79 protein-coding genes, 2 tRNA genes and 1 pseudogene are annotated in these 85383 nt (G+C 66.7%); 43 read left to right on the top strand and 39 right to left on the bottom strand.

Features of this window, described 5'->3' with window-relative positions:
* The 5 genes from Q331_RS23450 to Q331_RS0112260 form a co-directional block, all read right to left on the bottom strand.
* The coding region (locus Q331_RS23450; protein WP_156953337.1) for a DUF4372 domain-containing protein at positions 1 to 211 on the bottom strand (211 nt) is incomplete at its 3' end.
* A gap of 436 nt (positions 212 to 647) precedes the next feature.
* Complete coding sequence (locus Q331_RS0112275; RefSeq protein WP_026380919.1) at positions 648 to 4478, bottom strand: vitamin B12-dependent ribonucleotide reductase; 3831 nt, start codon at positions 4476 to 4478, stop codon at positions 648 to 650.
* 482 nt (positions 4479 to 4960) lie between these two features.
* Positions 4961 to 7054 (bottom strand): putative bifunctional diguanylate cyclase/phosphodiesterase, encoded by a 2094-nt coding sequence (locus tag Q331_RS21425; RefSeq protein ID WP_169738501.1) that lies wholly within the window; start codon positions 7052 to 7054, stop codon positions 4961 to 4963.
* A 319-nt stretch (positions 7055 to 7373) separates the two neighbouring features.
* Positions 7374 to 9164 (bottom strand): PhoX family protein, encoded by a 1791-nt coding sequence (locus tag Q331_RS0112265; protein WP_026380918.1) that lies wholly within the window; start codon positions 9162 to 9164, stop codon positions 7374 to 7376.
* A 78-nt stretch (positions 9165 to 9242) separates the two neighbouring features.
* On the bottom strand, positions 9243 to 10184 hold the full coding sequence (locus Q331_RS0112260) for an alpha/beta hydrolase (RefSeq protein ID WP_051631110.1): 942 nt from the start codon (positions 10182 to 10184) through the stop codon (positions 9243 to 9245).
* A gap of 115 nt (positions 10185 to 10299) precedes the next feature.
* Here Q331_RS0112260 and aroQ point away from each other — a divergent pair, with 115 nt between their 5' ends.
* The 4 genes from aroQ to aat are packed head-to-tail and all read left to right on the top strand — an operon-like array spanning position 10300 to position 13272.
* A complete protein-coding gene (aroQ, locus tag Q331_RS0112255; RefSeq protein WP_026380916.1) occupies positions 10300 to 10746 on the top strand; it encodes a type II 3-dehydroquinate dehydratase in 447 nt (148 codons plus the stop codon).
* 9 nt (positions 10747 to 10755) lie between these two features.
* Positions 10756 to 11229 carry an acetyl-CoA carboxylase biotin carboxyl carrier protein gene (accB, locus tag Q331_RS24040; protein ID WP_026380915.1) on the top strand — a complete coding sequence of 158 codons (474 nt, stop codon included), beginning with the start codon at positions 10756 to 10758 and terminating at the stop codon, positions 11227 to 11229.
* Positions 11230 to 11241: 12 nt separating this feature from the next.
* Positions 11242 to 12606, top strand: coding sequence for an acetyl-CoA carboxylase biotin carboxylase subunit (gene accC / locus Q331_RS0112245; RefSeq protein WP_026380914.1), 1365 nt, complete (start codon positions 11242 to 11244; stop codon positions 12604 to 12606).
* Positions 12607 to 12612: 6 nt separating this feature from the next.
* A complete protein-coding gene (gene aat, locus Q331_RS21420; RefSeq protein ID WP_034491989.1) occupies positions 12613 to 13272 on the top strand; it encodes a leucyl/phenylalanyl-tRNA--protein transferase in 660 nt (219 codons plus the stop codon).
* On the opposite strand, the gene Q331_RS21415 is transcribed toward aat, so the two are convergent.
* The 4 genes from Q331_RS21415 to Q331_RS0112220 all read right to left on the bottom strand — a co-directional run bounded on the left by Q331_RS21415 (position 13254) and on the right by Q331_RS0112220 (position 16565).
* Positions 13254 to 13712 carry a DUF2155 domain-containing protein gene (locus tag Q331_RS21415; protein ID WP_084175027.1) on the bottom strand — a complete coding sequence of 153 codons (459 nt, stop codon included), beginning with the start codon at positions 13710 to 13712 and terminating at the stop codon, positions 13254 to 13256. The genes aat and Q331_RS21415 overlap by 19 nt on opposite strands.
* Before the next feature lie 104 nt (positions 13713 to 13816).
* A complete protein-coding gene (locus Q331_RS0112230; protein ID WP_026380913.1) occupies positions 13817 to 14194 on the bottom strand; it encodes an NADH:ubiquinone oxidoreductase subunit NDUFA12 in 378 nt (125 codons plus the stop codon).
* Positions 14195 to 14255: 61 nt separating this feature from the next.
* Positions 14256 to 15095 carry a DsbA family protein gene (locus Q331_RS21410; protein WP_051631109.1) on the bottom strand — a complete coding sequence of 280 codons (840 nt, stop codon included), beginning with the start codon at positions 15093 to 15095 and terminating at the stop codon, positions 14256 to 14258.
* Positions 15096 to 15134: 39 nt separating this feature from the next.
* On the bottom strand, positions 15135 to 16565 hold the full coding sequence (locus Q331_RS0112220) for a M48 family metalloprotease (RefSeq protein ID WP_245615632.1): 1431 nt from the start codon (positions 16563 to 16565) through the stop codon (positions 15135 to 15137).
* A gap of 83 nt (positions 16566 to 16648) precedes the next feature.
* Between Q331_RS0112220 and Q331_RS21405 the strand changes: the two genes are divergently transcribed.
* Positions 16649 to 17851, top strand: coding sequence for a pyridoxal phosphate-dependent aminotransferase (locus tag Q331_RS21405; RefSeq protein WP_210164949.1), 1203 nt, complete (start codon positions 16649 to 16651; stop codon positions 17849 to 17851).
* Between the two features lie 49 nt (positions 17852 to 17900).
* On the opposite strand, the gene Q331_RS23735 is transcribed toward Q331_RS21405, so the two are convergent.
* Together Q331_RS23735 and Q331_RS0112205 are read right to left on the bottom strand one after the other, a co-directional pair.
* Positions 17901 to 18053, bottom strand: coding sequence for a hypothetical protein (locus Q331_RS23735; protein WP_156953336.1), 153 nt, complete (start codon positions 18051 to 18053; stop codon positions 17901 to 17903).
* Positions 18054 to 18147: 94 nt separating this feature from the next.
* Positions 18148 to 18615, bottom strand: coding sequence for a hypothetical protein (locus Q331_RS0112205; RefSeq protein ID WP_026380911.1), 468 nt, complete (start codon positions 18613 to 18615; stop codon positions 18148 to 18150).
* Positions 18616 to 18784: 169 nt separating this feature from the next.
* Here Q331_RS0112205 and Q331_RS0112200 point away from each other — a divergent pair, with 169 nt between their 5' ends.
* On the top strand, positions 18785 to 20410 hold the full coding sequence (locus tag Q331_RS0112200) for a long-chain-fatty-acid--CoA ligase (RefSeq protein WP_026380910.1): 1626 nt from the start codon (positions 18785 to 18787) through the stop codon (positions 20408 to 20410).
* 16 nt (positions 20411 to 20426) lie between these two features.
* On the top strand, positions 20427 to 21251 hold the full coding sequence (locus Q331_RS0112195; protein WP_026380909.1) for a DUF1499 domain-containing protein: 825 nt from the start codon (positions 20427 to 20429) through the stop codon (positions 21249 to 21251).
* 158 nt (positions 21252 to 21409) lie between these two features.
* Here the strand turns inward: Q331_RS0112195 and Q331_RS21400 are convergent.
* The 7 genes and pseudogenes from Q331_RS21400 to Q331_RS0112160 all read right to left on the bottom strand — a co-directional run.
* Positions 21410 to 22357 (bottom strand): annotated as a pseudogene (locus Q331_RS21400) (dipeptide ABC transporter ATP-binding protein); the annotation flags it as partial.
* A complete protein-coding gene (locus Q331_RS0112185; RefSeq protein WP_026380908.1) occupies positions 22354 to 23328 on the bottom strand; it encodes an ABC transporter ATP-binding protein in 975 nt (324 codons plus the stop codon). The gene Q331_RS0112185 and the pseudogene Q331_RS21400, both read right to left, overlap by 4 nt.
* A gap of 208 nt (positions 23329 to 23536) precedes the next feature.
* Positions 23537 to 24169: a hypothetical protein gene (locus Q331_RS0112180; protein ID WP_026380907.1), complete on the bottom strand. Its 633-nt coding sequence runs from the start codon at positions 24167 to 24169 to the stop codon at positions 23537 to 23539.
* Positions 24170 to 24184: 15 nt separating this feature from the next.
* The gene (locus Q331_RS0112175) at positions 24185 to 24601 is read right to left on the bottom strand and encodes a hypothetical protein (protein WP_026380906.1); all 417 of its coding nucleotides are present in this window, start codon (positions 24599 to 24601) and stop codon (positions 24185 to 24187) included.
* 118 nt (positions 24602 to 24719) lie between these two features.
* Positions 24720 to 25574 (bottom strand): ABC transporter permease subunit, encoded by an 855-nt coding sequence (locus Q331_RS0112170; RefSeq protein WP_051631115.1) that lies wholly within the window; start codon positions 25572 to 25574, stop codon positions 24720 to 24722.
* A gap of 97 nt (positions 25575 to 25671) precedes the next feature.
* Positions 25672 to 26679: an ABC transporter permease subunit gene (locus Q331_RS0112165; protein WP_026380904.1), complete on the bottom strand. Its 1008-nt coding sequence runs from the start codon at positions 26677 to 26679 to the stop codon at positions 25672 to 25674.
* Between the two features lie 173 nt (positions 26680 to 26852).
* Positions 26853 to 28457, bottom strand: a complete 1605-nt coding sequence (locus Q331_RS0112160) for an ABC transporter substrate-binding protein (protein ID WP_026380903.1) — start codon at positions 28455 to 28457, stop codon at positions 26853 to 26855.
* 170 nt (positions 28458 to 28627) lie between these two features.
* Here Q331_RS0112160 and Q331_RS0112155 point away from each other — a divergent pair, with 170 nt between their 5' ends.
* Positions 28628 to 29371, top strand: coding sequence for a phosphatase PAP2 family protein (locus tag Q331_RS0112155; RefSeq protein ID WP_051631108.1), 744 nt, complete (start codon positions 28628 to 28630; stop codon positions 29369 to 29371).
* 10 nt (positions 29372 to 29381) lie between these two features.
* On the opposite strand, the gene Q331_RS21395 is transcribed toward Q331_RS0112155, so the two are convergent.
* Positions 29382 to 29978 carry an exopolysaccharide biosynthesis protein gene (locus Q331_RS21395; RefSeq protein WP_034492009.1) on the bottom strand — a complete coding sequence of 199 codons (597 nt, stop codon included), beginning with the start codon at positions 29976 to 29978 and terminating at the stop codon, positions 29382 to 29384.
* A gap of 431 nt (positions 29979 to 30409) precedes the next feature.
* Here Q331_RS21395 and Q331_RS0112145 point away from each other — a divergent pair, with 431 nt between their 5' ends.
* The 3 genes from Q331_RS0112145 to Q331_RS0112135 are packed head-to-tail and all read left to right on the top strand — an operon-like array spanning position 30410 to position 34197.
* Positions 30410 to 31570: a mandelate racemase/muconate lactonizing enzyme family protein gene (locus Q331_RS0112145; protein WP_026380901.1), complete on the top strand. Its 1161-nt coding sequence runs from the start codon at positions 30410 to 30412 to the stop codon at positions 31568 to 31570.
* Between the two features lie 38 nt (positions 31571 to 31608).
* Complete coding sequence (locus Q331_RS0112140) at positions 31609 to 32748, top strand: M24 family metallopeptidase (protein WP_026380900.1); 1140 nt, start codon at positions 31609 to 31611, stop codon at positions 32746 to 32748.
* Positions 32749 to 32757: 9 nt separating this feature from the next.
* Positions 32758 to 34197 carry an amidohydrolase family protein gene (locus Q331_RS0112135; RefSeq protein WP_026380899.1) on the top strand — a complete coding sequence of 480 codons (1440 nt, stop codon included), beginning with the start codon at positions 32758 to 32760 and terminating at the stop codon, positions 34195 to 34197.
* Positions 34198 to 34269: 72 nt separating this feature from the next.
* Here the strand turns inward: Q331_RS0112135 and Q331_RS0112130 are convergent, their stop codons facing one another.
* Genes Q331_RS0112130 through Q331_RS21390 form a run of 3 tightly spaced genes read right to left on the bottom strand, consistent with a single transcriptional unit; the run spans position 34270 to position 36611 of the window.
* Complete coding sequence (locus tag Q331_RS0112130; protein ID WP_051631107.1) at positions 34270 to 35250, bottom strand: CobW family GTP-binding protein; 981 nt, start codon at positions 35248 to 35250, stop codon at positions 34270 to 34272.
* Positions 35251 to 35276: 26 nt separating this feature from the next.
* Entirely contained in the window at positions 35277 to 35750 is a 474-nt protein-coding gene (locus Q331_RS0112125) for a RidA family protein (protein ID WP_026380897.1), read from the bottom strand.
* Between the two features lie 51 nt (positions 35751 to 35801).
* Positions 35802 to 36611 (bottom strand): GntR family transcriptional regulator, encoded by an 810-nt coding sequence (locus tag Q331_RS21390; RefSeq protein WP_245615630.1) that lies wholly within the window; start codon positions 36609 to 36611, stop codon positions 35802 to 35804.
* A 345-nt stretch (positions 36612 to 36956) separates the two neighbouring features.
* On the opposite strand from Q331_RS21390, the gene Q331_RS0112115 reads away from it, so the two are divergent.
* The 10 genes from Q331_RS0112115 to Q331_RS0112070 are packed head-to-tail and all read left to right on the top strand — an operon-like array spanning position 36957 to position 46243.
* On the top strand, positions 36957 to 37955 hold the full coding sequence (locus tag Q331_RS0112115) for an ABC transporter substrate-binding protein (RefSeq protein ID WP_051631106.1): 999 nt from the start codon (positions 36957 to 36959) through the stop codon (positions 37953 to 37955).
* Between the two features lie 27 nt (positions 37956 to 37982).
* The gene (locus Q331_RS0112110; RefSeq protein ID WP_051631105.1) at positions 37983 to 38807 is read left to right on the top strand and encodes an ABC transporter permease; all 825 of its coding nucleotides are present in this window, start codon (positions 37983 to 37985) and stop codon (positions 38805 to 38807) included.
* Positions 38808 to 38845: 38 nt separating this feature from the next.
* Complete coding sequence (locus Q331_RS0112105; RefSeq protein ID WP_051631114.1) at positions 38846 to 39676, top strand: ABC transporter ATP-binding protein; 831 nt, start codon at positions 38846 to 38848, stop codon at positions 39674 to 39676.
* A 13-nt stretch (positions 39677 to 39689) separates the two neighbouring features.
* Positions 39690 to 40775 carry an NAD/NADP-dependent octopine/nopaline dehydrogenase family protein gene (locus Q331_RS0112100; protein ID WP_026380893.1) on the top strand — a complete coding sequence of 362 codons (1086 nt, stop codon included), beginning with the start codon at positions 39690 to 39692 and terminating at the stop codon, positions 40773 to 40775.
* On the top strand, positions 40772 to 41662 hold the full coding sequence (locus tag Q331_RS0112095) for a dipicolinate synthase subunit DpsA (protein ID WP_026380892.1): 891 nt from the start codon (positions 40772 to 40774) through the stop codon (positions 41660 to 41662). Before Q331_RS0112100 ends, Q331_RS0112095 begins: the two co-directional genes overlap by 4 nt.
* The gene (locus Q331_RS0112090) at positions 41659 to 43002 is read left to right on the top strand and encodes a dihydroorotase (protein ID WP_026380891.1); all 1344 of its coding nucleotides are present in this window, start codon (positions 41659 to 41661) and stop codon (positions 43000 to 43002) included. Before Q331_RS0112095 ends, Q331_RS0112090 begins: the two co-directional genes overlap by 4 nt.
* Positions 43003 to 43024: 22 nt before the next feature.
* A complete protein-coding gene (locus Q331_RS21385; protein ID WP_051631104.1) occupies positions 43025 to 43675 on the top strand; it encodes a hypothetical protein in 651 nt (216 codons plus the stop codon).
* Positions 43675 to 43866 carry a 2-hydroxymuconate tautomerase gene (locus tag Q331_RS0112080; RefSeq protein ID WP_026380890.1) on the top strand — a complete coding sequence of 64 codons (192 nt, stop codon included), beginning with the start codon at positions 43675 to 43677 and terminating at the stop codon, positions 43864 to 43866. The genes Q331_RS21385 and Q331_RS0112080 overlap by 1 nt, the downstream gene beginning before the upstream one ends.
* 6 nt (positions 43867 to 43872) lie before the next feature.
* The gene (locus Q331_RS0112075; RefSeq protein WP_026380889.1) at positions 43873 to 44862 is read left to right on the top strand and encodes an isochorismatase family protein; all 990 of its coding nucleotides are present in this window, start codon (positions 43873 to 43875) and stop codon (positions 44860 to 44862) included.
* A 52-nt stretch (positions 44863 to 44914) separates the two neighbouring features.
* Complete coding sequence (locus Q331_RS0112070; RefSeq protein ID WP_026380888.1) at positions 44915 to 46243, top strand: cytosine deaminase; 1329 nt, start codon at positions 44915 to 44917, stop codon at positions 46241 to 46243.
* Positions 46244 to 46270: 27 nt separating this feature from the next.
* Here Q331_RS0112070 and Q331_RS0112065 read toward each other — a convergent pair whose 3' ends face one another.
* The 5 genes from Q331_RS0112065 to Q331_RS0112045 all read right to left on the bottom strand — a co-directional run bounded on the left by Q331_RS0112065 (position 46271) and on the right by Q331_RS0112045 (position 52028).
* The gene (locus tag Q331_RS0112065; RefSeq protein WP_026380887.1) at positions 46271 to 47446 is read right to left on the bottom strand and encodes a GNAT family N-acetyltransferase; all 1176 of its coding nucleotides are present in this window, start codon (positions 47444 to 47446) and stop codon (positions 46271 to 46273) included.
* Complete coding sequence (locus Q331_RS21380) at positions 47412 to 48767, bottom strand: oligosaccharide flippase family protein (protein ID WP_051631103.1); 1356 nt, start codon at positions 48765 to 48767, stop codon at positions 47412 to 47414. The genes Q331_RS0112065 and Q331_RS21380 overlap by 35 nt, the downstream gene beginning before the upstream one ends.
* On the bottom strand, positions 48764 to 49792 hold the full coding sequence (locus tag Q331_RS21375) for a lipid II:glycine glycyltransferase FemX (RefSeq protein WP_169738500.1): 1029 nt from the start codon (positions 49790 to 49792) through the stop codon (positions 48764 to 48766). The genes Q331_RS21380 and Q331_RS21375 overlap by 4 nt, the downstream gene beginning before the upstream one ends.
* 74 nt (positions 49793 to 49866) lie before the next feature.
* Positions 49867 to 51072 carry an ATP-binding protein gene (locus Q331_RS0112050; protein ID WP_026380886.1) on the bottom strand — a complete coding sequence of 402 codons (1206 nt, stop codon included), beginning with the start codon at positions 51070 to 51072 and terminating at the stop codon, positions 49867 to 49869.
* A 200-nt stretch (positions 51073 to 51272) separates the two neighbouring features.
* Positions 51273 to 52028: a TVP38/TMEM64 family protein gene (locus Q331_RS0112045; RefSeq protein WP_210164948.1), complete on the bottom strand. Its 756-nt coding sequence runs from the start codon at positions 52026 to 52028 to the stop codon at positions 51273 to 51275.
* A gap of 263 nt (positions 52029 to 52291) precedes the next feature.
* Here Q331_RS0112045 and Q331_RS23080 point away from each other — a divergent pair, with 263 nt between their 5' ends.
* Genes Q331_RS23080 through menC form a run of 4 tightly spaced genes read left to right on the top strand, consistent with a single transcriptional unit; the run spans position 52292 to position 57223 of the window.
* On the top strand, positions 52292 to 53617 hold the full coding sequence (locus Q331_RS23080; RefSeq protein ID WP_156953333.1) for an isochorismate synthase: 1326 nt from the start codon (positions 52292 to 52294) through the stop codon (positions 53615 to 53617).
* A complete protein-coding gene (gene menD / locus Q331_RS0112035; protein ID WP_026380884.1) occupies positions 53614 to 55290 on the top strand; it encodes a 2-succinyl-5-enolpyruvyl-6-hydroxy-3-cyclohexene-1-carboxylic-acid synthase in 1677 nt (558 codons plus the stop codon). Before Q331_RS23080 ends, menD begins: the two co-directional genes overlap by 4 nt.
* The gene (gene menB / locus Q331_RS0112030) at positions 55287 to 56123 is read left to right on the top strand and encodes a 1,4-dihydroxy-2-naphthoyl-CoA synthase (protein WP_051631099.1); all 837 of its coding nucleotides are present in this window, start codon (positions 55287 to 55289) and stop codon (positions 56121 to 56123) included. Before menD ends, menB begins: the two co-directional genes overlap by 4 nt.
* A gap of 8 nt (positions 56124 to 56131) precedes the next feature.
* The gene (gene menC, locus Q331_RS21365; RefSeq protein WP_051631098.1) at positions 56132 to 57223 is read left to right on the top strand and encodes an o-succinylbenzoate synthase; all 1092 of its coding nucleotides are present in this window, start codon (positions 56132 to 56134) and stop codon (positions 57221 to 57223) included.
* Here menC and Q331_RS21360 read toward each other — a convergent pair.
* The 3 genes from Q331_RS21360 to Q331_RS0112010 form a co-directional block, all read right to left on the bottom strand.
* A complete protein-coding gene (locus Q331_RS21360) occupies positions 57146 to 58519 on the bottom strand; it encodes a class I adenylate-forming enzyme family protein (RefSeq protein WP_051631097.1) in 1374 nt (457 codons plus the stop codon). The genes menC and Q331_RS21360 overlap by 78 nt on opposite strands.
* Before the next feature lie 128 nt (positions 58520 to 58647).
* Entirely contained in the window at positions 58648 to 60132 is a 1485-nt protein-coding gene (locus Q331_RS0112015; protein WP_026380882.1) for a multicopper oxidase domain-containing protein, read from the bottom strand.
* Positions 60129 to 60608, bottom strand: coding sequence for a c-type cytochrome (locus Q331_RS0112010; RefSeq protein WP_026380881.1), 480 nt, complete (start codon positions 60606 to 60608; stop codon positions 60129 to 60131). Before Q331_RS0112010 ends, Q331_RS0112015 begins: the two co-directional genes overlap by 4 nt.
* A gap of 235 nt (positions 60609 to 60843) precedes the next feature.
* Here Q331_RS0112010 and Q331_RS23730 point away from each other — a divergent pair, with 235 nt between their 5' ends.
* Together Q331_RS23730 and Q331_RS0111995 are read left to right on the top strand one after the other, a co-directional pair.
* Complete coding sequence (locus tag Q331_RS23730; protein WP_169738499.1) at positions 60844 to 61572, top strand: hypothetical protein; 729 nt, start codon at positions 60844 to 60846, stop codon at positions 61570 to 61572.
* 129 nt (positions 61573 to 61701) lie between these two features.
* Positions 61702 to 62169, top strand: a complete 468-nt coding sequence (locus tag Q331_RS0111995) for an EF-hand domain-containing protein (protein ID WP_026380879.1) — start codon at positions 61702 to 61704, stop codon at positions 62167 to 62169.
* 71 nt (positions 62170 to 62240) lie between these two features.
* Here Q331_RS0111995 and Q331_RS23725 read toward each other — a convergent pair whose 3' ends face one another.
* Positions 62241 to 62459: a hypothetical protein gene (locus Q331_RS23725; RefSeq protein WP_156953331.1), complete on the bottom strand. Its 219-nt coding sequence runs from the start codon at positions 62457 to 62459 to the stop codon at positions 62241 to 62243.
* Between the two features lie 404 nt (positions 62460 to 62863).
* Between Q331_RS23725 and Q331_RS21355 the strand changes: the two genes are divergently transcribed.
* From Q331_RS21355 to Q331_RS21340, 7 genes are all read left to right on the top strand, one after another.
* The gene (locus Q331_RS21355) at positions 62864 to 63268 is read left to right on the top strand and encodes a YHS domain-containing protein (protein WP_051631095.1); all 405 of its coding nucleotides are present in this window, start codon (positions 62864 to 62866) and stop codon (positions 63266 to 63268) included.
* Positions 63265 to 63543: a YHS domain-containing protein gene (locus Q331_RS21350; RefSeq protein ID WP_034491985.1), complete on the top strand. Its 279-nt coding sequence runs from the start codon at positions 63265 to 63267 to the stop codon at positions 63541 to 63543. The genes Q331_RS21355 and Q331_RS21350 overlap by 4 nt, the downstream gene beginning before the upstream one ends.
* A 134-nt stretch (positions 63544 to 63677) precedes the next feature.
* Positions 63678 to 65633 (top strand): copper-translocating P-type ATPase, encoded by a 1956-nt coding sequence (locus tag Q331_RS21345; protein ID WP_034491983.1) that lies wholly within the window; start codon positions 63678 to 63680, stop codon positions 65631 to 65633.
* Positions 65634 to 65679: 46 nt separating this feature from the next.
* Entirely contained in the window at positions 65680 to 65802 is a 123-nt protein-coding gene (locus Q331_RS24320; protein ID WP_281173905.1) for a hypothetical protein, read from the top strand.
* Between the two features lie 504 nt (positions 65803 to 66306).
* Positions 66307 to 67035: a L,D-transpeptidase gene (locus tag Q331_RS0111970; protein ID WP_210164947.1), complete on the top strand. Its 729-nt coding sequence runs from the start codon at positions 66307 to 66309 to the stop codon at positions 67033 to 67035.
* A 100-nt stretch (positions 67036 to 67135) separates the two neighbouring features.
* Positions 67136 to 68194 (top strand): type II glyceraldehyde-3-phosphate dehydrogenase, encoded by a 1059-nt coding sequence (locus tag Q331_RS0111965; RefSeq protein ID WP_026380876.1) that lies wholly within the window; start codon positions 67136 to 67138, stop codon positions 68192 to 68194.
* 467 nt (positions 68195 to 68661) lie between these two features.
* Complete coding sequence (locus Q331_RS21340) at positions 68662 to 69681, top strand: LysR family transcriptional regulator (protein WP_169738498.1); 1020 nt, start codon at positions 68662 to 68664, stop codon at positions 69679 to 69681.
* On the opposite strand, the gene Q331_RS0111955 is transcribed toward Q331_RS21340, so the two are convergent.
* Entirely contained in the window at positions 69635 to 69940 is a 306-nt protein-coding gene (locus tag Q331_RS0111955; RefSeq protein WP_026380875.1) for a hypothetical protein, read from the bottom strand. The genes Q331_RS21340 and Q331_RS0111955 overlap by 47 nt on opposite strands.
* Positions 69937 to 70389 (bottom strand): GNAT family N-acetyltransferase, encoded by a 453-nt coding sequence (locus Q331_RS0111950; RefSeq protein ID WP_051631092.1) that lies wholly within the window; start codon positions 70387 to 70389, stop codon positions 69937 to 69939. Before Q331_RS0111950 ends, Q331_RS0111955 begins: the two co-directional genes overlap by 4 nt.
* A gap of 217 nt (positions 70390 to 70606) precedes the next feature.
* Between Q331_RS0111950 and Q331_RS0111945 the strand changes: the two genes are divergently transcribed.
* Positions 70607 to 70825 carry a hypothetical protein gene (locus Q331_RS0111945; RefSeq protein WP_026380873.1) on the top strand — a complete coding sequence of 73 codons (219 nt, stop codon included), beginning with the start codon at positions 70607 to 70609 and terminating at the stop codon, positions 70823 to 70825.
* 121 nt (positions 70826 to 70946) lie between these two features.
* Here the strand turns inward: Q331_RS0111945 and Q331_RS0111940 are convergent.
* Positions 70947 to 71023, bottom strand: a tRNA-Pro gene (locus Q331_RS0111940).
* A gap of 181 nt (positions 71024 to 71204) precedes the next feature.
* Here Q331_RS0111940 and Q331_RS0111935 point away from each other — a divergent pair.
* A tRNA-Gln gene (locus Q331_RS0111935) sits at positions 71205 to 71278 on the top strand.
* Positions 71279 to 71421: 143 nt separating this feature from the next.
* Positions 71422 to 72261, top strand: a complete 840-nt coding sequence (locus tag Q331_RS0111930; RefSeq protein WP_051631091.1) for a DUF6544 family protein — start codon at positions 71422 to 71424, stop codon at positions 72259 to 72261.
* Positions 72262 to 72372: 111 nt separating this feature from the next.
* Here the strand turns inward: Q331_RS0111930 and Q331_RS0111925 are convergent, their stop codons facing one another.
* The 5 genes from Q331_RS0111925 to Q331_RS0111905 form a co-directional block, all read right to left on the bottom strand.
* The gene (locus Q331_RS0111925) at positions 72373 to 73716 is read right to left on the bottom strand and encodes an aspartate aminotransferase family protein (protein WP_026380871.1); all 1344 of its coding nucleotides are present in this window, start codon (positions 73714 to 73716) and stop codon (positions 72373 to 72375) included.
* 13 nt (positions 73717 to 73729) lie between these two features.
* Complete coding sequence (locus Q331_RS0111920; protein WP_026380870.1) at positions 73730 to 74158, bottom strand: universal stress protein; 429 nt, start codon at positions 74156 to 74158, stop codon at positions 73730 to 73732.
* Entirely contained in the window at positions 74130 to 76793 is a 2664-nt protein-coding gene (locus Q331_RS21335) for a TRAP transporter permease (RefSeq protein ID WP_051631113.1), read from the bottom strand. Before Q331_RS21335 ends, Q331_RS0111920 begins: the two co-directional genes overlap by 29 nt.
* Positions 76794 to 76908: 115 nt before the next feature.
* On the bottom strand, positions 76909 to 77877 hold the full coding sequence (locus tag Q331_RS0111910; RefSeq protein WP_026380869.1) for a TAXI family TRAP transporter solute-binding subunit: 969 nt from the start codon (positions 77875 to 77877) through the stop codon (positions 76909 to 76911).
* 312 nt (positions 77878 to 78189) lie between these two features.
* Positions 78190 to 78873 carry a GntR family transcriptional regulator gene (locus tag Q331_RS0111905; RefSeq protein WP_051631090.1) on the bottom strand — a complete coding sequence of 228 codons (684 nt, stop codon included), beginning with the start codon at positions 78871 to 78873 and terminating at the stop codon, positions 78190 to 78192.
* Between the two features lie 399 nt (positions 78874 to 79272).
* On the opposite strand from Q331_RS0111905, the gene Q331_RS0111900 reads away from it, so the two are divergent.
* The 6 genes from Q331_RS0111900 (at position 79273) to Q331_RS0111875 (ending at position 85049) form a co-directional block, all read left to right on the top strand.
* On the top strand, positions 79273 to 80262 hold the full coding sequence (locus Q331_RS0111900) for an ABC transporter substrate-binding protein (RefSeq protein WP_210164945.1): 990 nt from the start codon (positions 79273 to 79275) through the stop codon (positions 80260 to 80262).
* Positions 80263 to 80282: 20 nt separating this feature from the next.
* Positions 80283 to 81128, top strand: coding sequence for an ABC transporter ATP-binding protein (locus Q331_RS0111895; RefSeq protein ID WP_051631089.1), 846 nt, complete (start codon positions 80283 to 80285; stop codon positions 81126 to 81128).
* Complete coding sequence (locus Q331_RS0111890; RefSeq protein ID WP_026380865.1) at positions 81125 to 81874, top strand: ABC transporter permease; 750 nt, start codon at positions 81125 to 81127, stop codon at positions 81872 to 81874. Before Q331_RS0111895 ends, Q331_RS0111890 begins: the two co-directional genes overlap by 4 nt.
* Before the next feature lie 3 nt (positions 81875 to 81877).
* Positions 81878 to 82615, top strand: coding sequence for an ABC transporter permease (locus tag Q331_RS0111885; RefSeq protein ID WP_026380864.1), 738 nt, complete (start codon positions 81878 to 81880; stop codon positions 82613 to 82615).
* A 56-nt stretch (positions 82616 to 82671) separates the two neighbouring features.
* Positions 82672 to 83529 carry an isocitrate lyase/PEP mutase family protein gene (locus Q331_RS0111880; protein WP_026380863.1) on the top strand — a complete coding sequence of 286 codons (858 nt, stop codon included), beginning with the start codon at positions 82672 to 82674 and terminating at the stop codon, positions 83527 to 83529.
* 197 nt (positions 83530 to 83726) lie between these two features.
* The gene (locus tag Q331_RS0111875) at positions 83727 to 85049 is read left to right on the top strand and encodes an acetamidase/formamidase family protein (RefSeq protein WP_026380862.1); all 1323 of its coding nucleotides are present in this window, start codon (positions 83727 to 83729) and stop codon (positions 85047 to 85049) included.
* Positions 85050 to 85383 lie beyond the last annotated feature (334 nt).

Below are 85383 nucleotides of genomic sequence, written 5' to 3'. Positions count from 1 at the left end.
AGAGCCGGGCCGCATGGCTCTCAAGGCCGCCGACGATCTCGCGCAGGCTCTGAGCCCCCGACAATTGCCCATAGAGCAAGGCCACGAACTGGCTCTTGGTCGACAGCCGACGCACATGCTTGTCCGCATGGTGCTTGTCCACAAGCCGTTCGAACACGCCCCAGGGAACATGCTTCAAGACGTCGTGGAAAACGCTATTGTGGTGCCGCACGGTGTTGCTCCCTCGTGTCCGGAAGACGCGCCAAACGTCTGAACACGAGTAGAATCAACACCGTGCGCTCAGTCCACAAAATTAAACCGGACAGCCGTGGGCTTGACCTTGGCATCCACGCCGTTCCGCCGTCGACAGGCTCTGCCTTCGCGGTGTTCTAGGATTCCTTCACGGTCGTCCTTGGATGCGACTTGCCGTATGTCGCCGTCACGAACTTCCCCGAGACGGCGCTCCGATAGCTTCCGGTCGAGCCTCCGCCTCTGGTTTCTTGGACGGTCGTCTTGGGGCTGGCTTGACCGTGCTTTGCGGTGACGTAACGACCGCTGATCGCGCTACGGTAGCTCCCGCCTGAGTCCTTTCCCTTCGCCATCGCTGACCTCAAGATATAGATACGTCATTCACGACGCATACCACATCTTGAGGTCGAGAAAAAGCCTCAACTACACCCGCTCGTCGACCCGCAGGTGTCGCATTTCAGGCAGGTGCCGTTGCGCACCATGGTGAAGTTGCCGCATTCGGTGCAGGCCTCGCCCTCATAGCCCTGCATGCGGGCGATCGCCGCCTGGGCTGCCTTGTCGGTGGTCTTGTTGGCGCCCTGCGGTCCGGCGGCAGGGGCCGGCGCCTCTTCCGCTTCCGGCGCCGCCTCCGGTGCCGGGGCGTTGGCGGCATAGCCGGCCGGCTCCGCCTCCGGGCTGACCTCGCGCTTGAAGGCGATGGCCGCGCCCGCCTTGCCGCCGGCCTGGCCGATCGCCGTCACTTTGGCGCTGCCGGGCGCTCCGCCGGCCTTGCCCGGCCCGGCCTCCGCGGCGCCCTTGGGCTCGCCCTTGTCGGCGCCGCCGAGGACGCGGAAGCGGCCTGTCTGGCCGCGAACGAGGCCGTGCGAGACGGGCGTTTGCGGCGCCGGCCGGTCGGCGGCGACGCCGCGCCCGAGCGTCGTTGCGCCCATCTCCTCCGGCGGCACATGCGCAAGGTCGTGGCGGCCGAGATAGGAGACGGCGAGTTCGCGGAAGGTGTAGTCCAGGATGGAGGTGGCGTTCTTGATCGCCTCGTTGCCGGTCACCATCCCCGCCGGCTCGAAGCGGGTGAAGGTGAAGGCGTCGACATATTCCTCCAGGGGCACGCCGTATTGCAGGCCGAGCGAGATGGCGATGGCGAAGTTGTTCATCATGGCGCGGAAGGCGGCGCCTTCCTTGTGCATGTCGATGAAGATCTCGCCGAGTCGCCCGTCGTCGAACTCGCCGGTCCTGAGATAGACCTTGTGCCCGCCCACGATGGCCTTCTGGGTATAGCCCTTGCGCCGGTTGGGCAGCTTCTCGCGCTCGCGCACCTTGATCTCGCGCTCCACGATGCGTTCCACGATCTTCTCCGCCGCGATCGCCGCCTTCTGCGGCGTGCCGGCGGCGACGATCTCCTCCACGATGTCGTCTTCCTCCTCCTCCTCGTCGTCGGCCAGGAGCTGGGCATTGAGGGGCTGCGACAGCTTGGAGCCGTCGCGGTAGAGCGCGTTGGCCTTCAGCGCCAGCTTCCAGGAGAGCATGTAGGCGCTTTTGCAGTCTTCGACGCTCGCCTCGTTCGGCATGTTGATGGTCTTGGAGATGGCCCCGGAGATGAAGGGCTGGGCCGCCGCCATCATGCGGATATGGCTTTCCACCGACAGATAGCGCTTGCCGATCCGCCCGCAGGGATTGGCGCAGTCGAAGACCGGCAGATGCTCTGCCTTCAGATGCGGCGCGCCTTCCAGCGTCATCGCCCCGCAGACATAAAGGTTCGCCGCCTCGATCTCCTTACGGGTGAAGCCGAGATGGACGAGAAGATCGAAGGCCGGGTCCGAAAGGCTCTCCTGGGGCACCATCAACTCGGCCATCTGTTCGTCGCCCACCGTCCAGCGGTTGAAGACGAACTTGATGTCGAAGGCGCTCTTCAAGGCCTCGTCGATCTTGGCGATGGTCGCCGGCGCAAAGCCCTTTTCGGCGAGCGTCTCGGGATTGATGGCGGGCGCGCCGGCAAGCGTGCCGTGGCCGACCGCATAGGCTTCGATCTCGGCGATCTCGTCCTTGGAATAGCCGAGCTTCCTCAGCGCCTCCGGCACGGCCCGGTTGATGATCTTGAAATAGCCGCCGCCGGCGAGCTTCTTGAACTTCACCAGGGCGAAGTCCGGCTCGATCCCGGTCGTGTCGCAATCCATGACGAGGCCGATCGTGCCGGTCGGCGCGATGACGGTCGCCTGGGCGTTGCGGTAGCCATGCGCCTCGCCGAGCTTCAGCGCCCTGTCCCAGGCCGCCTTGGCGTGCTGTGAAAGCGCCGCCCCGCCGATGTCGAGCCGCAAGCAGGTGTCGTGGTCGATCGGCACCGGCGCGGTGTTGAGCTCTTCGTAGCCGCCGGCGCTGCCGGCCTCGCCATGGGCGGCGCGGCGATGGTTGCGCATCACGCGCAGCATGTGCTCGCGGTTGGACGCAAAGCCGGCGAAGGGGCCGAGCTCCTTCGCCATCTCCGCGGAGGTGGCGTAGGCGGTGCCGGTCATGATCGCGCTGACGGCGGCGCAGATGGCGCGGCCTTCCTCGCTGTCATAGGCGATGCCGGAGCTCATCAACAGCCCGCCGATATTGGCGAAGCCGAGGCCGAGCGTGCGGTAGCGATAGGAGAGCTGGGCGATCTCCTTGGAGGGGAACTGCGCCATCAGCACGGAGATTTCCAGAACCACCGTCCACAGCCGCACGGCGTGCTCGAAGGCCTCCACATCGAAGACGCGCTCGCCCTTCTCGTCGGCCGGGGCGAGGAACTGCAACAGGTTCAGGGAAGCCAGGTTGCAGGCCGTGTCGTCGAGGAACATGTACTCCGAGCACGGATTGGAGGCGCGGATCGGCCCCGAAGCCGGGCAGGTGTGCCAGTCGTTCATGGTGGAGTTGAAGTGCAGGCCCGGATCGGCCGAGGCCCAGGCGGCGTAGCCGATCTTGTCCCACAATTCGCGGGCGCGCACGCGCCTGGCCACCTTGCCGTCGATGCGCTTGATGAGGTCCCAGGTGCCGTCGGCCTCCACGGCGCGCAGGAAGTCGTCCTTCACCGAGATCGAATTGTTGGAATTCTGGCCGGAGACGGTGAGATAGGCCTCCGAATCCCAGTCCGTGTCGTAGACCGGAAAGTCGATATCGGTATAGCCCTGGCGGGCGAACTGGATGACGCGGCGCACATAGGCCTCCGGCACCTGCGCCTTCTTGGCGGCGCGCACCTCGCGCTTGAGGGCCGGGTTCTTGGCCGGGTCGAAGCAGTCGCCCTCCGGCCCCTCGCAATTGACGCAGGCGCGCATCACCGCCTTCAGATGCTGCGAGACGATCTTGGAGCCGGTGACGAGGGCGGCGACCTTCTCCTCCTCGCGCACCTTCCAGTTGATGAACTGCTCGATATCGGGATGGTCGATATCGACGATCACCATCTTGGCGGCGCGCCGCGTCGTGCCGCCGGACTTGATCGCCCCGGCCGCCCGGTCGCCGATCTTTAAGAAGCTCATCAGCCCGGACGACTTGCCGCCGCCCGACAGCCTCTCGCCCTCGCCGCGCAGCTTGGAGAAGTTGGAGCCGGTGCCGGAGCCGTATTTGAACAGCCGCGCCTCGCGCACCCACAGATCCATGATGCCGCCGTCGTTGACGAGATCGTCGCCGACCGACTGGATGAAGCAGGCATGCGGCTGCGGATGCTCGTAAGCCGTCTTCGACTTCGTAAGCTTGCCGGTCTCAAAGTCGACGTAGAAATGCCCCTGGCTCGGCCCGTCGATGCCATAGGCCCAGAAGAGGCCGGTGTTGAACCATTGCGGCGAGTTGGGCGCCGCCTTCTGGGTGGCGAGCATGTAGCGCAGCTCGTCGAAGAAGGCCGAGGCGTCCTCCTCGCTGTCGAAATAGCCGCCCTTCCAGCCCCAATAGGTCCAGGCGCCGGCGAGACGGTCGAAGACCTGGCGGGCATCCTTCTCCGAGCCGGAGCGCGCGTCTTGCGGCAGCTCGGCGAGCGCCTCCGTATCGGCGGCGGAGCGCCACAGGAAGGAGGGAACGGCGTTCTCCTCCACGCGCGTCAGCCGCGCCGGCACGCCGGCCTTGCGGAAATATTTCTGCGCCAGGATGTCGGCCGCCACCTGGCTGAACTGCGCCGGCACCTGAAAATTCTCCAGCCGGAAGACGATAGAGCCGTCCGGATTGCGAATCTCGCTGGTCGCCGTGCGAAAGGCGATCGAGGCGTAGGGGGATTGTCCGGCCTTGGTGTAGTGGCGCGCGATCCGCATCGTTTTCCTCATCCTCATGCCGGCCCGCTCGCCTGTGGGGCCCGGCGTTGCGGCCTTGCGAAAGGCCTTGTGGTTCCTGGTTCAGGAGGGCAGGGCCGGGCCATGCCCGCGATCCCCTGTCATCCTCCATATATAGCGTAAAGAAACCCTTAAATCCACTACATCTTGTGATTTAACGGAGGCCTTGGAGCCTTATGAGGGCACAGGAATCCGGCACGGCGAAGGCGATCCGCCGCGGCGAAAATCCATGCTCTTACGCTGACTTGAAACGGCTGGCGCCTGGGGGGCGCCGACGGTGGCGAACGCTACGTGCTTCGCAGGGCAGGCGTCAATACCTGGTGTCGGTCCTCGTCATCAAATCGATATCTTGTGGGGTAAGGGGGATTTCGGGGTCGAAAACCGTTACCGGGAAAGGGCTTGGCGGCTGCCTCGCAAGCGATGCTCCAGCTCGCCGCTTCGGCCGGGGGGGACATCGCCTTAGCTCAATCGCAGGGGGCGGCGGTACCGGATGCGAGGAAGCGGCGGCTCAAATCCACAAGCGGCATCGCTCCGCCGAACAGGAAGCCCTGGGCCTCGCCGCAGCCGCGGCGCTTCAACCATTCCTCCTGCTCGGGCGTTTCCACGCCTTCGGCGGTGACGGCGAGATCGAAGGTGCGTCCCAGCGACAGAATCGCGTCGACGATGGCCTCGTCCGCGGCGTTGTCGCAGAGCTGGGCGATGAAGCTGCGGTCGATCTTGAGCCGCGTCAGCGGGAATCGCTTCAGCATGGAGAGCGAGGCGTAGCCGGTGCCGTAATCGTCGAAAGCCAGAGAGCAGCCGAGGGCGCGAATCGCCGACAGGCTGCCGAGCGTGCGCTCGTCGCTGGAAAGGATCACGTGCTCGGTGATTTCGATCTCGAACAGATGCCCGGGCAGTCCGTGTGTGGCGAGCCGGTCGCGCACGATGTGTTCCAGGTCGTTGCTGCGAAACTGGGCGGCGAAGAGATTGACGGCTATCCTGAGCGGATGGCCCTCGGCCGCGAGCGTCGCGGCATCCTGCGCCGCCTTGCCGATCACCCAGTCGCCGACGCTGCGGGCCCACTTGCTCTTGCCGAGGACGGTGAGGAAGTCGCGCGGCATCATCAGCCCGTGAACAGGGTGACGCCAGCGTAAAAGCGCCTCCGCGGCGACGACCGCCCGGTCGCCGAGGCGCACCTGCGGCTGATAGTAGAGCTCGAACTGATTCTCCGCCACGGCGGCCTGCAGGTCGTCGATGAGTTGCTGGCGTTCCGACAGCTCGTCCTTGAGCCGCCGCGTGAAAAAATGCGTGCTGGCCGGCCCCGTCGCCTTGGCGGCCCTCAGCGCCAGATCCGCCTCCACCATCAGCGCCTCGACCTCGCGCGCCGCTGGCGAGGCGATGGCGACGCCGATCGAGATGCTGACATCGCTCATCCGTTCGCCCACGCAAAGCGGCTCCGCGAAGGCGCCTTGCAGCCGCTCCGCCGCCTGGGCTGCGGTCGCCTTGTCGGCCGTCGCCGGAAGCACCGCCGCGAATTCGTCGCTGCCGACGCGGGCGAGGATGGCCTCGCTCGGCAGGCATTGCCTCAGTTGGCGAGCCACGGTTTGCAGCAGTTCGTCGCCGAAATCGTGCCCGAGGCGGTCGTTGATGTCGCGAAAGCCGTCGAGATTGATCAGAAGCAGGGCGGCGCCGCGGCCATCGGCCAGAAACTCGGCCGCCTTCTGCGCCAGCCGCCGCCGATTCGGCAGGCCCGTCAGATGGTCGTAATGGGCGAGCCGGAAGAGCGTTTCCTGGCGCTTGCGCTCCTCGGTGATGTCGCCGACCGTGCCCAAGAGGCGAACCGGCTTGCCGGCGCCGTCGAAGTCGTAGCGGGCCGAGCAGGAAACCCAGACCATCTCGGAATTGTCGGCCCGCAAGATGCGAAACCGCGTTTCGAAGCAGGCGCGCGAGCGAGCCTCGACCGTTTTCTGACGAAGCGTCACGATCGTCTCAACGTCCTCCGGGTGGACGAACGTCCAGCCTTCCTCGATGCTGATCGTCTGCCTCGGGGCGCATCCCATGATCCGTGCCGCCGTCTGCGACAGCCAGATGCAGCCGGTCCGCAGGTCGCAATCCCAGATGCCGAGGCCGGTGCTTTCCAGCGCCAGACGCAGCCGGTCGCTGCTCAGCGCCGCGAGATTTTCCGCCTCGATCCGGTCGTGGATGTCGACGGTGGTGCCGATCCATTCGCGCACCGTCCCGTCCTCGTTCCACAAGGGGGTGCCGCGGCCGCGCGCCCAGCGATAGCTGCCGTCCTTCTGGCGCAAACGGTACTTCGCCTCGAACGGCGCCGCTTCCTCGACCGACCGGCGCCACCGCAGGCTGACGCATGCGCGGTCTTCCGGATGCAGTCTGCCGAGCCACGCTTCCGACAGCGGCTCGCACGCCTGCCCGCGGGTGCTGCGGGAGGATGCCCAAGTTTCGATGGGGGTGCCGTCGGGGGCCATGCGCCAGACGATCAGCGAACTGACCCTGGCGATGGCATGCACGCGCTCATCCACCTGAGGGCCGGTGGTTCCGGCCGAGTGCTCGTGAAACAATTCAATCCGTCCCGAATCGCATCCTACACGGATTGAACGGGAAAGCACGATCCCGGCGCCCCTTGGGGACGGGTGAAATCCATTTCGCGATGGCCGTGCGTCGCCTGGTGGCGGCCGGCGATGGGCGCTTCGATCCGCCTCGTCGCCTCGATGGCGGTGCGGCGATGGACGTTCCTGGTCGGCGCAAGCGGCGCGTCGCGGCTTTGGGCGAAGCTCTGCTCCGGGACGATCGTGCGATGGGCCTTGTTGAACTGCGGGGCCCCGCGGGCACCGCAAAAGGGACGCCCGTCCGGCGGGCGTCCCTCCCGTGTCGTCAGGCTCAGTTCGTCAGCGCCGGGAACGGCCCGATATAGCCGATATAGGCGCGCGCATCGGCCGGATCGGTGAGCTTGTCCTCGTCCGATTCGCCGTAAGGGTGCTGGATCACCGCCGTCAGATAGCCGTGGCCGCCGATATCGGGATAGAAATAGGGCGAGGTGGTCTCCGAGCCGTAGGGCGTGGAGAAGATGCGCGTCAGCTCGCCGCTCTTCGTGTTGTAGGCCCAGATGACGTCGTTCTGGTGCCCGGAGCCGGTATCCTCGCCGATGATCAGCGTGTCGAAGCCGTCCATGAAGGCGAGGTTGTCGGGATTGGCGATGCCGTCGATATCGCAGCTGTTGCCGGCGAAGGGGCTGTCCTCGCCGTATTGGCTCGGCGTTCCGGCGACCAGCGTCTGCATGGATTTGGCGACCCAGTCGGAGCCGATCGTCTCGTCGGCGCCGAGCGGCAGGGAGTAGACGGCGCCGCACCTGTTGGCGGCAAGGCGGATATGGTTGCCGCCGCCCTTTTCGTATCTGTCGGTCGGCTCGCCGCCCTTGGCCGCGTCCTCCATGCCGTAGCCGATCTCCGACATGGCGACGAACAGGGTCTTGGAGGCCGGATCGAGCGCGATGCCCTCTTCCTTGCGGAACTCCGTCGTGGCGCCCTTCATGGAGGCGTAGCGGCGGGTCTCCAGCCGCGAGGCGAGCATCTCCATGCCCTCCTTGACCTTCAGGCATTCAGAGCGGCCTTCCGCGTTGGAGGGCGAGAAGCCGTCCGGGCAGGTGCCGTCATCGGCGATATCGGCCGTCTCGAACATGTCGGAGAAGGCAATGCCCTCTTCGAGCGCCTTGGCGACGGTGTCGTTGTCGCCATGGCCGAGATCGATCCATGCAAGCTCGGCCGCCCCGGCGCCCTCGCCCGAAGTCTGGTTCCATTTGGCGGCGTAGAGCCTGCCGGCGGAGAGGTCGCCCGCCGCGTCCGCGACGAAGAGGAAGAGGCCGACATTGGTGCCGTCGTCGGAGATATAGGCGGTCTTCTCGTCCGGCATCACCTTGGCGAGCTCCACCGCCGTGCGGCCCATGGCGTAGTGCTTGGCGACCTCGTAGGCGCCGTCCTCCTCCACTTTCACCTCGACCGGATAGCCGTAATGGTAGGGCTTGAAGGCGCCGCGGAAGGCCTCCAGCGTGACGCTGGCCGGATCGAGGCCGCCATAGCGCACCATCGGCACGTAGTAATCGTCGATGTCTTCCATGGATGCCGCCTCTTCGACCGCGCGCGCGTCGGGCGGATATTCCTCCGAGCCGAGATGCGTGTTCCACGGCGTGACGGAGCCGGCGCAGGGCACCCACAGCCCGCCGAGCGCGGAGAAATCGAGCGGCTTCGTGGAGATCGGCGTCAGCCTGCCGTCCGCCTCCTGGCGCAGCTGCGACAGATACATCGCCCCCGGGCGCGATTCGAAATGGGTGATGTTGAAGAGCTTGTCGCCGACCGGCAGCAGCGAGGAGAAATCGGCGTCGACGGAGACATGCACCGAGCCGTCGGCGCTCTTCACCGGCTCGCCCTTCTCGTCGAGGATCGTGCCGAAGGTGCTGTCGCCGATCCGATCGCCGCTGCGGGCCAGCACGTGGAAGCCGATCTCGTGCCTCTGCCCGTTGATCGTCACGCTTGGCGAGGCGAGAGCCTGCCGCTTTTCGGCATCGCTCTGGGCCGGCTGAATGCCGGTGAAGACAAGCTCGCCCGCAACGGCGCCGGATGCGATCAGCGCCAAGGCGGTGCCGGCGAGAAGCGAACTTGAAAACGTTGCTTTCATGGCGGCCTCCAAAGCTTCGCCCTCCGCGGCGAAGCGCAGATTTTATGTGAAGAAACCAAGCATCGCGCTCGGCCTTTTCTATATTCGCTGCTGTGCTTGAAGCTTTTTTGACAGATGGCGTCCTTCTTGCGCGACGATGGGCTCCGCCTTCGCCCGCGTCTCGATGAAGGCGAGGATATCGTCAAGCGTCGGCGCGCGCCGGCGCAGCGGCACGAGCAGCGTGCCCAGAAGCGCCGCATGGCCGAGGCCGGGATAGAGCTTCAGCTCCGCCTGGCCGCCTTGGCGCGCGATGCGGGCGGCAAGACGCTTGGAATTGCCGGGATCGACCGTGCGGTCGGCCGTGCCGGCCATCAGCAGCACCGGCGGCTCTCCGCCCCGCACGAAGGCGATGGGCTGGCTCTCAGCCCGGCTTTCCTCCGGGAAGACGCGCTTGTAGCGCTCCTGGCGGAGCGGCAGGAAGTCGTAGGGCCCGGCAAGGCCGATCGCCGCCAGCACCTTCTCCTGCGCAACAACGCCGGCGCCGCCCAGATAGCGCCGGTCGAAGGCGAGCAGCATGGCGATCTGGGCGCCGGCCGAATGGCCCATCAGGATGATCGGGCGCCCGGCGCCGTGGCCATGGCTTTGCGCCAGGAAGCCGACGGCGGCCGCCGCGTCCTCCATGAAGGCGGGAAAGCGCACCTGCGGGTAGAGCCGGTAGTCGGGGATGGCGGTGTCGTAGCCCGAAGCGGCGAGGGCCTGGCCGACGAAGCGGTAGCTCGCCTTCTCGCCAGAGTGCCAGCCGCCGCCGTAGAAGAAGACGAGAAGCGGTGCGCCGGGCCGCGATTTCGCCGCTCTGTAGAAGTCGAGGCGCTGGCGGTGCAGCGCGCCGTAGGCGAGGTCCCGTTCCAGGTGATAGCCGTTTTGCGGCGTCACCAGATCGGCGAGATGCAGCGCCGAGTGCCGCCAAAGCGCCCGGGGCGAGGAGAGGGCGGCGAGGCGCCGCCTAAGATCGGAGGAGAGGGGTATCGGGCGGTTGCTCATGGCTCTTCATACGGCAGGCGCGGCGAAATGGTTGCCCTAGGGGCAACTCGCGCCCTTTGACCGGGCCACGAAAACGTCTAAAACACGCCGCACTGCCCACCTCCGCAATGGCTAGATGGCGCCTCTTCTCCACGTCCTCAACGGTCCCAACCTCAACCGCCTCGGTGTGCGCGAGCCGCGCATCTACGGCGGCGCGAGCCTTGCCGATATCGAGGCGATGCTCGCGGCAAGGCTCAAGGAGCGAGGCTTCGGCCTTGTCTTCCGCCAGACCAACCATGAGGGCGAGCTGGTGAGCTTCATCCACGAAGCCGACGGCGCGGCGGGCATGGCGCTCAATGCCGGCGCTTTCACGCATACCTCCATAGCCGTTGCCGATGCGGTGCGCTCGGTCGCCACGCCGGTGGTCGAATTGCATCTTTCCAACGTTTTTGCGCGTGAGTCCTTCAGGCATCATTCCTATATCGCGCCGGTGGCGCGCGGCGTCATCTGTGGCTTCGGCGCGCATTCCTATTGGCTCGCCGCCGAGGCGCTCATCCACTTCTACGAAGCCGAGGAGGCTTAAGACTTCAGCATGGGCGATAAGAAACATGCGATCGACAAGGAGCTGGTGCGCGAACTCGCCGAGCTTCTGAAACAGACGGAGCTTTCCGAGATCGAGATCGAGAACGAGGATCTGCGCATCCGCGTGGCGCGCCATCTGGCGGCGCCGGCGCGCGCCCTTTCCGTCTCCGTTCCTGAGGAAGCCCCGCGCCCGGCCAAGGCCGAGCAGGCGCGCGACGAGGCCGACGATTACGGCGATCCCGCGCGCCATCCCGGCTGCCTGCCCTCGCCGATGGTCGGCACCGCCTACCGCGCCCCCTCGCCGGGCGCCCGGCCCTTCGTGGAGGTCGGCGAGACGGTGCGCGAGGGCCAGACGGTGCTCATCGTGGAGGCGATGAAGCACATGAACGAAGTCGCCGCGCCGCGCTCCGGCCGCGTCACCACCATCCTGGTGGAGGACGGTCAGCCGGTGGAGTATGGCGAGCCCCTGATGATTATCGAATAAGCCCGGCTGGCGATGTTCTCCAAGGTCCTCATTGCCAATCGCGGCGAGATAGCCCTGCGCATTCTGCGCGCCTGCAAGGAGCTCGGCGTGCAGACCGTCGCCGTGCATTCCACGGCCGATGCCGATGCCATGCATGTGCGCCTTGCCGATGAAAGCGTGTGCATCGGCCCGCCCTCCGCCTCCGCGAGCTATCTCAACATCCCCTCCATCGTCTCCGCCTGCGAGATCACCGGCGCCGATGCGGTGCATCCCGGCTATGGCTTCTTGTCGGAGAATGCGCGCTTCGCCGATATCCTCGACGCGCATGGCATCAACTTCATCGGGCCGACCGCCGAGCATATCCGCCTGATGGGCGACAAGGTGCAGGCCAAGGAGACGGCCATGTCGCTCGGCATCCCGATCGTGCCGGGCTCCAAGGGTGCCGTCGCCGACGCCGCCGAGGCGGGGCGCATCGCCGCGGAGGTCGGCTATCCGGTGCTCATCAAGGCCGCCGCCGGCGGCGGCGGGCGCGGCATGAAGGTGGCCGAAAGCGCCGAGGAGCTGGAGCGCGCCTTCGACACGGCGAGGGCCGAGGCCAAGGCGGCCTTCGGCGACGACGCCATGTATGTGGAGAAGTATCTCGCCCATCCGCGCCATATCGAGGTGCAGGTGCTGGGCGACGGGGCGGGGACGGCGGTGCATCTGGGTGAGCGCGACTGCTCCCTGCAGCGCCGGCACCAGAAGATCTGGGAAGAGGCGCCCTCGCCGGCGCTGAACGCCGCCGAGCGCCAACGCATCGGCGAGACCGTGGCCACGGCCATGGCCGATCTCGGCTACCGCGGCGCCGGCACGGTGGAGTTCCTCTACGAGGATGGCGAGTTCTACTTCATCGAGATGAACACCCGCCTGCAGGTGGAGCATCCCGTCACCGAGGCCATCACCGGCATCGATCTCGTCGCCGAGCAGCTGCGCGTGGCCGCCGGCTCGCCGCTCTCCATCACCCAGGAGGAGGTGACCTTCACCGGCCACGCCATCGAATGCCGCATCAATGCGGAAAACCCTGAGACCTTCGCGCCCTCGCCGGGCCGCATCAGCTACTACCATCCGCCGGGCGGCCTCGGCCTCAGGGTGGATTCGGCCGTCTATCAGGGCTATCGCGTGCCGCCGCATTATGACAGTCTCATCGGCAAGCTGATCGTGCATGGTCGCAGCCGGGTGGAATGCATGATGCGCCTGCGCCGCGCGCTTGATGAATTCGTCGTCGACGGGATCGAGACGACGCTGCCTCTGTTCCGCGATCTCGTCGCCAATCCCGACATCGCCAACGGCATGTACGATATTCGCTGGCTGGAGAATTTCCTGGCACAGGCGCGTTCGCCCGAAAGAGCGATCGCGTAGGGCCCGATGCGGGGCGAGGGCGAATTCGCCATCACGCCGGACATCCTGCTGAAGGCCTATGCCTGCGGCATCTTCCCGATGGCCGATTCGGCCGACGATCCCGGCCTCTTCTGGGTGGAGCCGCAGGAGCGCGGCATCATCCCGCTGCACCGCTTCCACGTTCCCCGCCGCCTGCGGCGCACCATGCGTTCGGGCGTCTTTGAGGTGCGCGTCGACAGCGATTTCGACGCCGTGATCGAGGGCTGCGCCCGTCGCCGCCCGGGCCGCCGCTCCACCTGGATCAACGCCGAGATCCGCCGCCTCTTCGGCGCGCTCTATCGGCGCGGCTTCGTCCATACGGTGGAGAGCTGGAAGGAAGGCGAGCTCGTTGGCGGGCTCTACGGGCTGGCGCTCGGCGGCGCCTTCTTCGGCGAGAGCATGTTTTCCGACGAGCGCGACGCTTCCAAGGTGGCGCTGGTGGCGCTGGTGGAGCGGCTGAAGGCCGGCGGCTTCACCCTTCTCGACACCCAGTTCGTCACCGAGCATCTTTCCACCTTCGGCGCCGTGGCGGTGCCGCGCCAGCGCTATCAGGAGCTTCTTGAGGCGGCGCTGAGGACCCGTGCCGATTTCCACCGCCTCGACCGGCCGGGCGCCGGCGGGGCCGGCGATCAGTCTTCCGGCGGCTGATCCTCTTCCGGGGCTTCCTCCGCGCCGAGCTCGGGCAGGGGCTCCGGCCCGCGCGGCTCCGTGCTCATCTCTTCAAGGCTCGCCTTGCAGTTGATGAGCCACACGTCATAGACCGAATGCTCCACCGCGTGCAGGCCCGGGCTGGAGGCGAACATCCAGCCGGTGAACAGGCGCTGCACCTTGTTGGCGAGCGTGATCTCGTCGACCTCCACGAAGGCGGTCGTCTGTTCCGGCTCGGTCGGCGGGCGGGTGTTGCACACGCGCGGCGTCACCTGCAGGGCGCCGAACTGCACCGTCTCGTCGATGGCCACGTCGAAGGTGATGATCCGGCCGGTGATTTTGTCGAGCCCGCGGAAGACGGCCACGGGATTGTGGATCGGCGCGGCGAGCGTGGCCGAGGACGTCAGGACAACAATGAGGCTGGCAAGGACGATGCGCATCGTTCAAAGCTCGTCGGCTGATGCCTCGTCGTGCACGGCCATGATGGCCGCAACGGGGCGCTTTGCCGCCGTCCCGGAGCCTGAGCCTCCGGACGGCGGGCCGTTCAAGGCGTCCAGGGCTCGTAATCGCCCGTCACATGCGGCCGCTTCTGCGGCGTGACGATGGAGCCGGGCGGGCGATAGGCGGCCGGCGTGCCGGTGAGGTTCGGCAGATGCGGCTTCTCCCATTCATACGGCTGATAGCTCTCGTCGGTGGGCGGGACGTCCGTGCGGTAATGCATCCAGCCATACCATCCCGGCGGGATGCGCGAGGCTTCCGGGTCGCCGTTGAAGATCACCCAGCGGCGATGGTTCTTGCGATGCTTGTAATAGCGGTTGCCCTGCTCGTCCTCGCCGACCAGGACGCCCTTGCGCCAGGTGTAGAAGAGCGTGTTGAGGGTGGCGTCGTGCCACCAGGTGAAGAGTTGCAACAGCCGCTTCATGAGCCTGCTATTCCTTTGCGCCCTGTGCTTTTCGCCATCCGTCGCGCTGGGCGAGGGGCGCTCAGCACGTCAGGCTTTCGCCGCCGCATTTGCGCGCGGCAATGATCATCTGCTGCAATTGATCGAAGCCGACCGCGCCCGGCACCGCCTGGTCGCCGATCACATAGGACGGCGTGCCGGAGATATCGAGCGCACCGGCGATCGCCTGCACTTCCGAAAGATGCTGATCGACCGCGTCCGCAGCGGCCTCTCTTTCCACGGCCGCGGCGTCGAGATCAAGGTCTTGCACCACCTGCATGGCCTTCGCCCGGTCGGCCTGGCCGTTGCGGGTCATCATCTCTTTGTGGAAATCGACGTAGCGTTCCGGCGCCACGGTATGGACGGCGACCGCGATCCGCGCCGCCTCCAGGGAGCCTTCCGACAGGATCGGGAATTCCTTCATCACCATCCTCAGGTCGGGATTGCTCTCAATCAGAGCCACCATGTCGGGGAAGGCCCGCTTGCAGTAGCCGCAATTGTAGTCGAAGAATTCCACCAGCGTGATCTCGCCCTCCGGATTGCCGAGCACCATCTGGTTCGGCGAGTTGAAGATCTGATCCTGCATCTGGGTGATGATGTGGCTGCGCTCGGCCTTGGCCTGCTCGGCGCGCTTGGCCTGCAGCGCCATCAGCGCCGTCTCGATGATCTCCGGGTTTTCCAGAAGGTAGTTGCGCACCGCCTCGCCGGTCGCCTCGCCGGTCGCCTCGTCGGTGCCCTCAACGGTGGTGGCCGCTGCCGGCTTTGCGGCGGGGGCGGTCGCGGCGGTCTGCGAGCGGGTGGCTTCCACCACGAAATAGGCGGAGGTGCCGATGACGAGCGCCAGGATCAGGATCGAGGCGATGAGAATTCGTGTCGCGTTCATCTTTGAGTGAACCTTGCAGTTGTTGCCGGGCGGCCTGCCTCAGCTATCGGTGTCGGGTGCTTGATAGGAAATAATATCGTCGGCCTGCACCCATTCGGGCGAGCCGCGTTTCACTTTGCCTTGAACCCTGCGGGCATAGCTCTTGGCGGCTTCCACCTGGCCTTCGATGAGCAGGCCGCGGGCGGTCGCCAGTTCCGCCTCGCCGATGCGGCCCTGGCGGGCATAGGCATTGGCCAGATGCCGGTAGCCGAGCGAGGCCAGCGGCTCGCTGGTAAGCCCGGCGCGCAGATTTCCGATCGCCTCGTCGAGGAGGTCGTTGCGGCCGGTCTCCAAGAGCGCATGGCCGAGAAGGATGCGGATGAGGCCGGCATTGGGCGCCAGCGACTGGGCCTGGCGCAGCGGGCCGATCGCCTCCGCCGCCTTGCCCGATTCCAGCAGCGCCTGGCCCTTCAGCTCGTGGAAATAGGGGTTTCTCGGATCGGAGCGGATGAGCCCGTCGATCTGGCCGATGGCCGAGCGCAGCCCGCCGGTGCGGTAGGCGAGGATGGCGTTGGCATAGGCGGTCGGCAGCGTCTTCTGCGAGGACGGAAAGCGCCGGGCCACCCGCCCGGGCGATTCGGTGAAGGCGGAGATCTTGGCGCGCATCATGTCGTGCCTGAGCTGCAGCGAGGCCGGGTCGGTGGCCTCCCAATGCGAGCTCTTGGCGGCCGCCGCCTCCAGCTGGGCGAGGCGCTCGCGCGGCATCGGATGCGATTGCACGTAAGGGTCGACGTATTGGCTGGCGAACAATGCCTGATCGGCGAATTTGCGGAAGGTGGTGATCATCCCCTTCGCCGACTGGCCGGTGGCGTTGAGATAGGTGAGGGCGGCCCGGTCGGCGGCGATCTCTTGCGCCCTGCGATAGCTGAGCAGGGAGCGCATCGCCACGGAGGGGCCGAGCGTCATCGCCGCCGCGCCGCCGCGGCCGAGATCGGCGGTTCCCGTCGCCGCCCCCGCCACCACCGCGCCTGCGGAGAGGATGGAGGCGATGGCGCCGATCGCCTGGGCGCGCGCCATCTCGTTCCTGAGATTTTGCAGATGCCCGCCCGCCAGATGCCCGGTCTCGTGGGCGATGACGCCGATGATCTCGTTCGGCGTCTGCGCCTCCAGGAGCGCGCCGGTATTGATGAACATCCGGTTGCCGCTGGCCACGAAGGCGTTGAAGGAATTGTCCTGGATGATGATGATCTCCGCGCCCGAGGAGCCGATGCCGGCGGCGCGGAAGAGAGGCTGGGCATAATCCATCAACAGCCGCTCGATCTCCGCGTCGCGGATGATCTTCATCGGGCGCTGTTGCGCTTCGGCCGGCGCGGCGGCGAAGGCGAGCGCCCCGGCCATGGCGAGGGCGGAAAGACGCTGCGCCAGGCGGGCAACGGGACGAAGGCGCGGATGTCGTGGACCAAGCGGCATTTCGATGCGGCTGCTGTTCACCGGTGGAGCTTCACGCTAGGAACTTCAACGCGGCGGCTCCGTCAAGCCGCGGCGGCCATCTATCGTGAGACAAAGGACAAACAATGTGGCGTGCACATGACGCAAGGCGGAAGCCGGCGAGCTCTGCCGCCGCTTCCGGCGGGGCCTCGCGGCGCAGCGCGGTGGAGCCCTTTCTCGCCATGGACGTTCTGGCCGCGGCGGCGAAGCTGGAGGCGGCGGGCCGCTCCATCGTGCATATGGAGGTCGGCCAGCCCGGCGCGCCGGCGCCCAAGGCGGTGCTGGAGGCGGCGCGCGCCGGCCTTCATGACGGCCGGCTCGGCTATACGGAGGCGCTCGGCATCGGCGCCCTGCGCCAGCGCATCGCCCGCCATTACGGCGAGGCCTATGGCGTCGATGTCGCACCGGAGCGCGTGGTGGTGACGACCGGCTCCTCCGCCGGCTTCAGCCTCGCCTTCCTCGGAGCCTTCGATGCCGGCGCGCGCATCGCCATGGCCGCGCCCGCCTATCCGGCCTATCGCAACATCCTCGCCGTCCTCGGTCTTGAGGCGGTGGAGATCCCGGTCGGGCCGGAGACGCGCTGGGTGCTGACGGCCGAGCATCTGCGCGCCGCGCACGCGCGCAGGCCGCTTGACGGCGTTCTCATCGCCAGCCCGGCCAATCCCACCGGCACGCTGACCCGGCCGGAAGATCTGCAGGCGCTGATCGAGACCGCGGCCGAGCTCGGCATCCGCTTCATCTCCGACGAGATCTATCACGGCCTCGTCTTCGAAGGCCGGGCGGAGACGGCGCTCGCCTTCTCCCAAGAGGCCTTTGTCATAAACTCCTTCTCCAAATATTACTGCATGACCGGCTGGCGCGTCGGCTGGATGGTGGTGCCGGAGGCGATGGTGCGTCCGCTGGAGCGCATCGCCCAGTCGCTCTATATCTCGGTGCCGGAACTTTCCCAGCGCGCCGCCCTCGCCGCCTTCGATTGCGGCGAGGAGCTGGAGGCGGTGAAGGAGGGCTATCGGCGCAACCGGGAGCTGATGCTTCAGCGCATGCCGGCAATGGGGCTTGAGGAGATTCCCCCCGTCGACGGGGCCTTCTACCTCTATGCCTCCGTGGCGCGCTTCACCAACGATTCCACCGCCTTCGCGGGGCGCATGCTGGAAGAGGCGGGCATCGCCGCGACGCCCGGCGCCGATTTCGACCGCGAGCGCGGGCACACGACGATGCGCTTCTCCTTCGCCGGGGCGCAGGAGGCGATTACCGAAGGTCTGGACAGGCTGCAGCGCTGGCTCGCTTAGAGCGCGTCACGCCTTGATGACACGCTTCTAAGGGCGGCCGGCGTCGCGCTCAGGTCTTCTTGCTGGGGCGGGCCGCCTTCAGGGCCGCGGCGGCCTTGACCGCCGGAATGCCGATCTGCTCGTAACGCTCACGCAGGCGCTCGCCGACGAGGCGGTCGTGGTGCTGCGATTGAAAGGGCGATTCTTTACGCTCGTGCGCCATGGTTCCATCCCGCGTAGTGCGGCTTCTTCCAACTCTGGAGAACTTTATTTAATAACCGCTTAACGGCTGCTTCAGGGCATGTCCCGCGGCCTAGTTACGCAGGCTTTCTGTCCTGGCCGGCATTGTCGTCGCCGGCATTGTCGTCCTCGCCCCGGTCCTCTTCGCCCGGCGCCAGGATTTCCTCATCGGCCTGCATCATCTCCAGAACGTCGATGGAGGCGCGGGCGAAGGCTTTCAGCTCCTCGCCGATGGCATCCTCGCCCTCGTAGGAAAAGCTGTTCGCCTCGCGGCCGACGAAGATGAGCAGGTCGCGATCCTCGTCCTTAAGGCGCACCATCGCCTTTTCGCGCACCTCGCCGTCGGCGCCGAAGCTTGGCAGGACGAAGAGCAGATCCCCGCCCGCCAGTTCGGCCGCCTGGCGGACGAGGTCGATCCACGTCGCCTCGTCGCCATCGGCCATGTCGAGCGCCATCTCAAACTCCAATTGCGGAAGCGAGAAACGCTCGGCGCGCTCGTCGCTGCCGCGACCAGCCTCGTTACCGGATGTCCGTTGCTCAGCCATGACGTTCCCCTAACGCTGAGATTGGGAAAGAGTTCGGCCGGATTGCGGCTTTTTCCGTCCTTATGGACAATTGGCGCCATGCTAGAAAGCGAATGTTGCCGACATGATGAAGGCGATCAACGCTCGGAAGGCGCCCGGAAGGCGCCCCGGCCGGCGCAAGGAGGAACGAATGCATGGCCTGATGCAGGATTGGCCCCTGAACTGTCACCGTATTCTTGACCACGCGGCGACCTATCACGGCGAGCGCGAGGTCGTCTCGCGCCTGGTGGAGGGCGGCATCGACCGCACCACCTATCGCGCCCTGCGCGAGCGCGCGCTGAAGGTCTCACAGCGTCTGCAGGGGGAAGGCATCCGCCGCGGCGACCGCGTGGCGACCCTGGCCTGGAACACGGCGCGCCATCTGGAGGTCTGGTACGGCATCCTCGGCATCGGCGCCGTCTGCCACACCGTCAATCCGCGCCTCTTCGCCGAGCAGCTCGTCTATATCGTCAACCACGCCGAGGATCGCATCCTCTTCACCGATATCAGCTTCGTGCCGCTGGTGGAGAAGCTGAAGGATTCCATGCCGAGCCTGAAGAAGGTGATCGTTTTGACCGATGCGGCGCATCTGCCGGAAGCCGAGATCGAGCTCATCGCCTACGAGGACTGGCTGGCTGAGGCCGATGGCGACTTCGCCTGGGAGAGCTTCGACGAGAACTGCGCCGCCGGCATGTGCTACACCTCCGGCACCACCGGGGTGCCGAAGGGCGTCGTCTATTCGCACCGCTCCAACGTCCTGCACGCCCTCGTCGCCAACCAGCCGGACATGCTGGGGCTCTCCAGCCGCGATCGGGTGATGCCGGTCGTGCCGATGTTCCACGCCAATTGCTGGTCGATTTGCTATGGCGCGCCGATGGCGGGCGCGGCGATGGTGATGCCCGGCCCGAAGATGGACGGCGCCTCCATCTACGAGCTTCTCGATTCTGAGAGGGTGACGGTGACGGCGGCGGTGCCGACGGTGTGGATGATGCTGCTGGCCTATCTTGAGGAGACCGGCGCCAGGCTGCCGCATCTTCAGCGCGTCGTCATCGGCGGTTCGGCCTGTCCGCGCGCCATGATCGAGACGTTCCAGCGGGAATACGAGGTGGAGGTCATCCATGCCTGGGGGATGACGGAGACGAGCCCCCTCGGCACGCTGTGCACGCTGAAGCCGGAATATGCCGGCCTCACCGGCGAGGAGCGGCTTAACATCCAGGAAAAGCAGGGCCATCCCCCCTTCACCGTGGAGATGAAGATCGCCGACGACATGGATGCCCCGCTTCCCTGGGACGGCAAGACCTTCGGGCGCCTCAAGGTGCGCGGGCCGGCCGTCGCGCGCGCCTATTTCAAGGGCGAGGGGGGCGCACTTCTCGACGAGGAAGGCTTCTTCGATACCGGCGACGTCGCCCATATCGACCGTTACGGCTATATGCAGATCACCGACCGCTCCAAGGACGTCATCAAGTCGGGCGGGGAATGGATTTCCTCCATCGAATTGGAGAACGTCGCCGTCGGCCATCCCGCCGTCGCCGAGGCGGCGGTGATCGGCGTCGCCGACGAGAAATGGGGCGAGCGGCCTCTCCTCGTCGTCGTCGCCAAGGCCGGCGCCGCGCTGACGAAGGAGGAGCTGCTTGACTTCATGGCCGGCAAGGTGGCCAAGTGGGCCGTTCCCGACGACGTGGCCTTCGTTGACGAAATTCCGCACACCGCCACCGGCAAGATCCAGAAGACGGCGCTGCGCGAGCGCTTTCGCGATCGCTCTGCGGCGAATGCCTGAGCTTGGGCCCTAGCCGATGGCGGCGCGCATTCCCCAGCACCGGTCGCGCTCGGCGCGTTGGGCGCGGCGCTTCGGCGTCGTGTCGCTGCCGGTGCTGGTGCTCGCCGGCCTCGGCCATCGCTTCGCCCTGGTGCCGGCCGAGGCGGTGGTGCCGGCCGTGGCGCTCGGCTACGCGCTGGCGCTGATTGCCCTGGCGCTGGCGGCCTTCGCGCTTTTGCGCATCTGGTCGACCGGCGATGAGGGCGCCGGCCAGGCTTTCGCCGGCTTCCTCTTCGCCGCCCCGGCGCTGGTCCTCTTCGCTATGGCGATGGTCGCCCTCTTCGCCTATCCGCAGCTCAACGACATCAGCACCGATCTGGAAGACCCGCCGCGCTTTTATACCTTCACCCATGCGCAGATGACGCCGGAAGAGATGCAGCTTCAGCTTGCCGGCTATCCCGGGTTGGCGGCGCGCTTTTATCCCCTGCCGACCGAGCGGGTCTTCTCCGCTGCCGAGCTGCTGGTGAAGGATCGCGGCTGGCGTATCGAGGAAAGCCTGACGCCGACAGCCGGCGAGGGGATCGGCTCCATCGAGGCGGTCGCCAAGACGCTGCTCTTCGCCTTTGCCGACGATGTGGTGATCCGCGTTGCCCCCACCATCGACGGCGCCATCGTCGACATGCGCTCCGCCTCGCGCATCGGCCGCCACGATTTCGGCCAGAACGCCCGCCGCATCAGGGAGTTTCTGCGCGATCTCGACGGCGTGTTGCAGGGCACCATCGAGCTGGAGGAACCCGCGTCGGAGGAAGAGGAGCCGGACACGTTCGGCCCCATCCCGCGTCCCGAGCCGCCGAGCAGCTGAGCGGCCTCGCCTGACGCGCTCTAAACCGGGCTGCCCGGCTCCGGCGCCCGCACGGCCGCGTCCGGCGCTTGTGGCGTCGTGCCGGCTCGCTCGCCGGAAAGCGCCGCGCCGGGCGGCGGCGGTTCGGCCGCATAATCGATCCAGCCCTCCTCGATGCCGTGGCAGGCGACGAGGGTCTGGCCGTGCAGCGTCAGCTCCGGGCGGATATCGCTGCATTTGTCGCGCGCATAGCGGCAGCGCGGATGGAAGGGGCAGCCCGAAGGCGGGTTGATCGGCGAGGGCAGCTCGCCTTCCAGCTTGATGTTCTGGCGCTTGCGGCGCGGATCGGCGACCGGCGTCGCCGACAAGAGCGCCACCGTATAGGGATGCTGCGGGCTCTCAAAGACCGCCTCCACCGGGGCGAACTCCACCGGCCGGCCGAGATACATCACCATCACCTCGTCGGCGACGAAGCGCACCACCGAAAGGTCGTGCGAGATGAAGATGTAGGTGAGGCCGAGCTCCTCCTGCAAATCGGCGAGGATGTTGAGGATTTGCGCCTGGATGGAGACGTCGAGCGCGGAGACCGGTTCGTCGAGGATGAGGATTTTGGGGTCCAGCATCAGCGCCCGGGCAATGGCGATGCGCTGGCGCTGGCCGCCGGAGAACATATGCGGATAGCGGCCGTAATGCTCCGGCCTGAGGCCGACCTTGATGAGCATGTCGAAGGCCTTCTCGCGCCGCTCGCGCGAGGGCATGTCGGTATTGATCTTCAGCGGCTCTTCCAGGATGGCGCCGATCTTCTGGCGCGGATTGAGCGAACCGTAAGGGTCCTGGAAGACGATCTGCACCGTCTTGCGCAATGCCTTCAAATCGGCATGTCCGGTCGCGCCCAGCTTCTTGCCGTCGATGACGAGCTCGCCCCCTGAGGGCGGCTCGATCATGGTGAGAAGCCGGGCGAGCGTGGACTTGCCGCAGCCCGATTCCCCGACGACGGCGAGCGTCGTGCCTTGCGTGACGCGGAAGCTCGCCTCCGACAGGGCGCGCACCGTCGCCGGCTCGGCGAAGAGGCCGCGGCGCACCTCGTAGAAGCGCGACAGGTTCCTGGCTTCGATGATGGTGCTCATGCCGCCTTCTCCTCGCGGTGCAGGGGATAGTGGCAGAGCGCCTCGCCGAGCTCTGGCGGCTGGCGTGGCGGCACCACCTTGCGGCAGGTCTCGTCGGCGAAGCGGCAGCGCGGATTGAAGAGGCATCCCTGCGGCCGGTCGCCCTGGCCCGGCACGACGCCGCTGATCGCCGGCAGCCGGTTGCCGCTCGCCCGGTCCGGCAGGGCGTCGAGAAGGGCGGCGGTATAGGGATGGTGCGGCGCCTCGAAGAGGCCGAAGACGTCCTGGCGCTCCACCTGCTGGCCGGCATATTGCACGACGACGCGCTGCGCCGTCTCCGCCACCACGCCCATATCGTGGGTGATCAGGATGAGCGCCATGTCGTGATCCTTCTGCAATTCAACCAGAAGGTCGAGGATCTGCGCCTGGATGGTCACGTCGAGCGCCGTCGTCGGCTCGTCGGCGATGAGGAGCTTCGGCCGGCAGGCGGTCGCCATGGCGATCATCACCCGCTGGCTCATGCCGCCCGAAAGCTGGTGGGGAAAGGCGGTGAGGCGGCGTTCCGGCTCCGGGATGCCGACCTGGCGCATCAGCTCCACGGCGCGCTCTTGCCGCCCCTTGCGGTCCAGATCGGTATGGGCGGCGAGCGCCTCCTTGATCTGGAAGCCGACGGTGAAGCAGGGATTGAGGCTCGACATCGGCTCCTGGAAGATCATCGCGACGTCGCCGCCGATGACCTCGCGCCGGGCGCGTGGCGACAGGCCGCGCAGATCCCTGCCGGCGAATTCCAGCCTATCGGCCGTCACCGTGGCGGTCGGCGGCAGGAGCCCCATCACGGCGAGCATCGCCACCGACTTGCCGGAGCCCGATTCCCCGACGATGGCGAGCCTTTCGCCGGCATCGACGTCGAAATCGACGCTGTCGACGGCAAGGAAGGCACCCGAAGCGGTCTCGAAGGAGACGGAGAGGTTTTCGATGTGCAGAAGGGGCATCAAGAGGCCAAGCGTTGAAAACGGAAGGGCTGCGAATTATTTTCCGCATATGGGGCAGGAACAGGACAAGCCCAGGCCGGCATTGCCGGAGACCGACGGTCCGAAGCCCGGCTACTAGGCATCGGCGAAGCACCTGCGGATTGGTCGGAAAGCGCGCAGTTTTCGACGATCGGCCTGTTCCAAACAAGATCGTGATAGTAGGATTGATTCATGTCCGGGCATCTTTCTCCTCGACCGAAGCCGCCGCCTCCTCCGAAGCCGATTTCGGGTCCGACGGGGCCGGCACCGAGCTACTAGAAGGCGGCACGCCGAGAGCCGCGAGCAACGCCCGTTCGGCGTCTTCTGCGAGCTGGACGGAATATTTCCTGAGTAAGATATAGTCTCGGTACATCGCCTCGCGGCGGGGTGCGTCGAGCGACCAGTAACGATCGCTGCGGAGGTCTTCTATCAAGGCGCTGATCGTTTCGATCTGACTGAAGAAAAGCACTACCGGATCGATAACGCCGATCGGCAGGATGTGGACATCTCGTGCCACGGAGGCCCAGACAAGGCTTCGGTTCTCCCGCGGCACGAACGGCGTGAACGGTTGCTCCTGGGTTGCCGCCTGCATCTGCCCAACGACTTTCGCGAGATGTGCGTCGAGGTCCGTGTCGAAATACCGGTGACGATAGCTGCGGATGTCCGCGAGGAGCGCCGACTGTACATCACGGACGCGTTCTGCCCTGCGCTCGGCTTCAAGTCGTCTTTCACGCCTGTTGCTGACGATCCAACTGACTATTGTGACAAGCGCCGAGATGAATGCTGCAACGATGGCGGGACCGATCAGGAGTTCGACTTCCATCGCTCTCCTGTTCCCTCAGCACTGGTGCGAATAGGTGAAGACCAGCCGGTCGGAGGCCATGCTGCCCGTCGGCTGGCACCTTTCATGCACCTCGTAGCTGCCGAAGAGCGTCACCTGCAGCTGGTCGGAGCGCACCGGGCCTTCGACCCAATAGACGAGCGGCTCGCCCGGACAGAAGCGCGAGAAGCGGCGGATGTTGCCCTCGTAGCGGTTGCCGACCTTGCGCCCGTCGAAGAGAAGCGTGCCGGGGCCAACGCCCGCCTGGCGCAGCGTGGCGCGCGGCCGCTCGTAGTAGAGCCAGCGCTGGTTGCCGCTGGCTTTCAGGCGCAGCAGCGAGCCGTTGTGGTCCCAGCAGCTGTCGGCAAGGCTCGGAGCCGTGCCGGCGGCCATCATCGCCGACGCTAGTATTGCCTTTAGAAAATACTTTATCATTGGCGCCTCTCCTTCTGTCCCCGAGAGAAGGTTAACGTAACGCCGTCGTGTAGCGAAGCGGCGGCGGCGCCGTTTCTTTTGTGTCGGCTGAAAAGACGTGGGCCATTACTGTCCTCCCTCAGCTCCGCTTCAGCTTCGGATCGAGCGCGTCGCGCAGCCCGTCGCCGACGAGGTTGATGGCGAGCACCGTGACGAGGATGGCAAGGCCGGGGAAGGTGACGACCCACCAGGCCCGCAAGATGAACTCGCGCGCCTCCGCCAGCATGGTGCCCCATTCCGGCGTCGGCGGCTGCGCCCCCATCCCCAGGAAGCCGAGCGCGGCCGCGTCGAGGATGGCGGTGGAGAAGGAGAGCGTCGCCTGCACGATGAGCGGGGCGAGGCAGTTGGGCAGGATGGTCTTGACCATCAGACGCACGGGCCCGGCCCCGGCGACGCGCGCGGAGACCACATAGTCTTTGGATTTCTCGCTGAGCACGGAGGCCCGTGTCAGGCGCACGAAATGCGGCTGCAGGACGAGGGCAATCGCGATCATCGCATTGACGAGGCCGGGGCCGAGGATGGCGACGAGGACGAGGGCGAGTAGCAGCGAGGGAAAGGCGAGGATGACGTCCATCACCCGCATGATGACGATATCGACCCAGCCGCGGAAGAAGCCGGCGATGAGGCCGATGAGGATGCCGCCGGTCAGCGCCACGGAGACGACGATGACGCCGATGAACAGCGAAAAGCGCGAGCCGTAGATGAGGCGCGAGAGCATGTCCCGGCCGACCGCGTCGGTGCCGAGGATATAGGCCGCATTGCCGCCCTCCTGCCAGAAGGGCGGCAGAAGCAGCGCGTCGCGGTTCTGGATGGTGGGGCTGTGCGGGGCCAAGAGCGGCGCGAAGAGGGCGACGAGGACGAGCGCGACGAAGACGACGAGGCCGATGACGGCGCCCTTGTTCTCGGAGAAATAGAACCAGAATTCCGCCAGCATGGCGCGTCTGGCGCTCCAGCCGGATTTGAGCGCCCGCTTCTTGGCCGCTTCCGCGTCGTCGATGACGTTGAGTTCTTCGGTATGGACCATCGTCGCCTCAATTGTGCCGGATGCGCGGATTGATGAGGCCGTAGAGGAGGTCGACGATGAGGTTGACCACCATGACGAGCCCGGCAATCAAGAGCAGGCCTCCCTGCACGACCGGGTAATCGCGCTTGAAGACCGAATCCACCATCCACTTGCCGACCCCCGGCCAGGAGAAGATCGTCTCCGTCAGGATGGCGCCGGCCAGAAGCACGCCCACCTGCAGGCCGATGACGGTGATGACCGGGATGAGCGCGTTTCTGAGCGCGTGCAGGCCGACGACGCGCAGGGGCGGCAGGCCCTTGGCGCGGGCGGTGCGCACGTAATCCTCGCCGAGCACCTCCAGCATCGCCGAACGCGTCTGGCGGGCGATGACGGCGAGCGGGATGGTGCCGAGCACGATCGCTGGCAGGATGAGATGGCTGACCGCCGACTTGAAGGCGCCCTCCTGCCCGGAAAGCAGGGAATCGATGAGCATGAAGCCGGTCGGCTGCGGGAAATAGTAGAGCAGCGAGATGCGCCCTGAGACCGGTGTCCAGCCTAAAATGCCGGAGAACAGGATGATGAGCAGCAGGCCCCACCAGAAGATCGGCATGGAATAGCCCACCAGCGCCGTGCCCATGATCGTCTGGTCGAACCAGGAGCCCCGCTTGACCGCCGCGAAGACGCCGGCCGGGATGCCGAGCGCGGCGGCAAAGACGATGGCGCAGAAGGAGAGTTCCAGCGTCGCCGGGAACAGCGTCATGAACTCCGACAGCACCGGCCGCTTGGTGACGATGGAGGTGCCGAGGTCGCCCTGCAGGATGCCCCACAGATAATCGCCATACTGCACCAGGAGCGGCCGGTCGTAGCCGTAGACCTGTTGCAATTCGGCGTAGCGCTCGGCGGTCATGCCGCGTTCGCCTGCCAGAAGCAGGATCGGATCGCCTGGCAGAAGCCGGATGAAGGCGAAGGCCACGATGGAGACCCCGATGAAGGTCGGGATCAAGAGGCTGATGCGCTGCAGGACGAAGCGGAACATCGTCAGCCCCGCCGTGTCTTGTGCGGCCGTGCCTTCGATGCCGGCCGGCGGAGGTCAGGAATGCTGTGTGTCATGTGCTTGCCGTGGCAGGGCTGACGTGGCGGGGCGCAAAGGGTGCGGCCCGCAAATGCACGGAGGGCGGCACTAGGCCGCCCTCCGCTCGCTTTCTACGCTTACTCTTCGATATCGACGCCGTCAAACCAATGGCCGCCGAGCGGGTCCATGACATAGCCGGTCACGTTCTGGCGCATCGGCATGAAGACGACCGAATGGGCGATCGTCGCCCAGGGCGCCTGCTCCTTGAAGACGGCCTGCGCCTCCTCGTAGAGCGGGGCGCGCTCTTCCTGGCTGCCCTTGGTCTTGGCTTCCTGGATCAGCTCCTCGAACGGCTCGTGGCACCATTGCGCGCGGTTGGAGCCGCCGACGCCGTCGCAGCCCAAAAGCACGGCGAGGAAGTTGTCCGGATCGCCATTATCGCCCGTCCAGCCGAGCAGGACGGCGCCGTCGCGGTCCTCCGCCTTGGAGCGCTCCAGATACTCGCCCCATTCGTAGGAGACGATCTCGGCAGTAACGCCGACCTTCTCGAAGTCCGACTGGATGAGCTCGGCCATGCGGCGCGCATTCGGGTTGTAGGGCCGCTGCACGGGCATCGCCCAGATCTTCATGGAAAGGTCGGTGACGCCTTCCTCCTCCAGCATCGCCTTGGCCGCGTCCGGATCGTAGGGGTCGTCCTCGATGGCCTCGTTATAGGACCACATGGTCGGCGGGATCGGGTTCTTCGCCGCCTGGCCGGCCCCCTGGAAGACGGCGTCCAGGATGGCCTGCTTGTTGATGGCCATGTTGAGCGCCTTGCGGACCTTGGCGTTGTCGAAGGGCGCCACCTTGGTGTTGTAGGCGAGGTAGCCCACGTTGAGGCCTTCCTGCTCCATCACGTTGATGTCGGGATTTTCCTTCAGGCTCTCAACGTCCGCCGGGTTGGGATAGGGCATCACCTGGCATTCGTTGGCCAGGAGCTTCTGCTGGCGCACCGCGTTGTCGGTGGTGATGGCGAAGACCAGATCGTCGATTGGCTGCTTGCCGTTCCAGTAATCGGCGAAGGCCCGGTAGCGGATCACCGCGTCGGGCTGATAGGCGACGAACTGGAACGGGCCGGTGCCGATCGGCTGCTGGTTGAGCTGCGCCTGCTGGCCGGCATCTTGCAGCTGGTCGGCGTATTCCTTGGAGAAGATGGAGGCGAAATCCATCGCCAGATTGGCGATGAAGGGGGCTTCCGGCCGGGTCAGCGTGAACTTCACCGTCAAATCGTCGACCTTCTCGATGGATTCGACGAGGTCCGGCATCGACATGCCGTTGAAATACTCCCAGCTCGCCCCCTCCACGTAGGAATGGTAGGGATTGTCCTCCCTCAGCTGGCGCTCGAACGAGAAGATCACGTCGTCGGCGTTGAATTCGCGGCTCGGCGTGAAGAAGTCGGTGGTGTGGAATTTCACCCCCGGACGCAGATTGAAGGTGTATTCCAGCCCGTCATCGGAGACCTCCCAGCTTTCGGCCAGCCCCGGAATGACATCCGTGGTGCCGCGCTTGAACTCCACCAGCCGGTTGTAGACCGGCTTCGACGAGGCGTCGAAGGTCGTGCCGGCCGTGTAGAGCGCCGGGTCGAAGCCTTCCGGCGAGCCTTCCGAGCAATAGACCAGCGTCTTGGCCGAAGCCGCGCCGGCCATCATCGCGGCCATGCTGACGCCAAGCGCCAGCGTCCGGATTGTGGTTTTGCAGATCATGCGTGCTCCTTACGAGGGAACTTGAGCGACCGGGCACCGTGCCCCGTCTGCTGGCGTGTAGGTAACGACGGAATGAAAGGGGAAATCAACTGCGACGTCGCGTAAGCTTTGGAGCTACTGACGAGGAGACATGGCTGGAGCTGCCGCGCCATGGCGCCTAGGTAGAGGGCATGACTTTGTCCGAACGCATTTCCTCTCTCACCGCGTCCACGGCGGCGCAGCTGCGCGAGCGCTGGGCCGGGCGCGAGCTTGCCATCCTGGTGCTGACGGCGCTGAGCGCCGGCGGCGTCTGGCTGTTCATCGCGTTGGCCGACGAGGTTCTGGAAGGCGATACGCGCGCCTTCGACCGCTTCCTGCTTCTGGCCATGCGCAATCCCGCCGACATGGCCGATCCGATAGGTCCGCTCTGGTTCGAGGCGATGGTGCGCGACGTCACCAGCCTCGGCTCCACCTTCGCCCTGACCCTCATCACCCTCATCGTCGCCGGCTGGCTCTTGCTCACCCGCCGGCCGCATGCCGCGCTTCTCCTGGCCGTTTCGGTCGGAGGCGGCACGGCGCTGGTCAACGGGCTGAAATTCCTCTTCGCCCGTCCGCGGCCGGATCTGGTGGCCCATGGCGCCGATGTCTTCACCCTCAGCTTCCCCAGCGGCCATGCCAGCCTCTCGGCCGTCGTCTATCTGACCCTCGGCGCCCTGGTGATGCGCTTCAACACCGGCCGGGCGCTGAAGATCTACGCCATGTCGGTCGCTATCCTCCTGGCCGTGATGATTGGCCTGTCGCGCATCTATCTCGGCTTGCACTGGCCGACGGACGTTCTCGCCGGCTGGGCGATCGGCGCCTCCTGGGCGGCGTTTATCTGGACGGTGGCGCTGCTCTTGCAGCGCAGCGGCAGGGTGGAGGAGCGGCTGCCTTGAGGAAGGAGCCTCAGATGCCGCCCGGCAAGAGATAGCTGGCGCTGAAGCCGAGGGCGAGGCCGGCGAGGCCGACCGCCGCGACCATCAGCGCGCCGTCGCGCACCATCACCGCCACGCCGATCGCCGCGATCGCCAGCATCGGCGCGCTGCTGGCGAAGGGGATGAGCTCCAGCGGCGGCACGGTCGCCGCCAGAAGGATGCACACCGCCGCGGCAAGGCGCACGAAGGGCGCGGAGGTGAGCGCCGTCAGCCTGCCGTGGAACCAGCGATCGAAGCGCCTTGCCGGCTTTTCCATCCTATCGAGGATGCCGGTCACCCGCTCCCCGCCGATACGTCGGCGGGAAACGAAGGTGGGGAGCCAAAGATGCTTGCGCCCGACGAGCATCTGCGCCGCGAAGACGACGATGAAGGCCGCGAGCGCCGTCGGCACGCCGGGAATGGCGCCGATGGGGGTGAGCTCGACGAGCGACGGGATGATGAGGAAGGGCCCGTAACTGCGTGCCCCGACCGCATCGGCGAGATCGCCGAGCGTCACGCAGCCCCGGTTCTGCGCCCGCTGATGCAGCCGCTGAAGGATATCGGAGACGCTGTGCGGATCGTCGGGCATGCGCGCGCCCTGAACGGGTTGAGGATGCCGGTCCCTGAGGACCGGAACGAGGCTGCGCCGCGGCGCCGGCCCGTGCCGCGGGAGCGGGCGCGAGCCGGCCTTGCAGGTCGGTTCGCCCGCAAAGCCCTGGCGGATCGGCGCGAGACCGTATCGCTCATATAGGTGCCGGCAACCGGCGCGAAAGGCCATGCGGAGGGCGAGGGGGCGGATCGGGCAACGGCCGGCGGGCTTGGGCCGTGCGGCCGGCAGCGGGGCCGGCATCGGGGCCGACTTCCGATCCTCTTCGCGCTCCAGGCGGCAAGGCTCGCTCGCAAGTCGGGTCTCCGCACCGGCTTGACAATCGATATCATCGCGATCACACAATGTGATCACATTTTATCGTCTTTCGGCGTGTCGTCTCGCGGCGTTGCGCCAGCCAGGAGGAGCGTTCCGTGCCTGCCATTGCCCGCGTCGAGACCTTGATTGTACAGATACCCACCCGCCGCGAGCATAAGTGGACCGGCCTGACGGAGCCCATCGGCCGTTACGTCATGGTCAAGATGACCGACGACGAGGGCCGCGTCGGCTGGGGCGAGGCGCCGGCGCTGAAGGATTGGGGCGGCGAGTTCGGCCGTTACTTCGGCGAATCCGCGCTGATTGCCCGCGCCGTCATTGAGAATTATCTCGCCCCGGTGATCGCCGGCCTGGAGCTCGGCAACGCCGCCGGTCTGCATCAGCGCATGGACGCCATCGTCAAGGGCTATCCCTACGCCAAGGCGGCGGTGGAATTCGCCTATTACGATCTGACCGGCCGCTGGCTCGACGTCCCCGTCCACACTCTGCTTGGCGGGCGCGTGCGCGAGCGGGTCCCCGTCACCCATTCCATCGGCCTCGTCTCGGTGGAGGATGCCGAGCGCGAGGCGGCGAAGGTCGCCTCGGAGGGCATCAGGACGATCAAGATCAAGGTCGGCGTCGATCCGGCCCGCGACGTGGAGGTGGTCTCGCGCGTGCGCGCCGCCGTCGGCGAGGATGTGGAGCTGTGCGTCGACGCCAATGAGGGCTATGCCTCGCCGGGCGAGGCGATCCAGACGTATCGCAAGATCGAGCGCTTCGGCATCAAGTACTTCGAGCAGCCCTGCATGGGCATTGAGCGCATCGCCGCCGTCGCGCGCGCCATCGACGCGCCGGTCATGGCCGACGAATCCGCCTGGAACGCCCATGACGTGGTGCAGATTATCGAGCAGAAGGCGGCGCAGATCGTCTCCATCTACACCACCAAGCCGGGCGGCCTTTACAAGGCGATGGAGAAGGCGGCCGTCTGCCGTGCCGCCGGCATTTTGTGCAACGTCAACGGCTCGGTGGAGCTGGGCGTCGGCAATCTGGCGAATATCCAGCTCGCCGCTGCCGCGCCGCCCGTCACGCTCTCCTGCGTCGTGCCCGTCTCCACGCCCGCCGAGGCTCTGAACGGCCAGATCGGCGGCATCTACTACAAGGACGACCTCCTCGCCGAGCCGATGCGGCTCGTCGACGGCGCCATTCTCGTGCCGGACGGTCCCGGCATGGGCATCGAGGTCGATGAGGCCAAGATCGAAGCTTATCGGGTCAAGGACTGAACGATGCCGCTGCGGCCGGCAGGTGAAAGGAAATAGGGATGCGCCAGGCGATCGTTGAGCGGCAGGCCAAGGCGATGAAGGAGCATGGCCTTGACGCCATCGTCTCCTCCTCGCCGGAGAATTTCGCCTATCTGACGGGCTTCGTCGTGCCCTCCCAATCGCTCATCCGCCATCGCCACGCCATGGCGATCCTGACGGCGGATGGGAAGCTGGCGCTGTTCGGCGTCGATATGGAGGCGAGCACCATCCGCCGCGCGGCGGGCGAGGAGGTTCCCTTCCGCATCTGGCGCGAGTTCAGCGACGATCCGATGGCGATCCTCGCCGACCAGCTGCGCGAGCTGGGGCTTGAGCGGGCGCGTCTCGGCATGGAGATGGACTATCTGCCTGCCGGCGATTTCGCCCGCCTCCAGAAAGCCCTGCCGCAGGCGGATTTCGCCCCGGCCGAGCAGATCCTCAATCGCCTGCGTCAGATCAAGATACCGCAGGAGCAGGACCTGCTTCGCAACCTGTCGCGCATCGCCGACGAAGCCATCGCCAAGGCCTATGCCGCGGTCAAGGCGGGCGACAGCGAGATGGATATCGCCGGGCATCTGACACGCGGCGTCTACGAGCTTGGCGCCGAGCATTTCAAGCTTCTCATCGTGGCGACCGGCGAGCGCAGCCAATTGCCCAATGTCGGGCCCTCGGCCCGCCGCCTTGCCGCCGGCGATGTCTGCCGCGTGGAGATTTTCGCCGTTGCTGGCGGCTACCAGGCCGGTGTGTGCCGCACCGCCGTGGTGGAGCGCGCGCCTGAGATGGCGGAGGAGATCTGGCAGCATCTCGTCGATTGCAAGTACCGGATCATGGAGATGGTGAAGCCGGGGGCGAGCTGCCGCGCCATCTACGACGCCTTCATCGCCAAGCTTAAGGAGAAGGGGCTGCCGGCCATCTCCTTCGTCGGCCACGGCATCGGCCTGCATCTGCACGAGGACCCCTATCTGGGCGAGACGCCGATCCTCGGCCGCCCAGGCGAGGACGCGATGATCGAGGAGGGCATGGTGCTCGGCTTTGAGCCGCTCTGCTACCAGACCGGCTACGGCTACGGCATGCAGAACAAGGACATGCTTCTGGTCACCGCCGATGGCTGCGAGCTTCTGTCCGACCACACCGATACCGACAAGCTCGTCCTGGTGAGCTGAGGAGCCTTCATGCGTACGCTGATCGAAAATCTCGACGTCGCCTTCCTGGTCAACGCCAGGGACGACATCCTGCGCGGCGCCAGCATCGTCCTGGAGGACGACCGCATCGCCGATATCGGCCCCGCCGCCGATATCGCCGCCCGCTACGAGGGCGCCGATTTCGACCTCGTCATGGACGGCACCGCGCGCGGCATCTGTCCGGGCTTCGTCGACAGCCATGTGCACCTGTCGGAAACCCTGTCGCGCGCCGTCTTTCCCGATAACCTCAACACCCGCGCCTGGGTGTTTCACTGGGCCAAGCCCTTCTACGCCTTCATCACCGAGGAGGACGAATATTGGGGCGCGCTTTTGGGCATCACCGAGATGCTGCGCGCCGGCACGACCTGCTTCCTCGACATGGGCTCGCAATACGATCCGGGCATCACCATCCGTGCCATGCAAGAGACCGGCATGCGCGGCATCACCGGCCGCCACGCCGCCGACAACCCGCCGGCCGAGCTGCCGCGCGGCTGGACGGATGAGATGGTGCGGCACCATTTCTTCCCCGACGCCAAGGCCGCGCTGAAGGAGCTTCAGGCCTGCGTGGAGAAATACCACGGCGCGCTCGACGGCCGCGCCCGCTGCTGGGTCAATATCGAGGGCAAGGAGCCGTGCACGCTGGAGCTGCATGTCGGCGCGCGCGCCCTGGCCGAAAAGCTCGGCGTCGGCACCACCTACCATCTGGCCACCTCCATCGAGGAGGCCAAGGTCTGCGAGGAAAAGCACGGCTGCTGGCCGATCACCCGCATCGCCCGCTCCGGCGGTCTCGGCGAGAACCTCGTCATCGCCCATGGCGCGGCGGTCAAGGACGAGGAGATCGACCTGATGGCCGAGCACCGCACCAAGGTCGCCTTCTGCCCCTCCTCCTCCTACAAGCTCGGCAAGGGCGCCACCGCCATCGGCAAGTATCCGGAGATGGTGAAGGCCGGCGTCACCGTCGGCCTCGGCACCGACGGGGTGTCGGCCGCCGGCAATCTCAACTTGATGCGGCAGATGTTCCTGGTCGCCGGCATGTTCAAGGATGCGCGCCTTCAGCCGAGTATCTTCGGCGCCCGCGAGGCGCTGCGTGCCGCCACCATCGACGGCGCCAAGGCGCTGATGTGGGACGACGAGATCGGCTCGCTGGAGGTCGGCAAGAAGGCCGACTTCATTCTCTTCGACCTCGACCACATCGAATGGACGCCCTTCCACGATCCCTTGCAGGCGCTGGTCTATTCCGCCTCCAGCGCCACCATCGCCGAGACCTGGGTGAACGGCGTGCCGCTCTATGCCGGCGGCAAGGTGCAGAGCCTTGACGAGCGCCAGCTCCGCTTCAAGGCGCGCCAGCTCGCCGCCGCCGCGGTGGTGCGCGCCGGCCTGCACCAGGAGGACGTGCCGACGACGACGACGCTCTACGACAGCGGCAACTGAGGGGTCGGCGACTGAGGGGTCGGCAACTGGGGGGCGGCGACGCAGAAACCGGCGGGCGGGCGGCCCGCCGCCTCACGCCACCTCCACCTTCAAAAAGTCCTCAAGCGATCGCGCGACGGCGCTGTGCGGAATGCCGCGGGTGATGAAGACGAGCTGCGAGGCGGCGCCCGGCGGCCATGCGGCGAGCGCTTCCAACGGATAGACGACATGCTGCACGCCCTGCACCACCAGCGGGCGCGGCTCGTCCTTCACGGCCAGAAGCCCCTTGACGCGCAAGATGTCGTCGCCGCGCGCCGCCAGGAGCAGCTCCAGCCATTCCACGAAATCGGCCCGGGCGACGGGCGCCTTGAAGGCGACGGGAAAGCTGCTCGCGCCGCCATGGCCGTGCCGCGCCCCGGCGGCATCTGCGCCTGCCGCGGCCGCAGCGCTGCGGCCCGCGCTCGCCTTCGCCGGCGGCTTCAGCAGCGATGCCGGCGAGGGCGGTTCCTCGCGGCTGGAAAGAAGCCTCTCTGCGTCCGGATTGATCTCAGAAAGCCGCCGCTTGAGGAGGGCGAGCCCGTCTTCCTCGGCGAGATCCGCCTTGGTGACGACGAGCGTGTCGGCGAGCGCGGCCTGCTGCACGGCCGTGTCGTGGCGCTGCAGCGTGGCAAGCCCGCAGGTGGCGTCGATGGCGGTAACGATGCGCCCCAGCCGGTAGGCGGCGCTGAGGCGCCGATCGCTGAGAATGGCCGCCGCCACCGGGGCCGGATCGGCAAGGCCCGTCGTCTCGATGACGGCGCGCGAAAAGCGCGGCGCCTCGCCGGCCTCCGCCAGCGCCTGCATGCGCGCCAGCGTGGAGACGAGATCGTCGCGCACCGTGCAGCACAGGCAGCCCGATTGCAAAAGCACCGCGTCCTCGGCGACCTCGCGCACCAGGAAATGGTCGAGCCCCACCTCGCCGAATTCGTTGATGACGACGGCCGTATCGGCAAGCTCCGGGCGGGCGAGGAGATGGCGCAGCAGCGTCGTCTTGCCGCTGCCCAGAAAGCCGGTGAGGATATGCGCCTCGATCATCTTTGCGGCCTCGCCCGCCCCGCCGTTCAGGCCCCGTCCACCACCTCGAAGATGGCGTCCACCTCCACCGCCACGTTGCGCGGCAGCGTGGCGCAGCCGACGGCGGCGCGGGCATGCCGCCCGGCCTCGCCGAACACCTCCACGATGAGGTCGGAGGCGCCGTTGATGACCTTCGGCGGATCGGGGAAATCGGGCGTGGCGTTGACGAAGCCGCCGAGGCGCACGCAGCGCGCCACCTTGCCCAGATCGCCGTCAAGCGCGGCGCTGAGATGCGCGATGATGTTGATGGCGCAAAGCCGCGCCGCCGCCTGTCCGTCCTCCACCGAGACGTCCGCCCCGAGCTTGCCGGTATATTTGACCGTGCCGTTCTCCACCGGCACCTGGCCGGAAACGTAGAGAAGGTTGCCGGTGCGCGCGACGGGGATGTAGTTCGCCGAGGGCGTCGACAGGGCGGGAAGGGTGATGCCGAGCGATGCCAGGCGGTCGTTGATGGCGCTCATTCATTCTCTTTCTGGTTGCTGAAGGTCTTGGCTAGCCGATCGAGGTTCCGGCTAGCTGATGAAGGTCGGGCCGATGGCCGGCGGAAGCTCGATATGCAGCTCCCCCTGGTGGAGGGAAGGGCCCTCGCTGCCGTTGCCCTTGTGCAGTTTCAACACGTTGCGTGCGGTGGTGCGGATGTCCTTGGTCATGGCGCGCTGGGCCATGGCGGCGTCGTTGAGATGCAGCGCCTCAAGAAGCTCCGCATGCGCCGAGGCGTCCCAGGGCATGCCCGGCGCCAAGAGCGAGAAATACATCGTCGGCCCGCATTGCAGCCACAGATCCTCAATCAGCGGCAGCAGCACCTGCGACTGCGCGGCCGCGTAGAGCGTGAAATGGAATTTTTGATTGAATTGCAGGCAGCCGAGGATGTCGCGCTTGGCGATGGCGCGCAGAAGGTCGCAATTGATGGCGCTCAGCTCCTCGATGAGCTTGGGCGTGGCATGGGCGCAGGCGGCCTTGGTGGCCATGCCCTCGCACAGGACGCGGACTTCGGTGATTTCCTTCAGCCATTCGGCATTGCGCCGCGGCACGCGCACCGATTTGTTCGGCGGCGCCTCCAGAACGTTGGCGGCAACCAGATGCGATAGCGCATCGCGCACCGGCATCGGGCTGGTGCCGAGCTGCGCGGCGAGCTTGCGCAGGCTCATCACCTGGCCCGGCACGAAGGCGCCGACCATCAGCCCGTGCCGCAAGGTCTTCAGCACCTGGCTGTGAACCTCGCCGCGATTGCGCCTGGCTTCGCTCTTGTCTGCGCCCTTGGCGCCTCCCTTCTGCGGTGTGGCGGCATCGCGCGGCGCGTCTTCTTTCGCCCTCTCGCTCACGCTGAAGTCTCTCCCCGCTTCGTTTCTTCGCTGCATACTCTAGCTGTATCTGCTCCGGATACACGTCCGACGTGCCGATGATGTCGCCGCACAACCGCCCCGGTCAACATGCGGCCGCTTTGCGGGCTGGCAGATGTGACGAAATTATCTTTCCGTTCCCTGCCGAGAAAGCTTGACAATCACGATAGTGAGATCACACTCTGTGATCAAGAATAAAGATTGCGGACCACCCGCCGGGTGCAACGCCGCAGCGTGGCCTCTGGCCTGCCGATACGCGCCGGAGCCGCCATCACCGCTTCGCCCGCGTCTTGCGGCGGCCGAAGCCAGTCACAGGAGGGAAGCTGGATGTTATCTGGGAAAAGTGTGGGATTTGGGAGGCGCACCTTCGCTGCCGCCTTCGCCGCGGCCATGGCCTTCGGCGCGGGCTCCGCGTTCGCGGCCGAGGATGTCGATGTCCGCTTCAGCTGGAAGCTCAAGGGCGAATACGCGCCGTTCTTCCTGGCCAAGTCGAGCGGCGCCTTCGAGGAGGCGGGGCTGAACGTCACGCTTGGCGAGGGTGCCGGCTCGCAGGCCGCGCTCGGCGCGCTCCTGCAGGGCCAGGAGGATATCGTCGTCATGCCCGGCATGTTCGCCATCTCTGCCATCCAGAAGGGCATGCCGGTCAAGCTGGTGGCGCTTTATCATCCGCGCACGCCGGTGGTGATGATCTCCCATCCCGACAACCCGGTTACCGAGCCGAAGGATCTGGAAGGCAAGACGCTCGCCACCTCCGTCGGCGAGACGGGCACCTCGTTTCTGGAGCCTTTCTGCGTCATCAACGATGTCGACTGCTCCAAGATCAACACGGTGATGATGGATTCGCAGTCGCGCGTGCCGCAATTCCTGCAAGGGCAGGTCGATGTCGTCAGCGCCTATCTGTCCAACGATCTGCCGATCCTGGAGAAGCAGACGGGCGAGGATTATCCGATCCTCGATCTCGGCAAGCACGGCCTCGCCGCGCCCGGCATGGCCGTCGTCACCAGCGACAAGCTGCTTGAGGAGCGGCCGCAGGTGCTTTCCAGCTTCCTTGCTGCCGTCGGCGAGGCCGTCAAACAGGCCAAGGCCGATCCGGCGAAGGCCGCCGAGGTGATGAAGGAAGCCTGGCCGGGCGGGCCCGATCTCGACATCATCGAAAAGCAGGTCAAGGCGACCGTCGATGCGGTTCCCAGCTACGATGCCAAGCCGGTCGGCTGGATCGAGGAAAGCGAGATCAGGGCCGCCCTCGATCTCCTGGAATCGCAGGAGGGTTTCGGCGAGGCCAAGTCCGTCGATGCCTTCTACAGCAACAGCCTTCTGCAGCAGTAGCCGATAGGAGGGGAGGCGGTGAGCCAGATGAGTCAGGAAGCAACCGTGGCGGTCTCGCCTGGAACCGAGAAAAAGCGACAGGTCAAGAAGCCGAGGGGTGAACCGCTCCTGGAGCGCTTCTCGGCGCTGATCCTCGCGGCCTTCATCCTGCTTGTCTGGCAGGTCTCCGTCCCCCTTTCCGGCATTTCGGAGTTCGTGCTGCCGACGCCCTGGGCGATCGCCTCGCGCATCGTTACCGACTTCCCGCTCTTGATCTCCAATGCCTATGTGACACTGTTTGAGGTTCTGGCGGGCTTCGGCTCCGCCGCCGTCATCGGCGTGCCCACGGCGCTCGCCATCTTCTACTGGCGGCCGGTGGAACGGGCCGTCTATCCGCTGCTCATCGCCCTGCAGACCATCCCCAAGGTGGCGCTGGCGCCGATCCTCGTCCTTTATCTCGGCTATGGCTGGGCGCCGAAGATCACGCTCGCCTTCCTCATCGCCTTCTTCCCCATCGTGGTGGCGACGGTGGTCGGCCTGCAATCTCTGGACAAGGGCCTCGTCAACCTGGTCCGCTCCATGGGCGCCAGCGAATGGCAGACCTTCACCAAGATCCGTCTGCCGGCGGCGCTGCCCAACATCTTCGGCGGCTTCAAGGTGGCGATCTCGCTTTCCGTCATCGGCGCCGTCATCGGCGAATACGTCGCCGCCGAACAGGGGCTTGGCTACCTGCAGCTTCTCGCCAATTCGCAGTTCGATACGACGCTCAATTTCGCCACGGTGGTGATGATCTCCGGCCTCGGCGTCATGCTCTACTTCATCCTCACCTTCGTGGAGAAGAAGGTGACCTTCCATCGGGAAAGCGCCAAATGAGCACGGGTACGATGAGCGTTCCGGCCGCCGGAACCTGGATGAGCGACGGCGTTCAGACGGCGGAGATTGCCGCTTCCTCCGCCGACCCCAAGGGCGCCGCCGTGCGTCTGCAGGATGTCTCCAAGATCTATCAGTCGCGCCAGGGCGAGGATATCGTCGCCCTGGAGCGCATCTCGCTCGATATCGCGCCCGGCAGCTTCGTGTGCTGCGTCGGGCCGAGCGGCTGCGGCAAGAGCACGCTTTTGTCGCTGCTTGCCGGCCTCATTGCGCCGACCACGGGCCGCACGGTGATCGATGGCGCGGAGGTGAAGTCCGCCCATCCCAAGGTCGGTGTCGTCTTCCAGTCCGACCTCTTGCTCTATTGGCGCACCGTCCTCGACAACATCCTCTTGCCGGTCGAGATCAAGAAGCTGCGCCGCGCCGATTACGAAAAGCACGCTCTGGAGCTTCTGGAGCAGGTGGGGCTTGCCGGCTTTGAGGAGAAGTATCCGAGCGAGCTCTCCGGCGGCATGCGCCAGCGCGTGGCGATCTGCCGGGCGCTCATCCAGGAGCCGGGCCTGCTTCTCATGGACGAGCCCTTCGGCGCCCTCGACGCGCTGACGCGCGAGCAGATGATCCATGACGTGCAGCGCATGTGGATGCGGGTCGGCAACACCGTCCTGTTCATCACCCACGACATCGACGAGGCGGTCTTTCTCGCCGATCGGCTTCTGGTCATGTCGCCGCGACCCGGTCGGATCGATCTCGACCTGACCATCGATATGCCGCGCCCGCGTCAGCAATCCGATATCCACGAGAACCCGAATTTTGCGCGCTACGTCCGCCAGGTCCGCGAAATCTTCGAGGCCAAGGGCATCCTCAAGGCGTGAGCGCGGAGCCAAGATGAAAGTCACCGTCATTGGAGGCGGCGCCGGCGGCGCCGCGGCCGTCGCCGAGCTGACGGCGGCCGGCCATAGCCTCGCCCTGTGGAGCCGCTCGCCCGAAACCATCGCGCCGATCCTGGAGCGCGGCGGCATCGGTTACGAGGGCGTCCTCGGCGAGGGCCTCGCCAGGCCGTCGCGGGTCACCAGCGATATGGGCGAGGCGATCGCCGGCGCCGAAGTGGCCGTCGTCATGCTTCCCACCCATTCGCACGGCGCCGTCGCCGCGCATCTGGCCAAGGCCGGCTGGCCCGCCGAAGCGCCGGTCGTCCTCAATCCCGGCCATACCGGTGGCGCCCTGGAATTCGCCTCCGCCTGGCGCGGCGTCAGGGCCGATCTGCCGCCGATAGCCGAATTCTCCACCCTCACCTATGTCGCCCGCAAATACGCGCCGGACGTTGTCACGGTGACCGGCCGGGCGAAATCGGTGCGCGCCGCCTGCCTGCCCGGCGGCGAGAGCGCCCTTGAGGCCGGCTGCGCCCTTTTTCCGGGCGCCAGCCCCGTCGCCGACGTGCTCGCCTCCAGCCTTTGCAACGCCAATCTCGTCCTGCATCCCCCCGGCGCCGTCCTCGCCGCGGCCTGGGTGGAGGCGACCGGCGGCGACTTCACCTTCTATGGCGAGGCGATGACGCCGGGCGTTGGCCGCGTGCTTTCCCGTCTCGACGAGGAGCGCCGCGGCGTTGCCCGCGCCTTCGGTCACGAGCTTCCCGGCATCGTGGAGGAGATGCGCCGCATCGGCACGGTGGAGGCGGATGCCGACCCGGGCGATGTCGTCGCCGCCATCTCCGGGGGCGAGGCCAACCGCAAGATCAAGGCGCCGGACACGCTTCAGCATCGCTACTACCGAGAGGATTTCGGCCACGGCCTTCTGCCTTTTCTGGAGCTCGCCGGCATTGCCGGCGTTGCGGTGCCGATGGCGCGGGCGCTCTTTGATCTCGGCGAGGCGGCCGTCGGCGCGAATTACCGCGAGGGCGGGCGCACCGCCGCCGCCATGGGGATTGAAGGACTGAGCCGGGAGGAGCTGATGGAGCGCGTGAGGGGATTATGAACTGGAAGGAACGGGTGATCGCCGTCGTCGCCGGCGACAGGCGCGAGCAGGAGATTGCGCGCTGCGCCGCCGCGACCGGGGCCGAGGTGCGCGCCTACGGTTTCGAATGGCCTGAGGGCGGCATTGAGGGCGTTGCGCGCGCCGCCTCGTTTGAGGAGGCGGTGGACGGCGCCGATGTGGCGCTCTTTCCCATCCCCGGCATCGCCCCGGACGGGGCGCTCTTTGCGCCGGCCTTTGAGGAGCGCATCGTCCCGACCCGCGAGGGCCTGGCGAGGATGCGCAGGCCCGGCCACATCATCCTCGGCTGGGCCGACGCCAATCTGAAGGGCCATTGCGAGGCGCTCGGCATTTCCATCCACGAATACGAATGGGACGACGCGCTGATGCTTCTGCGCGGCCCGGCCATCGTGGAGGGCATGCTCAAGGTCATCATCGAGAATACCGACATCACCATCCACAAGGCGCGCATCTGCTGCGTCGGCCAGGGGGTGATCGGTACCCTGGTGACGCGCGCTTTGATTGCGCTCGGCGCGCATGTGCATGTCGCCGCCCGCAATCCCGTGCAGCGCGCCGCCGCCTATGCCGCCGGCGCCGAGCCGCACGAGCTTGCCGGCCTCGCCGAGGTGGCCGGCGCGATGGACATGCTGATTTCCAGCGTCCCGGCGCAGATTGTCACCCGCGACGTGCTTCAGCGCATGCAAAAGGGCGCCCTTCTCGTCGATCTCGCCGCCCCTCCCGGCGGCATCGACCGCGAGGCGGCCGCCGAGCTCGGCCATAAATTCGTCTGGGCGCGCGGCCTCGGCAGCCGCGCCCCGGTGACGGTCGGGCGCAGCCAGTGGGGCGGCATTGCCGAACGGATTGAAGCGGCTTTCGGAGAGAGAAGTTGAAGGCAGATCTGGTTATCCGCAACGCCCGCGTCGTCGACCATGACGGCGAGTTCCATGGCGGCGTTGCCGTACGTGGCGGCGTCATCGTCACCATCGGCAGCGACGAGGCCCTGCCTGAGGCGACGCGCGAGATCGACGCTGAGGGCCGCGTTCTGATGCCCGGCATCATCGACCCGCACTGCCATCTGGGCGTGAAGTACCCCTATCCGGAGGATATGCAGACGGAGACCGCCGCGGCCGCCTCCGGCGGCGTCACCACCGTCCTTCTCTACATCCGCAACCTGAAGGAATCCTACCTGCCCTTCTACGCCGAGCGCAAAGGCCTCGGCGAGGAGAACGCCGTCATCGATTTCGGCTTCCATTTCGGCATCCAGCGCGAGGAGCACATCGCCGAGATCCCTGAGATCGTGGCCAAGACCGGCGTCAAATCCTTCAAGTGCTATTTCGGCTACGAGCCCGACAATCCCATCGGCATCGTCCCGGCGACCGACGGCTGGGTCTACGCCGCCATGCGCATCATCGCCGGCATCCCCGGCGGCGTCATCAACGTGCATTGCGAGAACACCCAGATCGCCAGCTGGATCAAGAACGAGATGAAGCGCACCGGCCGCCAGGATCTCGGCGCCTACACCGAATCGCGCCCCGCCTTCTGCGAGGTGGAGACCATCCGCCGGATGATCTTCCTCGCCGAGAAGACCGGCTGCCCGCTGCATCTGGTCCACACCTCCGTCGGCATGGGCCCGGTGCTGGCCGCCGAGGCGCGCTCGCACGGCATGGACGTCACCGTGGAGACCTGCCCGCATTACCTGACGCGCACCTGCTACGACGAGGATCTCGACATGCGCGCCAAGATCTCCCCGCCCTTGCGCGATCGCAGCGAATTGGAGGGGCTGTGGCGCGGCATCAAGAACGGCACCGTCTATAGCCTCGGCACCGACCATGTGCCCTTCTTCCCCAAGAAGGGCGAGGATCTGTGGAACGAATTGCCGGGCGTCGTCTCCTTCCCCTGGGAGCTGCCGCTGATGCTGCATTTCGGCGTCCATCAGCGCGGCATCTCCCTGTCGCGCCTGGTTCAGCTCAATTCCTATCATCCGGCCCGCCGCTTCGGCCTGTGGCCGAAAAAGGGCGCCATGCAGGCCGGCTCCGACGCCGACCTCGTCCTCGTCGACCTTAACGAGGAGCGCACCGTGGAGCACACGGGCAAGGGCACCTGCATCTACGAGGGCTGGAAGCTGAAGGGCTGGCCGGTGCTGACCGTGGCGCGCGGCGAAATCGTCTACGAGAACGGCGCCGTCAGCGAGGATTACGGCCGCGGCCGCTGCGTCACGCTGCCGGCATGAAGCTCCCCCGCGAAGACGACCCATGCTGATGAAGGCGCCCAAACCCTCCTTCGACATGCTCGCCCGCGAGGCGGGACGCATGGTGAGGAAGATGTTCGCCAGCCATCCGGGCCTGCGGGCGGAGCGTCTTTGCGGCGTCCATAACCCCTGGGGCTTCGCCACCGACCTCCTCGATGCCTGGCATCTTCTGGAGCTCTGCGAGGCGGAGGCGCTGGTGGAGCGCGTCGTCGCCGTGATCGGGCCTGATGTCATCCTCTGGGACAGCCAGGTCTACCGCGGCGCGGAGGATTACCGCGCCTTCCTCGCCGAAGGTCGCGAGGGACGCTATTGGCCCGCCGACCCGCTGCAAGGCGCGGTGGCGGTGCTGCGCCTGGGCGAGCCCGGCGCGCCGCCGCATGTCTTCGCGGTGCCCGTGGATGAGGCCGCGAAGGCGAAGCTCGCCGGCGCCGCCGGCCCTCTCTACGTCATCCGCTACATGGCCGCGACCTCGCGCTTTCGCCGCGAGCCGGGCTTCGCGCCCAACCGCCTCGGCATGCAGGAGCAGCTTCTTATCGACTACACCGCCCGCCCGCTCTGGCTCGTCAGCGGCGAGGACAAAGCGGGCAACGATTTCGTCACCGGCTTTGCGCCCAGCGCCGCGCGCTGGGCCGGGCCAAGAGGGAGGACAGAGTAATGCCGTTCGTCGTCGTCGAGATGTGGGAAGGCCGCACCACCGACCAGAAGCGCAACCTGGTGCGCGCCATCACCGACGCCATGGTCACCCATTGCGACTGCAAGCCCGACCATCTCCACGTCGTCATCCACGACGTGCCCAAGGATAGCTGGGGGCGCGCCGGCGTGCTCGGCTCCGACCAGAAAGACTGAACCGATATGTCGCTTGACCCCATCGACCCGCGCAGCGCCGCGCTTCTCGTCATCGACCTGCAGAACGCCTTCATCCACGAGCAGGGCACGCTCGGCGTCTCCGGCGTCGACACCGACCGGCTCGCCTCCATCGTGCCGCCGCTGAAGACGCTTATCCCGCGCTTCCAGGAGGCCGGGCTTCCGGTCATCTGGACCAAACAGGTGCATCTTGAGGTCGATGCCAGCCGGGCGAAGAAGAAGCTCGCCTCCCATACCCAGAAGCGCAAGCGCATCTCCGCCATCGAGGGAAGCTGGGACGCGGAGATCGTCGACGAATTGAAACCCTTCGCGGAGAAGAACCCGACCTGGGTCGTCACCAAGCACCGCTTCGGCGCCTTTCACGAGACGCGCCTTGAGATGCTTCTGAAGATGCTCGGCACCCGCACCCTCTTCGTCACCGGCGCGACGACGAATGCCTGCGTGGAGACCTCCATCCGCGAGGCCTATCTGCGCGATTTCGACGTCGTGGCCCTCTCCGACTGCATCTCCGGCGTCAACGCCGATTGGGAGGCGACGGCGCAGCGGGTGTGGACGCAGTATTTCGGCACCCTCGCCGATTCCGCCGAGGCGCTCGCCTGGCTGGAGGAGAAGAGCCGGCCGCGCACGCTCCGATACGGCCATATGCTCCTGCTGGTGGAGGACATGGAGCGCTCGGTGCGCTTTTACGTCGACAAGCTCGGCTTCGATATCCGCCCGGCCAAGCCGCTGGCCGACGGACGCGCCTTCACCGCCTTCCATCAGGGCATCGCCCTCGTCGACGGGCGCGAGGCCGGTCACCGCCAGGTCGATCATATCGCCTTTGAGGTCAACGACGTGCGCGGCCTGCGCGAGCGGCTGAAGGCGGAGGGCGTCGATTTCTTCCAGGACCTGCATGACGGGCCCTACGGCCTTACCGTCTATATCGCCGACCCGGACGGCACCAAGGTGGAGCTCTACGAGGTCGGCGCCAGCGCCTGAGATGAGGGCGGGCCCAGAGAAAAGGGCAGTCCCTGAGAGGAGCGGAGCCGACGTGAGCGCTTTTGCCGGTCCCTGGCCCGAGAAGGGCTCCCTCGTCCTTCGCCGGGCGCGCATCCCGCGCCTTTTCCTGGAGCGCGCCTTGGGCGCCGATGACGGCGCCTGCCTCCTTGCCGATATCTTCATCGAGGACGGGCGCGTGGCGCGCCTGCTTCCGGCCGGGCAGGCGCCGGACGAGGCCGGGTTGGCGGTCGTTGACTGCGCCGGCCGGCAGGTCTGGCCGACGCTCGTCGACATGCACACCCATCTCGACCGCGCCCACAGCCTCTCCCTGGCGCCCAATCCGGACGGAACTTTTGCGGGCGCGCGCGCCGCCATGGCGCGGCTGCGCGGCCTCTTCACGCCCGAGGATACCGCCGCGCGCATGGATTTTGCGCTCCGCGCCGCCCATGCGCGGGGCGTCTCGGCCATCCGCACCCATGTCGATTCACGTGCCGAGATCGCCGAGGCGAACTGGGCGCTCTTCGCCGACATGCGCGCACGCTGGGCGGGTCGCGTGGAGCTTCAGGGCGTCGCTCTTCTGCCGGTGGAGACCTACGCCACGCCCGAAGGCGAGGAGCTTGCCGAGCGTGTCGCCGATCTCGGCGGCTGCCTTGGCGGCGTCGCCGAATTTCCCGTAGAGGGATCGCCGGACGAGCTTGCCCGCCTGCGCAAGGCGCTCGCCGCGCTGATGCGGCTGGCGCGCCGGCACGATCTTGATGTCGATCTGCATGTCGACGAGACGGCCGATCCGCGCGCCCGCGCCCTTGAGCTGGTGGCCAAGGCGGCGATCGAGGCGGGCCATGTCGGGCGCGTCGTCTGCGGCCATTGCTCCAGCCTGGCGCTGCAGGAGGAGGCGGTGGTGAAGAGCGTTCTTGAACTCGCGCGCCGGGCGGGGCTGCGCTTCGTCACCCTGCCGACCGCCAATCTGATGCTCCAGGAGCGCCTTCCCGGCCGCACGCCGCGCTGGCGCGGCGTCACCCTTCTCCACGAGATCGAAGCCGCCGGTCTTCCCATCGCCATTGCCGGCGACAATTGCCGCGACGCCTTCTACCCCTATGGCGACGGCGACATTCTCGACACCTTCCGCCATGCCGTGCCGGCCCTTCACCTTTACCCTGAGGAGGATGCTTCGCTGGCGATGATCGGCCCCGTGCCGGCGTCGATCTGCGGCTTCGCCGGCCATGGCTTGATCGGTGAGGCAAGAGCCGCCGATCTCATCCTTTTCCAGGCGAGCACCGTCAACGAGGTGCTGAGCCGCCCCGACCTTGCCCGCAAGGTCGTTCGCGCCGGCATCGCGCTCACCGAGCCGCCGCCCGCCTATCCGTTGCCGGGCGAGGCTTGAGCGGTCCGGCCCGGCGCCGATCCCCCCTCAGGCTAGCGGCGCGACGTATTTCGCCATCTGCCGGCGCACGCCGGCGGGAAGCCGCTCGAAACCCTGTTTCAGGCCCGGCTTGATGCGTCCGAGATAGAGCGAGGCGAGCGTGCCGGAGGAGGAGACGGGAAGGATGTAGTCGTGCACATCGGTGGTTGCGCTCGCCCATTCCAGCTTGTGCTCGTAGGCCGGCGGCAGGAAGTCGAGGATGTCGATACCGAGCTCCGCGCCATGTTCCACGAGGTGCCAGAAGATGAGCCGTCCGGGTCCGTTGCGGGCGAAGTCCGGCGCGTAGCTTTGCAGGAAGGAATAATAGCGGCCGGCCGCTAGAAGGCCGATTTCCAGCGCGGCGAGGCGCTCGCCGACCGAAAGGCGCAGGATGAAGAGCTTGCCGCGCTCGGCGAGGTTCAACAGGCAGGCACGCGCCGCCGGATGGGTGAGGCCGACGCTGGCAAGGCCGCGCTCCGCCACCCAGTCGAGCTTCAAGCCCAGCGCATCGCGGACGGCCTGGACCTGCGCCTCGGCGGTTTGAAGACGCTCAAAGCGCACCGGCCCTGATTTCTCCAGCTGCTTCACCCGTCGCTTCAGGCTGTTGCGCGTGCGCCCGCTGCGCTGCGCCTCCGGCGCGCCGATCCTCACGAAGGGAGCGCCGTCGGCGCGCGATCCTGAGCCGGCGTCGAGCCCCGGCAGTTGCAGGAGCGGCGAATCCGCCCGCACCCGCCTCAATTCCAGCGCGGCGACGTCGCCCCAGGTCAGGATTTCCTGCCGCACGGCCGCAAGCGCCTGCGCGACCGGTTCGTCCCGGTCGATGAGGATGCCGCTATACTGCGTCAGCGGCTCGCCGAGACTGTGCGCCAGGCGCATCGGCCCGAGCCGGCGCACCGCCAGCGGCCAGAGCGCCACCAGTCGTTCCGCTCGGTGCACGGCGAGGATGCGCACATCCTCCCTGGCGCCGGCCGCTTCCATGGCCTCAAGCCAGGCGAGGCACCAATCGGGACCCTGGAAGGCAAGACCGTCGCAATCCCTCGCCAGCGCCTTCCATGTCGGCGCCATGGCGCGCGCTCCCGCGACATCGGTGACGAGCGAGACCGAGGGATTGGCCGCGAGGGAAGGGGAGGAGATGGAGGGTATCGGCACGTCAGGCGCCCTTTGCGAGGGGGTTGCGGCGGTCACTTGCTGCGCCGGCGAAGGCTGTCAAGGAGGCGAGGACATCCGCCCGCAATCCGCTACGGCGATGGAGGGCGAGCGCCAGCGCGCCGGTCCATACCAGGAAGGCGACGACGACGGCTAAGGCCGCGCCGGTGGTGCCGAAGGTCGGAGCGAGCGCGGCATTGCCGATAATGAGCGTGAGGATCAGCAACAGGGCGATGCGCAGCACCCGGCCCTGGCCGCCGATCAGCGTCATCAGGGGAACGGCGGGCCCGGCGGCGGCGCGCAGCACCTGCGCGCCCACCAGGAGGACGAGGGCCGGATAGCCGGCCACGAAAGCCTCTCCGAAAAGCTGAAGGACCTGCGCCCCGCCTGCCAGCGTGGCGAGGAAGATGGCGGCGGCCGCGCCGGTTGCCAGGAGGTTGCAGCGCCTGAGCGCGCGCGCCGTCGCCCCGCTGTCGCGGCTGGCATGCGCGTCGGCGAGATCCGGGCTGGCGACCTGATGGACGGCCTGCACCACGAAGCCGACGAGGAAGGAGAGCTTCAGGCAGATGCCGAAGACGGCCAGTTCCTCCGCCGGCAGGAAGGGGCCGAGAAGCACCAGATCGAGATCGGCGAAGAGGGAGGTGACGAGGGCGACGATGGAAAGCGGCCAGGCGAGGCGGCGCCAACTGCGTGTCAGGCGGCGGCGCGGGCGGGCGAGACGTTGGTGTGGCAGGAGCGGTTGCAGCTTCAGCGCCTGGCCGGCCGCAAGAAGCACGATGACGAGGCTGAGAAGCGCCGTCGCCACTGCGGCCGAAAGCGGCAGGCCGAGACCCGCCGCGCCGGCGATGAGGAGAACGAACAAGGCCGGCCGGATGAGAAGCTCCGGCAGGAAGGCGAGGCCGAAGCGCCTTGCGCCATTGGCGAGCCCCCCGTTGACGCGGCTGATGGCGATGGCCGGGATGGACAGGGCGGCGAGGGATGCCGCCCAGCGCGTCTCGCCGGAAAGTCCCGGTAGCGCCCAGGCGCCCCCAAGGACGAGGAGCGCGACCAGAGCCGATATTTGCCCGGCGTCGCGCCTTGCCTGGCGCACGAAGCTGCCGGCAAGGTCGGTGGCGCCGCGCACCCGGTAGCGCGAGACGAAGCGCACCGCGATCGAGGGATAGCCGAAGGCGGCGACCATGCCGAGAACGGCCGCAAGGCTGGTGGCGAAGAAGAAGATGCCGAGCGCTTCGGGCGCCAAGAGGCGCGCGAGCAGAAGCTGGGTGAAGAGCCCGATGGCGGCGCCTGCAAGGCGCGCGCCCACCAGGCCGGCCGAGGCGAAGAGGCCGCGCGGGGCGGCGTTTTTCGCCGTCGCCTTCATACGTTGGCCTTGCCGCCGAGCCGGATACGGCGGCGCATCTCGCGAAACCGGAAGACGAGATCGGAGGCGATGCGCCCGCCCAGCCTCGTCCAGCGATCGTGCTCGGCGATGGCGACGATGGCGCCGCCCTTGCCCACCATGCCCTTCTTGAACTGCTTCAGCCCCGGATCGGAAGCCTCGCCGCCGAGGTCGTACCATGTGACGCCCTGTTCGCGCAGCCAGCCGGCGATCCACCAATGCAGCGCATAGCCCGCCTTCAAGGCGAGGGCCTCTTCGCTGCTGGCGCCGAAGACGTAATAGGCGGTGTCGCCGAGGACCGCGATGACGGCGCCGGCGACCGGGCGGCCCTCGTGCCATGTCAGCACGGTGTGGGGCGCCAGCGCCTCCGGCATCTCGGCCATGAGGCGCGGAACGAGATGCAGCGCGTCGCGGTCGTCGTGGCGCTTGCGCGCCACCATCTCCTGGTGCAGCCGCCGGAAGGTTGCCCGGCCCTCCTCATCGTCGCAAAGGTGGGTCTGAAGATTGGCGGCGGCTTTCTTCAGGTTGTAGCGCCATTTCTGGGCAAGGCTCTGGCGCAGTTCGTCTTCGCCGAGGGAGACGTCGACGAGATAGCGGTTCGGGTCGACCATCTTCCGGCGTACCGCAAAGCCCGCCTCCGCCAGCATCCGCGTCTCCGCTTCGGTGTATTGGGCGTGCGGGCGCGGCAGCACGGTGAGGAGATGGCCCTGGCGGTCGCAATATTCCGCCACCAGCGCCGCCAGCATCCGGCGGTAGATGGCGGGCTCCGCAGGCTCGTCGCGCCTGCGCCACATCGGCCCGAACTTCACATAGGCGAGCCCCCGCCCCCCCACCCTGAGGATGACGACTTGCGCGGCGGCGAGCGTCATGCCCTGCCGTCTCAGCACGAGATGGCTGAGGCGCCGACTTCCCCAGGAGTCTTCACCACAGGAAGCGCTTTGCTCGTAGCTGGCATCCTCGTAGTCGGCGATAAGCCGGTTCCATGTCTGTGGCGATGGGCGCGGCAAGATAGCGGCCTCGATTGGGGCCCCCAGTGGCTCGGTCGCGGCGGGCATTTCGCATCGGTCGAAGAGGGCGAAGCTCATCCGGCGGTTCCTCGCTGGGTGGCCATCGCCGTGCTGGCGGCGCCGCCACTTCCCTTCCATCCGAGCTGGCGGGCGAAAAGGCAGAGGGTCGGCATCGGATCGCGCCAGGACCAGGTCATGTGCACATCGGCGGTGACTGCCAGGAATGCCAAGCGGGCGGCCCAGCGCATAGCAGCTCCGGCAGAAATATCGCCCTGTGCGAGCGCCGCCTTAAGGCCTCTGATGTCACCATAAGTCCAGGCATAGAGGAGGCCGGCCTGGCCGGAGCGGGGTGCGATCTCTCCGGTAGCCGGATCGGCTAGGCGTATCGCCAGCTCGCCAAGCTGAAGCCCGGCGGCCTCGGCGATGGCGTGATTGCCGGCGACGCGCGGATTGATTTCCAGGAAATGGACTTCGCCATGCTTGCGATCGACGAGAAACTGGGCGCAGCCGATGCCGGTGTAGGACAGGAGCCCGAGAAGGCGCTTCGTATGGGTAAGCAGCCGCGCATCCGGCTCAACACTCCGGCCCTCGACCGCAAGGCCGGTGCCGTCGGGATGGTCGGTGCGCTCGATCAACGTCTCCAGATGACGCACCAGTCTTCCCTTCTGCGCCGCGAAGTAAACATTGTGCCGAAGACCGCGGACCTGGCGCTGCAGGATGAGGCCGCGATGCCCGGCAGGCCAGGCCGGCAGGGCGCGGGTGAGGCCATCTTCGCTGTCCACGGTCAGGGCTTTCTTCTGTCCGAGCCGCTGCGCGGAGACGAGCGACCGGATGACGAGCGGAAAGCCGATACGGTCGGCTTCGCTGGTAAGCTCTTCGTAGCTGTCGACCTGCGCGAAGGGGGCCACGGGGATTCCTGCCTCTTCGGCAAGGGCGTAGGCGCCGAACTTGTCGAGCAAGAGCTTGACATGCCGTGCGGTCGGCGTGGCGTAGAGACGGTCGTCCGGTAGGCGATCGGCGATGTCGGCCAGAAGCCGCACGAATCCTTCCGCCACCGGCAGGACCACCTTGATGTCGGGGCGTTCCGCCAGAAGCCCGAGGAGGGCGTCGATGAAGGTCTCCTGCTCTTCCAGCGGCGGGTGGTCCCACGCCTCGTCGGCAAAGCGCGATCGTTCCGCCTCGCCTTCGCCGCCGCCAAGGCCGACCATTGTGAGGTAGCCGAGCTGCTTCAACGTTCGCACGAGCGTTATGGTCGGACGATAGTTGCCGAGAAGCAGCACTGCATCCTGCGACTGTGCTTCACGCGGCGATACCGCGTTGCAATCCATGGCTGAACCCCACCGGCAAGAAAGCGACCGGATATTCGAAATTTACCGGCGCAGGCTAATGACCGCCCCTTTCGATTCCGTTGCTGCAGAGTCACTTTCGGGCGATGGCTGAGCCCATCCGACTAACCTTATCGTTCCGTCGCGACAGGTGCCTACGAACGGTCGCGGCGTAGCGTCCGCGCGATGGCGTTGCGCGTTCGCGCCGGCAGGACCCGCCAGGCGAAAGGCAGAAGGGTAAGCGCGCCGAGCGTCAGCACGGTCAGAGCAGCACGCCGCAAATCGCCGGAGGCGAACTCGTCTCCGAAATGGGCGAGCAGGAAGCTCGCCGGCAAAATGCCAAGCAGCGTGGCGGCGGCGAACCGCCAGAGCTTGATTGGTGTAGCGCCGGCCGCGTAGCTGATGACGTCGAAGGACAGAAACGGCATCAGGCGGCTGATGACGATTGCCGCCATGAGCGCGTTCTGAGAATGTAGGAACCGGCGCAGGAAGCTCGTAGAGGCCTGCCTTGCAAGCCAGTCCTGCAGTGCCGGGCCGCCGATGAAGCGGGCGATTCCGAACGCTACAAGGGCCCCGAACTCTGCCCCGATGAGGACGTAGAGCGTTCCCCAGAAATGGCCGTAAGCAGCCCCGGCAGCGAGTGCGATTGGTGCGCTCGGAATTGGGCTCATCACGATCGCCAGCGCCATCAGGACGACGATCAGCATGGGTCCGGCGACGCCGAGATGGGTAAGGAGCCCCTTGAGTGTTTCCGTATCCGTCACGTGGCGCACGGCGCTGAGACGGTGCAGGAGCAGGTAGGTGATCGCAAAGGCCGCCAAAAGAGCGATGCCGGCCAGGATGCGCTTCCACGGCCATTGTCGGGTTGTATCGGGAATCCAGTCTAGCATTGCGCGACGTTTTGCTCGCAAAGTGGTGCATGGGGCGCTTGTCGATAGCCGATGATCGATGGCATCAGTTCCAATGTGCAAGATGGTGGCTTGGACTGGCCTGGGATGCGTTGCGATCGGGGGGTGATGCTGCAAGTCGTTGCCGGACCGAGAGCGATTTCGATGATTTGCCCGTGCCTCGATCGCAGGCGTCTGCAGTTTCGACCGGATCTGGCACCTAGGTACGGCCAGGCGCTTCTCTTCGCCCGCGCTTGTGCCGCGTGCGTGACCGGCAAGGTGCTATCGTGAACGCCGACGCACCGGGAATCCTGGGGGCGTTGGAGCGCGCCATCGCCGCTGCCGGCGACGAGGTGAGGGCAAGCGCCCCAGGGCAAGTCGTCAGCCTCAGCGTTGAGCTTGCGCCCGGTTCGCTGGCGCAAAGCGGCCCGCTCGGAGGTGATTGCCGTTGGATGACACCCTCACGTGACAAGGTCTTCTATGCCGAAGGCTCCGCCTTTGCGGGCGGACGGGCGGAACTGGTCCACTTGTGCGGTGAAAGCTCGCCCTGGCGTATCCTCGGCTCGCCGGCTTCCAAGCCGCTTGCCTTCTTCGCTCTGCCGCCCGCTCAGGAAGTGCCGGTTATGTCCTTCCATGTGCCGCGTGTATTGCTGCGGCACGAGGCTGGCCGGGAAAGCGCCGTCCTCACGGCACATCTGGACGGGCGCAATCCGGCAGCGATCGCCCGCGATTGGCTGGAGGCAGCGGCCTCCATGCTCTCCTGCCGTCCGCACAAAGACGCGGTTATTCTGGATGCCAGCACGGTCGAGCCCGATAAGGCGTTGTGGTGCGAGCGGGTGCACCGAACGACTTGCGCCATCACTGAGGGCCGCTTCCAGAAAGCGGTTCTCGCCCGCCGGGTTGAGTTGGGCTTCTCCGCGCCTCTTCACGCACTCGATCTTGCCGATAGGCTGGCCGCAGCGGGCGCCGGCTCCAACGTTTTCGCCCTGCCGCACGGGCCCGGTCATGTCGTCGCTGCGAGCCCCGAGCGGCTTCTCGTCAAGCAGGGCGAGGACGTCTTGAGCGACGCACTGGCCGGCACGGCCCGCCGTTCTGGTGCGAAAGACGAGGACGAGCGAGCCGAGGCGGCGCTGCTCGCCTCGCCGAAGGAGCAGCGCGAACATCAGGTGGTAGTCGATGCCATCGCAACAGCGCTTGCCGAGATTTGCGAGAGGCTGGAACGACCTGCGAAGCCGGAACTTTTGCGGCTTTGCCACGTCACGCATCTCTGGACCCCGCTCACTGGCAAGCTGCGCCAGGGCGTCAGCCTCATCGATGCGGTGGAGAGCCTGCATCCGACGCCCGCCGTTTCAGGCTTTCCGCGCTTGGCGGCGCTCAACTGGCTGAAAGAGATTGGCGAGCGGCGCAATGGGCTCTATTCCGGTATCGCCGGCTGGATTGACCGCGACGGTGACGGCGAGGCGGCCGTCATCTTGCGCAGCGCCTATGTGGAGGGGGCGCGTGCCACACTCTGGGCCGGCGCCGGCATCATGGCCGAATCGCAGCCCGAAGCTGAATGGGCCGAGACTGAAATGAAGCTCGCCACCATGCTCGGCCTGTTCGAGGCGCAATGAGGAGTTCGGCGGAAGAGACCTTTCGCTGGGCGGCTGCGCTGTTCGCCGGTCTGGCGGCAGCGGGTGTGCGCGATGTCGTCGTCTCGCCGGGGTCGCGTTCCACGCCTCTGACGCTCGCCGCCCTGCGCCAGGAGGGCCTCGTCGTTCGCGTGGTCGTGGACGAGCGCTCCGCCGGTTTCTTCGCCCTTGGCATCGCCAAGTCGACCGGCCATCCAGTAGCCCTCGTCGCCACCTCCGGTTCGGCCGTCGCCAATTGGATGCCGGCCGTCGTGGAGGCCAACATGGGGGAGATGCCGCTCATCCTCCTTTCTGCCGACCGCCCGCCGGAACTGCAGGATTGCGGCGCCAATCAGACCATGAACCAGATTGGGTTGTTTGGCGCTCATGTGCGCAAATTCGTGCAGCTTCCGCCACCCGAGGCGGATTCCGCCTGGATTGCCGGCCTCGCCGCCGAGGCGGTGGCGACGAGCCGCGCGCCGCTCGCCGGCCCCGTCCATATCAACCTGCCGCTGCGCGAGCCGCTGGTGCCTGCAGATGCCGTGGAGCCGGCGGCCGTCCGTGCACCGGTCCGGCTTGTCGGATCGTGCGCGCCGAACGAGGAGACGTTGGCAAGCCTGGCCGGCATTCTCGCCGCCGGCAGTAGGGGCGCCATCGTCTGCGGCAGCCGGCCGCTGTCGCCACCCGCAAGCCAGGCGGTCCTCGAACTCGCCCGCCGCCTGAATGTCCCGGTTTTCGCCGATATCCTCTCCGGCCTGCGATTTGGCTCCGACGAGGCGCGCCTTCTCCGGCATCCCGATCAGGTGGCGCGCGCCGCACCGGTGCCGGACTGGATCCTGCGCTTTGGCGGTGCGCCGGTCTCCAAGGCAGTGCAGACTTGGCTGGAGAATGCGCGCGGATGCACGCAGATCGTCGTTAGCGCCTCGCCGCGCCTTGCCGATCCGGGTCGCAACGCGAGCCATCTTGTGACGGCGGACGAGGCGCATTTCTGTCGGGCGCTGCGCGCCGCGCCGGCGCCCGCCGGCTGGCTGAAGGAGTTGCGAGCCCTCGACAGGGCGGCTGGGGAGGCAGCTGAGGCCGCCTGTGCCGGACCACAAGCCTTCGAGGGCGCCGTCCTTCGCCGCCTGTTTCAAGCGCTGCCGGAGGAGACGCCCGTCTTTCTCGGTAACTCACTTGTCATTCGCGCCGCCGACTGGCTCGCCGGCACGGGGCCGACGCCGCTTCGCCTTCTCGGCAATCGCGGCCTCAGCGGCATCGACGGCAACCTCTCCACCGCCTTCGGCATCGCCGCCGCTTCCGGCCCGAGCCTTGCAATCGTCGGCGATCTCGCCTTCCTGCACGATCTCGGAGCTCTGGCGCTGGGGCGCGACCTGCCGCTCGCCATCCTGCTTCTCGACAATGGCGGCGGCGCCATCTTCGACCACCTGCCGCAGGCGGGTCTGCCGGAATTTGACGCCGGCTGGCTGACGCCGCGCCCCTTCGATCAGCTTGCCGTCGCCCGCGGCTTCGGGCTTGCGGTGGAGGATGCCGCGGACAACGAGGCGGCCGTCGCCGCGCTCATCGCCGCTCTGTCGCAGCCATCCGCGAGCCTTGTCCGCCTCGCCATCGATCGCGGCCGGAGCCTCGCCCGCTTCCGCGCCTTCTTTGACGCCGCCAGAAAGGAAAGCCAAACATGACAGACCATGCGGTCGCCTGGCAGAAAGTGCCGGGCGAGGACTTCGCCGACATTCTCTTCCACAAGGCGGAGGGCATCGCCCGCATCACCATCAACCGCCCGCATGTGCGCAACGCCTTCCGCCCTGAGACGCTGGAGGAGATCATGCACGCCATGCAGCTGGCGCGGCTGGACCCCGAAATCGGCGTCGTCATCCTTTGCGGGGCGGGCGACAAGGCCTTTTGCTCCGGCGGCGACCAGAAGGTGCGCGGCGAGGATGGCGGCTACCGTGACGAGAAGGGCGTCAACCATCTGAACGCCCTCGATCTACAGCGGATGATCCGCACCCTGCCGATGCCGGTGGTGGCCATGGTCGCCGGCTATGCCATCGGCGGTGGCAACGTCCTGCAGCTCGTTTGCGACATCACGATTGCCGCGGACAACGCTCGCTTCGGCCAGACCGGGCCGCGCGTCGGCTCCTTCGATGCCGGCCTCGGCGCCGGCCTGATGGCCCGCACCGTCGGCCTGAAGAAGGCGAAGGAAATCTGGTTCCTGTGCCGTCAATACGATGCGCAGGAGGCGCTGAATATGGGCATGGTGAACACGGTCGTGCCGCTGGAACGGCTGGAAGCGGAGACGGTGGCCTGGTGCCGGCAGATGCTGCGCCTGTCGCCGACGGCGCTGCGCGTCCTCAAAGCCGGCTTCAACGCCGAGACCGACGGGCTTTCCGGCATCCAGGAGCTTGCCGGCAACGCCACGGCTCTCTTCTATATGACCGAGGAGGGGCAGGAGGGCCGCAACGCCTTCAACCAGAAGCGACCGCCTGACTTCTCGCGCTTTCCACGCCGGCCTTAGAGCTTTTTATGCGTATCGCGGCGGCAAAGCTGCGCCCTTACGTCCTGCCGCTCGTGCGGCCCTGGGTGGCGGCACGGGCGACGCTCGCCGAGCGGCGCGGCATGCTTCTGATCCTCCGCGCGGAGGACATGACCGGCTACGGCGATTGCGCGCCGCTGCCGAGCTCCAGCACCGCCGGCCATGAGGCCGCGTTCGCAGCTCTGGCCTCGGCGGCCCGCGCTTTGCCGGGCCGCGAGACGGACGTGATCCTGGCGGAAGGGCTGGAGACAATCGCCGTGCCGGAAGCGCGCTGGGCCCTGGAGACGGCGCTCCTCGACCTTGTCGCCAAGGCGCGTGGCCTGCCTCTGTCGCGCCATCTTTCCGCCGACGCCGCCCCGTCCGTGAAGGTGAATGCCGCCCTCGGCCGCCTCGATGCCGGGGCGCCTGAACGGGCGGCGCGGGCCGCTGCGGGCGGCTTTGCGGTGGCCAAGATCAAGGTCGGCGTCGCGCCCGTCGCCGAGGAGTTGGAAGCGCTGCGCGATGTCGCGGCGCGAGCCGGCGCGGCGCTCGCCTTCCGCTTCGACGCCAACCGCGCCTGGTGCGAGGTGGAGGCGCGGCGCTTCCTGGAGGCGCTCGCCGATATGGAAGGCCTTTCCGTCGACGGCGTGGAGGAGCCGCTTGCCGATCCGACGCCGGAGGGTCTCGCCCGCCTGCAGGCAAAGACCCCGTTTCCCATTGCCGCCGATGAATCCCTTCCAATCCTCGGCGCCTCGGCCTTGCTAGAGGCGCGTGCCGTGAAGCGTCTTGTCGCCAAGCCGGCGCGGCTCGGCGGCATCGCCGCCACGCTGCGCCTGGCGCAGATGGCCAAGGCGGCGGGGGTGGAGACGGTGCTAACTTCCGTCGTCGATTCCGCTCTCGGCGTCACAGCCGCCGCGCATCTCGCTGCCGCCCTGCCGGGCCGGCCCTGCGCCACGCACGGCCTGGCGACCTCTGCCTGGCTCGCCGAGGACGTGGCGCAGCCGCCGCCGATCAGGAAGGGGTGCCTATCTTTGCCGGCCGCCGCCGGCATCGGCGTCGTCCCGCACCACATCCTTCCCGGCGGCGAGGCGTTTGATGGCTGAGCGGTCCGGCTTACCGCTGGCAAGAACCGGCAGGGCCGGAACGCACAAGGCCGCGCGTGGGCGCATCGCGCCCGAAACGTTCTGACGGCACCAGGATAGAACCGCGCGCTCCTCCAGCGTGCCGGCATAGACCGCCGTCACCACCTCGCCCCAAATCGGATCGGGTCGGCCGGCAACTCCGGCCGCGGCGATCCCCGAAAGGGTGGCGAGCAGCGCTTCCACAGGCTGCGGCATCACCTTCTTGCCGCCCGTGACGATCGCCTCGTCGGCCCGGCCGAGGACGGTGATGGCGCCGCAATCGTCGATCTCGGCAAGGTCGGAAGTGGTGAACCAGCCATCCTCTAGCCCATCCCCGGGCGCGAGCGCCGGATTGGCGTAGCCGGCCATCACCGTCGCGCCGCGCACTTTCAGCCGCCCCGCGCCGTCGAGCGCCACTTCGGCGCCGGTGAGCGGCGGGCCGACGAAGCCGGCCTGCCAGCCAGGGGGAAGGGCGGCAAGGGTGGCAAGCTGCGAGGCGGTCTCGCTCATCCCGTAGCTCGGTTGCACCGGCCAGCCGCGCGCCGCGGCGCGCCTGGCAAGCTCTGGGGCGAGCGCCGCCCCTCCGAGGATAAGATGACGCAGGCTTTCCGGCGCCGGGCTCTCCTCGGTGGCCAGCAGCTTGGCGAGCATCGCCGGCACCAGCGATAGATGCGTGACTTGGCGCTCGCGCAGCGCGGCCAGCACCGCCCCGGCCTCGAACCTCTCCGCCACCAGCGCCTCGGCGCCGGCGAGTACCGTGCGCACCAGGATGGAGAAGCCGCCGATATGAAAGAGCGGCAGGCAGGCGAACCAGATATCGCCAGCCCGAAGCGGTGCCGCGGCGGCACTGGCGCGCGCGGCGGCGTGAAGATTGGCACCGGAAAGCATCACCGCCTTCGGCCGTCCGGAGCTGCCGCTGGTAGCGAGGATGAGCGCGATTTCCGCGCTGTCGGGCCAGAGAGGTCCCGCCGCGCCATGAGACGTCCGCGCCGCCAGTACCTCCTCGCTCGCAAGGAAGCGGGCGCCGGCGAGCGGGCGTTCGCCGACGAGAAAATCGGTCCCGGCCTGCGCCAGCAAATCCTCAATGGCAGCTTCCGGCAGGGCCGGGTCGATGGGAAAGACGGGCGCCGGCAGGCGCGGCGCCGCCAGGGCGACGAGCGTCAGCGCCCTGGCCGAGCGCGTCACCACCGCCACCGGCCGCCCGGCCGCAGCGCCTTCCCGGGCGAGAAGTCCGGCGACGGTTTCGGCGCAAGGCCGGATATCGCTGACGTGGAACAACCGCGCCTCTCCCGTTTTTGTGTCTTGCAGGGCGATAACGAAGCTGGCGACGCAAGGAAAGCGGGGCGGCTTTCGCGCTCGCCGGCTGCAAAGCACGGCTGTTTCCAGAAGTATGAGGGCTCGGTTCCTCAACTCACAGTAAACTGGCCCATCATGCCGCTATCTTCATGTTCCAGGATGTGGCAGTGGAGCATGAAGGGCGATTCCTTCGGCGCCGGCTGCTTGAAGCGCACCAGAAGCTCGGCGCGCTGGCGCACCAGCACCGTATCCTTCCAGCCGGCGTTTTGCGGGCGCGGCCTGCCGCCATCCTCGCTCACCACCTGGAACGAGGCGCCATGGACATGGAAGGGATGCTGCAACATGGTGCTTTCCACCACCCAGCGCTCGGTGGTGCCGAGCTTCACGGCGGCATCGATGCGCCGCATGTCGAAGGCGCGGCCATTGATGGCGAACGGGTCGCCGTTGTCGTTCATCATGCCCATCATCGCCTGCGGGCCCATATCGAGCGAGAAACGGCGGGTCGCGAGGTTGTCGGAGGCAAGCTCCGGTAAGGATCCGTCAAGGGCCTCCGGGAGGGCGGTGATGCGCGCCGGCAGCGTCTCGTCAACAGCGACGGACAGGACCGGGAAGGAGCGGTCGATGACACGGTTCAGCACCCGCTGCATCCGCCCGAACATGCCGTTCGGCCCCTGATTGGTATCCGGCCCGCTCATCAGCTGAACGTTCCGTCCGTCGGTGAGATCGATGAGAACTTCGGCTCGCTCTCCCGGGGAAAGAACGAGCTCTGACAGGGATGTTGGCGCTGGCAGAAAGCCGCCCTCGCTCGCCACCAGATGCAGGGGCCGCCCGTCATCGACGAAAAGCGAGTAGATGCGGGCGTTGGAGCCGTTGACCAGGCGCAGCCGCGCGATGGCCTTCGGCACGGCGGCGACGGCGCCGATCTGGCCGTTGACGAGGATATCCTCGCCGGTCGCGCCGTGCATCAGCGTCATCATCGAGGTGTCGTAGGTCATGCGGCCTGAGGCATCGAGACTGCGGTCCTGCAGGACGAGTGTGAGATCGTCGATGCCATAGCGGCTCGGCAGGCCGCGCGCATCGTCGCGTCCGTCGCTGACATGGATGACGCCGGCGAGCCCCCAATGCACCTGCAGGGCGGTGCGGCGGTGGATGTGCGGATGATACCAGGCGGTGCAGGGCGGCTGGTCGATGACGAGCTCCGGCGCCCATGCATCGCCCGGCGCGATCACCTGATGCGGTCCGCCATCACTCTCCCCTGGCACGAGCAGGCCGTGCCAGTGCGTCGTCGTCGGTTCGGGAAGAGCGTTGTGAAGGCGCATGGCCGTGCTGCCGGGCGAAAGGCGCAGCGTCGGGCCGAGGAAGGATTGGTTATAGCCGGCCGTGGGCGTCGGCTGGCCGCCGCGCAAGGCGGTCATGCCCGTTTGCGCGGTGAGGCTGCAACGTCCCGTCTCGGTCGCATCGATGAGCGGCGGCATGAGAAGCCGCCGGCGGCCTTGCAGCGCCGGGGGCTGGGCCGCGCCGCCGGCGTAGAAGAGGCTGGCGGCGGACAGCGCCGCCGCCCCCGCCGTGCCGAGGAGAAGCTCTTGCCGGTTCATCGCCCGCCCCCCGCGCGCCGGTTCATCTCGTCGTGGCGGCGCCGCACCTCCGGCGGCCATTGCGCCTTGATGTAGGATAGCGCGGCGACGATTTCCTCGTCGCTGAGGCGGGCCTCATAGGCCGGCATGTTGGTCTTGTAGCCTTCAAGTCCCGCGACCTCGGCGACGCCCTCCTTGGTCAGCCGGAAGAGAAGCTCGTCCGGATGGTGCCAGGTATGGCCTGTCTCGTCATGCGGCGGCGCCGGCAAGAGGCCGTCGGGCCCTCGGCTCTGCCAGTTCGGCTCGCCTTGCAGGTTGGCGCCATGGCAGCTGGCGCATTCCCTGGCGTAGATCGCCGCGCCCGCCGCCACGGTTTGCGGATCGTTCGGGCGCAGGACGACGGCCTGGCTGTCGGTTCCCGTCAGCCACCAGATTGCAGCACCGGCGACCGCCGCTGAAACAGCGGCCACGCCGAGCGTCTTGGTGAGAGCGCTCATCAGATTGTCTCGTTCCGTTCCGTTGATGGATGTGTGCCGGGCGGTGCTTCGCCGGGCTTGATCGCAACTGCCCGCGTCAGGCACCGCAAGAGCGCGTTCACGCCATCGGGGGGCGGAACGGACTGGATGAGCCCAGCGCTTCGGCGTCGTCTTTCCGCGGCGTTGGGGGTGGCCCCGCAGGCTGCGGCAGGGCAAAGGCGAGAGCAGCGAGCGGCGGAGCGCAGTGGACGCTGCAATGACCGTCCTCGGAAAGATCGCCGAGCGACCCGCAGCAGCTAGAGCCATGGAGGGCATTCCCGCTTTCCTCCATGTGCCGGTCGGCGATGTCGAGGCTGGCGAGAGCCTCTACGCCGGTGGGAGCGCCATGCGCTGCCGCGTTCCAGGCAAGGCTTGCTGGAACGGCAAGCGCAACGATCACGACGATGGCCAGAAGCCGCTGCATGACGCCGAGATAGTGCTTGCGATGGGTGCTGCAAGCTGCGGCAGGATGGCAGGGCTCGCTTGCACAAGCCCTCGTCGCCACCTAGGTTCATATTCGATGCAGGCGATGCGTAGCAATGTGGGGAATGTCCCACGCAGTCCTACTAGGAGGAGCTTCCTGGCGGTCTGGCTGGGACGGCGCGGTCTCCTCGCCTTGCTTGGTTTTGTTTTTCTTCTTGGTACTGGTCTGGGACATCTCGGGCTCGCCGCGACGTCCCTTGTGCAGCCTTGCGCACAGATGCAGGACGCGGCGGCGCCAGATACCGTGCAGGCGCCTGGCCCTTCACCGGATTGCGATATCGCCGACATGCAGCTTGGTTGCCTGCATGTAAGCCACGCCGGCTGCCTGCTTTTCCTGGCGCCCGCCGGACCGCTGCTTTTCCTCGCCCATGACGGCGCCTCCTGGCGACGCGACCGCTCCGATCCCCGGCACGATCTACCCGCCTCTCCCGAGGCCCCGCCTCCACGCTCCTGGCAGGTTTGATCCGGCCGCCTCACCGGCGCGGCGCCTTCCGCGCGCCAGACGGTGGGACGCGGCATCCCCCACAGATTCAATGAGCCGGGACGACGATCGGCACCGATCCGATGGGTCCTGGCCGACAGGAGATACAAAATGATCAAGACATCCGCGCTTTCGCTGTCCGCCATCCTTCTCGCCGTCGGCATCGCCGCGGCGCAGGCCCAGCAGGGCGGTGGCAACATGATGGGTCAACCCGGATCTGGCATGATGCAGGGCCAGGCCGCGCCATCCGGCAATCAGGGGACGGCGCCTTGCGGCATGCCCTGGGGCACCCGGGCAGGCTGGGGCCCTGGCATGATGATGGGCGGCGCCGGTTGGGGCCCCGGAATGATGGGGCCTGGAATGATGGGGCCCGGCATGATGATGGGTGGCGGCATGATGGGCGGCATGATGGGTCCGCGCATGATGCTCGTCATGCTGGACACCGATGGCGACGGCAAGCTCTCGCTGGAGGAGTTCCAGGCCATGCATGCCAGGATGTTCGGCCACCTGGACCAGAACGGTGACGGCGAAATCACCGCGGACGAGATGGGACCGCGCTGGGGCGACAGCGACGGCTGACCCCTCGGGGAGGAGACAGGCGGGCGGGCGTCGCGGCCCGCTCGCCGAGAGTTGACCTTTACCGCCGCGACCTAAATGCGAATCTGCCATATTGGCGATTCAATCATCGGTAAGATGTCGGCATGACCGATCGAACGAGCCACATATCTACAGCGAGGGGCGCTGCCTGGTTTTGGCGCGGCGCCGCTTTCGTCTGTCTCCTGGCGTTCGTCCTTTCGCTCTTCGGTCATATCGATCGCGGCTCGGCGCTGGCCGCCCCTGGCGATGAAGCCGCGCTTGGGCTCGTTCATCAGACGAGCGGTGCGCCGAGCGATCTGCGTGACATCGGGCAATGTCATTCCAGTGCGCATTGCAGCTTGCAGGCGGTGTTGCCGGAAGCTGCCTGGCAAGCGGCGCTACCGGCCTTCCAACTGAGGCCGCTCGCATCCGATTGGCTCCGCGGCTTGCTACTTTCTCCCCCCACCGCTCCCCCAAAAGCGTGACGTCCCGTGGGCGGGCGCGCGTTTAAGCGCCCGGCCGCTCTGGCTGATCCGCCTTCTCGCGCGCGTGCGCGGCGGAGCATCGGCCGCATTCCACTCCTTCGGACCTGAACGGGCCGCCGGGCCTAGCTGGGCACACCGATCACCGGGAGTGGTCAGGAACGTCACCAAAACCGTCGCGCTGACGGTCGGCAGAGGAGGAACCTGCCGTGGATATGTTGCTGTATATCGCCCTATGGGGAGGGTTGATCTTTCTGATGTTGCGCTTCTGTGGCGCCCACCTCATCGGCCGCAGAGAACGCGGCGAGTCGACAGACGAAGCCGAAATCGGCGCGAGCCCGGTTCCCACACATTGGAGCCCAGCGGGATACGAGCGCGATCCGGTCTGCGGCAGAAGCTTTCGTAAAAGGACCGCCAAGACCTCCGTCTTTGACGGGCGGGTCTACCATTTTTGCTCGCGCGATTGCCGCGAGGTGTTCGAGGCGGCGCCCGATCTCTACCCCGACGATGAGCCGCGCGCTCCGGTGCCGGAGACGGAACTGCCCATGCCGGGTGCGCCCGCCGCCCGTCACGTTCTCGCACGGACCGTCACCTCCTCGAAGGAAGGGGTGAGCCGATGAGTGCGCGCATACCCGACCTTGACGACATTGGAGCCGGTGCCGGACCGGACACGATGGGCGATATGACCATCGAAGTCACCGATCCCGTCTGCGGCGTGGTGCTCGACCTCGCCGATGCCGAGGTTCAAATGGAGTATGATGGCTGGGCGTATTTCTTCTGCTCGCAGGAATGCCGCAGGCGCTTCGCCGCCCATTCGCAAAGACATGCGTTGTCGGCCTCCGGCCGCGCAGGACCGGCCGGCTCCTCATCCTCCGCCGGGCGGGTGCGGTCATGACGCGCACGCATTCTGCCGCTCATGCGTCTGATGCCCCTGCGGCAAGGCCGCAAGAGGCGCCGCCGCCCACGGTGAAGGACGCAGCCCGACATGGCCATGGAGGACATGGCCATGCCGGGCACGATCAGGGTGCCATGGTCGCCGATTTCCGGCGAAGGTTCTGGGTGTCGCTCGCTCTGACCGTGCCGGTCCTGGCCCTGTCGCAGATGATCCAGGCATTCCTCGGCCTTGATACGGCGCTTGCCTTTCCTGGCGACCGGCTGGTGCTCTTCGCCCTGGCGTCGATCGTCTTCTTCTACGGCGGCTGGCCCTTCCTCAAGGGATTATTCCGCGAGCTCGGCGATCGCCGGCCGGGGATGATGACGCTGATCGCCATCGCCATCTCCGTTGCCTTCTTCTATTCCACCGCCGTCGTTTTTGGGCTCTCCGGCAAGGTCTTCTTCTGGGAGCTCGTTACCCTTATCGACATCATGCTTCTCGGCCATTGGATCGAGATGCGCTCGGTGATGGGCGCATCGGGCGCGCTCGACGCGCTGGTGCGGCTTCTGCCCGCCACGGCCCATCGCCTCGCTGCGGATGATGAGATGGAGGATATTCCCGTCAGCGAACTAGCTCCAGGCGACCGCGTTCTGGTCCGGCCCGGAGAGAAGGTTCCCATCGACGGCATCATCCTCACGGGCCGTTCCAGCTTCAACGAATCCATGCTGACCGGCGAATCCCGCCCGGTGGAGAAGCGCAAGGGCGAGGAAGCCGTCGGCGGCTCGGTCAACGGCGAGGGGGCCGTCACCCTGGAGGTCAGAAAGACCGGGGACCAAACCTATCTCAGTCAGGTCGTCGATATGGTGCGCCAGGCGCAGGAAAGTCGCTCGCGCACCCAGGATCTGGCCAACCGGGCGGCGCTCTGGCTGACCTATATCGCCATCACCGCCGGCACCGCCACGCTCGCCTATTGGCTTGCGGTCGGCCAGGAATTCGAGTTCGCCCTGGAGCGCATGGTGACGGTAATGGTAATCACCTGTCCGCACGCGCTCGGCCTTGCCGTGCCGTTGGTCGTCGCCGTCAGCACGCGACTGACCGCCCAGAACGGCCTTCTCATTCGCGACCGTGCCGCCTTTGAGCGAGCTCGCAACCTCAACGCGGTTCTCTTCGACAAGACCGGAACGCTGACGGAGGGCCGGTTCGGCGTTGCGGCCGTCGTGCCGCTCGCCGACATGCCGGAGGAAGATATCCTGGCCTATGCGGCAGGGCTGGAGAGCCAGTCGCAGCACCCCATCGCCGAAGGCATCGTGCGCGGCGCGCAGGAGCGAGGCGTTCAGGCCAAGAAGGTCTCGCAGTTTCGCAGCCTGACCGGCCAGGGCGCGGAGGCGCGCGTCGAGGGCCACGCGTTGCGCGTCGTCAGCCCTGGCTACCTCAAAGAGCGGGGCCTCGCGGTGGACAATGCTGCTATGCACAAACTGGCCGAGGCTGGTCACACTGTCGTCTTCGTTCTTCCCGACGAGGCGCCGATAGGTGCGGTCGCTCTGGCCGACGTCGTTCGCCCGCAATCGCTTGAAGCGGTCTCGCGGCTGAAGGATCTGGGCATTCGCACCATGATGGTGACAGGTGACGCGGCACCGGTGGCGAAGTCCGTCGCCGGCCAACTCGGCCTCGACGATTACTTCGCCGAGGTCTTGCCGCATGAGAAGGTGGAGAAGGTGCGTGAGGTCAAGGCACGTGGCATGCATGTCGCGATGATCGGCGATGGCGTCAACGACGCGCCGGCCCTGGTGGAATCCGACCTCGGCATCGCCATCGGCGCAGGCACGGATGTGGCGATCGAATCCGCCGATATCGTTCTGGTGCGCAGCGATCCGCGCGACGTCTTCGCCATCCTGGCATTGTCGCGGATCACCTATGCGAAAATGATTCAGAACCTCGTCTGGGCGACCGGCTACAACGCCTTCGCCATCCCGCTTGCGGCAGGCGTCGCCTATGGCTGGGGCATCCTTCTGACGCCGGCCCTAGGCGCGGCCTTGATGTCTATCAGCACCATCATCGTGGCCATCAACGCCAAGCTCCTGGAGCGGGCGCGCCGGCTGGTCGCCGCGTAGCGGCGCGGGCTCTGCGGTCGGTCACAAGCGAGCAGGGAGATAAGAGATGTACAACGACATGATGGGCTATGGCGGCGGATGGATGTGGGGAATGGGCCTTGGCTGGCTCCTCTTCCTCGTCCTCATCGTTCTGGCGATCGCCGCCCTCATCAAATATCTGAGGTCTTGAAGGATCATGACAGTCATGGCGCCGCGAAGGGGTGGCCGCCTGCACCGAAGCATGCCCGTGCCGTCCGCGCGCTCCACGAGATGGTCGTTGCCCGTCGGCTGGTCGTTTCGGTCGGGCAAAGGGGACGGATCGACGGGCAAGCCGCCTCGCCTTGCCGCCCTTCGCCTTATGTTCGCCCTCGTCGCGCTCGCCCTGCTGCAGCTTTCGACCTCCGCTGCGGCCGCTCTGCAGGCCGAAGAGGCATCGTCCCTGGCGATGCTCTCTGAGAGCGGCGAGCCGGAGCTTAGGGCCGAGAAGCGCGATTGCACGACGCCGAGCCCGTGTTGGGGTCTCGCCGGCGAGCACGCGCTGAGCGCGCCAGGCCGCTCCGGCCGCCGGCCCGTTCCCACGGCGCTGCATAGCCGAGCCGAATACAGCCCTTCGCCGCCGCTGACGCCGCCCCGGATGGCTCACCGATCCCGATCTTCCACCTTCACACGATTGATACGAGCTTAGGGAGCCATCATGGCCAACCGAACCAACCCACTTTCCGGCGGCATCACCCGCCATCTCATTGACCGCCGCGTCTTCCTCCTTGGCGCGGCTTCCCTCCTCGGCGGCTGCGCCACCCAGGCGGACGGGCCGCGCGTTGAGCCGCTCGCCTACGCGCCGACCGTAGATCCGTTTTACCAGCAGATGTACGGCGCGATTCCGGACGAGAAATTCCCCATCCCCGCGGCCGATATCAGCCGCATCGATCCGCAGTATCTGCGCCAGGAGGTCGCCTATTCCGGGCCGGAGCAACCGGGAACGGTGGTCGTCGATCCCAATGCCAGGTTCCTCTATCTGGTGCGCGAGGGCGGCCGTGCCATGCGCTACGGCGTTGGCGTAGGTCGCGAGGGCTTCGGCTGGAGCGGCGGCGCCACCATCGCGCGTAAGGCCAAGTGGCCGACCTGGACGCCACCGCGCGAAATGATCGAGCGCGAGCCGGAGCTGGTGAAATATGCCAACGGCATGAAGCCCGGTCTCGACAATCCGCTCGGCGCGCGCGCGCTTTACCTCTTTCAGGGCGGCCGCGACACGCTCTACCGAGTGCACGGCACGCAGGAGGAATGGAGCATCGGCCGCGCCGTCTCCAGCGGCTGTATCCGCCTTCTGAACCAGGACGTGATCGACCTTTATTCCCGCGTCCCGACCGGCTCGCGCATCGTCGTGCGCGCGAGCAAGCCGCCCTCCAATATCGAGCAGGTCTGATGCCGCGGCGAGCGGGCTGTGAGGGCCCGCCTGGACGGGCGGCGAGGAAATCCGCCGGCATCGGAGGAGCGTTTCAGCTCCCACAGCGAAGGAGGAAGCCATGCATGCGGGCGGAACGGCGAAGGTCGCCATCAACGGTTATGGCGTCATCGGCAAGCGCGTCGCCGATGCCATTGTCAGCCAGGAGGACATGGAGCTTGTCGGCGTTGCCGATATCGGCACCGACTGGCGCGCGCGCATGGCGAACAGAAAGGGCTACCGCCTCTTCGGCGCCGAGGCGGAGAACGTTCAGGCCATGCGCGATGCTGACCTCGATGTGGCCGGCACGCTCGCCGACCTGCTCGATGGCGCCGATATCGTCGTCGACTGCACGCCCAAGCGGGTCGCCGCGCGCAATGTCGAAACCTACCGTCAGCGTGGCCGAAGGTTCATTCTCCAGGGCGGCGAGAAGCACGCAGCCACCGGCCATTCCTTCGTCGCTGAGACGAGCTATGGCAGTGCCCTTGGCCGGTTGGCGACGCGGGTCGTTTCCTGCAACACCACCTCCATCGTGCGCACCTTGGGGGCGCTGAAGCGGGCCGGTCTCTTGCGCCGCGCCCGCGGCACGCTGTTGCGCCGCGCCACCGATCCCTGGGAGAGCCATCTCGGCGGCATCATGAACACGCTCGTGCCGGAGCCGGGTATCCCGAGCCATCAGGGGCCGGACGCCCAGGCCGTCGATCCTGAGCTTGATGTCATCACCATGGCCGTGAAGGTGCCGCAGACCCTGGCGCATCTGCATTATTGGGCGGTCGATCTCACCCGTCCGGCAAACAAGGAGGAAGTCCTTGAGGCCTTCCGTGCCTCCAGCCGCATCGCCCTCATTCGCATGCGTGACGGCCTCAACGCCCTCAACGCCGTCAAGGAGATGATGGCCGACCTCGGGCGGCCGCACGACAACCTCTACGAGGTGGCGCTGTGGGCGGACATGCTGAAGGTGGAGGGCGAGGAGCTCTTCTACGCCTACATGGTCGACAATCAGGCGATCGTCATTCCCGAGACCGTGGATGCGATCCGCGCCCTGTTGCAAATGGAAAGGGTGCCGGCACGCTCCATCGCCATGACGGACGCAGCTCTCGGCATCGGCATGCCGGCGCGAGCCATGCCCGCGGCGGCGTGATCTGGCACGCCGCGCCGGACGCGGCAAAAAAGGGGCGCAAACACGCCGGGCGGCGGTTCGCCGCCACCCGCACGAAGGCATGCTGACGCAACGCCTGCCGGCAGAGCCGGCTCGCCAAGCCTGCCTGGCCGTATCCGGCCGCCTCCAGATGATGTAGATTGCTTTCCCGCTTGCCGCGAGTGGCCGCGGAGTACGCCCGCCTGCGTTGCGCTGGGGCCATCGCGCCGGCTACGCGGGCGATATGCAGCGCCAGGACGCGAGGCCGAACCGCAGGATAGACAGCCCCGTGCGCGCCGAGAGCGGCGCACGAGATGGCGGCTGCGAGGAAAGCGGGGCCGAAAGGAGGGGTGTCGGCGAGACGGTAGCGGGCCTAGCTTCGAGCACTTTACTCGGTTGGCGCCCACAAGCGGGCAATGACAGCAGGGAACGGAAGGGTGAGCATGAACACACCATTCACGCAGCCATTCTTGAACCGGTCCCCATTGGAGGATGGGCGCCTGCTTTCCGGCGATTACTGGGACGAGCTGCGGGTCTTTCTCGCCGTCGCCAAGGCAGGCTCCTACAGCCGCGCCAGCGAGTTCCTGTCGATCAGCCAGCCCACCGTCAGCCGGCGCGTCAAGCGCTTGCAGGACGTCATGCATGCGCAGCTCGTCGTCTCCTCGCCCAGCGGCGTGCGCCTGACGCCGAAGGGCGCGCTGCTTGCCGAGCGCCTTGCCACCCTCGACCAGACGCTTTTCTCGCTGTCGAGCGATCTCAGCTCTGAGGCGCGCAAACTGCAGGGGCTTGTGCGCGTCAGCATCACGGAGGGACTTGGCATCTTCTTTCTCGTGCCGCTGCTGCGCCAGCTCCTGGCCGAGCATCCCCTCATCCAGGTCGATGTGCAGTCGCCGCTCAACGTCAACGATCTGCGCCAGAATCAGACCGACATGATGGTCAGCTTCGCGCCGGTCTTCACCGAGGAGGTGACCTGCAGAGAGCTCGGCGTTCTGCATCTGCTGCCTGTCGTCTCGCGCGACTATGTCGCCCGCATGGGCCTGCCGACGCGCAAGAACCTGGCCGAGCATCTGTTCATCCAGTCGCGCCTCTACCAGGCCGATGCGCCGACCTGGAAGGAATGGAACGCCGTGGTCGCCCGCGGCCGGATCGCCCATCTATGCGACAATTCCTTCATGTACGGGATGATGGTGAAGGCCGGGCTCGGCATCGGCCTGCTGGGCAACTACACCATGCTGGAGCCGACCGCCCTGCCGCTGGATCTCGGCGTGCATGTGCCCATCCGCACCTATGCCTGCGCCATGACGGAGAGGCTGGAATCGAAGCCGGCACGACTGGTCTTCGAGCGCGTTTGCGAGGCGCTCGGCAAGTCCAACCCCTGGTTCACCGAAGAGATGAGCGTCACGCCGCTTCCCAGCATCGCCGATGATGGCGTGCGCATCATGTTCAATCTTCCCGCGGTGGCAGCTGGCCTCCCCGATGCTGGCGGCTGACGAGGTCGGCCAGTTTCAGGAAGGCGCTTGCGGCATCCTCGAAGGCCTCCGCCAGGGCGAGGGGCAACTCGCGAGGCTCGCTGAGAAGCCTTTGCAGCAATTCGTGCTGAATGGCTTCGATCTGCTTCATGTCCCGGCGCACGAATTCGGTGAGCTCATCGCCCTTGCACGTCTTGCTGCGTTCAAGCCTGGCGATGGCCGAAGCGGGAAAGCTTGCCTTGCGGCCTGTCCGCCGGGGCGTTTCGGTGGTGCCGGTCATGGCCTGTCCTCATGGGCGCCTGGCTCGTCCCAGGCCCCTTCGATGCGAAAGAGGGTGTTGGCGTCGCTGGCGAGGCCGAGCGCGTTGGCCGGCCGCTCCAAGAGCTTCTCCAGCTCCACATAAGGTTCCGGATGGCCTTCCAGGAGGAGGGGGCCCTTGCCTTCCACGGGCGTGAAGCCGAGAAGCATGCGCCACAGACGTGCATAGAGCGGGCCGGCATGGGTGATGACGCGCTCGAAGCCCTTGCGCGCCACGTGATCGAAGGCGAATTGCGCGCATGCCTTGATGACATGCGGGTTGCGCCATTCCTTGCGGAAGGCCGTTCGCTCGAACTGGGCGAAGTCCCGGAACCAACGGATGCGTACCGTGCCCACCGGCTCCTCGCCGTCGTAGACAACGATATGGGTGGCCTGCCAATCGTTGCCGTCGAAGATCAGTGAGGCCCGCATGCCGTGCTCTTCCAGGAAGCAGATGCTCCGCACGGCTTGGGCATGGAGCAGTTGTTCGTAGTTACTAACCACAACACATCGTATGCTGTTGTGCCCTGGGTCTGTTGGCCTATTGAAGGTCCGCACGCTCATGCCCCTATTTCAAGCGCGCGGCTCCGCCTGCCGGAAGTGATGCAGGTGTAGGGCGGCTATTCACGGATGAAGAGCGGAGGCGGGCTTGTCAGACATTCCGCAGGACGATCTTCGGCTTTTCGCCGAGCTTTGCCACGATGCCGTCAGCCGCCATGGCGCCGACCTTTCCCGCATTCAATCCGACGTGGCGGAGGCTATCGCCCGCCTGCCGTGGGAGCGGCGGCGTTCGCTTGAACGCACCTTATCGGCCTTCCTGAAGCGTCAGGCGGAGAGTGCCGGCGAGGCGTCAACCTCTTTTCACTGAGGGTGCGCAAAGCACGTCTTTGCCAGATAGCCTTTGGCTGGGGCGCTGCAGCGCCCCAGCGCCAAGCCGCCGCGAACGCTTCGCGGCGTCGGCATCGTCTAGAAAGGCGCTTAGAGGGAAATGGTCGGAGTGGCAGGATTCGAACCTGCGACCCCCTCGTCCCGAACGAGGTGCGCTACCAGGCTGCGCTACACTCCGACAAAGCGGGGCGGGTTATAGCCTTGCCGCCCGGCCGCATCAAGGCATCTTGCGCATAGCTGACAATGCGGACGAAGCGCCGCGTCCTATATGGGTTTGTCGCGCGACGCGCGCCAGCCATGTTGCCCGCGGCGGGCAAAGTCCGTATAGCGCGGAGCGACCCCGGTTGCGGGGCGCAAATTGGGGCGTAGCCAAGTGGTAAGGCAGCGGGTTTTGGTCCCGCGATCCCAGGTTCGAATCCTGGCGCCCCAGCCAGTTGCCTCAAGGTTCGGGATGTCGCCATTGCGATCCTGAGCGGCCGAGACACGTTGCAGCCGCGCGCCGAAGACGGCGGATGGTAAGGCGAGCTTGGGCATTGGCCTTGTGCAGCAACAGGGACGATCCGCGTCGACATCCTGATGGCGATCCTGCTGGGTTTCATCCTGCTTGTGCTCGCGGCGGTGCTCGTCGCGCAGCTTTTCTATCGCCTCGACAAGCGCGAGGCTCGCCGCGCCTGGAGGACGCTGGCGGCACAAAGCGAACCGGCCGGGACTTTCGATCCCGCCATGATCGCCGATCTGCCCGAGCCCGCAAGGCGGTATCTCAGCTATGCCATCGCCCCCGGAACGCCGCTGCTGACCACGGTGGAGCTGCGCATGGTGGGCACCTTCGTCCTCGGCGAGCCGGCGCGCCATCGGATCCTGGCGATGGAGGCCCGACAGGTTCTCTCGCCGCCGCATGGCTTCGTGTGGATGCCCGACATAGGCTCCAAGATCATCCGCATCTGGGGCTCCGACGGCTATACGGCCGGCCGGGCGTGGACCCGGTTCTGGCTCTGGGGAGTGATCCCGGTCGCACGGCTCGCGGGCAGGGGAGACCTTGCGCTTTCGGCGGCGGGCCGCGCCGTCATGGAGGCGATCTGGGCTCCGGCGAGCCTCCTGCCTCAGAACGGCGCGTGCTGGCAGCGAGCCGGCGAGGATGCGGCACGGGTAAGCTTCAAGGTCGCGGGGCGCGAGCTTGTCGCAACGCTCACGCTCTCTGGGGAGGGGCGGCCTGTGGGCATCAGTGCGATGCGCTGGAGCAATGCCAATCCGCAAGGCGCCTTTCGCTGGCAGCCCTTCGGCGGGAGCATCGAAGAGACCGGCACCTTCGATGGCTACACCATTCCGACGCGAATCGAAGTCGGCAACCATTACGGCACCAAGAGCTATTTCCCCTTCTTCCGCGCCGCCATCGTCGAGGCACGCTATCGTCGCTGAGCGGCGCCGTACGCCATGCCGCGCCCGGCATCGTCTTCTCAGAGCCGATCCGCCCGTCGCCTCAGATCGGGCACGTCGTCGGCCGCGGTCACGACGATAGGCCGCCTTCGCTCATGCACCGATATCGGCGAGGGCGGCCTCCAGCGCCTCGCCGAGCCGTTCGACGACGATATCGATCTCTTCGGCCGAGATGATGTAGGGCGGGGCGAGGAGGACGTGGTCCCCGAACCGCCCGTCGATGGTGCCCCCCATCGGATAGCAGGCGAGGCCGCGTGCCATCGCGGCGGCCTTGATGCGCCCGGCAAGGCCGAGGGCGGGATCGAAAGGCGCTTTGGTTTCCGGGTTCGCGACAAGCTCCAGGCCGCGGAACAGGCCCCGCCCGCGGATGTCGCCGACGAAGGCATTATCGGCGAAGCGCCGGCGCAAACCTTGCTGCAGCCGTTCGCCCGTCTCGCGCACATTGGCCAAGAGGTCGTGCCGGTCGATTTCCTCCAGCACCGCAAGCGCGGTGGCGCAGGCCGTGGGATGGCCCATATAGGTATGCCCGTGCTGGAAGAAGCCACTGCCCGAAGCGATGGCCTCGTAGATGCTGGAGGAGCAGATCGTTGCGCCGATCGGCTGGATGCCGGCGCCGAGCCCCTTGGCGATGCAGACGATATCGGGGGTAACGTCTTCCTGCTCGAAAGCGTAGAAGCTGCCGGTGCGGCCCGACCCGCACATCACCTCATCGAGGATGAGCAGCACCCCGTAGCGGTCACAGATCTCACGGATGCGACGGAAATAGCCCGGAACGGCCGGCACCGCCCCCATGGTGGCGCCGACGACCGGCTCGGCCACGAACGCCGCGACGCGGCCGGGACCGAGCTGGAGAATGCGCGCCTCCAGCTCTTGCGCGAGGCGCTCGCCATAGGCTTCGGCGCTTTCGCCCGCTTCGCCCCAGCGCCAGTAATGGCAGGGCGAGATATGGTGCATGGCCTCCGCAAGAAGCGGCTCGAACTGCACACGGCGCCAGCGGTTGCCGCCGGTCGCCAGCGCGCCGAGCGTGTTGCCGTGATAACTCTGCCAGCGCGAGATGATCTCGGTTCGCTCCGACTGACCGATCTCCAGAAAGCATTGGCGGGCAAGCTTGATCGCCGCCTCGATCGCTTCGGAGCCTCCGGAAACGAAATAGACGCGCTGAAGCGCGGAGGGCGCGCGGGCGATCAGCGCTTCGGCAAGAGATTCGGCCGGCTCGGAGGTGAAGAAGCCGGTATGGGCGTAGGCGATGGTGTCGAGCTGGGCCTTGGCCGCCTCCAGCACCGGGCGGCAGGAATGTCCGAGACAGGAGACCGCAGCGCCGCCGCTGGCATCGAGGTAGCGTTTGCCCTGCGCGTCGACGAGCCAGCACCCATCGCCGCCGGCGACAACGGGAAGCGTTTTGCGGGTGTCGCGCGAAAAGACGTGCGATGGAGCCATCTGCGTTCGTGCCTCAGCAACGATGGACATGGACGGATTGCCTCGCATGCCGGACGACGCGGGCGGCGTTGGGCCCCAGCAGATAGTCCCTGAGAGCGGGGCGGTGCGATTCCATGATGATGAGGTCGGCGTCGATATCGTTGGCGGTCCTCAGGATCTCCTCGTAGATCAAGCCATGCGCGATATGGCCTTGCACCGCTTCGGGATTGTCGGCGGCGCTGCGGATCACCTTTTCCAGCTCGCCGCGCGCCGCCTCAAGGGCCTTGCGCTCGAAATCGGCGGGAAAGAAGGAGCCCACGATCGGCATGGAATAGGTCGGGACGACCGAGACCACATGCAGCTCCGCGCCCGCATTGCTGGCGAGCTTCTGGGCGACGGGAAAGATGCGCTCGACCGAATCGGGGTCTCCGAGATCAAGAGCGAGCAGGTATTTCTCGGTCATGCGGCTTTCCCCAAAAGGCGGGCACGGTCTGCCTGCGGCGTTGCGCGAGCCAGACGAGCCCGAAAAGAACAAGGGCGGGAATGTAGAAGATTTCCTTGGGCATGCGCTCCGCGGGAAGCTTGACCGTCTCGATCAGCACCGGCTCGTCGGCGTAGAAATCGAAGGTCTGGAACTGGGTGAAGAAGCGTGTGCCCGGCAGCGGCTCCTCAAGGACGGCCATGCCGTCCGTCTCCATCACCGTCAGTCCCCCGGCCTGGAGCCTGTCGACGCCGCTTTCGCCCGCCGGCCCGAGCGGTACGTGAATGCTGAGCTGGGTGATCTCGCCGATATTGTCGAAGTCGGGCCCGCGCACGACGAGACGCAAGGTATCGTCCGGCGGGGCGGCGGCGGCGATCTCGCCGACCTGAACGCCGGGATACTCCTCAAACGGCGGCTGGATCTGGTCGAGCCAGAAGCCCGGTCGCAGCAGGGTAAGGGCAACGAGGAGAAGGGCCAGCGTCTCCCACCATCGGTTACGGGCGAGGAAGTAGCCCTGCGTTGCCGCGGCGAAGACCAGCATCGCCAACGTCGCCACGACGAAGACGAAGATGGCGCGGACGGGGCCGACATCGATGAGCAGGAGTTCGGTGTTGAAGATGAAGATGAACGGTAGGAGCGCGGTGCGGATGTCGTAGGTGAAGCCCTGCACGCCGGTGCGGATCGGATCGCCTCCGGAAATGGCGGCCGCGGCGAAGGCGGCAAGGCCGACGGGCGGCGTGTCGTCCGCCAGGATGCCGAAATAGAACACGAACAGATGCACCGCCACGAGCGGCACCAGAAGCCCGCTCTCCGCGCCCACGGAGACGATGACGGGAGCCATCAGCGAGGAGACGACGATGTAGTTGGCGGTCGTCGGCAGGCCCATGCCGAGGATGAGGCTCATCACGGCGACGAAGAACAGCATCAGAAGAAGATTGCCGCCGGAGAGGAACTCCACGAATTCGCCGACGACCTGATGCGCGCCGGTGAGCGAGACGGTGCCGACGATGATGCCGGCGGCGGCGGTGGCCACGCCGATGCCGATCATGTTGCGGGCACCGTTGATCATGCCGACGGCGAAATCGATGATGCCGAGCCGGATGGCGGCGCCGTACCCGCTAGTGCCGCGCATGAACGCCTTCAGCGGGCGCTGGGTCAGGACGATGGCGATCATGCAGATGGTCGCCCAATAGGCGGCCAGCTGGGGCGACATGCGCTCCAGCATGATGCACCAGATGAGGACGATGATGGGCAGGATGAAATAGAGCCCGGTGACGGCGACGTCGCGCGGGCGCGGTAGCTCCACGGGGTTGTTCGGATCGTCCTCGGGCAGGTCGGGGTGGCGCGCCGCCACCCATAGCAGGGCGAGATAGGCGGCAAGGAAGAGGAGCGTTGCCGACAACAGGGTGAACTGGGGCAGGGCACGCTTCACCCAGCCAAGGCCGAAATAGACGATGGCCGCCAGCGCTGCCATGGCGATGAAGCCGAAAAGCACGCCGGCAAGGCGCTGCGCGACGGACCCCAGCGGGGTGGGGCGCTTCAGCCCCTTCAGGTCGAGTTTCAGCGCCTCCAGATGCACGATGTAGACAAGCGCGATGTAGGAGACCAGCGCCGGCAACAGGGCGTGCAGGATGAGGTCCGGATAGGCGACGCCGGTGAACTCGGCGATGAGAAAGGCGGCCGCGCCCATCACCGGCGGGGTGAGCTGACCGTTGGTGGAGGAGGCGACCTCGATGGCGCCGGCCTTTTCCGGCTTGAAGCCGGTGCGCTTCATCAGCGGGATGGTGAAGGTGCCGGTGGTGACGACATTGGCGATGGAGGAGCCGGAATAGAGCCCCGACAGGGCCGAGGCGACGACGGCGGCCTTGGCCGGCCCGCCGCGCAGATGCCCCAGCAGCGCGAAGGCGAGCTTGATGAAGTAGTTGCCTGCCCCGGCGCGTTCCAGAAGGGCGCCGAACAAGACGAACAGGAAGATGAGCGAGGCGGAGACGCCGAGGGCGACGCCGAAAACGCCCTCCGTCTGCATCCAGTAATGCCACATCGCCTTGTTGAAGCTGGCGCCGGCCCATTGGATGGCGTCGGGCAGCCAGCTGGCATTGCCGAAGAAGACGTAGAGCATGAAGACCGACGCGACGACCACTAGCGGCAGGCCGAGCGCGCGATAGACAGCGATGCCGACCGAGGCGATGCCGATCGTGGCGATGACCAGATCGGCGGTGGTCGGCAGGCCGGCGCGCTCGCCGATCTCCCTGTTGAACCAGAACAGATACATGGTGGAGATGGCGCCCAGCAGCGCCAGCCCCCAATCGTACCAGGGCACGCGCTCGCGCGGGCTGGAGCGGAACAGCGGATAGGCGAGCATTGCCAGCACCAGCGCGAAGGCCAGATGCACGCGCCGCGTCTGCAGATTGTTGAGGACGAGGTTGAGCCCGGTGACCTCCGCCATGAGGTAGGGCAGGCCCGACGCGCTATAGAGCTGAAAGGCAGACCAGGCGAAGGCGATGATGACGATGATGCGGCCGGCCATGCCCTTGGCCTGACGTGCGCCGCCTTCGCTTGCGGCGACGAGCACATCCACATCGACTGCGGGCTTGCCGCCCTTTCCATCCCCCGACATCGGCATGCCCTCTTATCGGTGCGGAATCCGCCCGGCGGTGTGTTGGATGTCCCGTGTCAGAAGCATGGGGCGTGCCGGGCGTCGGCCGCCCGGCACCTCTTCGCGCATGGCTGGATTACATCCAGCCGCGCTCTTCGTAATAGCGCTTGGCGCCGTCATGGAGCGGCGCGGACAGCCCGTCGGAGATCATCTCCTCCTCCTTCAGGCCGGCGAAGGCCGGGTGCAGGCCCTTGAAGTCCTCGAAATTGTCGAAGACGGCCTTGACCACGGCGTAGACCGCATCCTCGGGCACGGAGGCTGAGGTCACCAAGGTTGCGCCGACGCCCCAGGTGGTGACGTCCCCGTCCTGGCCCTCATAGGTGCCGGCGGGGATGGTTGCGACGCGGTAGTAGGGATTTGCCTCCACCAGCCGGTCGACGACCTCGTGTTCGACATCGATGAGTTGGGCGCCGCAAGTCGTCACCGCTTCGGTGATGTTGGCGCTCGGATGCCCGACGACGTAGACATAGGCGTCGATTTGGCCGTCGCAGAGCGCGGCCGGCATCTGGGCGGCGGCGAGCTCGGCGGCGACGGTGAAGTCGTCCAGGGTCCAGCCCAGTTCGCCCATCAGCAGTTCCATGGTGCCGCGCTGGCCGGAACCGGGATTGCCGACATTGACGCGCTTACCCTTCAAATCCTCCAGGGACTGAATGCCGCTGTCGGGGTGGACCACCAGGGTGAAAGGCTCCGGATGGATCGAGAACACCGCCCTCAAATCCTCGTTGGGGCCGGCGCTTTCGAAATTGTCGGAGCTGCCCTGGTAGGCATGGTACTGCCAGTCCGACTGCACCACACCGAAATCGAGCTCACCGGCGCGGATCGTATTGAGGTTGTAGACCGATCCGCCGGTCGATTCCGCCGAGCAGCGATAGCCGTGCTCGGCCCGGTCGCGATTGACCAGGCGGCAGACTGCGCCGCCGGTCGGATAATAGACGCCCGTCACGCCGCCGGTGCCGATGGTGATGAATTGCTGTTGCGCAGAGGCGCCGAACGACATGCTGCCCGCCACGAGGGCGGCGGCGGCTCCGACTGCGACTTTTCTCATGATTGTCCTCCCGTGCATTCTTGCGTTTGCCACTGCACCGCGATCAACGCACACGCGCTACAACCCGTCAACCGACGGGACGAAAGGTCTCAAAGGACCCCAAAAGCTTCTTTCTGGGCCTGCGCCGGCGTGATGGCTCTGCGCCGATCGGAGAGGCCGCCGAACCGTACCTGCTGCGGTTTCAGGCGCGACATCGCCGGTCTCGCGCGACCTTAAAGGGCGGTTGATGTCGGAGCCGAAGAAAGGCCCCCGCACCCGCCGTAAGGTCGCGGACGGAGCCCGCCCTGCCGCCATGCGGGCGTTGCGGTGGGCTTAGGAGGATGTCGCCGCGTCGAGAAAGACCGCGCGTCCGGCACGCACATGCGAGCGCATGACGGAGGCTGCCCAGGCTCCATCTTTGGCCTGCAGCGCCTCCACGATTTCCCGGTGGTGATTCATGCTGCGCATCAGGTCGCGCCGCTCGTAGCGGGCAAAGGTGCGCAGCACCAGGGGCATCTCAACCACCTGTTTGAGAAGTTGTCGCAGGCGCCCGTTGCCGGAGGCCTCGTAGAGGATGCCGTGGAAGCGGTCATTGTATACAGACATCCTCTGATGGTCGATCCGCTGGCCCTCCACGATGAGGCCTTCCATTTTCTCGCAAAGGCGCTTCAGCTCGGCGATCTCATCTTCGCCGATACGTGAGGCTGCAAGCTCGACCGCATAGCTCTCCAGGAGCGCCCGCAGGCCGAAAATCTCGTCGAGATCGTGCGCTTTCCAATCGTTGACGCGGGCGCCGAGATTGGGAACCAGCGTTACCAAACCCTCCGCGTTGAGCCGGCGCAGGGCTTCGCGCACCGGCGTGCGGCTGACGCCGATGGCCGAGGCGAGCTCCTGCTCGCGCAGATGGCTGCCGCCCTTCCAGCGGCTGTTGAGGATGCCTGTCCGAATGGCGGAATAGGCAACCTCGGCGGCGCGCTGCCCGCCTGTCTCCGCCGTCTTCTTTTTCAGCCCCTGCATTCTGCGTCACCTGATCGTTTCATGCTTGCTTTGTATACAACGAACTTATAGCATCAACGGAAAATCGCGGTTTGGCGCGTAAGTTCGGCCATTCTGCCCGAAGGGAGTATACAACGTGCCGGAGCCCGCTGCACGTTTGCGCCAGTCGCCTCGTCTTTCCAGATACCGGCCTCGTCGGCTTTGCGGCAGTTGGCTCGCCAGCTTGCGGCCGGAGCGGCCGGGCACCTTCGCGGCATGACCCTCGCCCCTCACGAGCTCGTCCCTCGCAAAGGGGACTGCCCCATGTGCGCGCCGGTCGCACGCTCGGCGCGCATGCCCGTTCATCGACGTGCTGTCCATCGCATCGCAGCGACGGCGAAACCCGAAAAACCGGGATCGTCCACCACAAGGAGGAAACGAATGATGCATTTGTCTGCTGCCAAGGCCCTGAAGGGAGTGGCCCGCACGGCCTGTGCCGCCCTGGCGCTCGCCATAGGTCTTGCCACGGCCGTGCCGCAGCTTTCCGAAAGGGCCGAGGCGGCCGAGATCACCGTGACGCATTGGGGCGTTTTGATGTACGGCGCGCCTTATGCGGTCGCCATGGAGAAGGGCTACTACCGCGATGCCGGCGTCGACGTCACCGGCGTCATCACCTCCAAGGGCGGCGGCACCACCATGCGCAACGTCATGGCGGCGGGGCTGCCCTATGGCGAGGTGGCGCTTTCCGCCGTCGTCGCGGCGATCAATCAGGGCGTCGACCTCAAGATCGTCCATACCGGCGTCAAGACCACCGGCGAGATCCTCTGGGTGACGCTGCCGGATTCCCCCATCCAGTCGGTCGCCGACCTTTCTGGCCAGAAAGTCGCCTTCACCAACCCCAAATCCGTCACCGATATGCTGATCACCATGATGGCCGACAAGCACGGCCTGGAGATGGATCTGGTCGCTGCGGGCGGCCTCGGAGCGGGTCTCACCATGCTCAACGAAGGCGCCGTCGTCGCAGCCCCGATCATGGATCCGGTCTGGGCGAGGCTTCAGGATCGCTACCGGCCGGTCTTCCAGATCAAGGACGAACTGCCGCGCATGACCCAGACCGTCGGCGTCACCACCTCGCAGTTCCTTGAGGAGGAAGCCGATACCGTCAAGGCCCTGGTGGAGGCGCGCCGCAAGGGCGTGGAGTTCGTCTACGCCAATCCGGAGGAGACGGCGCAGATCGTCGCCAAGCATTACGAGATGGATCCCGATCTGGCGCTGCGCGCCATCCGCAACCTGATCGAGCTCAACTATTGGGGCACCGGCGAGTTCGACATCGAGGCGATGGACAATCTCATCGACGGTTTGCGCATCATCGATGAGGTGGATGGCGACGTGGACTGGGACAAGTACGTCCACGACGCCTTCGTGCAGTAATCGGTGAGCGGGAGGCCGCCATGGCTGCGTCCGTCGTCAAGATGAGCGCCGACCGTTCCGTGTCGACGCCGATGCTCCACGCCGAGATGACGGGGGTGACCCGCATCTACGCCGCCAAGGGCAAGACGCCCGGGGTCCACGCCTTGGGGCCCGTCGATCTTGCGCTGCGCCAGGGCGAGTTCTTCTCCGTGGTGGGGCCGTCGGGATGCGGAAAATCGACCCTTCTCGATGTCCTGGCAGGCCTCTCCTCTCCGACGGAGGGCAAGGTTGTGTTCGAGGGGGCGCCGGTGACGGGATCGGTGCCTCCCGGCATCGGCGTCGTCTTTCAGGAGAACGCCGCCTTCCCCTGGTTGAGCGTGAAGGACAACATCGCCTTCGGGCTCCGCCGCGAAGGGACCGACCCGGCCGAGGTGGAGCGGCGCGTCGGCTACGCCCTCGGCTTCATGGGGCTTGAGGATTTCGCCGCCGCCTATCCCTCGCAGCTTTCCGGCGGCATGCGCCAGCGCGTCTGCATCGCCCGCACCCTGGTCATGCAGCCGCGGCTCATCCTCCTGGACGAGCCTTTCGGCGCGCTCGACGCCCAGACACGCCTCTTGATGGGCGACGAGCTTTTGAAGCTGTGGCGCGAGACGGGGGCGACGGTGATGCTCATCACCCATGCCCTCGACGAGGCTGCGATGCTGTCGGATCGCATCGCCGTGATGTCGGCGAGGCCGGGCCGCATCATGGAGGAGCTGGAGACCGGCTGGCCGAAGGAGCGCGATTCCCGCATCGCCTCAGAAGACCATTTCGGCCAGATCACCAGCCGCCTGTGGAAGCGCCTGCGCGAGGAATCCATCAAGGCGACCGCGAGGGGGGGCGCATGAGCCGCGCCGGCACCATTCGTCTCCTCTTCGTCGTTCTGTGCGTCGGGGCGCTGGAGGCGGCCTGTCGCGGCGGTCTCATCTCGCCGCAATTCGTCATTCCGCCGAGCGTCATGGCGGCGCATTTGTGGCAGCTCTTGATCGACGGCACGATCACGGCCGACATCGTGGAGACGCTGTCCAACGTTCTCATGGCCGTGATCTTGGCGGTCAGCGTCGGTTTCGTCTGCGGTGCCGTCCTGCATTCCTTGCCGCGTCTGCGCCGCGCCGTGGATCCGTTTCTGGCCACCTATTACGCCGTCCCCTTCTTCGCCTTCTATCCGCTTCTCATCGTCATCTTCGGTCTCAACGCCCTGCCCATCGTCACCATCGGCTTCCTCTTCGGCGTCGTGGCGATGATCATCAGCACCATCAACGGTCTCGACCGCATTCCGCCGGTGCTCCTGAAGACCGCCTCCGTGCTCGGCATGGGCCCGGTCCGCACGGCGCTGATGATCAAGCTGCCCAGCGCCGCGCCGCATCTTTTCACCGGCACCAAGCTGGCCATCGCCTATTCCTTCATCGGCGTCATCGCAGCCGAGTTCATCATGTCTTCCTCCGGGCTCGGCTATTCCATCGCCTATGCCTTCAACTCCTTCGACAACCGCACGATGTACGCCCTGATGCTGTTCATCATCCTCTTGGTGACGCTCATCAACGCCGTTCTCTACATGTGGGAGCAGGCGATCATGCAGCGGCGGGGGAGCTGAGCCATGCGGCAGATCCTCGATTCGCTCCTCCTGGTTCTCGCCCTCGCGCTCGTCTGGCAGGGGCTCTATTGGCTGGCTGGCGACCTGGCGCTTGCCTCGCCGGCGCAGACGTTCGCCCGCGCCGCCGAGCTGCTTGCAACCCCCTCCTTCTGGCGCCATGCGTCTGAGACCTTTCTCGCTCTCGGATATGCGCTCCTCATAGCCGTCACGGCGGGCATGGGCATCGGCCTTGCCCTCGGCATGCATCGCCTGTCCGGCGAGGTCGCAGAGCCGGTGCTGGTCTCGCTCTACTCGCTGCCGAAAATCACGCTCTATCCGGTGATCCTGCTTCTTTTCGGGCTCGGCATCTCCGCCAAGATCGCGCTCGGCGTCATCCACGGCATCATCCCGATCATCATCTTCTCCATGGGGGCGGTGCGTGCCATTGCGCCGGTCTATTTCAAGACCGCGCGGGTGCTGCGGCTGAGCCGCGGCCAGCTCGTCAGGACCGTCATCGTTCCAGCCGCCATCCCCGAGCTCGTCTCCGGCTTGCGGGTCGGCTTCTCCCTCACGCTTCTCGGCGTGCTGATCGGCGAGATGTTCGCCTCCCAGCGCGGCCTCGGCTACCTCGTCATGAAGTCCATCGGCACGCTGGACGTGCCGACCATGATGGCGGTCATCGTGATGTTGGCCCTTGTCGCGGTGCTGATCAGCTCGCTCCTGCTCTACCTCGATCATCGCTTGCACCGCCGCGCCCTCTAGGGCGCGCGGAGCGCGGCCGAGCACACCTTCCCTGAAAACAGCAGAATGTTTCTCCCATGACGTCTCTGAAGCAGCGCCTCTCCCAGCCGCGATTGCTCTCCGCCCCCGGCGTGTTCGACATGATCTCCGCCAAGATCGCCGACGAGACAGGGTTCGAGGCGCTCTATATGACCGGCTTTGGCACTGTCGCTTCTCATCTCGGCCTGCCCGATGCGGGCCTTGCCACCTTCACCGACATGGTGGGAAGGGTCGCGGCCATCGCCGGTGGCTGCCGCACGCCGCTCATCGCCGACGGCGACACCGGCTATGGTGGCTTGCTCAATGTCGACTTCACCGTGCGCGGCTATGAGCGCGCCGGCGCGGCGGCGATCCAGATCGAGGACCAGGAATTTCCGAAAAAATGCGGCCATACCCCCGGCCGGCGCGTCGTCGCGCTGGAGGAGATGGTGCGCAAGATCAAGGTCGCCGTGGCGGCGCGCGATTCCTCCGACTTCCTCGTCATCGCGCGCACCGATGCGCGCACCGCGCATGGCCTTGACGAGGCGCTGCGGCGCGCCGACGCCTATGCGGAGGCGGGCGCCGATGTGCTCTTCGTGGAATCGCCGGAAACGGAAGAGGAGATGGAGCGCATCTGCCGTGCCATCGACCTGCCGCTCGTCGCCAACATGGTGGAGGGCGGGCGTACCCCTCTCCTGGGCAAGTCGCGCCTGGAGGAGCTCGGCTACCGGCTTGCCATCTTCCCGGCTTCCGGCTTCCTCGCCGCGGGCGGTGCCCTGCGCGCCGTCTACGGCAGGATCCGCCGTGAGGGCTCCAGCGCGGGCTATGAGGGCGAGCTTTACCCGTTTTCCGATTTCACCCGCCTGATGGGCTTTGAGCGGGTCTGGGAATTCGAAAAGCGCCATGCCGATGAATAGGTGGCTGTAACGGCGCTCGGCCCAAGCAGCCTTTGCGGCGCGTCGCTTGGAAAACGCCGCCAGAGCGGGCCGCGAGCATCTGCCTGAGCGGATGAGAGCGGCGTTCAACGCGTAGCTGAAACCCGCCCGCGGGCGATGACGGCGGCCCGCGCCGACCTAATATGTATCTGGAAAGCCAGAAAAAACAGGAGCTGCAGATGGCTGAGGGAATGTACGCGCAAAAGCCGGCCCAGCGGAGCGTGGTCGTCCACGGCTTCACCAACAGCGTCCTCGATCCGAACGAGCCGATGCTCGGCCCGGTGGAGGATGGCGGCACGGTCATCGCCAACACCGCGCCGGGCTGCTGGGGGCCGATGATCACGCCGAGCCTGCGCGGCGGGCATGAGGTCACGCAGCCGGTGCGCATCGAGGGCGCCGAGCCCGGCGACGGCCTCGCCATCCGCATCCGCGACATCACCGTCACCTCCATCGCCACGGCTTCCGGGCACGATTCTTCGCCGGAAGGCTTCTGCCTCGGCGATCCCTATGTGGCGGCGCGCTGCCCGACCTGCGATGCCGTCTGGCCGCAGACACATGTGGAGGGCATCGGCCAGGATGCGGTGCGATGCGACGTCTGTGGCAATCCGGTGAAGCCCTTTGAGGTGGTGCACGGCTACACCGTCACCTTCGACGAAACCCGCGCCGTCGGCCTGACCCTGCCGCGTGAGGCGGCCGAGACGATCGCCAGAAACGCCAATCACTACGCCGCGCTGCCCGATGAGAGCCGGCAGCACTCGATCCTGACCTATGCCCCCTCCGACATGCCCGGCACGCTGGTGCGCATGCGGCCCTTCCTCGGCCAGCTTGGCACGTGTCCTTCGAAGGCGATGCCGGACAGCCACAATGCCGGCGATTTCGGCGCCTTCCTCGTCGGCGCGCCGCACGCTTATGCCTTCACGGCGGAGGATCTGGCGGAAAACAAGACCGACGGCCATATGGACATCGACGCCGTGCGCGCCGGCGCCATCCTCGTCGCCCCGGTGAAGGTGCCGGGCGCCGGCCTCTATATGGGCGACATGCATGCCGGTCAGGGCGATGGCGAGATCGCCGGCCATACGATGGATGTCGCCGGCAGCGTCACGCTGCAGGTGGAGGTGGTGAAGAACTACCCGCTCGACGGGCCGGTGCTGTTTCCGCTTCGGGAGGATCTGCCGCCGCTCGCCCGTCCGTTCTCTTCCGCCGAGAAGGCGAAGGGCAAGCGCCTGGCCGCCAAATGGGGCGTCTCGGAGATGGAGGAGCTTGCGCCGATTTCCGTCATCGGCACCGCCGCCAATCTCAACGACGCCATCGAGAACGGCCTTGCCCGCGCGGCCAAGCTCCTGGATGTCAGCGTCCCCGAAGTGCGCAACCGCGCCACCATCAACGGCGCCATCGAGATCGGTCGCGCCCCCGGCGTCATCCAGGTGACCTTCCTGGCCCCGCTCGCCAAGCTCGATGCCGTCGGCCTCGGCGACTACGCCCGCGAGCAATACGGTCTTTGAGGCCCACGCCGCGGCGCGTTTAGGCCGCGGCGCCCGCCTCGAAGTGGGTGCGCCCCTCGCCATCCTGCCAGCCGCTGGTGTGATGCAGTTGACTGTGAAGAACGCATAAGCGGCTGATAGTCGACGGATTTCGGTCTCTCGCAAGGTTTCGGTTTTGCAGGATTCGGTGGCTTGAGCCTGCGGAACCTTGCGATTTCGCATGCGGTTTGGGGATTCCCGGCGGCGCCTTTCCGTGATTCGATTGAGAGGATCACGAGAGGTGACGATGCGACCGAGAGCGCCCAATCGCGAGCTCACCGATGACCTGTTCCGCGCCCGGCTCGACCAGATCATC

The sequence above is a fragment of the Afifella pfennigii DSM 17143 genome (assembly GCF_000688515.1).
Lineage (GTDB): Bacteria > Pseudomonadota > Alphaproteobacteria > Rhizobiales > Afifellaceae > Afifella > Afifella pfennigii.
This window is presented reverse-complemented; position numbering and strand designations above follow the sequence as displayed.

Bases quoted from the DNA above. Each gene is read 5' to 3' on its own strand.
- Q331_RS0112275 (WP_026380919.1), bottom strand. From the start codon at position 4,478: ATGCGGATCGCGCGCCACTACACCAAGGCCGGACAATCCCCCTACGCC.
- Q331_RS0112265 (WP_026380918.1), bottom strand. From the start codon at position 9,164: ATGAAAGCAACGTTTTCAAGTTCGCTTCTCGCCGGCACCGCCTTGGCG.
- Q331_RS0112260 (WP_051631110.1), bottom strand. From the start codon at position 10,184: ATGAGCAACCGCCCGATACCCCTCTCCTCCGATCTTAGGCGGCGCCTC.
- aroQ (WP_026380916.1), top strand. From the start codon at position 10,300: ATGGCGCCTCTTCTCCACGTCCTCAACGGTCCCAACCTCAACCGCCTC.
- accB (WP_026380915.1), top strand. From the start codon at position 10,756: ATGGGCGATAAGAAACATGCGATCGACAAGGAGCTGGTGCGCGAACTC.
- accC (WP_026380914.1), top strand. From the start codon at position 11,242: ATGTTCTCCAAGGTCCTCATTGCCAATCGCGGCGAGATAGCCCTGCGC.
- aat (WP_034491989.1), top strand. From the start codon at position 12,613: ATGCGGGGCGAGGGCGAATTCGCCATCACGCCGGACATCCTGCTGAAG.
- Q331_RS21415 (WP_084175027.1), bottom strand. From the start codon at position 13,712: ATGCGCATCGTCCTTGCCAGCCTCATTGTTGTCCTGACGTCCTCGGCC.
- Q331_RS0112230 (WP_026380913.1), bottom strand. From the start codon at position 14,194: ATGAAGCGGCTGTTGCAACTCTTCACCTGGTGGCACGACGCCACCCTC.
- Q331_RS21410 (WP_051631109.1), bottom strand. From the start codon at position 15,095: ATGAACGCGACACGAATTCTCATCGCCTCGATCCTGATCCTGGCGCTC.
- Q331_RS21405 (WP_210164949.1), top strand. From the start codon at position 16,649: ATGTGGCGTGCACATGACGCAAGGCGGAAGCCGGCGAGCTCTGCCGCC.
- Q331_RS23735 (WP_156953336.1), bottom strand. From the start codon at position 18,053: ATGGCGCACGAGCGTAAAGAATCGCCCTTTCAATCGCAGCACCACGAC.
- Q331_RS0112205 (WP_026380911.1), bottom strand. From the start codon at position 18,615: ATGGCTGAGCAACGGACATCCGGTAACGAGGCTGGTCGCGGCAGCGAC.
- Q331_RS0112200 (WP_026380910.1), top strand. From the start codon at position 18,785: ATGCATGGCCTGATGCAGGATTGGCCCCTGAACTGTCACCGTATTCTT.
- Q331_RS0112195 (WP_026380909.1), top strand. From the start codon at position 20,427: ATGGCGGCGCGCATTCCCCAGCACCGGTCGCGCTCGGCGCGTTGGGCG.
- Q331_RS0112185 (WP_026380908.1), bottom strand. From the start codon at position 23,328: ATGCCCCTTCTGCACATCGAAAACCTCTCCGTCTCCTTCGAGACCGCT.
- Q331_RS0112180 (WP_026380907.1), bottom strand. From the start codon at position 24,169: ATGGAAGTCGAACTCCTGATCGGTCCCGCCATCGTTGCAGCATTCATC.
- Q331_RS0112175 (WP_026380906.1), bottom strand. From the start codon at position 24,601: ATGATAAAGTATTTTCTAAAGGCAATACTAGCGTCGGCGATGATGGCC.
- Q331_RS0112170 (WP_051631115.1), bottom strand. From the start codon at position 25,574: ATGCTGGCGGAATTCTGGTTCTATTTCTCCGAGAACAAGGGCGCCGTC.
- Q331_RS0112165 (WP_026380904.1), bottom strand. From the start codon at position 26,679: ATGTTCCGCTTCGTCCTGCAGCGCATCAGCCTCTTGATCCCGACCTTC.
- Q331_RS0112160 (WP_026380903.1), bottom strand. From the start codon at position 28,457: ATGATCTGCAAAACCACAATCCGGACGCTGGCGCTTGGCGTCAGCATG.
- Q331_RS0112155 (WP_051631108.1), top strand. From the start codon at position 28,628: ATGACTTTGTCCGAACGCATTTCCTCTCTCACCGCGTCCACGGCGGCG.
- Q331_RS21395 (WP_034492009.1), bottom strand. From the start codon at position 29,978: ATGCCCGACGATCCGCACAGCGTCTCCGATATCCTTCAGCGGCTGCAT.
- Q331_RS0112140 (WP_026380900.1), top strand. From the start codon at position 31,609: ATGCGCCAGGCGATCGTTGAGCGGCAGGCCAAGGCGATGAAGGAGCAT.
- Q331_RS0112135 (WP_026380899.1), top strand. From the start codon at position 32,758: ATGCGTACGCTGATCGAAAATCTCGACGTCGCCTTCCTGGTCAACGCC.
- Q331_RS0112130 (WP_051631107.1), bottom strand. From the start codon at position 35,250: ATGATCGAGGCGCATATCCTCACCGGCTTTCTGGGCAGCGGCAAGACG.
- Q331_RS0112125 (WP_026380897.1), bottom strand. From the start codon at position 35,750: ATGAGCGCCATCAACGACCGCCTGGCATCGCTCGGCATCACCCTTCCC.
- Q331_RS0112115 (WP_051631106.1), top strand. From the start codon at position 36,957: ATGTTATCTGGGAAAAGTGTGGGATTTGGGAGGCGCACCTTCGCTGCC.
- Q331_RS0112110 (WP_051631105.1), top strand. From the start codon at position 37,983: ATGAGTCAGGAAGCAACCGTGGCGGTCTCGCCTGGAACCGAGAAAAAG.
- Q331_RS0112105 (WP_051631114.1), top strand. From the start codon at position 38,846: ATGAGCGACGGCGTTCAGACGGCGGAGATTGCCGCTTCCTCCGCCGAC.
- Q331_RS0112100 (WP_026380893.1), top strand. From the start codon at position 39,690: ATGAAAGTCACCGTCATTGGAGGCGGCGCCGGCGGCGCCGCGGCCGTC.
- Q331_RS0112095 (WP_026380892.1), top strand. From the start codon at position 40,772: ATGAACTGGAAGGAACGGGTGATCGCCGTCGTCGCCGGCGACAGGCGC.
- Q331_RS21385 (WP_051631104.1), top strand. From the start codon at position 43,025: ATGCTGATGAAGGCGCCCAAACCCTCCTTCGACATGCTCGCCCGCGAG.
- Q331_RS0112080 (WP_026380890.1), top strand. From the start codon at position 43,675: ATGCCGTTCGTCGTCGTCGAGATGTGGGAAGGCCGCACCACCGACCAG.
- Q331_RS0112075 (WP_026380889.1), top strand. From the start codon at position 43,873: ATGTCGCTTGACCCCATCGACCCGCGCAGCGCCGCGCTTCTCGTCATC.
- Q331_RS21380 (WP_051631103.1), bottom strand. From the start codon at position 48,767: ATGAAGGCGACGGCGAAAAACGCCGCCCCGCGCGGCCTCTTCGCCTCG.
- menD (WP_026380884.1), top strand. From the start codon at position 53,614: ATGAGGAGTTCGGCGGAAGAGACCTTTCGCTGGGCGGCTGCGCTGTTC.
- menB (WP_051631099.1), top strand. From the start codon at position 55,287: ATGACAGACCATGCGGTCGCCTGGCAGAAAGTGCCGGGCGAGGACTTC.
- menC (WP_051631098.1), top strand. From the start codon at position 56,132: ATGCGTATCGCGGCGGCAAAGCTGCGCCCTTACGTCCTGCCGCTCGTG.
- Q331_RS0112015 (WP_026380882.1), bottom strand. From the start codon at position 60,132: ATGAACCGGCAAGAGCTTCTCCTCGGCACGGCGGGGGCGGCGGCGCTG.
- Q331_RS0112010 (WP_026380881.1), bottom strand. From the start codon at position 60,608: ATGAGCGCTCTCACCAAGACGCTCGGCGTGGCCGCTGTTTCAGCGGCG.
- Q331_RS23730 (WP_169738499.1), top strand. From the start codon at position 60,844: ATGACCGTCCTCGGAAAGATCGCCGAGCGACCCGCAGCAGCTAGAGCC.
- Q331_RS0111995 (WP_026380879.1), top strand. From the start codon at position 61,702: ATGATCAAGACATCCGCGCTTTCGCTGTCCGCCATCCTTCTCGCCGTC.
- Q331_RS23725 (WP_156953331.1), bottom strand. From the start codon at position 62,459: ATGAACGAGCCCAAGCGCGGCTTCATCGCCAGGGGCGGCCAGCGCCGA.
- Q331_RS21355 (WP_051631095.1), top strand. From the start codon at position 62,864: ATGTTGCTGTATATCGCCCTATGGGGAGGGTTGATCTTTCTGATGTTG.
- Q331_RS21350 (WP_034491985.1), top strand. From the start codon at position 63,265: ATGAGTGCGCGCATACCCGACCTTGACGACATTGGAGCCGGTGCCGGA.
- Q331_RS21345 (WP_034491983.1), top strand. From the start codon at position 63,678: ATGGTCGCCGATTTCCGGCGAAGGTTCTGGGTGTCGCTCGCTCTGACC.
- Q331_RS24320 (WP_281173905.1), top strand. From the start codon at position 65,680: ATGTACAACGACATGATGGGCTATGGCGGCGGATGGATGTGGGGAATG.
- Q331_RS0111970 (WP_210164947.1), top strand. From the start codon at position 66,307: ATGGCCAACCGAACCAACCCACTTTCCGGCGGCATCACCCGCCATCTC.
- Q331_RS0111965 (WP_026380876.1), top strand. From the start codon at position 67,136: ATGCATGCGGGCGGAACGGCGAAGGTCGCCATCAACGGTTATGGCGTC.
- Q331_RS0111955 (WP_026380875.1), bottom strand. From the start codon at position 69,940: ATGACCGGCACCACCGAAACGCCCCGGCGGACAGGCCGCAAGGCAAGC.
- Q331_RS0111950 (WP_051631092.1), bottom strand. From the start codon at position 70,389: ATGCGGGCCTCACTGATCTTCGACGGCAACGATTGGCAGGCCACCCAT.
- Q331_RS0111930 (WP_051631091.1), top strand. From the start codon at position 71,422: ATGGCGATCCTGCTGGGTTTCATCCTGCTTGTGCTCGCGGCGGTGCTC.
- Q331_RS0111925 (WP_026380871.1), bottom strand. From the start codon at position 73,716: ATGGCTCCATCGCACGTCTTTTCGCGCGACACCCGCAAAACGCTTCCC.
- Q331_RS0111920 (WP_026380870.1), bottom strand. From the start codon at position 74,158: ATGACCGAGAAATACCTGCTCGCTCTTGATCTCGGAGACCCCGATTCG.
- Q331_RS21335 (WP_051631113.1), bottom strand. From the start codon at position 76,793: ATGTCGGGGGATGGAAAGGGCGGCAAGCCCGCAGTCGATGTGGATGTG.
- Q331_RS0111910 (WP_026380869.1), bottom strand. From the start codon at position 77,877: ATGAGAAAAGTCGCAGTCGGAGCCGCCGCCGCCCTCGTGGCGGGCAGC.
- Q331_RS0111905 (WP_051631090.1), bottom strand. From the start codon at position 78,873: ATGCAGGGGCTGAAAAAGAAGACGGCGGAGACAGGCGGGCAGCGCGCC.
- Q331_RS0111900 (WP_210164945.1), top strand. From the start codon at position 79,273: ATGATGCATTTGTCTGCTGCCAAGGCCCTGAAGGGAGTGGCCCGCACG.
- Q331_RS0111895 (WP_051631089.1), top strand. From the start codon at position 80,283: ATGGCTGCGTCCGTCGTCAAGATGAGCGCCGACCGTTCCGTGTCGACG.
- Q331_RS0111890 (WP_026380865.1), top strand. From the start codon at position 81,125: ATGAGCCGCGCCGGCACCATTCGTCTCCTCTTCGTCGTTCTGTGCGTC.
- Q331_RS0111885 (WP_026380864.1), top strand. From the start codon at position 81,878: ATGCGGCAGATCCTCGATTCGCTCCTCCTGGTTCTCGCCCTCGCGCTC.
- Q331_RS0111880 (WP_026380863.1), top strand. From the start codon at position 82,672: ATGACGTCTCTGAAGCAGCGCCTCTCCCAGCCGCGATTGCTCTCCGCC.
- Q331_RS0111875 (WP_026380862.1), top strand. From the start codon at position 83,727: ATGGCTGAGGGAATGTACGCGCAAAAGCCGGCCCAGCGGAGCGTGGTC.